Below are 111,968 nucleotides of genomic sequence, written 5' to 3'. Positions count from 1 at the left end.
TGGCCAAGGCGCTCGACCTCAACGGCTACGTCAAGGCCCTCGGTGGCGAGACGGCTGCTGCTCCGGCAGAGTCGATCGTCAACCCGAGCGTCCCCGGCTACACCGAGAACCCGGCGTTCGCCGATGACAACAACAACGACGGTGACCCCGCGGCAGCCAAGGCGCTGCTCGAGGAGGCCGGCGTCCAGCTGCCGCTGAAGATCAAGCTCGGCTACCCGGCTTCGCCCACCGCCGACAAGGCGATGGCTGTTGTCAAGCAGGGCTGGGACGACGCTGGTTTCGAGGTCTCCCTCGAGCCGCAGGGTGACACCTACTACGACGTCATCTCGCGTCCCGACGACGAGTTCGACGTCACCTGGGGTGGTTGGGGTGCTGACTGGCCGTCGGCCATGACGGTCATCCCGCCGCTCTACGACAGCCGCCCGAACTTCTCGCCCACCACGTGTGGTCAGAACTACGGCTGCTACCAGAACGACGAGTTCGAGGCCCTGGTGGACGAGGCGGCCAACGCCTCCGACATCGAGGCCCAGACCGAGGCGCTCGTGAAGGCGGACGCCAAGCTCGGCGAGGACGTCGCGTACATCCCGCTCGACACCTCGAAGTTCAACTGGCTCCACGGCTCCAAGGTCACCGGCTTCACGACGACGGCTGCGTCGTCGTCCTACCCGGAGATCGGTCTCATCGGCGTCACCGAGTGACGTCTGCTTGACCCGAGCCTGACTCATCGGGCTCTGCAGTGATCAGTTGCTGGGTGGGCACCTCGGTGCCCACCCAGCAACCTGCCGGGCATCCCTCCGGCGCACAGCTCTCCGCGCGTCCCCACAGGGGCGCGACCCAAGATCTTCGAGGAAGTGAGACCTACCGATGTGGGCCTACATCGTGCGCAGAATCGCCGTGGGACTAGCGCTGGTGCTCGCGCTGACCCTGGTGACGTTCGCGCTCTTCTTCGCGTCGCCCGTCGATCCTGCGCGCTTCGCCTGCGGCAAGAACTGCAGCGAGCAGCAGCGCGACCAGGCGCGCAAGGCACTGGGCTACGACAAGCCCGTCTACGAACAGTGGGCAAACTTCATGAAGGGCGTGGTGGTCGGCCGTGACTTCCCGGCCGATCCCGAGCTGCGGGCAGCCGCACCCGAGGTCGTCACCCACTGTGAGGCGCCCTGCCTGGGCTACTCCCACGTCAACTCCGCCACGGTCAACGACCTGGTCAAGAAGGCAGCGCCCGTCTCCATCTCCCTGGCGATCGTGGCCCTGGTGATGTGGCTGGTCGGCGGCGTGCTCTTCGGCATCCTCGCCGCGGTCTTCAAGGGGTCCCTCATCGACCGCGGCATCGTCGGCTTCACCCTGTTCGCCTACGCGTTCCCCACGTTCTTCATCGCCGTGTTCTTCCTCAAGTACCTCGCGGTCAAGTGGCAGCTGTGGCCATATCCGACCTACATCTCCCTGGTGGACGGTGGGGTCGCCTCCTGGCTGGGCAACCTGCTGATCCCTGCCTTCACCCTGGCCCTGGTGTTCATGGCCGGCTATGTCCGGATGACTCGCGCCTTCGTGCTCGAGTCGATGACCGAGGACTACATCCGCACCGCGAAGGCCAAGGGCCTGTCCGGACGAGTGGTGCTGTTCAAGCACGGCCTGCGCGCTGCGCTGACGCCGCTGGTGACGATGACCGGCCTCGACTTCGCGACGCTCCTCGGCGGGGCGATCATCACCGAGTCCGTCTTCGCCTACCCGGGTATGGGGCTGCTCACCATCCAGGCGAGCAACGCCTACGACCTGCCGACCCTCATCGGAGTGGTCGTCGTGGCCGGCTCGTTCGTGATCCTGGCCAACATCATCGTCGACATCTCGTACGCGTTCATCGATCCCCGAGTCCGGCTCGGGTAGGAAGTGGAGACAGCGATGGACAAGTTCCTCACAGTCGACGACCTCAAGGTGCACTTCCCGACGGTCGACGGCGTCGTCAAGGCCACCGACGGGCTCTCCTTCGGGCTCGAGCGGGGCCAGACCCTCGGCATCGTGGGGGAGTCGGGTTCTGGCAAGTCGGTCTCGAGCTCGGCGATCCTGGGGCTGCACCGGGGCACCAATGCCCAGGTCAGCGGCGAGATCCGGCTCGACGGCACCGACCTGCTGAAGATCACCGACGAGGAGATCCGGGCGATGCGCGGCAAGGAGGTCGCGATGATCTTCCAGGACCCGCTGTCGGCGATGCACCCCTACTACTCCGTGGGCAACCAGATCGCCGAGGCCTACCGCGTCCACAACGACGCCACCAAGAAGGCCACCCGCAAGCGGGTCATCGAGATGCTCGAGCTGGTCGGCATCCCGCAGCCTGACCGTCGGGTCGACGACTATCCCCACCAGTTCTCCGGTGGCATGCGTCAGCGCGCCATGATCGCCATGGCCCTGATCAACGACCCCAGCCTGGTGATCGCCGACGAGCCCACCACCGCCCTGGACGTGACGGTGCAGGCCCAGATCCTCGACCTTCTCCAGAAGCTCCAGCGCGAGTTCAACACCGCGATCATCATCATCACCCACGACCTGGGCGTCGTGGCCGAGATGGCCGACGACGTGCTGGTGATGTATGCCGGTCGAGCAGTGGAGTACGGCCCGACCAAGGAGATCCTCACCCACCCCGAGATGCCCTACACGTGGGGGCTGCTGTCCAGCGTGCCCAACCTGCTCGCCGACGTGAACGAGAAGCTGATTCCCATCCCGGGCGCCCCTCCGAGCCTGCTCAACCCACCTCCGGGCTGCGCCTTCCACCCGCGGTGCCTGCACCGCGACAAGGTGCCCGGAGACCTGTGCGAGACAGTCCTGCCGGAGCTGTTGCCAGGCGTGCGCGGTGAGGGCCACCTCAAGCGGTGCCACCTGACCAACCCCGACTCGATCTACCAGGAAGAGGTGGCCCGGTGACCCCGGCGACCGACGCTGTCCAGGCCGACACTCCCGAGGCGGCTTCGTCCGCCCCACTGCTCGAGGTCCGCGACCTGCAGATGTACTTCCCGGTGAAGTCGTCGGGGCTCATCCGCCGGACGGTGGGTCACGTCCAGGCTGTCGACGGTGTCAGCTTCCAGGTCCGTGCGGGCGACTCGCTGGGTCTCGTGGGGGAGTCCGGGTGCGGCAAGTCCACGACCGGACGCCTGATCACGCGCCTCGAGAAGCCCACTGCCGGGCAGATCAACTTCGAGGGCCGAGACATCGCCAACCTCGGCGCCCGCCAGCTCAAGCCGCTGCGTCGTGAGATCCAGATGATCTTCCAGGACCCCTACGGCTCGCTCAACCCCCGTCACACCGTCGGCACCATCGTCGGGACTCCGCTGGCCATCCACGACGTCGTGCCCAAGAAGCAGATCCTCGCGCGCGTGCAGGAGCTGCTGGAGATCGTGGGGCTCAACCCCGAGCACTACAACCGCTATCCCCACGAGTTCTCCGGCGGTCAGCGTCAGCGCATCGGGATCGCCCGGGCCCTGACTCTTCAGCCCAAGCTGCTGGTGGCCGACGAGCCGGTCTCGGCGCTCGACGTCTCCATCCAGGCCCAGGTCATCAACCTGCTCCAGGACATCCAGCGAGAGTTCAACATCGGCTATCTCTTCGTCGCCCACGACCTCGCGGTGGTCCGTCACTTCTGCCCGGAGATCGCGGTGATGTATCTCGGCAAGATCGTCGAGATCGGGGAGCGCGACCGGATCTACAACCACGCCAACCACCCCTACACGCAGGCGCTCCTCTCGGCGGTGCCGGACGTGAAGCAGGCGGCCATCGGCGGACGGCGCGAGCGCATCCAGCTCACCGGCGACGTCCCGAGCCCGATCAACCCTCCCTCCGGCTGCCGGTTCCGCACCCGCTGCCCGCTGGCCCAGGACATCTGCGCTGCGGTGGAGCCGCCGCTGATCCAGATCGGCAGGAAGCACAAGGTGGCCTGCCACTTCGCCGGCGAGCTCGGTCAGCACCCCGCAGAGCCGGTCACCGCGCCCCTGCTGGGCGTCGATCGCCACGGCGAGCGACTCTCGGACGCCAGCCCGGACGCCGACCTCGGCAGCGGTTCCGGCTACGGCGACACGTGGTACGACTTCCCGGGTCGACGGATGGTGCGCGGGGACGGGGCGTAGTTTCGTCTCCGTGGAAGCAGCGGCGGACGGACTCTTCGACCTGGGCGACCAGCGGCCGGAGGCGGGCGGCGGCTCGCTGTCGGCCGCGGCGCACCGCTCGGCTCCCCTCGCCGTACGCATGCGTCCGCGGACCCTCGACGAGCTCGTCGGCCAGGCACAGCTGCGCGCGGCGGGGTCGCCCCTGCGCCAGCTGATCGAGGGCGACAAGTCGATGTCGCTGCTGTTGTGGGGTCCGCCCGGCACCGGCAAGACCACCATCGCCTCGATCGTGAGCCAGCAGACGCAGCGCCGCTTCGTCGAGGTCTCGGCTGTCGCTGCCGGGGTCAAGGAGGTGCGGGCGGCCATCGATGCCGCCCGTTCGGAGCTCGCACGGGGTGGCAGCGAGACCGTGCTCTTCGTCGACGAGGTCCACCGGTTCAGCAAGGCCCAGCAGGACGCGCTGCTGCCGGGCGTGGAGAACCGCTGGGTGACCCTGGTGGCGGCCACGACCGAGAACCCGTTCTTCTCGGTGATCTCGCCCCTGTTGTCGCGCAGCCTGCTGCTCCGACTCGAGTCGCTGACCGATGACGACATCGTTGCCGTCGTCGAGCAGGCGCTGGTCGACGAGCGTGGCCTGGCCGGCCAGCTCGAGATCGACGAGGCCGCGCAGGCACATCTCGTCCGGTTGGCCGGTGGAGACGCCCGACGGGTGCTGACCTGCCTCGAGGCCGCTGCCGGGGCGGCGCGCTCCCAGGGGAACGCGGTGATCGACCTCGCCTGCGCCGAGGCCGCCGTCGACCAGGCGGCCGTGCGCTACGACCGCGAGGGCGACCAGCACTACGACGTGATCAGTGCCTTCATCAAGTCGATCCGTGGGTCCGACGCGGACGCCGCGCTGCACTACCTCGCGCGGATGATGGAGGCGGGGGAGGACCCCCGCTTCATCGCCCGACGGCTCGTGATCCTGGCCAGCGAGGACGTCGGGCTGGCCGACCCGACGGCGCTGACCACCGCCGTGGCCGCCGCGCAGGCGGTGCAGCTGATCGGGATGCCGGAGGCCCGACTCAACCTGGCCCAGGCGACCATCGCGCTCGCCGTGGCCCCGAAGTCGAACGCGGTGACGCTCGCGATCGACGCCGCGAGCGCGGACGTCCGCGCCGGCAGGATCGGCAACGTGCCGCCACACCTGCGCGACGGGCACTACGCAGGCGCGGCGAAGCTGGGCCACAACAAGGGCGCTCCCAAGCCCTACGTCTACAGCCACGACGAGCCCTTCGGGATCGCCGAGCAGCAGTACGCCCCCGACGTCGTCGAGGATGCGGCCTACTACCGCCCGACCTCCCTGGGCGCCGAGGCTGCGATCAAGGACCGCTGGGAGCGGGTCCGCAAGATCGTCCGCGGCACGGGTTCGTCGTGAGCTCGGCGCTGTGGGACCGGCAGGCGTCGTCGTTCGACGCCGAACCGGACCACGGTCTGGCCGACGCCGTCGTCCGGAGGGCGTGGCAAGACCTGCTCGTCGCCGCGATGCCACCTGCGCCGTCGCGAGTCGCCGACCTCGGCTGTGGGACCGGGACCTTGACGAGCCTGCTCACCGACGCGGGCTACACAGTGGACGGTCTTGACTTCTCGCCCGCGATGGTCGAGCGCGCACGCCTCAAGGTGCCTACAGCCACCTTCGTGGTGGGCGATGCCTCGAACCCGACGCTGCCGCCGCGGGCCTACGACGTGGTGCTCTGCCGCCACGTCCTGTGGGCCCTGGCCGATCCCGAGGCAGCGATGGCGAGGTGGGTGGAGCTCCTGGCACCAGACGGCGTGCTCGTCGTCGTCGAGGGCAGGTGGGGCACCGGTGCCGGGCTCACGGCAGCGGAGACAGAGCGGATCGTCCGCACGATCCGCAGCGAGGTCTCGGTCCGCCATCTGCCGGAGTCCGTCTACTGGGGCAAGCAGATCGACGACGAGCGCTATCTCCTCGTCAGTCGGGTGTGACGTCCCGGCACGAGCCACCACCCGGGCGCGTGGACCGGGTTATAGGGTTTCGCGGGTGAACGGCGAACAGGTGTGGCTCTGGGTGGCCGCAGGAGGCGCAGCAGCGCTGCTCCTGCTGGTCCTCGCCTGCGCGCTGCTGTGGCGGCGGGCCAGCCACCTCGCGACCCGGCTCGACGACCTCGAGGCCCGGCTCGGCGAGCAGCGTGTGCCGACGTCGACCGACGCCTCCGGCGCGCAGGAGGCGTCGCCATACGTCATCACGGGCCTGCCCGACGGCCGCGACCAGACCTCCTCCGAGGAGATCCACGTGGGCCGGATCGACGGCGCGCTGTTCGCCGACATCGTGGCGCGCGAGACCACGATCAAGGCCGCGGGCCTGGCGCACGGCCTGCGACGGGCGCTCTCGGCGCAGAGCAGGAACCGGATCCGCTTCGAGATGAGGCAGCAGGTCCGGCGCTCCCGCAAGCAGCGGCGGGCCGACCTCAAGACCGCCTTGCGCGACCTCCAGGCCAGGGAGGACGCCGCCTGATGGCACGATCGCTGTGGTTCGCGGCCGGAGCGGGGGCGGGTGTCTATGCGATGTCCCGTGCCCGACGGGCTGCTGAGGCATTGACCGCCGACGGGATGCGCGACCGGTTGAGCGGGCTCGGCACGGGTCTGCGGCTGTTCCGCGAAGAGGTGGCGGCGGGGCAGGCCGAGAAGGAGGTCGAGCTGCGACAACAGCTGGGCATGCTGCCCCCGGGCAGGCACCAACGTGAGCTGACAGCCGGCGAGACGGCATCCTCGAACAAGGAAGACACAGATGGACACCAGTGAGATCCGCCGCCGCTTCCTCGGGCACTTCGAGGCCGCGGGTCACACCGTGGTGCCGTCGGCGAGCGTGCTGGCCAGCGACCCCAACCTGCTCTTCGTGCCGGCCGGGATGGTGCCGTTCAAGCCCTACTTCCTCGGTCAGGAGACGCCGCCGTGGCCGCGCGCCACCAGCGTCCAGAAGTGTGTGCGCACCCCCGACATCGAGGACGTGGGCAGGACGACCCGCCACGGCACCTTCTTCGAGATGTGCGGGAACTTCTCCTTCGGCGACTACTTCAAGCAGCGCGCCATCGAGCTGGCCTGGGACCTCGTCACCAAGCCGCTCGACCAGGGCGGCTGGGGCCTGGAGGAGAGCCGGCTCTATCCCAGCGTCTATGTCGACGACCAGGAGGCCGTCGACCTGTGGAAGCAGGTCTCCGGCCTGCCCGACGACCGGATCGCGCGCCTGGGCAAGAGCGAGAACTACTGGTCGATGGGGGTCCCCGGCCCCGGCGGCCCGTGCTCGGAGATCCTCTATGACCGCGGTCCGGCCTATGGCGCCGACGGCGACTTCGGCGCCGAGGACCGCTACCTCGAGATCTGGAACCTCGTCTTCATGCAGGACGAGCTGAGCGCTGTGCGGTCCAAGGAGGACTTCGACATCGCCGGCTCGCTGCCCAAGAAGAACATCGACACCGGCATGGGCCTCGAACGCGTCGCGTTCCTGCTCCAGGGCCGGGAGAACATGTATGAGATCGACGTGATGTTCCCCGTCATCGAGCGCGCGATGGAGCTGTCCGGTCGCACGTATGGCGTCAACCATGACGACGACGTGAGGTTCCGGGTCGTCGCCGACCACGTCCGCAGCTCGATGATGCTGATCGGTGACGGCGTGACCCCGGGCAACGAGGGGCGCGGCTACGTCCTGCGGCGGCTGCTGCGCCGCGCCGTACGCTCCATGCGCCTGCTCGGCTTCGAGGACCCCGCGCTTCCCGAGCTGATGCCGGTCTCGCGCGACAAGATGGGGGAGACCTACTCCGACCTGGTCCGCGACTGGGATCGCATCGCCAGGGTGGCGTATGGCGAGGAGGAGACCTTCCGCAAGACGCTGCAGGCCGGCACGCAGATCTTCGACCTCGCCGCGGGTGACGTGAAGAGGTCGGGCGCGACCACGCTCGCCGGCGAGCAGGCGTTCGCGCTGCACGACACCTATGGCTTCCCGATCGACCTCACGCTGGAGATGGCAGCCGAGCAGGGGCTGGCCGTCGACGAGGAGGGCTTCCGCGGCCTGATGGCTGCCCAGCGTGAGCGGGCCAAGGCGGACGCGAAGGCGAAGAAGGGCCAGCACGCCGACACGACCGTCTATCGCGGGATCCTCGACGCGCACGGGCCGACGCAGTGGCTGGCCTACGAGACGCTGGAGACCGAGTCGAGGCCGTTGGCGCTGCTCTCGGGTGGCAGCGCGGCGCAGGTCCTGCGTGAGGGCGAGGTCGGTGAGATCGTCCTCGACCGCACCCCGTTCTATGCGGAGTCGGGTGGGCAGGCCGCGGACGCAGGCGTCCTCGACTTCGCCGGCGGCCGGGTCGAGGTGCTCGACGTCCAGCGCCCGATCAAGGGACTGGTCGTCCACCAGGTCCGCGTCACCGAGGGGGAGCTCTCGGCAGACGCCGACGTCTTCGCCAAGGTCGACCCGGGCTGGCGCACCGGCGCCCGCCAGGCCCACTCGGGCACCCACGTCGTCCACGCCGCCCTGCGCCAGGTGCTCGGGCCGAGCGCCCTGCAGTCGGGCTCCTACAACCGGCCCGGCTATCTGCGCCTCGACTTCGGCTGGACGCAGGCCCTGAGCCCAGCGCAGGTGCGGGAGATCGAGCAGGTCTCCCAGCAGGCGCTGCGCGCCGACCTGCCGGTCACCTGGGACTACATGAGCCTCGAGCAGGCCCGCGAGTGGGGCGCGATCGCGCTCTTCGGTGAGACCTATGACAACACCAAGGTGCGCGTCGTCGAGATCGGTGGCCCGTGGTCGCGCGAGCTGTGCGGCGGCACGCACGTCGACCACTCCTCGCAGATCGGCACCATCGTGGTGACCGGTGAGGCCAGCGTCGGCTCCGGCAACCGCCGGATCGAGGCGTTCACCGGCGTCGAGGGCTTCGACTACCTCGCTCGGGAGCGCGACGTGGTGTCCCAGCTGACGACGCTGCTCAAGACCCAGCCCGACGACCTCGTCGGCCGGGTCGGCGACCTCGTCGAGCGGCTCAAGGCCGTGGAGAAGGAGGTCGAGAAGGCGCGCGTGACCCAGCTCCTGGCAGGCGGAGCCGCCCTGGCCTCCGCGAGCGCCGACGTCAACGGCGTCGCTGTGGTCGTCCATCGCGCCGACGGTGCCGGTGGCGGCGACGTCCGCACGCTGGCCCTCGACGTCCGCAGCCGACTCGACGCTGCCCGGCCGGGTGTCGTGGTCGTCGCGGGCGTCCAGGACGGCAAGGTCTCGGTGGTGGCGGCGGTCAACGACGCGGGCCGCGAGCGCGGCGTCAGTGCCAACGAGCTGGTCCGCGCGATCGGCCAGCTCATCGGCGGCAAGGGCGGCGGCAAGGACGACGTCGCCCAGGGTGGCGGCAGCGACGCGACCCGCCTCGACGAGGCGCTCGCCCTGGTCAGCACCGACGTCGCGCGGATGGCCGGCTGAGGGATGCGCCACGGAACCCGCCTGGGCCTCGACCCGGGAGACGCCCGGATCGGGGTCGCGCGCAGCGACCCGTCCGGCGTCCTGGCGACCCCGCTCGAGACCGTGCGCCGCGGCCGGGGAGACGTCGCCCGGTTGCGTCGGCTGGTCACGGAGACCGAGGCGGTGGAGGTCGTGGTCGGCCTGCCCCGCTCGCTCTCCGGCGGGGAGGGTCCGTCGGCGCTCAAGGTGCGGGAGTTCGCCACGCTGCTGGCGCGGCAGATTGATCCCGTGCCGGTCAGGCTGTGTGATGAACGCCTGACCACGGTCTCGGCGGAGTCGATGCTCCGCGACCGCGGTCGCAAGGGAGCAGATCGGAGGTCGGTGGTCGACATGGCAGCCGCCGTACTCATCCTGCAGAACGCATTGGACACCGAACGCGCGAGTGGTCGCGCGCCTGGAGAGATGGTCGAGATCAGCGATGAGTGACAACACGGTCGACGACCGGGACTACGACGACGACTACTACGAGGGCGGTTCGCGTCGCCAGAAGCGCGGCTGGTCCGGCTGTCTGGCCGTGCTGATCGCCCTGGCAGTCCTCGCCGGTGGCGGCTTCTTCGCCGTGACCAAGGGCGTCGACTGGGTCAGTGACAAGTTCGACTCCGCCGAGGACTATCCGGGACCGGGGAGCGGCTCGGTGACCTTCGAGGTCAGCCCGGGTGATGCCACGGCCCAGATCGGCCGCAACCTCAAGGCCGAGGGGGTCGTCGCCTCCGTGCAGTCCTTCCTCGACGCTGCCGCGGCGGACCCCGACTCGACCGGCATCCAGGTCGGCTTCTATGAGCTGAAGAAGGAGATGGCCGCGAAGGACGCCCTCGCTGTCCTGCTCGACCCCAGCAACCAGGTCAAGGCCACGGTCACGGTGCCCGAGGGGCTGCGGGTCGAGGACACGATGGCACTGCTGGCCGAGAAGACCGAGTGGGGACTGGCCAAGTGGAACGCCGCCCTCAAGGACGGCGCCGCGCTGGGCCTGCCCGACTATGCCGAGGGCAACCCGGAGGGATACCTGTTCCCGGCGACCTACGAGATCGGCCCCAAGGACAAGCCCAAGGACATCCTGGCCGCCATGGTCGGTCGCTGGCGCCAGGCCGCCGACGAGGCAGGGTTGGAGGAGAAGGCTGCCGAGCTCGGCAAGACACCGGCGGAGCTGATGATCATCGCCTCGCTGGTCGAGGCCGAGGGCCGGGGCGACGACATGCCCAAGATCGCACGGGTCATCTACAACCGTCTCGACGGCCCGGGCGACAAGGGCGGGACGAACGGCCTGCTGCAGATCGACGCGAGCGTCAACTACGGCCTGGACCAGGAGCTCGGGGTCGCGCTGACCACTGAGCAGCTCCAGCAGGACACGCCCTACAACACCTACACGCGTCCCGGCCTGCCGCCGACCCCGATCGAGGCACCCGGCGATGCGGCGATCGCAGCAGCGGCCAACCCGGCGGACGGCGACTGGTACTACTACGTCACCGTCGACCTGGCGACCGGCGAGACCAAGTTCGCCGAGACCTACGACGAGTTCTTGACCTACAAGGACGAGTACACGGAGTACTGCACCACGTCTGACGCCTGCTGATGGCGGCCACGCACCACCGGTGCGGGGTGCTCGGCGACCCGATCGAGCACTCCCTCTCGCCCGTGCTGCACCGTGCGGGCTATGCGGCGCTCGGTCTCGACTGGGAGTTCGACGCCCACCGTGTCGTCTCCGAGGGGCTGGCCGACTTCCTGGGCTCACTGTCGGACGAGTGGGTCGGGCTGGCACTGACGATGCCGCTCAAGCGCGAGGCGGCTGGGCTCGTCCACGAGCTGTCGGGTCGTGCACGGCTGGCGGGTGCGGCCAACACGATCCTCCTGCGCGACGACGGCTCCTTGTTCGGGGACAACACCGACATCCCCGGCGCGGTCGCCGCGATCCGTGAGCGCACCACCGCACCCCTGTCCACCGCGGCGATCCTCGGGGGCGGAGCGACCGCGACCTCCATCGGGATCGCCCTGGCCGACCTGGGCGTGCGTTCGATCGAGGTCGCCGTCCGCTCGCCGGAGCGAGCCGCCGAGACGGTGGAGACCCTCCAGGCACATCCGGCGCGGCCCGAGGTGTCCCTCACCCGGCTCGACGAGGTCACCGATCTCCAGGTCGACCTCGTCGCCTCGACGATTCCCGCGCAGGCCCAGGACGACCGCCTCGTGTCTGCCTGCGGCGGAGCGGCGACGCTCTTCGAGATCGTCTATGACCCGTGGCCGACCCCGCTCGCCGCCTCCGCCGGTGATCGGGTGCTGGTCGGCGGGTTCGACCTGCTGCTCCACCAGGCGGCGGTGCAGTTCGAGCTCTTCACCGGTGCGGTCGCGCCGTTGGCCGTGATGCGGGCCGCGGGGGAGCGAGCCCTGACCGAGCGCAGCCGGGCATGAGTGCCCTCGGTGCCCTGGCCGCCGCGCTGCTGGCCGGCGCGCTCGCGACCCTGGTCCCTCGGCTGATCGCCTCGGTGCCCGAGCCCGCCGAGCCGGCCGAGGACAAGACGCCGTACGCCGAGATCGCCGCTGGTCGTGGCCTCGTCTGGCGCGCGGTGGTGACCTGCGCCGTGATCGGCGGCGTCGTCGGCGCCGTGATCGGGTTGGACGAGCCCCTGCTCTTCCTGGTCCCGCTGATCCCGGTCGGGTTCGCCCTGGCCCTGGTCGACTGGCGCACCCGCCTCCTGCCGACGCGGATCATCGCCCCGACCTATGCCGTCCTCGTCCCGCTCGTGGTGGTGGCCGCCGTCGCCAGCGGCGAGCCCGCTCTGGCGCTGCGCGCCGCCATCGGCTGGGCGGCGATGGGCGGCTTCTACCTGCTGCTGTGGCTCGTCTACCCCGCCGGCATGGGGTATGGCGACGTCCGGCTCAGCGGCATCCTCGGGATCGTCCTGGGCTACCTCGGCGTGGGATCACTCGCGCTCGGTGCCTGGTCGGCGTTCCTGCTGGGCGGTGTCGGCGGGATCGTGCTGGCTGCGGCCAAGCTGGTCGACCGCAGGAACAACCCCTTCGGGCCGTGGATGCTGATCGGGGCGCTGATCGGCATCGTCTTCGGACCCGCCTTCGGCGACTGGATGTGGGGGAGCACCGGCGGCTGACCGCGCCATCTCGTCGCCCGACGGCGGGCACGGGGCTCGCTAGCCCGCGTGAAAGACTGCGGCCATGCTGCGTTGGCTCACTGCGGGCGAGTCCCACGGCCCTTCCCTGGTCGCCATCCTCGAGGGGATGCCGGCCCACGTCCGGATCACCTCGGCCGACATCTCCGATGCGCTCGCGCGCCGGCGGCTGGGCTATGGCCGGGGTGCCCGGATGAAGTTCGAGGCCGACGAGGTCACCGTCATCGGCGGCGTCCGGCACGGCGAGACGATGGGCGGGCCGGTCGCGATCCAGATCGGCAACACCGAGTGGCCCAAGTGGGAGAAGGTGATGTCGGCCGACCCCGTCGACCCCGCCGAGCTCGACGCGCTCGCCCGCAACGCCGCCCTGACCCGGCCCCGCCCCGGCCACGCCGACCTGGCCGGCATGCAGAAATATGACTTCGACGAGGCGCGACCGATCCTCGAGCGCGCCTCGGCTCGTGAGACCGCCGCCCGGGTGGCGCTGGGCCGGGTCGCTTCCAACTTCCTCGAGCAGACCGTGGGCGCCCAGGTCGTCAGCCACGTCGTCGAGCTCGGAGGCGTCGCCGCACCGGCCGGCTCGGTGCCGGCGCCCGAGGACGTCGCCCACCTCGATGACGACCCGGTCCGCTGCCTGGACGCCGACGCGAGCAAGGCCATGGTCGAGCGCATCGACCAGGCACACAAGGACGGCGACACCCTCGGCGGTGTCGTCGAGGTCGTGGTCCACGGGCTGCCGCCCGGCCTGGGCTCGCACGTGCACTGGGACAGGCGGCTCGACTCCCGCCTGGCCGGGGCCCTGATGGGCATCCAGGCCATCAAGGGGGTCGAGGTCGGCGACGGCTTCGAGACCGCTCGGACGCCCGGGTCGCTCGCGCACGACGAGATCGTCTCCACCGCCGAGGGCCTGCGCCGCACGTCGGGTCGCTCCGGTGGCACCGAGGGCGGCATGACGACCGGCGAGATCCTCCGGGTGCGGGCCGCGATGAAGCCGATCGCGACCGTCCCGCGGGCCCTGCGGACCGTGGACGTCGCGACCGGCGAGGAGGCCGTGGCGCACCACCAGCGCTCCGACGTCTGCGCAGTGCCCGCGGCCGGCATCGTCGCCGAGGCGATGGTCGCGCTCGTGCTCGCCGAGGCCGTCGTGGAGAAGTTCGGCGGCGACTCGGTCGCCGAGACGCGACGCAATGCCGAGAGCTACCTCGACACGCTGCGCTTCCGATGACGACGCGTGGGATGAGGGGCGCCGCGTGAGTCCCCGGGTCGTGCTGATCGGCCCGATGGGGGCCGGCAAGACCACAGTCGCGCGCCTGCTCGCCGACTCGTGGGGCGTCACCGCACGCGACACCGACGACGACGTCGAGACCGCCGACGGTCGCGAGGTCTCCGAGATCTTCGTCGACTCCGGCGAGGCGCACTTCCGGGCCCTGGAGTCCGCGGCCGTCGCCGACGCGCTCGCCACCCACGACGGCGTGCTCTCGCTCGGCGGGGGAGCGGTCCTCGACCCCGAGACCCGGACCCTGCTCGAGGGCCACACCGTGGTCTTCCTCCGCGTCGGGCTCGCCGACGCCGTCAAGCGGGTGGGCCTCGGCATCGGCCGGCCGCTCCTGCTCGGCAACGTCCGGTCGCGCATCAAGGCCCTCCTCGACGAGCGAACCCCGATCTATGAGGCCGCGGCCACGCACGTGGTCGACACTGACGGCCGCACGCCCGACGAGGTGGCCGCCGAGGTCGTGGCCCGACTCGACGGGGCCGACATCGACGGAGGCGTGACGCCATGACCGACACCACCCTCCACGTGGGCGGCGCAGCGCCATACGACGTCATCGTCGGGCACGGCCTGGCCGGCCGGCTGCCCGAGGTCCTGGGCGAGTCCGTGCAGCGCGTCGCTGTGCTCTATGCCGGCGACCTGGGCGAGCTGGCCCAACCGATCGTCGACGGCCTGGTCGAGCACTACGACGTGCTGGCCCTGGGGCTGCCCGACGGTGAGCGCGCCAAGACCGCCCCCGTCGCCTCGGACTGCTGGGAGGCACTCGGCGAGGCCGGCTTCACCCGCTCCGACGCGGTGGTCACGGTCGGGGGCGGCGCCACCACCGACCTCGGTGGCTTCGTCGCCGCGACCTGGCTGCGCGGCGTGCGGGTGGTGCACGTGCCGACCACGGTGCTGGGCATGGTCGACGCGGCCGTGGGCGGCAAGACCGGTATCAACACCGGGGCCGGCAAGAACCTCGTCGGCGCCTTCCACGAGCCCGCAGGCGTCCTGTGCGACCTGTCGTTGCTGGCGACGCTGCCACGCGAGGAGTTCGTCGCCGGCCTGGGCGAGGTCATCAAGTGCGGATTCATCGCCGACCCGGTGATCCTCGACCTCGTCGAGGCCACCGACCCCGCAGACCTGACCGCCGACTCCGCCGTCACCCGCGAGCTGATCGAGCGCGCGATCCGGGTCAAGATCGGCGTCGTCGTCGACGACCTGCGCGAGACCGGCGGATCTGGCGGACACCCCGGCCGGGAGGTCCTCAACTACGGGCACACCCTGGCCCACGCGATCGAGCGGGCGAGCGGCTACTCGGTCCGGCACGGCGAGGCCGTGGCCATCGGCTCGGTGTATGTCGCTGAGCTGGCCGCCCGCGCAGGCTCCCTGACGCCCGGGCTGGTGGAGCGACACCGCGCCGCCTTCGGCCGGGTCGGGTTGCCGACGACCTATGCAGACACTTCCTTCGACGACCTCCACGCCGCGATGAAGGTCGACAAGAAGTCCCGCGGGAGCCAGCTGCGCTTCGTGGTGCTCGACGACATCGCCCGGCCGCGCATCCTGGCCGGACCCGACGAGGCCGACCTGCGCGCGGCCTATGACGCCCTGCAGGCCAGCGGGACCGGGGCGAGCCGATGACCACGGTGCTGGTGCTCAACGGACCCAACCTCGGTCGGCTCGGCAAGCGGCAGCCGGAGATCTATGGCACGACGACCCACGCCGAGCTGGTCGGCCTCTGCGTGCAGTGGGGCCACGAGCTCGGGCTCGACGTGCAGGTGAGGCAGACCAACCACGAGGGCAGGCTGCTCGACTGGCTCAACGAGGCGGCCGACTTCGCCGTGCCCGTCGTCCTGAACGCCGCGGCCTGGACCCACTACTCGCTGGCTCTCTTCGATGCCTGCGCCCAGCTCACCGCGCCCCTGGTCGAGGTGCACATCTCCGACCCCAAGGCACGCCCCGAGGAGTTCCGCCACACCTCGGTCGTCGAGCCGCACGCCCTGACCACCATCGCCGGCCGGGGCGTCGAGGGCTATCGCGACGCGCTGGCAGCACTGGCCGCCGCGCTGAGCTGATCGCGCGTGGCGGCGTCGGCGGGATAGAGCGCCTCGATCGCCAGCTCGGCGACCGTCACGTCACCGGGCGTCCCGAAGACCGTGGTCGTGGTCAGGAAGGACAGCTCGGCCTCGCCCGACCGGAACCGCACCGTGAGGACGATGTCGGGCGTCGTGTGGTGGCGTGGGGCGGGATGCTCGGCGAGCAGGGCCCCCAGGCGCGCGTCCCCGGTGGTGTCGAACTCGTGCTGGATCCTGCTCAGGATCCCGGCACGCCACTCGTCCAGGTTGAGGATCTTCGATCCCAGTCCTCGTGGGTCGAGCGAGAGCCGCACGACGTTGATCGGTGGTTCGAGGAGGTCTGCGGGCACGTCCGCCAGCAGGCGGTATGCCGCCTCGTTGGCCGCCACCAGGTCCCAGCCGCCGTCGATGACCAGCGCCGGGTAGGGCTCGTGGCCCGCCAGGATGAGCTCGAGCGCCTCGTTCACCCGGGCCAGGGCGGGGGAGGCGAGAGGCAGCTCCGTGGTCTGTGGGACGAAGCCGGCGGCGGTGTAGAGCCGGCGCTGCTCCCGGAGCGGGACGGCCAGTGCGTCGCTGAGCTGGCCGATCATGTCGGGGCTCGGCTGGGCCTTCCCCGTCTCGAGGCACGACAGGTGACGGGTGGAGACGCCGCAGCGCTCCGAGAGCGCCTGCTGGGAGAGCCGGCGGCGCTGGCGCCACTGCCGGATGAGTCCGCCCACGTCGTCCCTGCTGGTGCCCGCCTCAGCCGTCATGTGGTGAAGCATCTCAGCCACGCCGCGCCAACCAGACCTGACAGGCGGCGAAGGCAGCGACCAGCGCCGCCTGCAGGACGAGCCAGGCTCGCCCCGGGGTGGCGAGCTCCCCGAGCAGTGCGTAGTCGAGGCTGGCCAGGACCCACCCGAAGTTGAGGATCCCCAGGGCCAGGACCCAGCTGCGGGGGATCGGTCGGCGGGTGGCCAGCCAGGCCACGCTCCCACCGACGGCGAGCAGGAAGACGCCGGCTCCGCGCACGAGCGGCTCCGGCGCGCCGAACCAGTCAGCGAGCCAGCCGCCCGCAACAACGTAGGCGACACCGTTGACGGAGGTCGCCACGGCATCGAGGAGGAGGAAGGAACCGGCGAGCGGGTGCACCAGCCCCCTGGGGCGTCGGGCGGTGGGAGTGTCGGTTTGTGTCGTCGTCATGGCCCCAGCGTCACCGGACGTGGGGTCCAGGGTCCATGACCTGTGAGGTCATGGAGAGCAGGGGACACCCGTATGCCACGCCGAAGCACGATGGTCGTGGCGATCCGGCGCTGCCAGCGCCACAATCTTGCTCATGATGGGCTATGCGGTCCGGGTGCTCCTGGCCTCGATCCTGGCTGGACTGATCTGCGTGGGAATCGTCTCGCGGCTCGCGATGCTGCTGTTGGCTCGACTCAACCCGATGGCTGACGGGGTCGTGAGCGATGACGGCTTCGTGATGGGGCAGTTCACCGTCTCGGGCTCGCTCAACCTGTTCCTGCTCGGCGGCACGTTGATCGCCGTCGTTGGGGCGCTCACCTACTTCGTCGTCCGACCATTGCTCTTCGGCCCGGTGTGGTTCCAGTGGTTCTCCCTGTCGTTGCCGCCCGGGGTGGTGGCCGGCGCCGTGGCCGTCCACACCGGTGGAGTGGACTTCCAGCTGCTGGAGCCCTTGTGGCTGGCGGTGTCGCTGTTCGTCGCCGTCCCCGCACTGTTCGGTCCGATGGTCCATGCGCTGATGCTGCGGACCGGCCGCCGGGCCCCCGGATCACGAGCGGTCGCGGCCCATCCGGGGGTCGCGTGGGTCGTGCGGGCCGGGTTCTGCGCTCTGGTGCTCTACGCCGTCGTCGACCTCGTCAACGACGTGAGGGTGCTGGCCTGAGGTCGTCCGTTCGGGCCGCCGGGGCATGCGCATATAGACTTGGCGGCCGTCGCCCGCCGTCGCGGGTCCGACGCCTGCACCCTGACAACGAAGAGGTTCTCCCGCGCATGGCAACCACCAACGACCTCAAGAACGGCATGGTCCTCAACATCGAGGGACAGCTCTGGGCCGTCATCGAGTTCCAGCACGTCAAGCCCGGCAAGGGCCCGGCCTTCGTGCGGACCAAGCTCAAGAACGTCGAGTCCAACAAGACGGTCGACAAGACGTTCAACGCCGGCACCAAGGTCGAGACGGCCAACGTCGACAAGCGGACGATGCAATACCTCTACAACGACGGCAACTCCTACGTCTTCATGGACACCACCACGTTCGACCAGCTGGAGATCGCACCGGAGATCGTCGGGGACGTCAAGAACTTCCTCCTCGAGAACCAGGACGCCATCGTCGCCACCAATGAGGGAAGGGTGCTCTTCGTCGAGCTGCCTGCCTCGGTGGAGCTGCTGATCAGCCACACCGACCCCGGCCTCCAGGGCGACCGCTCCACCGGTGGCACCAAGCCCGCCACCCTCGAGACCGGTCACGAGATCCAGGTGCCGCTCTTCATCACCACCGGCGAGAAGGTCAAGGTCGACACCCGCGACTCGTCCTACCTCGGCCGCGTCAAGGGCTGAGAAGTGTCTGCTCGCGGCAAGGCCCGCAAGCGCGCACTCGACATCCTCTACTCCGCAGACATGCGGGGCGAGCAGCTCCTCGATGCCCTGGACCGGGTCGTCGAGGCGGGCGACGGACCGACCAACGACTACACCGCAGTCCTGGTCCGCGGCGTCGCTGAGCACGCATCCCGGATCGACGAGCTGCTGTCGACATACAGCGAGGGCTGGACCCTGTCGCGCATGCCGGCCGTCGACCGCAACGTGCTGCGGCTGGGCGTCTACGAGCTGATGTATGCCGACGACGTCCCCGACGCGGTGGCCGTCAGCGAGGCGATCGCGCTGGTCCGCGACCTGTCCACCGACGAGTCACCGACGTTCGTCAACGGCGTCCTGGGTGCGATAGTCAAGGGCAAGCCCGCCACCGCCTGACCCGGCGTGATTGGGTGTGGCCATGGGAGACGTCAAGGACAAGGCCCGCGAGGCCCACCAGAGCGACTGGCTCGACCACGCCGTACGCGCCGGGCTCGTCGCCTACGGCATCGTCCACCTGATGCTGGCCTGGCTGGCGGTCCAGCTGGCGGTCGGCGAGAAGTCCGAGAGCGCGTCCAACAGCGGCGCTCTGCACGCCCTGGCGGAGCAGCCGTTGGGCGGCGTGCTGATCTGGGCGGTCGCGGTCGGGATGATGCTGCTGGTGCTCTGGCGCCTGCTGGAGTTCGCCCTGGGTCACCGGGAGGTCAGCGACGACAAGAAGCGTTGGCGCAAGCGGCTGGGATCCCTGGCCAAGGCCGTCATCTATGGCGCCGTCGCCTGGGCCGCCATCAAGACCGCCCTCGGCGACGGGTCCAAGGGCGGCACCGACTCCACCACCGCAAAGCTGATGGGCCTGCCGGGCGGGCAGTTCATCGTGATGGCCGTCGGCCTGGGCGTCATCGTCTATGGCGGCTCGCTGATCGTTCGCGGCTGGACCGAGAAGTTCCGCGAGCACCTGGACGCCCAGGGCCAGTCCGGCAAGGACGGCTCGGCCTACGTCACGTTCGGCAAGGCCGGCTACATCGCCAAGGGAGTCGCGATCATCCTGGTCGGCGGACTCTTCGCCTACGCCGGATTCACCCATGAGGCCAAGAAGTCCGGCGGGCTCGACGTGGCGCTGCACAACGTCCTCGAGCAGCCCTTCGGCCCGGTGCTCCTGATCGTCATCGCCCTCGGGATCGCGTGCTACGGACTGTTCTGCTTCGCCCGGGCCAAGCACCTCGACCGCTGAGGGAGCCCCGCTCATGAGCGAACCCGTCGGTTGTGACGTCATCGTCCTGGGCCTGGGCCCCGGCGGACAGCAGCTCGCCATCGGACTGGCCGAGGCCGGGCTCGACGTCGTCGGGGTGGAGAAGCACCTCGTCGGCGGCGAGTGCCCGTTCTACGGCTGCACCCCCAGCAAGCTGATGATCCGCGCCTCGACCCTGATCGGGCACGTGCGCCTGGCCGACCAGCTCAGCGGCGATGCCTCCGTGGTCCCCGACTGGTCGCGCCCGGCGAAGCGCATCACCGAGGAGGCCACGAAGGGCTGGACCGACGACGCCAACGCGCGCGCCGTCCAGGACGCCGGCGTGCGATTGGTGCGGGGACACGGCCGGCTCACCTCGCCGGGGTGCGTCGACGTCGACGGCGTCTCCCATGTCGCAGCGCGCGGCGTCGTGCTCAACACTGGCACGGAGCCGTTGGTGCTGCCGATCGACGGGCTCGAGGACACGCCGTACTGGACGAACCGTGACGTCGTGAAGGCCAAGGAGCTGCCCACCAGCCTCGCCATCATCGGCGGCGGGCCGATCGGGTGCGAGCTGGCCCAGGCGTTCTCCCGCTTCGGTGTCGACGTCACGGTCCTCGAAGCGGCAGACCGGCTCCTTGCGGTGGAGGAGCCGGAGACGAGCCGACTGCTGTCCCGCGTCTTCGAGGACGAGGGCATCACGGTCCACGTCGGCGTCGAGGTCGACCGGGTCGAGCACACCGACGGGTTCACGCTCACCGCCGGTGACCTGCGGGTGGAGGCCGAGCGGCTGCTGGTGGCCGCGGGCCGCAGCAACAACGTGCGCGACGTCGGGCTGGAGAACGTGGGGCTCGACCCGTCCGCTCCCGGGGTCGAGACAGACGAACGGATGCGGGCAGGGGAGAAGCTCTGGGCCATCGGCGACATCACCGGTCATGGTCGCTTCACCCATGTCTCGAGCTATCAGGCCGAGGTCGCCATGGCCGACATCCTCGGCGAGGACGGTCCGCTGGCCGACTATCGCGCAGTGAGCCGGGTGACGTTCACCGACCCCGAGGTCGGCTCGGTCGGTCTGAGCGAGGAGCAGGCGCGCGAGCAGGGCATCGATGTCAGCACGGGCTTCGCCGACATCAGCGACTCAGCGCGCGGCTGGCTCGACGGCGCGGGCAACAGCGGCCACATCAAGCTGGTCGCGGATGCGGCGTCGGGGCTGCTCGTCGGCGCGACTGCTGTGGGACCCACGGGCGGCGACCTGGTGTCGATGCTGGCCCTGGCCATCCATGGCCGCGTCCCGGCCAGGACGGTGCGACGCATGCACTTCGCGTTCCCGACCTATCACGGGTCGGTGATGACCGCGCTCGACGACCTGGGTCTCGACGCCACGTCCGGCTGACCCCGTGCCTGCCTGACGTCAGGCAGGCGTCAGCCGCTCTCGCGCGCGACGGCCAGCGCGGAGGTGATCAGGTAGGCCTTCACCTGCTCGCCCGAGACCCGGTGGATCCGTGGGATCCCTGGCGCAGCCTCGCTGACCAGCATCCCCACGCGGGCGAGCTGGAGGGCGCCGAGACCGCTGGCATAGAGCTGGTTGGCGAGCAGGGTCGTGTCGGCGACGCGGAACTCACCCGACGTCACCCCCTCGTTGAGCACGCTCGCCAGGACCGAGAGGCAGCCGGAGATGGCCCGGCCGAGCCGGAACATGGCGCTCTCGCTGATCTCCTCGAGCAGCTCGGGGCCGGTGCGGCGCATCAGGACCTGGGCGCAGTCGACGAACGCGGGGTGGTCGAGCCCGTAGTCGACGAACGCGGCGATGGTGACGCTCAGCTGTTCCTCGGCCCTGCGGGGGGTGGCGACGAGCTCCTCCAGGATCAGACGAAGCTCGTCGAGGTAGCCGACGAGCGTGAGGGCGAAGAGCTCCTCCTTGCCGGTGAAGTGGCGATAGACGATCGCCCTGTTGATGCCGACAGCCTGGGCGATGTCCTCGATCTGGGCGTCCCGGACGCCGCGTGCGTCGAACAGGGCGCGGGTGGCCTCGAGGATCTCGCGCTCGCGGGTCCTGCGGCGAGCGGCAGCGGCTGAGCGGCGGCCGTCGATGCGTGGGGCGTCGGCGTCGCCGGGGGTCGTCATGAGGCTGATTCTAGCCCCGGTGTACGGGGCGTTACACATGCGTATGACGCGTGTTAGACGGGTGCTGTCAGGTGCTCAGCGCCAGCACGTCCTGCAGGGTGTCTGCCTGGCTCGCCGTCTTGTCGTCGCGATAGCGCACCACGCGGGCGAAGCGCAGCGCGACGCCGCCCGGATAGCGCGTGGAGCGCTGAAGACCGTCGATCGCGATCTCGACGACCTGTTCCGGGCGGAGGTGCACGACGTGCCCAGCCCGGCTCGTCTCCAGGGCGAGGAACCGCTCGGTCTGCCAGGCCAGCATCTCGTCGGTCATCCCCTTGAACGTCTTGCCCAACATCACGAACCCACCCGACTCGGGGTCGCGCGCGCCGAGGTGGATGTTGGACAGCAGCCCCTGCCGGCGACCGGAGCCCCACTCCACCGCCAGCACGACCAGGTCGAGGGTGTGCACCGGCTTGACCTTGACCCACGCGGAGCCGCGTCGGCCGGCGGCATAGCCGGCTCCCGGATCCTTGACGATCACGCCCTCATGGCCCTGGCCCAGGATCGTCTCGACGAATCGACCGGCCTCCCCGGCGTCGTCGGTGAGGAGCCGGTCGACCCGGTGCTCGGGTGGGACCAAGGCGTCGAGGGCCCGCAGCCGCTCGGCGGTGGGTGCGTCGAGGAGGTCACGCTGCTCGTGGTGGAGCAGGTCGAAGAAGAAGGGGACGACTGCGGCGCCGGTCTGCTGCGCCGTACGCGACGCGGTCTCCTGGAACGGACGGGGCCGCCCCTGCGGCCCGATCAGCAGGGCCTCGCCGTCGAGCACGACGTCGCCGCCAGGCAGCGCGCGCACCACCTCCACCACCTCGGGCAACCGAGCGGTGATGTCGTCGAGGCTGCGCGTCACGACCAGCACGTCCCCGCCGCGCCGGTGTACCTGGATGCGGATGCCGTCGAGCTTGGCGTCGATCACGACCGCCCCGCCGACGACGGCCTTGGCCATGGCGGCGACGACGTCGGGTGCGCTGGAGGCCAGCATCGGCTGCACCGGCCGCCCGACCTCGAGGGTGACCGCATCGAGCCCGGCCTCACCGTCGGTGAAGGCGGCGGCCGCGGCCGCGAGGGTGCTGCCGGAGAGCATCGCGGCCCGCCGGACGGCGACCAGCGGCACGTCGGCGACCTGCGCGACCGCCTCCTGGATGCTGGAGTCGAGGGCGCCCTGGCGCACGTTGCCGGTCACCACGGCGCGCAACCACGCCTGCTCGTTGGCGGTCGCCCGGCCGAAGAGGTCGTCCACCGCTGCCTTGCGGGCGGCCTGCGAGCCCGTGCCGTGGATGGCCGAGAGGGCCTCGAAGGCGGCATGCACCTCGCCCACGGTCAGGGTGGCCTCGGGGGCCGCCGGCGGCAGGTCGCTCACTCCGCGCCACCCCAGACCGGTGCGACGTTGACGCAGCGTGCCCGAGAGGTAGGCGACCGTCGTGGCCAGGTCGTCAGGGTTGGAACCCTCGGCCCGGGCGCGCCGCAGCAGCGCCGCCAGCGCCTCGGTCTTGGCCTTGCGCGAGCGGGTCGAGGCGACGGCCTCGGAGGTGGCGACCACGTCGGCCAGCAGGACGCTCATCCGACCACGGCCAGGGTCAGGTCGAGCAGGTCGCCCTCGTCGAGGTCGTGCTGCTTTCGCACCGACTTCTTGACCGGCAACAGGAACCGGCCGCTCGAGCTGTCGGGAAAGACCGAGGTCTGCCAGGTCGTGACACCGGCCTCCGAGGACAGGGTCGCCTCGACCTTGACCGACCCGAAGCCCCGCGGTGGCTCAGGACGGTCGCGGCAGAGCTCGCTGGCCTCCTCGGTGAGGGTGGCGAAGAACCAGGCAGCCGGTCCCTCCCAGCGCCACAGGGGCGCCTGGAACGTGCATTCCTCCATGACGCCCAGTCTGCACCGCCCCACCGACAACCCCCTGCGAGTCGGCGCGGAGCGCATTGCGAGTCGGCGCGGGCGCCGACGGGGTGCCCTGCGCGCCGACTGGGTGTGCCGTGCGCGCCGACTGGGTGTGCCGTGCGCGCCGACTGGGTGTGCCGTGCGCGCCGACTGGGTGTGCCGTGCGCGCCGACTGGGTGTGCCGTGCGCGCCGACTGGGGGTGCCGTGCGCGCCGACTGGGCGTGCCGTGCGCGCCGACTGGGCGTGCCGTGCGCGCCGACTGGGCGTGCTCAGGGAGCATGGGCGGCATGGATCGGGTGCGCGAACGCTTCACCGGCCGGATCGCCGGTGTCGGCACGACCAGCGGGGTGCGGCTGGTGGTGGGCAGGTGGGACGCCGGGCCGTGGGGCGCGTTCAGCGACGTGATGGTCGAGGACAGCTCGGGCCACCGCGTGCTCATCGCTCCGGATGAGCGGGTGCGGGAGTTCGTGGCCGCGACCTACAGCTTCGACGAGCACGTCACCGAGCCCGTCACGGTGACCGACACCCCGAGCGGGTGGCAGGTCAACTCGCCGTCGCTGCGCCTGGTCATCACGCTGGGACCGCGGACCCTCCTCGGACGGGTGCTCGAGCTCGTCCCACGCGCGGTGGCCACGGCGCCCCTGTGGTGCGCCGTCGTCGACCCCGTGGCGCGGCTCGTGCTGCGTGGGGTGCGCACGCGCGGCACGGCGGGCCAGGACCGCAGGGAGTGGTACGGCGCCACGTCGGTGCGCGCCGTCACCGGGATCGCCGGCCACTGGCGCGGCGAACAGCTCGGCAGCCTCGCGCCTGTCGACCCGCCCTGCCGGTTCGGCTTCTCCTCGGTGCCTCGGCGGCCGTCCGTGACGTCCGTCGTCACCACCGTCGAGCGACCGGGTCAGCCCCCGATGCGGGAGCGGACCTCGTAGAGCTCGGGGAAGAAGGTCAGGTCGAGGGCCCGGCGGAGGAAGCTGACGCCCGAGGAGCCGCCAGTGCCGGTCTTGTGGCCGATGACGCGCTGGACGACCTGCAGGTGTCGGAAGCGCCACTGCTGGAAGTTGTCCTCGACGTCGACGAGCTCCTCGCAGGTCTCGTAGACGCCCCAATGGGCGTCGGGTGCGGCGTAGACCTCCGCGAACACGTCGATGAGTCCGGTCGAGGACGTGTGGGGGAGTGTCACGTCACGGTCCAGCACGTCGGCCGGCACCGCGTAGCCCCGCCGCGCGAGGTAGGCGAGGAACTCGTCGTACAGCGACGGCTCGGTGAGCAGGGTCGCCAGCTCGTCGCGTGCGGACGGGTCGTGGTCGAAGACCTTCACCATGTCGGCGTCCTTGTTGCCGAGCAGGAACTCGACCTCGCGATATTGCGCGGACTGGAAGCCCGAGGAGGTGGCCAGGAACGGACGGATCTCGGCGTATTCACTCGGCGTGAGCGTGGCCAGCACCGACCACTGGTCGGTGAGCGTGCGCTGGATGTGCTTGATCCGGGCCAGTCGCTTCAGCGCGGGGGCGAGCTCGTCGTGAGCCAGCAGCGACCGCGCCGACCGGAGCTCGTGGACCATCAGCTTGAGCCACAGCTCGGAGGTCTGGTGCTGGACGATGAAGAGCAGCTCGTCGTGCAGCTGCGGCTCGGACTGGGGCTGCTGGGCGGCCAGCAGGAGGTCGAGGCGCAGGTAGTCGCCGTACGACATCTGGCTGCTGAAGTCTCGCTCGATGCTCGGTTCGATGTCTCGCTTGTTGCCCATGCCCAGCAAACTATCCCGAGCCGCCGCCGGGGCGTGACCTACCGTTCGAGTCATGCCGTCGCAGTCGCAGACCCGGGAATGGCGCCCGTCGTGGCCGTGTCCGGTCGCGCGCGTGCTCGCCCAGCAGCGGCGCGGGGCCGGTGACCCGACCCAACAGGTCGATGAGGCAGGACGGATCTGGCGCGCCGCACGCACGCCGACGGGCCCGGCCACCCTCTGCGTGCAGTCACGCCCGGGCGAGGGCCTGGTCGTCGGTACGGCGTGGGGAACCGGTGCCGCCTGGGCGCTGGAGCAGCTGCCGGCCCTGCTCGGGGCGGACGACGATCCCAGGGGATTCGAGGGTCACCACCCCGCCGTGGTCGAGGGGCTCAGGCAGCAGCCGCACTGGCGCCTGGGCCGCACCGGGATCGTCATCGAGTCACTCGTGCCGTCGGTCCTCGAGCAGAAGGTCACCGGCAAGCAGGCGTTCGGCTCCTTTCGCGAGCTGGTGCGACGCCACGGGGAGCCCGCGCCCGGACCCGTCGCGGCCCTGCGACTGCGGCTGCAGCCCGAGCCGGCGGTGATCGCCACCATCCCGTCCTGGGAGTGGTTGCGGCTGGGTGTGGACCACGCCCGCTCCCGCACGGTGGTGACGGCGGTCCGTGTCGCGGCCTCGCTGGAGCGCATCGTCGAGGTCCCCGGCGAGGCCGAGCGCAGGCTCACGTCGCTGCCCGGGATCGGGGTGTGGACCAGCGCCGAGGTGCGTCAGCGCGCGCTGGGCGACCCGGACGCCGTGAGCTTCGGGGACTACCACCTGGCCAACCAGGTCGGCTGGGCGCTCTTCGGTCGCGACATCACCGACGAGGAGATGGCTGAGGCCCTCGAGCCCTATCGTCCCCAACGGGGCAGGGCAGCCGCGATGGCGATGGCAGGCGGCCCCACGCGCCCCCGTCGGGGGCCGCGGATGAGCGTGCCGACCCACCTGCCGACGCGGTGAGCGGTCAACGCCTCACAACAGGGGCCGCAGCGGTGCCAGCACGGCCTCGGTGAACTTGCGGTGCAGGTCGCGGGCCTCCCACTCGCCCAGTGTGAGCTCGAGGGCGTTGGTCTGGTCGGTGGCGAAGATGTTCTCCATCACCTCGGCGAACCCCTCGTCGATGACCTCGATGTTGATCTCGTAGTTGCCGCTGAGGCTGAGCCGGTCGATGTTGGCCGTCCCGACGGTGGTCCAGCTGCCGTCGATGGTGGCGGTCTTGGCATGCACCATGGCGTCGCGATAGCGCAGGACCCGGACCCCGGCCTCGAGCAGCTGGGAGTAGTAGCCGCGCGAGAGCCAGTCGGCGACCACGTGGTTGGACTTGAGGGGAAGGAGGATGCGGACGTCCACCCCGCGCCGAGCGGCCAGGCACAGGGCGTCGACGAAGTCGGCGTCGGGGATGAAGTAGGCAGTGGTGAGCCACACGTTCTTGGTGGCCCGGCTGATCGCCTCGAGATACATGTTGCGGATCGGGAAGACCCACAGCCGTGGCACGTTGCGGTGGATGCGCACCCGGGGCTCCCACTCCGAGGCGGTCTCGAGGAGCAGCGGTCGCTCGCTGCGGCCGAGGCGGTGGCGTCGGTTGAGGTTCCAGAAGTCGGCGAAGGCGCGCTTGAGGTCCCACACCTCGGGGCCGGTCACGCGGACGTGGGTGTCGCGCCACTCGGTGGCGTAGGGCGTGCCGACGTTGAAGCCGCCCACGAAGGCGACCTCGTCGTCGACCACGAGGATCTTGCGGTGGTCGCGTCCGTAGCGCTTCACGTCCCAGAACTTCAGGCCGGCCGCATAGACGGGATAGCGGAGCACCCGCATCCCGGGCGGGAAGTGCTTGAAGCCGGGGGAGACCACGAGGTTGGCGAAGCCGTCGTAGACGCAGTAGACCTCGACCCCGCGCCTGGCGGCCGCCGCCAGCGCCGCCTTGAAACGGCCACCGACCTCGTCCCCCTTCCAGATGTAGGTCTCGAAGAGGATCTGCTTCTCGGCCCCTTCGATCGCCGCCAGCATGTCTTCATAGACGTCGCGACCGTAGGTGTAGGTCGTGAGCTCACCGTCGCCCACGGACACCGTCTGCGGAGGGGAGACCGGGAAGGGCTTGGGCTTCTTCCCCCGCCGGCGATAGGAGTCGACCACCGACATCCCGACCGCCAGCAGGAAGGGCACACCGAAGAAGGCAAGCAGCCCGCGGCGCAGATAGGTCAGCACGCGCGCGGGGGTCACGGGCACAACATAGCGAGGAGCGGCCAACGACAGCAGGATTACGTTGTCGGTGCTGCCCCGTAGGCTCGAAGCATGCGCCCAGTCACCGATCTCAAGCGCCGGATCGCCCCCTTCAAGGTTGTCTCCGACTACGAGCCGTCAGGTGACCAACCGGCGGCCATCAAGGAGATCACCAAGCGGCTCGCGGGCGGCGAGCAGGACGTCGTGCTGCTGGGAGCGACCGGCACGGGCAAGACCGCGACAGTGGCCTGGGTCGCAGAGCAGGCCCAGCGCCCGCTCCTGGTGCTCCAGCCCAACAAGACGCTGGCGGCACAGTTCGCCAACGAGCTGCGACAGCTCTTCCCCGACAACGCGATCGAATACTTCGTCTCCTACTACGACTACTACCAACCAGAGGCCTACGTCCCCCAGACCGACACCTACATCGAGAAGGACTCCTCGATCAACGAGGAGGTCGAGCGGCTGCGGCACAGCGCCACCAACAGCCTGCTGACCAGGCGCGACACGATCGTGGTCTCGACCGTCTCCTGCATCTACGGCCTGGGCACGCCGCAGGAATACGTCGACCGCATGCTGCGTCTCAAGGTCGGGCAGGAACACGATCGAGACGCCGTCCTGCGCAGGCTCGTCGAGATCCAGTACACGCGCAACGACATGACCTTCACCCGTGGCACCTTCCGGGTCCGTGGCGACACCCTGGAGATCTTCCCGGTCTACGAAGAGCTCGCCGTCCGCGTGGAGTTCTTCGGCGACGAGGTCGAACGGTTGATGACGCTCCACCCGATCACCGGCGAGGTGATCTCCGACGACACCGAGCTCTACGTCTTCCCCGCGACCCACTACGTCGCCGGACCCGAGCGCATGGAGCGGGCGATCAGGGGGATCGAGCTCGAGCTGGAGGACCAGCTGGCGACCTTCGAGCGGCAGGGAAAGCTGCTCGAGGCCCAGCGGCTGCGGATGCGCACCACCTATGACATCGAGATGATGCGCCAGGTCGGATCCTGCTCGGGGATCGAGAACTACTCCATGCACATGGACGGACGCAGCCCGGGCTCCGCGCCCAACACCCTGCTCGACTACTTCCCCGAGGACTTCGTGCTCGTCATCGACGAGTCCCACGTCGCGGTTCCGCAGGTGGGTGGAATGTACGAAGGCGACATGTCCCGCAAGCGCAACCTGGTCGATCACGGCTTCCGGCTGCCGAGCGCGATGGACAATCGTCCGTTGAAGTGGGAGGAGTTCCTGACCCGGATCGGTCAGACCATCTATCTCTCGGCGACTCCCGGCAACTACGAGCTCGACAAGGTCGGTGGCATCGACAACACGGTGCAGCAGATCATCCGGCCGACCGGCCTGATCGACCCCGAGGTGATCGTCAAGCCGACCAAGGGCCAGATCGACGACCTGATCCACGAGATCCGCGAGCGGGCCGACAAGGGGGAGCGGGTCCTGGTCACGACGCTGACCAAGAAGATGTCCGAGGACCTCACCGACTACCTCCTCGACGCCGGCATCCGCACGCGCTATCTCCACTCCGAGATCGACACCCTCAAGCGGATCGAGCTGCTGCGAGACCTGCGGCTGGGCGAATACGACGTGCTCGTCGGGATCAACCTGCTCCGCGAGGGCCTCGACCTGCCCGAGGTGTCCCTGGTGGCGATCCTCGATGCCGACAAGGAGGGCTTCCTGCGCTCCGACAAGTCGTTGATCCAGACGATCGGGCGTGCCGCACGCAACGTCTCGGGGCAGGTCCACATGTATGCCGACAAGATCACTCCCTCCATGGCGGCAGCCATTGACGAGACCAACCGCCGACGTGCCATCCAGGTGGCCTACAACACCGAGCGCGGCATCGACCCGCAGCCGCTGCGGAAGAAGATCGCCGACATCACCGAGATGCTGGCGCGCGAGGACGAGAGCACCCAGGAGCTGCTCCAGACGTGGGCCGACGTGGGCCAGAAGGGCCGGGCCGGCGGGGTGAAGGCCGGCAAGTCACCGACCCCGGCGCTGTCGCGCATCCACGCCCGCAACCCCGACACCGCGGGCATCCCGAGCGCCGACCTGGCCGAGCTCATCCAGGAGCTGACCAACCAGATGAAGACGGCGGCCGCGGAGCTCCAGTTCGAGGTGGCGGCCAGGATCCGCGACGAGGTCAACGACCTCAAGCGCGAGCTGCGCCAGATGATGGAAGCCACGAAGTAGGTTCGCGTCCATGACAACCGCCATTGACCTCGGACACCTCCTGCCCGGCGACGTGATCGACCTGATCCTCGCCGACCACGTGCGCTTCGAGACCCTGCTCCGCCAGCTCCGCGACAACACCTCCGACCGGGACGCGGTCCGCAGGGCGTTCTCCGAGCTCCACGTCGCGCACGCCACGGCGGAGGAGGAGCTGGTCTATCCCAAGCTCCGACGCAAGGGGGCCATCAGCGCCCATGAGGCCGAGCACGGTGAGGAGGAGCACGCCGAGGGCAACCAGGCCCTGCTGGCGGTGCTCGAGCTCAAGGGGACCGACACCCAGGCCTTCGACGACGCAGTCGACAAGCTCTCCGAGGCCATCAACCACCACCTCGCGGAGGAGGAGCTGACCATCCTCAACCCCGCCCGTGAGGACGTCGGGCCCCAGGTCCGGGCTGAGCTGGGAGCGCTCTTCGCGCGCCGACGCAACGAGCTGATCGCCCAGGGCTGCGGCTCCCTGAGCCAGGTCCGGGCGATCGTGGCCCAGGCCGAGCGCGAGGGTCTGCTGGACGACGAGGACGGCGACAACGAGGAGGAGTGACCCTGACGGCCTCGCTGCTCGTCCTGCCCGGGACGGCTGCGCGGGTCGCTGCAGACACGTGACAGCGGCGGTGGCTGCCGTCATGGTGGACACCCCGTCACCGAATGGCGGAAGGTTCGTTGTCCACAACGAGAACGTGTTCTACTCTGCAGCGTCCGGTCCGGTCCAGGGAGGGGTTGAGGCGCATGGGTTATTCAGCCGCCATGCTCATCCGTGGCCCCGGTGAGCTCGCTGGCATGGTCGTCGACGTCACCACCCGCACCTTCACGACCAAGTTCCAGCTGCGCGAGTTCATCGAGCAGGCGTGGTTCATCACGAGCGTGACGCTGATGCCGACGATCCTCGTCTCCATCCCCTTCGGTGCCGTCATCTCGCTCCAGGTCGGCAACCTCACCAGCCAGCTGGGCGCGCAGTCCTTCGCCGGCGCCACAGCCGTGCTGGCCACCGTGCGGGAGGCGGCGCCCATCGCGGCTGCCCTGATCATCGCCGGCGCTGCCGGCTCGGCCATCTGCTCCGACCTCGGGGCCCGGACGATCCGCGAGGAGATCGACGCCATGGAGGTCCTCGGCGTCGACCCGATCGCACGCCTGGTCGTCCCGCGCGCCCTGGCCACCGTCTTCGTCTCCGTGATGATCATCGGGATCGTCATCGTCGCCGGCATCGGCGGCGGCTACGTCTTCACCGTGCTCATCTCGGGCGGCTCCGCCGGCGCGTTCCTGTCCAGCTTCACCGCGCTCGCCTCGATCCTCGACCTCTACGTCGCGGTCGTGAAGGCAGCCATGTTCGGGTTCCTCGCTGCCATCGTCGGGGCCTACAAGGGGCTCAACGCCGGCGGCGGCCCGAGCGGGGTGGGCCGCGCGGTCAACGAGACCGTCATCGTGGCCTTCATGCTGCTGTTCTTCCTCAACGCGGTCATCACGGCGATCTACTTCCAGCTCGTCCCGCAGGCGGGTGTCTGAGGGATGAGCGCAGTGGCACGCTTCGGGACCAGCGTGGTCCAGGGTCAGCGCCTGCGGATCGAGGAGTACGGCGACCAGCTGCTCTTCTACGCCAAGGCGATGGCCGCGGTGCCGCGCGCACTGCGCAACTACCGGCGCGAGATCTGGACGATCCTGGCGGACGTGGCGTTCGGTTCGGGTGGCCTGTCCCTGATCGCCGGCAGCGCCGGCGTCATCGCCTTCCTGGCGTTCTTCGCGGGCACCGAGGTCGGCATCCAGGGATATGCGTCGCTGAGCCAGATCGGTGTCGCGAAGTTCACCGCGTTCATCTCCGCCTACTTCAACACCCGGGAGGTGGCGCCCCTGGTCTCCTCGATCGCGCTGGCGGCCACCGTCGGCTGTGGCTACACCGCCCGGCTGGGAGCGATGCGCATCTCGGAGGAGATCGACGCGCTCGAGGTGATGGGCATCCCGAGCCTGCCGTTCCTGGTGACCACGCGCATCATCGCAGCGTTCATCGCGGTGATCCCGCTCTACCTGGTGGCGTTGTTGTCGTCATACCTCTCGCCGCGGCTGATCACGACCATGATCTATGGCCAGTCGACCGGCACCTACGACCACTACTTCATCCAGTTCCTGCCGCCCATCGACATGTTCTGGTCGTTCGGCAAGCTGATCATCCTGGCGGTGATGATCATCCTGATCCACTGCTACTACGGCTACACCGCCTCCGGCGGGCCGGCCGGGGTCGGCCAGGCGGTCGGACGGGCGATCCGGACCTCGATCGTGACGGTCGTGGTCGCCGACTTCTTCCTCAGCTTCGCCATCTGGGGCTCGACGACGACCGTGCGGATCACGGGGTGATCGCATGTTCGTGAACATCTACCACGACACCAAGGGGGAGCACGCGCGCCTGTTCGTCGCCGGAGTCGCCTACCTCACCGCGATGGCGCTGCTCATCGCGCTCTCGATCGCGATCTACGGCAAGGTCTTCACCGACGTCACCCGAGTCAAGGTCCATGCCGACCGGGCAGGTCTCCAGCTGGCCAAGTATGGCGACGTGCGCGTCCACGGAGCGCTGGTCGGAGACGTCCGTGAGATCGAGAACGACGGGGACAAGGCGGTCATCACCCTGGCCCTGGAGCCGGAGGCCGCCAGGACGATCCCGCGTGACATCACCGTGGAGATCCTCCCGACCACGCTGTTCGGCCAGAAGTACGTCCAGCTGATCCCGCCCGAGGGCGGCGTCACCAGTGCGGGTGTGCTGCGCGACGGCGACGTCATTCCCGCGGACCGGGTGCGCACCAACGTCGAGATCCAGACGATCCTGGCCGACCTCTTCCCGCTGCTGCGCGCCGTCCGCCCGGCCGACCTCAATGCCACCCTCTATGCCCTGGCGCACGCCCTGACAGGGCAGGGCGAGAAGCTCGGCCAGACCATGGAGGACCTCGACGCCTACCTGCGCGAGATGAACCAGCACCTGCCGCAGCTCAAGCGCGACATGGTGGCACTGGCCACCGTCGCCAAGACCTACGAGCTCGCGGCACCCGACCTGATCCGACTGCTGCGCAACGCGACCGTCAGCGCGCGGACCCTGGTCCAGAAGAAGGCCGAGTTCGGTCAGCTCATCAACGCCCTGACCGGTGTGGCGGTCTCGACCCGCAACGTGCTGTCCGAGAACGAGCAGGCGCTGATCGAGCAGGGCAGGTACGGCGTCCCGCTCCTGCGTCTCCTCGACACCTATTCTCCCCAGCTGAACTGCATGCTGACCGGCATCGACGCTCAGCGGCCCGACACGCGCGCAGTGTTCGCGGACAGCATCATCCGCCAGACGCTCGAGTTCGGAGCACCCCAGCGCAAGGCCTACACGGCAGCCGACCGCCCGGTCTACGGCGAGGTGGGACACGGCCCCTGGTGCCTCGGCCTGCCCCACGACTTCCAGAAGCCCGCCCCTACCTGCCACTGCGGGACGGTTCGGACCACGACGAACGAGGGGGTGGTCTGTGATGGCAGCCGACCGCAACCTCACGTTCATGCTCTCCAGCGTCAAGCTGACGATCTTCACCGCCGTGTCGCTCGTGATGACGCTGACGCTCGCCTCGATCATGGGCGGCTTCGGCCTCGGTGACCGGGTGGAGTACTCCGCGATCTTCACCAACGCCAGCGAGATCGTGAAGGGAGACGACGTGCGCGTCGCGGGGGTGGGTGTCGGTGAGGTCGAGAAGGTCGAGATCTTCAACCGCACCCAGGCCAAGGTGACGTTCTCGGTCGCGCGAGACGTCCCGATGACCACCGACTCGCGCGCGGGCGTGCGCTTCCTCAACCTCGTCGGTGATCGCTACCTCGCCCTCCAGCAGGGGAACACCGACGCCGAGCGGCTGGAGCCAGGAGCGACGCTGCCGATCTCCCAGACCACGCCGGCGCTCAACCTGACCGCACTGTTCAACGGCTTCCAGCCGTTGTTCGCAGCCCTCAACCCCGAGGACGTCAACGAGCTGTCGATGAACCTCGTCCAGGTGCTCCAGGGCGAGGGCGGGACGGTGGCCGGGCTGCTGAAGCAGACGGCCGAGCTGACCAACTCGCTCGCCGATCGTGACCAGCTCATCGGTGAGGTCATCGTCAACCTGACCACGCTGATGCGCACCGTCGACGACCACCACCAGCAGCTCGGCCAGCTGATCACGAGCCTGAAGGACTGGACGGGCAACCTCGCGCGCGACCGCACTGCCATCGGCCGGTCCCTGACGAGCATCTCCGCCCTGTCGGTGACCCTCTCCGACCTGCTGGACGAGAGCCGCCCGCTGCTCAAGCGCGACGTGGCCGAGCTCCGGCGGCTGTTCGGGGTCCTGGCCCGTCCTGAGAACAAGGCGCTGCTCAGCGAGACGCTGGACACGCTGCCGACCATGCTCGCGCGCCAGACCCGGATCGGGGTCTATGGCTCCTGGTACAACTACTACCTCTGCCAGTTCACCGGTGGCATCGTCTTGCCCAAGCAGCTCACCGACGTGCTCCCGCAGGCCACCGTGGACCGGATCGCGCGCTTCGTCATCCACTCCAAGACGTCGAGGTGCAAGCCCTGATGGCCCGTTCCGATCGCCAGGTCCTGCGCCTGGGGACCATCACCATGGTGGGGTTGCTCGTGGTGATGGCCGCCGCCTTCAACCTGCAGCGCTTTCCTGGCTTCAAGGGCCAGGAGTTCCACGCCGAGCTCATCGACGCCAGTGGGTTGCGGGTGGGCAGCTCGGTTCAGGTGGCCGGCGTCAAGGTCGGCCGGGTCAACGACCTGCGGATCAAGAAGGACCGCATCGTGGTGGACTTCGAGGTCGACGACGCCGTGCTCGGTGAGGAGACCACGGCCGCGGTGGAGGTGCAGAACCTCCTGGGCGAGAAGTTCCTCAACGTCGCCTCCAAGGGGACCGGGAGGATGCCGGAGGGCAGCACCATCCCCCTGGAGCGAACCGAGGTGACCTTTGACATCGTCGGCACCCTCGGTCAGCTCACCACGACCACCGAGCGCACCCAGAAGCAGACCCTGTCGAAGGCCCTCAACACGCTGGCCACGACCATCGACGCTGCGGCCCCCGAGGTCGAGGGGAGCTTCCGTGGCATCTCGCGGCTCTCCCGCACCATCGCCTCGCGCGACCAGGAGATCGGTGAGCTGCTGACCAGCTCGGCCAGGGTCACCTCGCTGCTCGACGAGCGCAAGGGCGACCTGGTCTCCATCATGCGGAGCTCAAACCTGGTGTTCGCCGAGATCCGTCGCCGCAAGCAGGCGATCCACGACCTCCTCCTCAACGTGCGGCAGCTGGCCGAGGACCTCGAGGGGACCGTCGCGGACAACCGGGAGCAGCTCAAGCCCACCCTCGACCTGATCGACGACGTCCTGGGCCACCTCGAGCAGCGCGAGGCCAAGCTCAAGGAGCTGTTGAACAACTACGGTCCCTACGTCAACATCCTCGGCAACATCGTCGGCACCGGCCCGTGGTTCGACGCCTACGTCCCCAACATCACCGGCGTCTTCTCCGGCGAGTTCGTGCCTGGTCCGCGAGAGGGGTCGTGATGCCGCAGCTCCCGGTCAAGGCGGTCGCGTCGGTGCTGGCCGTCGTCTTCCTGGCTGCGCTCGCCCTCGTCGTACTGCCGGGTGACGACCAGCGCAGCGTCTCGGCGCGCTTCTCCCGCGCCGTGGCGATCTATCCCGGCACCGAGCTGCGGGTGATGGGCGTCAAGATCGGCGTCGTGGAGGCGGTGATCCCCGACGGTGACGCGGTGCGCGTCGAGATGACCTACGAGGGCAAGTATCGCCTGCCGGCCGACGTGAAGGCGGCGCTGGTGACGCCGACGCTGGTGGCCGACCGCTACATCCAGGTCTTCCCGGTGCACACCGAGGGTCCCGAGCTGCCGGACGGGGGCGACATCCCGCTCGAGCGCACCAACACTCCCATCGAGCTGGACCGGATGTATGCCGCGCTCGACGACGTCGCCATCGCGCTCGGCCCCAAGCCGGGACAGGCCTCCGGACCCCTGAACAACGTCCTCCAGGCGGGTGCCAAGGCCCTCGACGGCAACGGCGAGCAGGGGGGTGAGGCGATCCGCAACCTGTCCGCAGCGGTCGGCACGTTGAGCGACAACCGCGGACCCCTCTTCGAGAACGTCCGCTCGCTGGCCTCGTTCACCGAGACCCTGGCCGTCCACGACGAGCTCGTGAACGACTTCATCGGCAACCTGACCGGTGTCTCGAGCCAGCTCGCGGGCGAGCGGGTCGCGCTGCGCCGCGTGCTGGCAGCCCTGGCCAGGGCGCTCGGCACCGTGCGCGGCTTCATCGCCGAGAACCGCACCGTGCTGACGCGCGACGTGCAGCGGCTGGGCCGCCTCATGGGCACACTGGAGTCCGAGAAGGACTCGTTGGCGCTGGTGCTCCAGAAGGGTCCGCTGGCGATGAGCAACCTGGCACTCTCCTTCGAGCCCCAGACCGGCACCTTCGGCTCACGGGTCAACGTCGGCGCGGCGTTCGAGCGGCCGGAGGAGTTCCTCTGCGAGACCCTCAAGGCGAACGGAACCCCCAACGTGGGCCAGGTCTGCTCGCTCCTCGACGACCTGCTGGGTCCGATCCTCGGCGCCGAGGGCGGTGGGGGTCCGAGACAGCGGACCACTGCGTCGGACTCCGCAGGCAGGGCCCCCGTCGGCGACGACCTGGTCGCGATCCTCGGAGGTGCATCATGAGACGAAGCAGCTCACGCGGGTTCGTGAGGGTGGGCGCCCTGGCGTTGGCCGCCGTACTCACCTCCGGGTGCGTCGTGGACGACGCCTACGACCTGCCCCTGCCAGGAGGCAAGCACTCGGTGGCCGAGGAGGACGGCTTCGAGATCACAGCCGTGTTCACCGACGTCCTCAACGTCGTGCCGCAGACCGCGGTGATGGTCGACGACGTGCCGGTCGGCCAGGTCCTCGACGTCAAGCGGGTCGGCTGGCACGCGGAGGTGAAGCTGCGGATCCGCAAGGACGTCGAGCTGCCCGGCGATGCCGTGGCGGAGATCCGTCAGGCGAGCCTCCTGGGCGAGAAGTACGTCGCTCTCCTCGAGCCGTCGGAGGCGAGCGAGGAGCCGGTGGGCGCCGGCACCGACGGTGCGGGCACCCAGGCCGTCTCGGCCAACGGTGACTCTCTCGGCGAGGGAGACGTGATCGGGCTCGACCAGACCGGTCGCAACCCGGAGGTCGAGGAGGTCCTGGGGGCGCTGTCCTTCCTGCTGAGTGGAGGCGGGGTGGCGCAGATCAAGACGATCAGCCAGGAGCTGAACAAGATGATGACGGGTCGCACAGGCGCGATGCGCAGCGTCCTGTCCGAGGTCGAGACGCTGATGACCACCCTGAACGGGCAGCGCGACGACCTGATCGCGGCCTTCGACGCGCTCAACAACCTCAGCAAGACCCTGGTCGCTGAGAAGGAGACGATCGGCGACGCCCTCGATGCGATGGGGCCGGCGATCGCCGTCCTGGACAAGCAGCACGACGAGCTGGTCGACCTGCTGGTCGAGCTCGACAAGCTCGGCGCCGTGGGCACCCGGGTGATCAACGCGACCAAGGACGACCTGATCGCCCAGCTCCGCCACCTCGAGCCCGTACTGCGCGAGCTCGCCGACGCCGACGAGTCGCTCGTCCCCGGGCTGGTCGCCACCGCCGCCTACCCGTTCCCGCCGGAGGCCGTCAACGCGATCAAGGGCGACTATGCCAACGTGGCCTTCCTGATGCAGGTCAACCTGACGCCCGTCTCCCAGGGCGGTCTGGTCCCCACCACGTTGCAGGAGCTCCAGACGCTGTGCGTGAGCACCCCGTTGGCGCCGGTGTGCTCCCAGGCGGGCCCCGCGGTCGAGCAGCTGTGCGAGGCAGGTTCGGGGCTCAACGTGCCGCTGTGCCGACCCCGGACGCTTGCCCGGGTCCCGGCGGCCCTGAGTCCTGAGGCCCTCGCCCGGGTCGCGGCCCCTGGTGGTGCCCGATGACGCGGGGAGTGCGGACCCGGCTCATCGCCTTCGTGGTGGCGAGCGCGATCGGCATCGTCTATGTGGCCGGGGCCTATCTCGGCCTGGTGGACAAGGTGCTGGGCCGCGGGTTCGTCGCCCACGTGGAGCTGCCCAACTCGGGCGGCGTCTTCATCGGCTCCGAGGTGACCTACCGCGGGGTGAAGATCGGCAAGGTGGACGACATGACCGTCCACGAGGGTGGGCTCCGCCTCGATCTCGCGCTCGAGGACGAGGCCAAGGTGCCCGAGAACTCGGAGGTCTTCGTCCACAACCTGTCGGCGGTGGGGGAGCAGTACCTCGACTTCGAGCCGGCTGCCGAGGAGGGCCCCTACCTCTCCCAGGGCGACGTCATCACCGGGGACGCGGCCGCGCTGCCGATCGGCGAGGACGTGCTGCTCGAGGACCTCGGGTCCCTGGTGCGGTCCATCGACAAGGACGACCTGCGGGTCGTGGTCGACGAGCTCGGACTGATGTTCGGGGGCAACGCCGGCCCGCTGCGCTCGATGATCACCGACGGCCAGCTGCTCGTCGCCGAGGCGCGCGCCAACCAGGAGCAGACGATCCAGCTGCTCGACAACGCGCAGCCCGTGCTCGAGACCCAGGCCGCCAACAGCGAGAACATCCGGTCATTCGCGCGCGACCTCGCCGTCCTGACCGACACCCTGCGTGTCAGCGACCCCGACATCCGCACGGTCCTCGAGGACGGGGCCCCGGCGGCCACCGAGGTCGAGAAGCTCGTCAACGGCCTCCAGCCGGTCCTGCCGCCGTTCCTGGCCAACACCAACGAGGTCACCCGCATCATCGCCGAGCGACGCCACGGCATCGAACAGCTGTTGGTCACGTTCCCTCGCCTGCTGGCCGCCGGCCCGACGGCCCTGATGGACGACAAGGTCAGCGGTGAGAAGTTCGGTCGCGTCCACGTCAACTTCAACCAGGACCCCCGCCGTGCACCGACGGCTATCTGCCGCGCAACCAGTGGCGCTCGCCCAGCGAGACGTCGTTCCTCGACTACTACCCGGCTGAATGCCGCAGTGGCGCGCCTGTCAACATGCGAGGCATGAAGTACGCACCGCCGCCCACCGGGGTCACGGCCAACCGTGCCGGCCCGTCCTACACCGACGTCATCACCGGGGTCGACCGATGAACCTGCGCCTGCTCAACGTCGTCCTGCTGGTCCTCGGCGTCCTGCTCGGGGTGGCGCTCACGGTGCTGCTCACCCGGGGGCCGAAGCCATCCCCGGCGACACCGAGGCCGAGAAGCGTGGCCAGGACCAGGTGGACGTCACTCGCGCGGCGACCGCTCAGGTGCAGGCCTTCCTCGGCATCGATCACGAGACGGTCGACGAGCAGGCCGAGACCGTCCTCGAGGGCGCGACGGGTGAGTTCAAGGAGCAGTACGCCGAGGAGCTCGACGCGCTGGCGAAGTCGGCCCGCGACCAGGAGTCCTCGGCCGAGGCCACGGTCCTCGAGGTCGGGATCGGTGACATCAGTCCGACCGCCGCCACGGTCTATGTCGCGGCCAACACCGAGGTGACCAGCAAGTCGACCGGCGGGAAGCCCCGCACCGTGCCCTGGCGGATCCAGCTCACGATGGCCAAGGAGGGTGAGCGCTGGCTCACCTCCGGCCTCCAGTTCGTGGGGTGATCGCGATGGCCAAGCTGAAGAGCGACGAGCGTCCCTGTCCGTTCTGTGCCGAGACCATCAAGACGGCCGCGGTCAAGTGCCGCTTCTGTCAGTCCGAGGTGCCCCCGGTCGGGGTCGAGTCCGTCGCGACGACCCCCGCGCAGGACGAGACGTCCACGACGCCGGTGGTCACCGACGGCGAACGCCGCGGCGGGCTGCTCGCAAGCCCTGCGCTGGCCGCGGTGCTGACGGCCCTGGTCGTCGGCCTGGCCGTCTTCACCGGCTTCCAGGTCCAGGACGCGCTCGACCCGCCGCAGGGAGTGGCCGCCGACACCGGGCAGGTCACCGACGAGGACTCCCGCACGGCGCTGCTCGTGGCCGCTTCCGACCTGAGCCAACGGGTGCTGAGCTATCACCACGACACCTTCGACCAGGACATCGAGGTCGCCACGGCCCGGATGACGCCGGAGTTCCGCGAGGAGTACGACTCCGCGATGGACGCGGTCCGTGCCAACACCGATCGCAACAAGATCAGCCAGGAGGCGACAGCAGTCGCCTCGTCCATCATCTCCTCGACGGGGGAGAAGGCGAAGGTCCTGGTCTTCGTCAACCAGGAGACGTCGTCGGCACGCACCCAGGCCAACCAGCTCGTGCGCAACCGCCTGGTGATCGACCTCGAACGTGTCGATGGCGACTGGGCCATAGCGGGAGTCAACGCACTCGGCTAGTGTCTGGCCTTGATAGAACGTGTTCTAGTGTTCCGGTGTGCGAGGAGGTGTCTGAGGCGTGTCCACGGCAGATCTGGTCGTCATCGGCGCAGGACCCACGGGCCTGTTCGCCACCTACTACGCAGGCTTCCGCGGCCTCCGCGTCGCCCTGGTCGACTCGCTGCCCGAGCTGGGCGGCCAGATCACGGCGATGTATCCGGAGAAGGCGATCCTGGACGTCGCCGGGTTCCCCAGTGTGAAGGGGCGCGACCTCGTCTCAGGGCTCGTCACCCAGGCCATGACCGCCGACCCCGCCCTCCACCTCGACCGGACGGCGGAGACGCTCGTCCACGAGGGCGACCGAGTCGTGGTCGGCCTGGACGACGGCACCCGGATCGAGGCCGGTGCGGTGCTGATCACCGCCGGCATCGGCAAGTTCAGCCCTCGGGCTCTCCCCGCCGCGGAGGGATGGCTCGGCCGCGGTCTTGAGTTCTTCGTGCCCAGCTTCGAGCCCTACCAGGGCAAGGACGTGGTGATCGTCGGCGGTGGCGACAGCGCCTTCGACTGGGCCCAGCACCTCGAGCCGATCGCAGCCTCGGTCACGCTGGTGCACCGGCGCGACGCCTTCCGGGCCCACCAGCGCACCGTCGCGACAGTCCGCGACTCGTCGGTCGAGATCATCACCAAGGCCCAGGTCACGGCGCTGCGGGGTGAGGACACGCTGCAGGAGGTGGAGATCACCGTCGACGGCCAGGAGCCGCACACGCGCCCCGCCCAGGCGGTGGTCGCCGCGCTCGGCTTCATCGCCGACCTCGGTGCCCTGCAGACCTGGGGCATCGACACCGACAAGCGTCACGTCTGCGTCGACACCTCCATGCGGACCAACCTCGAGCGCGTCTTCGCCGCTGGCGACATCACCGAATATCCCGGCAAGGTGCGGTTGATCGCCGTCGGCTTCGGCGAGGCGGCCACGGCCGTCAACAACGCTGCCGTCGCGATCGATCCCAGTGCCCACGTCTTCCCCGGTCACTCAAGCGAAGGATGAGGAGCGCATCATGAAGGTCAAGGTCGACTTCGACCTGTGCGAGTCGAATGCCATGTGCGAGGCCCTGGCCCCCGAGGTCTTCGAGCTCGACGACGACGACTTCCTGGTCGTCAAGAAGGAGGAGGTGGGCGAGGCCGACCTCGAGGCCGTACGCCGGGCGGTGGCCTCCTGCCCGCGCGCCGCCATCTCGCTCGTCGACGGACCAGAGAGCTGATGACGCTCGAGGGCAAGGTCGCCGTCGTCACCGGCGCCGGCGCCGGCCTCGGGCGCGCCGAGGCGCTCGCCCTGGCCCGCCAGGGCGCGCGCGTCGTGGTCAACGACTTCGACGAGTCCGCAGCCAAGGAGGCGGTCGAGGAGATCGTGCAGCTCGGTGTCGAAGCGAGCGCGGTCGCCGGTGACGTGGGGGAGCGGAGCACGGCCGATGCCATGGTCGCCGCTGCGTTGGCCCTGGGTTCGCTGGACATCGTGGTCAACAACGCCGGCATGACGCGCGACAAGATGCTCTTCAACCTCTCCGACGAGGACTGGGACGACGTCATCCGGGTCCACCTGCGCGGACACTTCCTGCTGACCCGCAACGCGGCCGCTCACTGGCGTGCGCAGCACAAGGAGACCGGCGAGCAGGTCTTCGGCCGGATCATCAACACCGCGTCCGAGGCCTTCCTGGGCGGATCGCCCGGTCAGGCCAACTATGCCGCCGCCAAGGCGGGCATCGCCGCCCTGACGCTCTCGGCCGCCCGCGGCCTGGGCCGCATGGGCGTGAGCGCCAACGCCATCTGCCCGCGCGCCCGGACCGCCATGACCGAGGCGGTCTTCGGCGAGGACACCTCCGGGGCCGAGATGGACCCCTACTCGCCGGACCACGTCGCCCCGTTCGTCGCCTACCTCGCGTCGCCCGCCGCCCAGCGCGTCGCGGGCCAGGTCTTCGTGGTGTACGGCGGGATGGTGGCACTCCTCGCGGCGCCGGTGGTCGAGCAGCGTTTCGACGCCACCGACACCGCGTGGACGCACGACGACCTGGACAAGCAGATCGGCGCCTTCTTCGCCGACCGCGACCCGTCCGTCGGCTTTGCCGCGGACTCGGTCATGAAACTGAAGATCTGAGAGGAACGATCATGGGTCGTCTGGCCGGCAAGATCGCCATCGTCACCGGTGCCGCACAAGGACAGGGGGCGGAGATCGCGCGCTCCTTCGTCGCCGAGGGCGCGAAGGTCGCGCTCGCCGACATCAACGAGGCCGACGGGCAGGCGCTCGCGGACGAGCTGGGGGACTCGGCCCACTTCACCCGGCACGACGTTTCGGACGCCGCGTCCTGGCAGGAGCTGGTCGCCGACACCAACGACCGCTTCGGCCCCGTCAACGTGCTGGTCAACAACGCCGGCATCCTCCGCTTCGGCGACATCGACAAGATGCCGCTGGAGGAGGCGCAGCTGATCTGGAACGTCAACCTGCAGGGCTGCTACCTCGGCATGCAGGCAGTCGTGCCGACGATGAAGCGCAACGGCGGCGGCTCGATCGTCAACGCGTCCTCGATCGAGGGACTCGGCGGCATGGGCTCGGTGATCGCCTACTGCGGGAGCAAGTGGGCCATCCGGGGGATGACCAAGGCTGCTGCCCACGAGCTGGGTCGACGAAAGATCCGGGTCAACTCGGTCCACCCCGGCATGATCGACACCCCGATGACACGTGTCCACGGCGGCGACGTCGCGATGGAGTTCGGCGCCAGCAAGGTTCCGTTGCGCCGGGTCGGGACGCCGAGCGACATCGCGCCGACGTACGTCTTCCTCGCCAGCGACGAGAGCGCCTACATCACTGGTGCGGAGATCGCCGTCGACGGCGGCGCCACCGCCACCCACGCCTTCGGCGGCTGAGCAAGCCCCGACGGCGGCTCAGCGGCGGCTCAGCGGAAGATCAGGCGGACCGCGTACTCCATGTGCGCGGCCGTCTCCTCCGCGGTGCTGCGCCCGGTCACCCAGGCGACCAGGGCCGAGAGCCACACGTCGCCGACGACGCGGGCGATGGCGATGTCGTCATCGCTGACCTCGTCGATGCCGGGGTGCATCGCGCGCGTCAGCATCCGGGTCAGCAGCATCCCCACAGCGTGGATCTCCTGGGACGCCGAGCTGTCGGCGAACATGAAGGCCCGGGTCAGCGCCTCCGTGAGGTGTGGGTCGCCCTGGAGGCCCCGGGTGGCCAGTCGCAGCACCGCGATCACCCGGTCGGCCTGGGTGTCGCCGGGGATCGGCTTGCTGCTGAGGACGCTCTCGGTGCGCTCGAACTGTCGGGCGAGCGCGGTGACGAGGAGGTGGATCTTGGACGGGAAGTATCGGTACAAGGTGCCGAGGGCCACGTCGCCCCGCTCGGCCACCGCACGCATCTGGACCGCGTCGAAGCCGCCTTGGGAGGCGAGCTCGATCGTCGCGTCGAGGATGCGCTCGCGCCGTTCGCGCTGGGCGCTCGAGCCCAGGTCGTCGGCGGTCAGGGCGGGGGTGTCGCTCACGTATTTCTCCAGAGTCGTGCGTCGTGTGACGGGGAGCACAGTTCGACGACGGAACAGTCCCCAGGGCGGTCCCGTTGAACACCGCGAAGAACGCTACCAACGGGTGGGACATAATAGGAACACGTTCCACTTCATTTGAGAAAGGTCGCGGCGCGTGCGTATTGCATTGCTGTCCTACCGGAGCAAGCCACATTGCGGCGGCCAAGGGATCTACATCCGGCACCTGAGCCGGGAGCTGGTCAACCTCGGGCACGACGTGGAGGTGTTCTCCGGTCAGCCCTACCCCGAGCTCGACGAGGGTGTTCGCCTCACCAAGGTCCCCAGTCTCGACCTCTACCGCGAGCCCGACCCGTTCCGCGTCCCCAGGCTGCGTGAGTTCCGCGACCTGATCGACGTCGAGGAGTTCCTCACGATGTGCACGGCGGGCTTCCCCGAGCCCAAGACCTTCAGTCGCCGGGTCGCGCGCCTGCTCCGGCAGCGCTCGGGTGACTTCGACGTGGTGCACGACAACCAGGTCCTCGGCTACGGCATGCTCGAGATCGAGAAGATGGGCCTGCCGCTGCTGACCACCATCCACCACCCGATCACCTTCGACCGACGCATCGACATCGAGGCTGCGCCCACGCTGCGCAAGAAGCTCTCGTTGCGCCGCTGGTACGGCTTCGTGGGCATGCAGGCCAAGGTCGCCCGCCAGGCGCGCACCATCCTGACCCCCTCGGACACCTCGGCGCGCGACATCGCCCTCGACTTCGGCGTCGACCCCGGCCGCATGGAGACGGTCCTGCTCGGTGTGGAGGACACGTTCGTGCCGCCGACCGTCCCGCGGGTGCCCGGCCGCATCCTGGCCATGGCCAGCGCCGACGCGCCGATGAAGGGCATCGCCACCCTGCTCGAGGCCTTCGCCAAGCTGCGCACCGAGCGGGAGGTCGAGCTGCTGCTGGTGACCAAGCCGGAGGCCGGCGGCCGCACCGAGCGGCTGATCGACGACCTCGGCATCGCCGAGCACGTCACCTTCGTCAGCGGGGTCTCGCAGGCCGAGCTCATCGACATCATGGGCTCGGCCGAGCTGGCCTGCGTCCCGTCGCTCTATGAGGGCTTCTCGCTGCCGACAGCAGAGCTGATGGCGTGCGAGACCCCGCTCGTGGTGTCCCGCGCAGGCGCCATCCCCGAGGTCGTCGGTCCCGACGGTGAGTGCGCCCTCCTGGTCACACCCGGCGACGTCGGCGAGCTGACCCGAGCGCTCGAGGAGCTGCTCGACGACCCCGAGCGCCGTGAGCGCATGGGCCGGGCCGGCCGGCAACGCGTCCAACGCCTGTTCAGCTGGCGGGCCGTGGCCGCTGCCACCGCATCGGCATACCAGCGAACGATCGACAGCTATCGCGCCGAGCGGCGCGAGTTGAAGGAGAACACCAGTGCTGACCGTTGATTTCGACCGCCTCGGCCTGCGCCCGGGTGACCGGGTGCTCGACATGGGCTGTGGGGCGGGCCGCCACGCCTTCGAGATGTACAAGCGCGGGGCGGACGTCATCGCCTTCGACCAGGACGCCGACGAGCTGGCCGTGGTCCGCGAGTGGTTCGGCGCGATGAAGGACGCCGGCGAGGTGCCGGACGGCGCCGAGGCCGACGTGAAGGAGGGCGACGCGCTCGCCCTGCCGTTCGCCGACGACGAGTTCGACCGCATCGTGGCCGCCGAGGTCCTCGAGCACATCCCGGCCGACATCGCTGCCATCCACGAGCTGGTTCGGGTGCTGCGGCCCGGCGGCACGCTCGCCGTGAGCGTCCCGCGCTGGCTGCCCGAGGTCATCAACTGGAAGCTCTCCGACGACTACCACAACGTCGAGGGCGGGCACATCCGGATCTACACCGACAAGGAGCTGATCGACAAGGTCAGCAAGGCCGGAGTGGAGTTCACGGGCAAGGACTACGCGCACGGGTTGCACGCGCCGTACTGGTGGATCAAGTGCGCCGTCGGTGTGACCAACGACGACCACCCGCTCGCCAAGGCCTATCACAAGCTCCTGGTCTGGGAGATCATGAAGAACCCCAAGGCCCTGCAGCTCGCGGGCAAGGTGCTCGACCCGATGATCGGCAAGAGCATGGTGCTCTACTTCCGCAAGCCCGATTCGGCCCCGGCGTCTTGACCGCGAAGACGGTCGAGGACGTCCTGACCTGGGCGCAGGTCGAGGAGACGGCTGCGTCGATCGCGGCGATGCAGGAGCCGGACGGGGCGATCCCGTGGACCACGGGGGAGCACACCGACGTGTGGAACCACGTCGAGGCGGCGATGGCGCTGCTGGTCGGTGGTGAGGTCGAGGCCGCCGAGCGCGCCTATGACTGGGTCCTCTCGATGCAGCGCGACGACGGCTCGTGGCCGATGAAGGTCGTCGGCGGGCAGGTCGAGGACCACTCGGGCGAGACCAACATGTCCGCCTACCTCGCTGTCGGTGTCTGGCACCACTGGCTGGTGCGCCGCGACGAGGAGTTCGTGCGCCGGATGTGGCCGGCCGTACGCCGAGGGCTCGACTGGGTCGTCGGCATGCAGCTGCCCTTCGGTGGCATCGCCTGGTCGCAGGAGTGGGCCGACGGGCGCCCCGCCAAGGTCAACGCCGACGCCCTGGTCGCCGGCTCGTCGAGCATCTACCAGAGCCTGCGCGCAGGCGCGGCCCTCGCCGAGCTGACCGACGAGCCCCAGCCCGAGTGGGAGCTGGCCGGCGGCCGGCTCGGTCACGCGCTGCGCGAGCACCGCGACCTGTTCCTCGACAAGTCCGAGTTCTCGATGGACTGGTACTACCCCGTCCTGGGTGGGGCGGTGCGCGGCCCAGCCGCCCGAGAGCTGCTCGACTCCAGGTGGGACACGTTCGTCGAGGACGGGCTGGGCATCAGGTGCGTCTCGCACAACCCCTGGGTGACGGGCGCCGAGACCTGCGAGCTGGTGATGGCGCTGGACGCCGTCGGTGACCGCACGCGCGCGATCAGGCTGCTGGCCGACATGCAGCACCTGCGTGGCGAGCAGGGGAAGTACTGGACCGGCTACGTCTTCCCGACGACGTCAACTGGCCGCACGAGCACACGACCTACACCGCCGCGGCCGTGATCTTGGCTGTCGACGCCCTGTCGCACGCGAGCCCCGGCGCGGACATCATGCGCGGCACCACGCTGGCCGCCGACTTCGCGGAGATCGCCCTCGAGTGCGGCTGCAGCTCAGCCGACCGGGTCGCCAGCCTCTCCTGAGGAGCGTTCCAGCACCCGCATCGAGCCCAGCGCCTCGACCTCGACGAAGGATCCGCTCGCCAGCGCCCGCTGGAACACGTGGTAGGGCGCCTGGCCGCCGTCAGCCGGGTCCGCGAAGACGTCGTGGATCACCAGCAGCCCGCCGGGCATCAGCCAGTGCGCCCAGCCGGTGTAGTCGTTCTGCGCGTGCTCCTCGGCGTGCCCGCCGTCGATGAACAGCAGCGCCAGCGGGGTGCGCCAGTGGCGGGCCACGGTGGTCGACCTGCCGATGACGGCGACGACCTGGTCCTCCAGGCCTGCCCGAGCGATGGTCCTGCGGAACACCGGCAGGGTGTCCATCAAGGCGAACTCTGGGTCGACGAGGCTGGCGTCGTGGTGCTCCCAGCCGGCCTGGTTCTCCTCGGAGCCGCGGTGGTGGTCGACGGTGAAGAGGGTGCCGCCGGCGCTCGCGGCCGCGGCCCCGAGATAGATGGCCGACTTGCCGCAATAGCTGCCGACCTCCAGCAACGGACCCATCGCCGCCTGGCGGTGGCCGTGGCGGTGCAGGAGCAGGCCCTCGTCCTCGGGCATGAACCCCTTGGCTGCCAGGGCGTGCTCGAGCAGCTCGCTGGGCATCTCTTCAGTAGTCACGCGGCGTGACACTAGTATGTGGAACACGTTCTAGTTTCGTGACAGCCCCTGTGAGGAGTCCGCATGTCGCTCGGCATCTCAACGGACCACGTCGAGCTCGGCGCCAGCATCCAGTCGTGGGCGTTGTCGCTCGACCCCCTGGACGCGGTGCGTGCCGCCGAGGACGACGCCTCGGCCGACTTCGCGGAGGTCTGGTCGGCGGTGTGCGAGATGTCCGTGCCGACGATCGCGCTGCCCGAGGCGGCCGGGGGTGGGGGCGGGACGGTGCTCGACCTCGCGGTGGCGCTGGAGGCCTGCGCCTACGCGCTGGTCCCCGGCAGCCTGCTTGGTACGGCGATCGCCGCGACCCTGCTCGGGGAGTCGGAGCTCGCAGGAGCCCTCGGCGCGGGGACCCGGGTCGGCGTCGCGATCGGTGACGTGGTGCTCGACGCCACCGCCGCGGATCTCTTCCTGCTGCCTGCTGACGGCTCCGTCATGGTCGCGGGTCGTGACGAGGTCTCGGTCACGACCGGGGCTCCCGTCCTCGACCTGACCCGCCGGTTCGGTCGGGCGACGACCATCGGCGGCAGGGCCGTCGAGGGTGTCGACCGCGCCGCGCTCGCGCGCATCACCGTCACCCTGGCAGCGGCAGAGGCGGCGGGCGTCGCTCGCTGGTGCCTCGACACGGCCGTCGCCTACGCAGGGGTGCGCGAGCAGTTCGGGGCCAAGATCGGCTCCTTCCAGGCCATCAAGCACCTCTGCGCGCAGATGCTGGAGACCACGCAGGCGATCGAGGCGGTCGCCTGGGACGCGGCCTCGGTCGCCTCGCCCTCACCCCGGGCCCAGGACCATGCCCAGGACCATGCCCAGGACCACGGCCAGTGGGCTTTCGCCGTCGACGTCGCTGCCACTGTCGCCTTCGACGGAGCCGTCCAGGTGGCGCAGGACTGCATCCAGGTGCTCGGCGGCATCGGCTTCACCTTCGAGCACGACGTCCACCTCTATCTGCGACGCGCCGTCGCCCTGCGGACCCTGGTGGGCTCTCTGGCCGGATCGCCCGACGCGTCGGCGGCCCGTCTCGCCGCCGCCGCCGTCGCGGGGGAGCGCCGGCGGGTCGACGTCGACCTCGGCGGCCGGGACGAGGCCGTCCGACCCGGGATCACGTCGCTCGTCGCCGCCGTGGACGCCGCCGACCCCCGGCCGGGCCTGGTGGAGACCGGCCTGTTGATGCCGCACTGGCCAGCGCCATACGGACTCGGCGCGGACGCGGTCACCCAGCTCGTCGTCGACCAGGAGCTCGCCGCCGCCGGGATCTCTCGTCCCGACCTCAAGATCGCAGGCTGGGCGGTGCCGACGATCCTCGAGCACGGCACCGACGCGCAGCGGGAGAGGTTCGTCCGGGCCTCGCTGCTGGGCGACATCACGTGGTGCCAGCTCTTCTCCGAGCCCGGTGCGGGCTCGGACCTGGCGTCCCTGCGCACGCGTGCGGTGCGGGACGGGGACGGCTGGCGGCTCACGGGCCAGAAGGTCTGGACCTCGCTGGCCCGGGAGGCCGAGTGGGCGATCTGCCTGGCCCGCACCGACGCGGACGTGCCCCAGCACAAGGGGATCACCTACTTCATGCTCGACATGGCCAGCGAAGGCATCGACATCCGTCCCCTGCGCGAGATGACGGGCGACGCGCTGTTCAACGAGGTCTTCCTCGACAACGTCTTCGTGCCCGACGAGCTCGTCGTGGGCAGCCCCGGGGACGGCTGGAAGCTCACCCGCACCACGCTCGCCAACGAGCGGGTCGCGATGGCCGGTCACCGGTTGGGGGTGAGCACCGAGGCCTGCGTCGCGGCCGTCGGGGACGGGGACCTCGACCGTGCTCGGGTCGGGCGCCAGGTCGCGTTGGCCACCGTCTGCACGCTGCTGGGGACGCGTTCCACGCTCAAGGCGCTCGCAGGGCAGGGCCCGGGCGCGGAGTCGAGCGTCGCCAAGATCCTGGGCGTGCGCAACCGGCAGGACGCCTCAGAGCTGCTGGTCGACCTGCTGGGCGCCGGGGTGCTGCTCGACGACGCCGGGGCGCGCGCCGCCGTCCACGAGATGCTGCTGACCCGCTGCCTGTCGATCGCGGGCGGGACCACCCAGATCCTGCGCAACGTCGCAGCCGAGCGCATCCTGGGGCTGCCCCGCTAGCTCAGCCCTGCGCCGGCACCTGGTCGACGTCGTCGGGGACCTCGGGCGCGTCGGCGACGTCGCTGACGTCGGCAGTCACGGACAGGCCGGCTCGCCAGGTGTTCCAGTGCCAGCCGAGGTAGCGCTCGATGGCCCGCACGACGTGTGCCGACCGGATGGAGGGGAAGATGTCGAAGGCATGCTGGGCGCCCGGCAGCTCGGCATAGACGACCGTCTTCTTGGAGACCTTGCGCAGCTTCTCCACGAAGGCGCGGGCCTGGCCGACGTCGACCAGGGTGTCTGCCTCGCCGTGGAGGATGAAGAAGTCGGGCTCGTCGCCGTCGACCCGCAGGATCGGTGAGGCTGCTTCGAAGGCCTCGGGCTCGTCGGCCCAGCTCTTCTTGAGGATGCGCGGGGCCAGGAAGGCGTCGCGCATGCCGATCGCGCTGCGCAGGCCGGTGGAGCCGGCGAAGTCATAGACCCCGTAGTGGGGGACCGCGGCCTGCACCGAGGTATCGGCGTCCTCGAAGCCGGGCTGCCACTCCCTGGCGTTGGGGGTGACGGCCGCCAGGGTGGCGAGGTGGCCACCGGCCGAGCCACCGGTGATGACGACGTAGTCGGGGTTGCCGCCGTACTCGGCGATGTGCTCCTTGACCCAGGCGATCGCCTGCTTCACGTCGATGACGTGAGCGGGGAAGGGGTCGCGCGGGGCGAGGCGGTAGTTGATGGCCACGCACACCCAGCCGCGCTGCGCCATGTGCTGCATCAGGGGGATGCCCTGCTGGTCCTTGTTGCCGATCGTCCAGCCACCGCCGTGCACCTGCAGGAGGACGGGGGCGTCCTTGATCTGGTCCACCTCGGCGGGGCGATAGATGTCGAGCAGGGAGCGGCGACCGAACTCGGCATACGCGATGTTCTTCTCGACCTGCACCCGGTCGTCGGAGAACCGGAACGGGTTGACGAGCTTGCGCCACGGTGTGGCCAGGTCGGCCGGCGTGGGCGCAGCGTCGAGCTGCTCGACGTAGTCGACGCCCAGCCCCTCGACCAGTGCGTCCTCGACGCAGTCCTTGACCTGCTGTGACTGCCGGATCAGGTGGACCAGCCCGACCGCGCTCAGGGCCGCGGCCGCGAATCCGATCCTCGACCGCTTGCCGCGAACGGCCTGCGCCGCGGTGTCCGCGGCCGTCAGCGCCAGCATCTGGGGGGCGAGCTCGCCGAAGACCCAGCCCGCGAAGAAGGAGGGCACACCCGCTCGCAGTCCGGGTATCGGCCGGATCGCGTTGGCGGTCAGGGCGGCGATGATGGTCTGGCGTCGCAGGTAGCTCACGGGCGCATGCTATCGGTCACAGGGCAGAACTAGAACGTGTTCCAATCGTTGCCCTAGCATGCGGACCATGGATCGCCTCTCTGGCCTCGACGCCAGCTTCCTCTACCTGGAGTCTCCGGAGCAGCTGATGCACGTCTGCGGCCTGGCCGTCGTCGACCCCGAGACCATGCCGGGGGGCTACTCCTTCACGGCGATGCGTGCGGGGATCGAGCAGCGCGTCCGCGACGTCACCCACTTCACCCGTCGGCTCAAGAAGGTGCCGCTGCGCCTCGACCACCCCGTGTGGGTCCAGGACACGCACTTCGACATCGATCGTCACGTCCACCGGTTGGCCCTGCCCCAGCCGGGTGGCTACAAGGAGCTGACCGAGCTGCTCGGTCACCTGGCCGGCCTGAAGCTCGACCGCTCGCGCCCGTTGTGGGAGATGTGGGTGATCGAGGGCTACGACGGTGACAAGGTCGGCGTGTTCACCAAGATGCACCACTCCACCGTCGACGGCGTGTCGGGAGCGAGCCTGCTCTCACACCTGACCAGCCTCGAGCCCGACTCCGAGCCGCTGCGCATCGGCGGCAAGGGCGCGTTCGGCCACCGGCCCGGCGACCTCGAGCTGTTCGGCCGCGGGATGCTGACCCAGGTGACGCGTCCACTGTCGGTCCCGCGGCTCCTCAAGCCCTCGGTCCAGCTCGTGGCCGGCTCCCTGAGCCGCGCCCGCGCCGGTACGGCGATGGCAGCACCCTTCTCCGCGCCGCGCACCTCCTTCAACGGCACCATCACCGGCCACCGCACCATCGGGCTCGCGACGATGTCGCTGGACGACATCAAGGTCGTCAAGGAGGCGACCGGCGCCACGGTCAACGACGTGGTGATGGCGGTGACCGGCGGGGCCTTGCGTTCCTATCTCGAGAGCCGCGGCGAGCTCCCCGAGACCTCCCTGCTGGCGACGGTCCCGGTCTCGGTGCACGACGAGACGAAGCGCGACGTGGGTGACAACAAGGTCTCGGCGCTCTTCGCCAGGCTCGGCACCGACGTGGAGGACCCGCTGGAGCGCCTGGAGGAGCTGGCCGAGGCAAACCGCCACGCCAAGGAGCACAACAAGGCGGTCAGCGCGGACGCCCTGCAGGACTGGGCCGAGTTCGCCGCCCCGCGCACCTTCGGCCTGGCGGTGCGTGCCTACGCCAGCCTGCGGCTGGCCGAGAAGCACCCGGTCGTGCACAACCTCGTGGTGTCCAACGTGCCCGGTCCGCCTGTGCCGCTCTACTTCGTCGGCGCCAGGATCGAGGGCCTCTACGCCTTCGGGCCGGTCTTCCACGGAGCCGGCCTCAACATCACCCTGATGAGCAACGCCGGCCAGATGCACATCGGCATCCTCGCCTGCCGCGAGTCGGTCGCGGACGTGGACGACCTCGTCGCCCGCTTCCCCGAGGAGCTTGCCGTCCTCAGCGACGCAGCTCGCCCTTCCGCGCAGCGACAGTGACGGCTGCCTCGAAGAGGGCAGGCACGAAGATCTCGGCCTGCAGCACGCAGGCGGCGTGGCCGGCCGGGATGTCGTGGACGGTGGCGCCGGGGATGCTGCGCGCCACCGCATACTGACGAGCCGGCGGGATCACCCGGTCGTGCTGGGTGACGATGACCGCGGTCGGGACGTCGATACGAGACAGCCACGGCCGGGTGTGGTGCCGGCCCAGGGCCGCCACCGCCTGACCGACCGCCCACGGGCTGGTGCGCCGCAGCTCGGTCAGGGCCCACTCGTGGATGTCGCTGGTCTTCGGGTCCACGGCCCGCACGGCTCGACGGCCTGCATGGACCAGCGTGCGAGAGCGCGAGACCTCTCTCAGCCCCCCATCGCCAGCTCCATCGAGGCGTGGAAGCCCCTCTCCCACGGCGTGTTGCGGAAGTGGTCGGTGGTCGCGCCGAGGACGAGGCCCTCGACCAGGTCGGGGTGCTGGCGCCATACGAGCTGGGCGATCATGGAACCCATCGAGTAGCCACCCACGATCGGGTCGCGCAGGCCCAGCACCTCGATCAGCGCGGCCGCGTCGTCGGCGCAGTCGCTCAGGGAGAACTCAGGGGACTGGATGCCGCGTCCGTGCCAGCGCTGGTCCATCGTCAGCACCCGGAACCGCTGCGACAGCGGCTTGATCGCGGGATACCAGCTCAACAGGCCCGTGGTGCCCACGGCGTGGAGCAGCAGGATGGCGGGGGAGTCGGGCGTCGGTCCCGGGGTGTCGGTCACGAACGTCTCACCCCGGCCGGGGAGCTCGACCATGGCACCGGGGGGATGCGCGCGTAGGGCATGTAGACCCCGCGCCGGAGGGCTTCGAACGGGGACAACATGTCCGCTAGACTAGAACACGTTCCAGTTTTCGTCGTGTCGGCGTCGCTCCGGAGGTTGTCAGATGGGTCCGTCAGAAGAGGTGGAGGCGGTCCGCGCCGTCGTCACGGAGGTCATCGACCGATCGAGCGACTGGCAGGCGCTCGCCGGGTCCGGGCTGCTCTCGCTGGTGGTCCCGACCGACCACGGTGGCGAGGGACTGGGCCTGGAGGAGCTGGCAGTCGTGCTCCGGTCCGTCGGACAGCACGCCGTGCAGCTGCCGGTGTGGGAGACGCTGTGCGTCGGGGCGCTGACCCTGGTCGCGGCCGGCAGCGACGAGCAGCAGAAGACGCTGCTGCCCGGGATCGCGTCGGGCGACGTCCTCCTGGCGGCGGCGCTGTGCGAGGTCGGACGAGGCTTCGCCCCGGAGCCCGCGACCGTCGTGTCGGGTGATCGGGTCACCGGTCGCAAGATCGGTGTCCAGTATGCCGCCGACGCCACCGCGATCCTGGTCAGCGCCAGCCACGACGGCCGACCCGTGGTCGGGCTCGTGGACCCCGCCGCGCCCGGGGTCACGCTGGTCGAGTCGGCCTCGAGCCGGGCGCTCCTCGACGGGGTCGTCGAGCACACCGTGGTCCTCGACAACGCGCCCATCGACCTGCTCCCCGGGGACGGTGCGGCCCGGATCGCTCGCGAGAACGCCGTCGCCGGGCTCGTGCTGCTCGCGGCGGGACTGCTGGCCGGTGCCCGTGACCTCACGGCCGACCACATCAAGGGGCGCTCGCAGTTCGGCCGGGCGCTCGCGGAGTTCCAGGCGGTCGCGATGCAGATCGCTGACGTCTACATCGCCTCGCGCACGATCGACCTCACGGCCGACCAGGTGGTGTGGCGCATCGTGCAGGGGGTCGACGTGAGCGACGACCTCGCGGTGGCCGCCTACTGGACCTGCCTGGAGGGGCCTGCCGCCATCCACACGTGCCACCACCTGCACGGAGGCATGGGCGTCGACGAGACCTACCCGCTCCACCACTACTACTCGTGGCTGACCGACATCACCCACGCGCTCGGGGGGCCTGCCGGCACCCTGCCGATGGTGGGCATCGAGGCGGCCGAGACCAAGAACCTCGAGCTCACCGAGGCGCAGCGCGCCCTCAAGGCCGAGGTGCGTGACTACTTCTCCGGCCTGGTCTCGCCCGAGGACCACAAGGAGATGGCGCGCGAGCGGCACGGCGCGGCCTATGAGCGGACGATCCGGCAGCTGGGGGCCGACGGGTGGATGGGCGTGGGCTGGCCCGAGGAATACGGCGGTCGCGGGCTCGGCGAGGTCGAGCAGACGATCTTCACCAACGAGGCCCAGCGCGCCGACGTGCACCTGCCTGCGGTGACCCTGCAGACAGTCGGTCCGACGTTGCAGAAGCGGGGCACCTCGAAGCAGAAGGAGATGTTCCTCAAGCGGATCCTGGAGGGTGACGTCCACTTCGCGATCGGCTATTCCGAACCCGACGCGGGCACCGACCTGGCGTCGTTGCGCACCACGGCCAGACGCGATGGCGACCACTACGTCGTCAACGGCCAGAAGCTGTGGACGACCGGCGGGCACCAGGCCGACTACCTGTGGCTCGCCGTCCGCACCGATCCCGACGCCCCCAAGCACAAGGGCATCTCGATCCTGATCGTCGACACCACCGACCCCGGCTATTCCTGGACGCCGATCATCACCGTCGACGGCGCCCACCACACCAACGCGACCTACTTCAACGACGTGCGCGTGCCGGTCGACATGCTGGTCGGCGAGGAGAACGCCGGCTGGAAGCTGATCACCACCCAGCTCAACCACGAGCGCGTCATGCTCGGCCCGGCGGGCCGTCTGGAGGGCCTGCGCGACCGGGTGGCTGCCTGGGCCGAGGCCGTCGGCTGCCGCCACCTGCCCGACGTGGAGGCAGCCCTGGGCGAGGTCACGGCCATCTTCCGGGTCAACGAGCTGCTCAACTGGGAGGTGGCCCGGGCCGCGGCGAAGGGCGAGATCTCGGTGGCGGACGCGTCCTCGTCCAAGGTCTTCGCGTCCGAGCGCGTCCAGCACGTCGGCCGGGTCCTGGCCGACGTCGTGGCCCGCCACGGTGACCCCTCCGATCCCGACACGGCCGACCTCGTGGGCTATCTCGACGGCCAGGCCAAGCGCAACCTCGTCATCACCTTCGGTGGCGGCGTCAACGAGGTGCAGCGCGAGCTGATCGCGATGTTCGGCCTGGGTCTGCCGAGGGTCCCCCGGTGAGGGGCCCGAGCGAGGTGACGACGACCGCGGAGGTCGGCAGCCACGACTGGATCATGGCGCGGGCCGACGAGTTCATCGCTCGTGGTGACACCGAGCCGCGCCCCGCGCTCGACGAGGTCAACGTGGCGATGATCCGTCACTGGGCCGAGGCGATGGGCGACACCGATCCGCGCTGGCAGGGGCCGGACGCCGTGGCACCGCCGGCGATGGCGCAGGTGTGGACGATGTACGGCCTCGACCCGCACCGCCCGGCTGACGACCCCCTGCACGGGACGATGCAGTTGCTGGACGAGGCCGGGTTCACGTCGGTGCTGGGCACCAACTGCGACCAGACCTACGCCCGTTGCCTGAAGCCGGGCGAGCGACCGGCGATCACGACCCGGCTCGAGTCCGTCGTCGGACCGAAGCAGACCGGTGTGGGCGAGGGCTACTTCGTGACCACCCTCAACACCTGGTGGGTGACCACCGCTGACGGGGAGAGCGAGGCCGTCGCGACCATGACCTTCCGGGTGCTGAAGTTCAAGCCCGGGACGGGCCGCCCGAGTGTCGACAAGACCCGGACCGTGCGACCGGTGGTCAACCGCGACAACGAGTTCTTCTTCGCCGGCACCAGGGCCGGCGAGCTGCGGATCCAGAAGTGCAACGCCTGCGGGGCGCTTCGCCACCCGCCCGGACCGGTGTGTCCTGACTGCCACGCGATGGACCGTGGTCACGTCCTGGCCAGCGGCCGCGGGACGATCTTCTCGTTCCTGGTCCATCACGCCCCGCAGGTCCCCGGCAAGCAGCTGCCCCTCCCGCTGGCTCTCGTCGAGCTGCCCGAGGGAGTGCGGATGGTGGGGCGGTCCAGGCTCCACCGGGACACGAGCTGGCCATCGGTGACGAGGTCGAGGTGGTCTTCGACAAGATCGACGACGACCTGACGCTCGCCTCCTGGCGGGTCGCGGATGCGTCATCCGAACCCGCAGCGACAGGTGAAGCTCCGGATGACGCGGCTGCTCCAGAACCCGACCTGCCCGCCTGGCAGGTCGCCGTCACGCCGACCCTGATCGTCTCCGGGGCCATCGCGACCCGGGACTTCCAGGACGTCCACCACGACCGCGACCTCGCCGTCGAGCGCGGGTCCAAGGACATCTTCCCCAACATCCTCACCACGACCGGGCTCGTGCAGAAGTTCGTCGGCGACTGGGCCGTGGCCTCGGACCGAGGGCGCGTCCGCATCACCTCCTGCGCGCTGCGTCTCGGCGCGCCCGCCTATGCCGGTGACACCCTGACCTTCACCGGGTCGATCGTCTCCGAGGAGCCCGCTGCCGAAGGTGGGGTGACCCTCGTCGACGTGGTCGGCGCCTGCGCGCTCGGCCAGCACGTCTGCGCGCGGGTCTCGTTCGTCCCCGACCTGTCAGCACCGGAGGAGTCCCGATGAGCGTCCCGACCAGCGGTGCGGCCGCTCTCCCCTTCAGCGGCGCAGCGGCTCTCCCGTTCAGCGGCGCAGCCGCGATCGCGGGCATCGGCGCGACCGAGTTCTCCAAGGAGTCGGGCCGCAGCGAGCTCCAGCTCTCGGCGGAGGCGACGCTGGCCGCACTGGCCGACGCCGGCCTGTCGCCGTCCGACATCGACGGCCTGGTCACCTTCACGATGGACAACTCGTCCGAGATCGCCCTGGCCCGCGAGCTGGGGATGGGGGAGCTGTCGTTCTTCTCCCGGATCAACTACGGCGGCGGGGCAGCCTGCGCCACGGTTCAACAAGCAGCGATGGCGGTGGCCACCGGCATGGCGACCACCGTCGTGGCCTACCGCGGCTTCAACGAGCGCTCCGGGATGCGGTTCGGCCAGGTCTCCCAGTGGGCGGCGGCCCAGGTCAACACCAACGGCCTCGACAACGCCTGGACCTATCCCCACGGGCTCTCCACGCCGGCTGCCACGGTGGCGATGCAGGCCAGGCGCTACATGCACGAGTACGGCGCCACCTCCCGTGACTTCGGGGCGGTGGCCGTGGCCGACCGCCGGCACGCGGCGACCAACCCGGCAGCGTTCTTCCACGAGAAGCCGATCACCATCGAGGACCACCAGGCCTCGCGGTTGATCGCCGATCCGCTACGCCTGCTCGACTGCTGCCAGGAGTCCGACGGTGCCGTCGCGGTCGTCGTGACCACGACCGAGCGCGCGCGCGACCTGGCGGCCGGCGCCGTACCCGTCCTGGCTGCTGCCCAGGGCAGCGGCAGCGACCAGTTCGTGATGACCTCCTACTACCGAGACGACATCGGCATCCCGGAGATCGGGGTGGTCGGGCGCGCACTGTGGGCGCAGTCCGGGCTGTCCCCGGCCGACATCGACACCGCGGTGCTCTATGACCACTTCACGCCCTACGTCTTGATGCAGCTCGAGGAGCTCGGCTTCTGCGGCAGGGGCGAGGCGCCCGGATTCGTCGCCGACGGTGCGATCGAGCTCGGCGGACGGCTCCCGGTCAACACCCACGGCGGCCAGCTGGGCGAGGCCTACATCCACGGCATGAACGGCATCGCCGAGGGCGTGCGCCAGATGCGAGGCACGTCCGTCAACCAGGTGGACGGCGCCGTTCACACGCTCGTGACGGCCGGGACCGGCGTGCCGACCAGCGGGCTCATCCTCGGCGTGGATCGTTGACCTGGGCCGTCGCCGTGTCGATGGTCTCCGTCTCGATCGGCCATGGAGTCCAGGTCTCGCGGAGCTCGAGCACCTGCTCCCACGAGGATGCCCAGCGCTCCCGCCGGCGGGCCGTCAGCCGTTGCCGGTGGAGCTCTTCGTCCGAGCACACGACCATGACCACGCTGACGTCCGCACCGTGGGCGTGCGCCAGGCCGAGCCACGCCTGGCGGTGATGCGGGTCGTTGTTGACGGCGTCCACGATCACCGAGAGCCCGAGGCTGAGCTGGACGTCGACGAGCCGGCTCGCGACGGCGTATGCCGCCGGGCCGGTCGGCTGGGCGGGATCGATGCCGGCCTCCTGCAGGCCGCGCTCGATGGTGTCGACGGAGATGACCGCGCACTCGAACCCGACCGCCAGCTGGTGGGCGATGGTGGTCTTTCCGGTGCCCGGGAGTCCGGACATCACGATCAGGTTCACATGACGAGGCTAGCCCTGCACACCTCGGACCCGCCCGGGTCGGAGGTCCCGAGATGCCGCCGGAAGGCTCGCGCGCGCCGCCGTCGGCCATCACCGAACAGTCCCGCACCCACGCCGCCCCGGTGAACGGCCGGCGACCTCAGCGCAGGTTGTCGGCGAAGAACGCGAGCACGGCGTCCACGCCCGCCTGCTGGCGGTGGGTGGTGACCGTCGAGTGTCCGATGCCGTCGAACTCGACCCGGATGAAGGCGTCTCCCAGCTCACGCGTGAGGGTCTCGAACCGGGTGCCCGTCAGCGGATCCTTGCGGAACTGGAGCCCGAGGACCTGCTGACCGGCGGCGCACCTGCCCTTGACGATGTCGAGGTCGGCGGGGGAGAGGTTGAGGTCGGCAGCGCGCTTGCGGCCAGGGACGAAGGGCGTGCTGGGCTGGCACAGCACCGGGGCAGTGACGGGTGCGTCCACCATCATCGCGAGCGCGAACCCGCCCGTGAAGCACATGCCGAGCGCGCCCACGCCGGGGCCGCCCAGCTCGGCATGGAGGTCTCGGGCGAGGGAGCGGAGCCAGCCTGCGACGGGGGTCGTCTCGCCGGTGCGCAGCTTGGTGAACTCCCGGCTCACGCACACCTGGCGCAACGCGCGCGCGGTCGAGAGCGGCGTCATTCCTGCGCCGTCCTTGCCGAAGAGGCTCGGCATGACCACGGTGTAGCCCGCGTCCACGACCTCCTCGGCGAAGCCGGCCACCTCGGGGTGATGCCGGGGATCTCGTGGATCACGATCACGCCAGGGCCCGCGCCACGCCGGTATGTCGGGTGGCTGACCCCGGCGTGGGTGTGGGTGCTCTGCGTCCAGTCGTTCGGGAAGGTCACCGGAGCAGTATGGCGGCGGGCGACCGCCTCAGGCCTTGGTGACCACGCAGTCGGCGAGTGCTGGACGCCGTTCGCCGGCCCGGCCCGGCGAGGCGACGGTGGCGTCGACCACGACCTGCTCGCCGGTGTCCCATGCGTCGACACGGATCGTCTCGCCGGGGAAGACGACGCCGGCGAAGCGGGCGGTGAACCCGCTGACCCTGGAGGTGTCGCCCCCGAGCAGGGCGTCGGTGACCTCGCGCAGGACGATCCCATAGGTGCACAGGCCGTGCAGGATCGGCGCGGGGAAGCCGGCCGCCTCGGCGAACTCCGGGTCTGCATGGAGCGGGTTGCGGTCGCCGCAGAGGCGGTAGAGGAGCGCCTGCTGCGGGGAGACGTCGAACGTGGTCGATGCGTCGGGTGCGCGGTCGGGGATCTCGACGGCCTCCGACGACCCCCGGGAGCCGCCGAAGCCGCCCTCGCCGCGGACGAAGATCGAGGAGCGCACAGTCCACAGCTCCTCACCGGCCTCGGAACGAGCGACCCCCTCCTGCCAGATCACGGCTGCCTTGCCCTTGTCCCAGACATCGCTGATCCGCGTCGACAGCGTCGCGGTGCCCGAGGTCGGCAGCGGACCGGTCACCGACACCGACTGCGAACCGTGCACCACCTGCGACAGGTTGATGTCGCAGCCCGGCAGGTCCAGCGGCGGCGGGTCGGTCTCGTGGAACGAGGGGGCGACGACGCCGAAGCTCGGCAGCACCTGGAGCCCGTGGGTCTCCAGCGTGTGCCGCAGGTCGGTGGCCCCGAGCGCGAGCTGGTAGAGCTGGACGTCCGGCTCGGCCCAGGAGAAGGTCCGGTCGGGCAGCTGGGCGCCGATGGCGACCGCGGGGTCGATGGGCATTGTTGTCCTTTCGAGGGGTGTCGTGACGGGGACTGGGGCCGTCGTCAACCTCCGGCGTTGGCGATGTCCTCGGCGGCGAGGTAGCCGAAGACCATGGCCGGGCCGATGGTGGCGCCGGGACCGGCATAGGTGTTCCCCATGACCGCCGACGACACGTTGCCCGCGGCATACAGGCCCTCGATGACAGCGCCGTCGGGCCGCAGCACCCGGGCGCGCTCGTCGGTGACGAGGCCACCCTTGGTGCCGAGGTCGCCGGGCACGATCTTCACGGCATAGAAGGGACCCTGGTCGATGGAGTGCAGGGAGGGGTTGGGCTTGACCGTGGGGTCGGAGTAGTACTTGTCGTAGGCGCTCTCGCCGCGGTGGAAGTCGGCGTCGACGCCGGTCTCGGCGAAGCCGTTGAACCGCAGGATCGTCTCCTCGAGGGCGCCGGCCGGGACCTCGATCTGGACGGCGAGCTCGGCCAGCGAGGCGCCCCTCTTGATCGTGCCGTGCTTGTACCACCGACCCGGGAAGGGCTGGCGCGGCGAGAGCCCGGCGAAGAGGTAGCGGTTGCGGTAGCGCTGGTCGATGATCATCCAGGCTGGTACGGCGCTGGGGCCCGTCTCGTGGGCCTCATAGATGGCGTGGGTGGCCTCGACATAGGGCAGCGCCTCGTTCATGAAGCGCTGGCCGGCCGAGTTGACGATGATCGAGCCAGGCAGGTTGCGCTCGGCGAGGCAGAACCACGGGCCGCGGGGAAGGGGGATCGTCGGGCCCCACCAGGCGTCGTCCATCAGGTCGGTCGCCGCACCGATGGCGATGCCTGCCTCGTGGCCGGCCCCGGTGTTGCTCTCGGCCCCTGTCGTCCATTCGCTCGACGTGGGCTGGGGGAGGAACTTCTCGCGCAGCTCCTGGTTCTGCTCGAAGCCTCCGGAGCCGAGGATCACCCCACGACCGGCACGGATGGTGGACCGCACCCCGTCACGCTCCACCTCGACCCCCACGACCCGGCCGTCCTGGGTGACCAGGCCGACCAGGGGGGTGGAGTAGAAGACGTCGACCCCGTGGTCGATCAGGCCCTTGCGCAGGCCGATGACGATCGCGTTGCCCATGGCATACATGCGTCGGCCCCGCAGGCCGCTGATGATGCGCTTGACGAGCACCTTGGCCATCGTGATCGGTCCGCGGACCGTCCGCATGCCCAGGCTGATCTTCCGGAAGTCGGCCTGCGTCACGATCATGTTGGCCGGGGCCTTGGTGTAGGGCTTGGTGAGCCGGTCCAGCTCGTCGCCGAGGAACGAGCCGTCCATCGGAACCGGCTCGACGCTGCGACCGCGAGCGCGCCCACCCGGTCGCTCGGGCAAATAGTCGGCGTATTCCGGGACCCACGCGAAGCGGGTCGGCGTCTGCTCCTTGAGGAAGTCCAGCAGCTCGGGACCGCGCTCGAGATAGGTGTCGCGGCGGACCTTCGGCACCCGGTCGCCGACGATCGAGTCGAGATAGAGCTTCGCCGCGTCGAGGTCGCCGGGATCGACCTGGCCGGCGTCGCGCAGCGCGTAGTTGCCCGGGATCCAGACCCCGCCGCCGGAGCGAGCGGTGGACCCGCCGAAAGTCTCGCTGCTCTCGACCACGATCGTCTGCAGGCCGTGTCTGGCGGCTGCCGCCAGCGCCGCCGCCATTCCGGCGCCACCGGCACCGACCACGACGACGTCGACCTGCTCCGGCAGCAGGGTGGAAGGCCTCGAACCAGGGGTGCTCATGGCGCAAAACTGTAACAGGTTCTAGTATGTCGCGGTGACCTCAGACGACCCCGTGACCGACCAGATCAGTGGCGCCGACCGGGCCGTGCGGGCCGCCGTCGACCGTCTGGCAGCAGCCCAGGAGTCCCGGAAGCCGTGCGCGCCCGTGCGTGACCTCATCGGCACCGACGACCTGACCGCCGCCTATGCCGTCCAGCAGGGCCTGGTCCAGCGCCGGCTCGCCGACGGAGCACGCGTGGTGGGCCGCAAGATCGGTGCCACCTCAGAGGCGGTGCAGCGGCAGCTGGGCGTCGACCAGCCCGACTTCGGCTATCTCCTCGACGACATGGACGTCAGTCACGGCGCGCGTGCGGGCGGCGGAGCGATCTCGATGCGCACTCTCGTCCAGCCGCGGGTCGAGGCCGAGGTCGCCTTCGTGCTGGCTCGCGACATCGACCCTGCCGACGGTGCCGACATCACGCTCGACCTCGTGCGCGAGGCGGTCGACGTCGCGCTGCCGTCGCTGGAGATCGTCGACTCGCGGATCGCCGGCTGGGACATCGGGTTCACCGACACGGTGGCCGACAACGCCTCGAGCGGGCTGTTCGTGGTCGGCGACCAGGGCCGCAGCCTCGAGGAGCTGGTGCCGCGCGAGGTCACCATGGAGCTGCTCATCAACGGCGAGGTCCTGTCCAGTGGCACAGGCGCCGCCTGTCTCGGCGATCCTCTGGAAGCCTTGCGCTGGCTCGCAGTCCAGGCCCACCGCTTCGGTGACCCGCTCCGGGCAGGTCACCTGGTCCTGTCCGGTGCGCTCGGCGCCTTCGTCCCGTTCGCCGCCGGCGACTCGGTCGAGGCCCGCATCAGTGGTTTCCCCCCGCTCAACGTGCAGTTCGAGGAGTAGACATGGCAGGCAAGCTGACCGCCGCGATCGTCGGGCCCGGCAACATCGGCACCGACCTGATGTACAAGCTGCTGCGCAGCGACCTCATCGAGCCGCGGTGGATGATCGGCGTCGACCCCGAGTCACCGGGCCTGGCACGTGCCGAGAAACAGGGACTGGTCGCCAGCCACGAGGGTGTCGACTGGCTGCTCAAGCAGGACGAGCTGCCCGACCTGATCTTCGAGGCCACCAGCGCCTACATCCACCGCGAATACGCCCCGCGCTATCGCGAGGCCGGCATCCGGGCGGTCGACCTGACCCCGGCCGCCGTTGGCCCGGCCGTCATCCCGGCAGTCAACGGCAACGAGCACGCAGCCGCCGACAACGTCAACATGATCACCTGCGGCGGGCAGGCGACCATCCCGATGGTCGCCGCCGTCTCCCGCGCCACCCCGGTGTCGTACGCCGAGATCGTGGCCTCCGTCGCGTCGCTGAGCGCCGGCCCCGGCACCCGCCAGAACATCGACGAGTTCACCCGCACCACCGCCGCCGGCGTGGAGAGCATCGGTGGGGCCGAGCAGGGCAAGGCCATCATCATCCTCAACCCCGCCGAGCCGCCGATGATCATGCGAGACACGATCTTCTGCGCCGTGGCTGCCGACGCCGACCGCGAGGCCATCACCGCCTCCGTGCACCAGATGGTGGCAGCGGTCCAGGACTACGTCCCCGGCTACCGGTTGCTGCAGGAGCCACAGTTCGACGACCCCTCGCCGGCGACCCGCGGTGCGACCAAGGTCAGCATCTTCATCGAGGTGGAGGGCGCGGGCGACTTCCTGCCGCCGTACTCCGGAAACCTCGACATCATGACCGCCGCCGCGACGCGTGCAGGCGAGGGAATGGCTGTGCACACCAAGCAGGGGCACGCCACGCAGGGGCAGACCGAGGAGACCGCACGATGAGCATCAGTGGACCCGCAGCGCTCAACCAGCTCGAGCGCACCTGGACCGACACCGAGCCCGACTCCGGGCTCGACATCCGGCTCACCGACACCTGCCTGCGCGACGGCTCGCACCACAAGCGCCACCAGTTCAACGTCGAGGAGGTGCGCTCGATCATCGGTGCCCTCGACGAGGCCGGCGTCCCTGTCCTCGAGGTGACGCACGGCGACGGGCTCGGCGGCTCCAGCTTCAACTACGGCTTCAGCCACACGCCCGAGCAGGAGCTGATCAAGGTGGCGGCCGAGACGGCCACGCGCGCCAAGATCGCCTTCCTGATGCTGCCGGGGGTCGGCACCAAGGACGACATCCGCGAGGCGCAGGGCAACGGCGGGTCGATCTGCCGCATCGCCACCCACTGCACCGAGGCCGACACCTCCGAGCAGCACTTCGGGCTGGCCCGCGAGCTGGGCCTGGAGACCGTCGGCTTCTTGATGATGAGCCACACCCAACCGCCCGAGGTGCTGGCCCGGCAGGCCCGGATCATGGTCGACGCCGGCTGTCAGTGCGTCTATGTCGTCGACTCCGCCGGGGCGCTGATCCTGGAGGGTGTCTCCGACCGGGTCTCGGCCGTCGTCGCCGAGATCGGGTCGGACGCCACCGTGGGCTTCCACGGCCACGAGAACCTCGACCTCGGCGCCGGCAACACCGTCATGGCCGTCCGGGCGGGAGCGACGCAGATCGACGGCTCGGTGCGGCGCTTCGGCGCCGGCGCCGGCAACACGCCGCTCGACGCGTTCGTGGGCATCTGCGACAAGCTCGGCTGGCGCACCGGCGTCGACTTCATGAAGATCATCGACGCCTCCGAGGACGTCGTGCGTCCCGCCATGCCCGACGAGTGCCGGCTGGACCGGATGACCATGATGATGGGCTACGCCGGGGTCTACTCCAGCTTCCTCAAGCACGCCGGCAACGCCGCCGAGCGCTACGGCGTCTCGGGTGCCGCGATCCTGGCCGAGGCTGGTCGGCGCAAGCTGATCGGCGGCCAGGAGGACCAGCTGATCGACATCGCACTGATGCTCAAGGCCGGCGCCGGACGATAAGGCCATGACGGTCGGGCCGACACCTGTCAGGGTGTCGGCATGGCTTCTCGCGCATCCAACTTCTGCATCGACGCCCACGACCCCTACGCCCAGACCCAGTGGTGGGCACAGGTCCTCGAGGACTTCACCCTGGGACCGCCCGAGGAGGGCGTCAACAACCCGGGCGACGAGGAGTGCGGTCTCGAGGGCCCCGACGGCCGCTACCTGCTGTTCCTCAAGGTCCCTGACTCCAAGACGGTCAAGAACCGCATGCACATGTGCCTGCGGCCCACCGACCGCTCGCGCGACGAGGAGGTGGAGCGGATCCTCGGTCTCGGCGCGACGATGTTCGACGACCGCCGCGACGGGGACCAGGGCTGGGCAGTCCTCGCCGACCCCGAGGGCAACGAGTTCTGCGTGCTGAAGCGCTACGAGCCGGAGCAGTCGGCTGGCTGACTCGGGCGGACGTGCGGTCGACCGTCGGGCCCGCATCGAGCAGTGGACGCAATAATAGAACGTGTTCTAGTATTGCCTGCATGACGACCCCTCCAGTCCTCGACGCCGTTCGAGACCTGCTGCCCGGCTTCCGTGAGCGCGCTGACGAGACCGAGCGCCTGCGTCAGGTGCCGGAGGCCTCGGTCAAGGAGCTCGAGCAGGCCGGGTTCTTCCGGATGCTCCAGCCGGCCCGCTTCGACGGCCTGGAGTCGGACCCGATCGACTTCTTCACCGCGGTGCGGCTGATCGCCTCGGCCGACGGCTCGACCGGCTGGATCTCGAGCGTGCTGGGCGTCCACCCGTGGCAGGTCGCACTGTTCACCGACGAGGCCCAGCAGGCTGTCTGGGGATCCGACACCAGCACCCGGATCAGCTCCTCCTACGCCCCGACCGGCAAGGCCCAGGTCACCGACGGCGGCTACACCCTCAGCGGCAAGTGGTCCTTCTCGTCCGGCTCCGCGCACGCCACCTGGGTGCTGCTCGGCGGGCTGGTGTTCAACGACGACGGAAACGTCGTCGACTTCAAGACCTTCATGGTCCCGCGCGAGCAGTACGAGATCGTCGATGTCTGGAACGTCGTGGGCCTGCGCGGAACGGGCTCCAACGACATCGTGGTCGACGACGTCTTCATTCCCGAGGCGTTCACCCTCTCGATGAGCGACACCGGCCGGTGCTTCGGCCCCGGTCAGGAGCAGAACCACTCCGACCTCTACAAGCTGCCCTTCCACTCGCTGTTCACCAGCACGATCACCTCGCCGATCGTCGGGATGGCCAGTGGGGCGTACGCCGAGCACGTCGACATGCAGCAGCAGCGGGTCCGGGCGGCCTATCTCGGCGAGAGGGCGTCCTCCGACCCGTTCGCGGCCGTCCGGATCGCGCGGGCCGGCAGCGAGATCGACGCCGCCTGGGCATTGTTGATGGCCAACATCCGCGAGGAGCAGGCCCACGTCGCCAAGGGCGAGAGGATCCCGCTCCACCTGCGGCTCAAGGTCCGTCGCGACCAGGTCCTCGGCACCCAGCGCGCCATCGACGCCATCGACACGCTCTTCGAGGCGTCCGGCGGCCGGGCGCTGGCCGAGGGCACCTACCTCCAGCGCGCCTGGCGCGACGCCCACGCCGGCCGCGTGCACGCGGCCAACGATCCCGAGCGCGCGCTCAAGATGTTCGGCGAGCTCGAGTTCGGCCACAAGGTCGACCCGGGGATGTACTGAGTTGAGCACCTCTGCGCAGCTCGTCAGGGAAGACCTCCAGCAGACCGTCGCGGTCAACGGCACCGACATCGCCTTCTACGAGCTCGGTCCGGGCGCCTCGGCGTCGGGCGTCGAGGGCAGGGTGCCCCTGGTGATGCTCCACGGCGGCGGCCCCGGCGCCTCGTCGTGGTCCAACTTCGGCTCGGCCCTGCCGGGATTCGCCGAGCACTACCGCACCATCCTCATCGACCAGCCCGGCTTCGGCGCCTCCGGCAAGCCCGCGGTCGTCGGCAACTACTACCGCCACGCGGCCGACCACGTCATCGGCGTGCTCGACCACCTCGGGATCGACCGGTTCCACGTCCTGGGCAACAGCCTCGGCGGCGGTACGGCGATGCGGCTGGCCCTCCTGCACCCCAAGCGGGTCACGCGGCTGGTGCTGATGGGGCCGGGCGGGCTGTCACTCAACCTCTTCCACGCCGACCCCACCGAGGGTGTGCAGCGTCTGATGGAATTCGGGGCCGACCCGACCCGCGAGTCCCTCAAGGCCTTCATCTCCACGATGGTGGTCAACCAGGACCTGGTCACCGACGAGCTCGTGGAGGAACGGTTCGCCGATGCCACGGCTCCCGGCGCCGAGGACGCGATGCGCTCGATGGGGATGTCGTTCTGGAACCCCGAGACGGCCGAGGACGGGATGTTGTGGCGCGAGGCGCACCGGCTGCGCCAGCACACGCTCCTCACCTGGGGTCGCGAGGACCGGGTCAACCCTCTCGACGGCGCGATCCTCGCCCTGAAGCTGATTCCGACGGCGCAGCTGCATGTGTTCCCCAACTGTGGGCACTGGGCGCAGATCGAAGCCGCTGACGAGTTCCGCGAGGTCGCGATCAGCTTCTTGAACAGGCACGTCGAGCGCGACCGAGCCGAACGAGGCACGAGCGAGCGACCGAGCGGTCAATCAGACTCCGAAAGGCCGAAGGCATGATCGACATCAAGTCCATGGGCTACGTCCGCGTGGCCAGCACCGACCTGGACGCCTGGCGGACCTTCGCCGAGAAGGTCCTCGGGCTCGCCGTCGGCCGTGGTCCCGACCCGGACAACCTCTACTACCGCATCGACGAGGTCTCGGCCCGGCTGGTCGTCGTCCCCAGCGACGTCGACCAGCTCTCGGCCACGGGCTGGGAGTTGGCCGACCACGCGGCGCTGCAGGACGCGCGCGAGCACCTGCAGAAGGCCGGCGTGGCGTTCGAGGAGGGAACCTCCGAGGAGCTGGCCGAGCGCAGGGTGCAGGAGCTGGTGCGCTTCAGCGACCCGTTCGACAACGTCTTCGAGCTCTTCCACGGGATCACCTACGAGTCCCGTCCGGTCGTGACGCCCTATGCGGCCAAGTTCGTCACGGGCGACCAGGGAATGGGCCACATCGTGGTCCCGGTCAGCGACGACGTCGAGGCGCTGCGGTTCTATCGCGACGTGCTCGGCTTCCGGCTGCGCGACTCGATGTCGATGCCCGGTGAGTTCGTCGGCAAGGAGCCGGGCTCCAAGGTGTGGTTGCGGTTCCTCGGAGTCAATCCCCGGCACCACTCGCTGGCGTTCCTGCCGATGCCCAACCCCTCCAAGTGCGTCCACATCATGCTCGAGGTCGACAAGCTCGACGACGTGGGTCGTGCCCTGGAGCGGGTGCGCAAGCACAAGGCGCCGCTGTCGGCCACGCTGGGCCGCCACATGAACGACGAGATGGTCTCCTTCTACGTCAAGAGCCCGGCCGGCTTCGACATCGAGTTCGGCACAGAAGGACTGCAGGTCGACGACTCCCGTTGGGTCGCCCGCGAGAGCACCGCGGTGTCCTACTGGGGCCACGTCTTCGGTGGCTGAGTCGAGTGGGGGAGACTGACACGGTGACATCCGAGACGCCTGAGGGCATTCCCGCCGGCATGGTCGAGGATGCCCGCGCGTCCTGGCCGCCTCGGGAGCTGATCGACTCGTTCCTCGGCAGCTTCCCCCACGACTTCGAGTGGCGCCCCGGCGAGACGATCGAGGTCGACAGCGAGGAGGCTCAGGCCCAGGCGCGGCTCTTCCGTGACGTGCTGGGTCGCTATGCCTCCGGCGTCACCGTCGTGACCACGGTCAGCGGCGGGATCCCGACGGGCATGACCTGCCAGTCGTTCACGAGCGTCTCCCTCGACCCGCCCCTGGTGGCGTTCCTGCCGACCAAGCAGTCCCGCGCGTTCGGTTCCATCCAGCGGGCCGGCACCTTCTGCGTCAACTTCCTGGGCCGGGGCCAGGAGGCGATCTCCAACCAGTTCGCCTCTCGCGCGGACGACAAGTTCGACGGGATCGAGTGGGAGCCGTCGGCCGGCACCGGCTCGCCGAGGCTGGCCGGGACCGTCGGCCACGTCGACTGCACCGTCTTCGCGGTGCACGAGGCCGGCGACCACTACCTCGTCATCGGCAAGGTCGTCGACCTCGCCGTGGACGAGGCGGAGGAGCCGCTGCTCTACTACCGCGGCGCATATCGAACGACCGCCTGAGGTCGTTCCCAAATATCGGTTCCCGGCCTAGGTTGTCTGCACCACTCAGCAACCGAAGGGATCCCCACCATGCGTTCCCGTTCCAACCGCACGGTCCTTGCGCGAACCGCAGCCGTTGCCGGCCTCCTGGCCCTCTCGCCGCTCATGCTGGCCGTCACCCCGGTGGCCGCGACCGTCGTCTCCGACGGGGTCGAGGCGTGTGCCGACGACTCGTCCGGGGCGAGGGTCAAGAAGGGCACTGGTGCCGACGAGCCGGCGCTCTATCCCGCCGGGAAGGAAGCCGAGTTCGCGCAGCTCGCCGATGCAGCCCAGCTGCCCGCCGGCTCGGTCACGGTCGAGACGATCTTCCACGTGATCTCGGCCGACACCCTCACCCGGCGCGAGCAGCGTCGCCTGAGCGGGATGGTCGAGGACCAGATGACGGTGCTCAACGACTCCTTCGCCGGTGTGACCGGCGCGGGCGCTGCGGACACCCCCTTCCGCTTCGACCTGGCCAAGACCACGTGGACGGTCGACTCCGAGTGGGCCACGGTCACGCCCGGTCGGGTGGAGATGGACATGAAGTCGGCGCTGCACGAGGGCGACTCGGAGACCCTCAACATCTATGCCGCCGACATCGGTGGTGGACTTCTCGGCTGGGCCTACTTCGGGCAGACGTACAACGGCGGGTCGGGCGCGGTGAAGGACGGCGTGGTCATCCTCGACGAGTCGATGCCCGGCGGCACCGCCGGCAAGTACGCCCTCGGTGACACGCTGACGCACGAGGTCGGTCACTGGCTGATGCTCGAGCACACCTTCGACGGGGGCTGTTCCACCCAGGGTGACGGCGTGGCCGACACCCCGGCCGAGGCCTATCCGCAGTTCGACTGCCCGATCGGTGCGGACTCGTGCGAGCGGCTGCCCGGTCTCGACCCGATCCACAACTTCATGGACTACACCCAGGACTCGTGCATGAACATGTTCACGCCGGGACAGTCCGCACGCATGAGCGACGGGTGGGTCGAATACCGCGCCGGTGGCAACGGCTGACGCACGCCTGCCGCGTCCCAACCCTGGTCGTGGGCGGTTGCAGTCATCTGTTGACGGCAACCGCCCACGACCGGCTGCACAGTGCGCGGTGGCTCCGGGTCAGAGCGCGAGCCTGGCGCGGTGCTCGTGCGGTCGGCCCCAGAGCGCGCCGAGGGCATGGGCCCGCTTGAACACCAGGTGGGCGTCGTGCTCCCAGGTGATCGCGATACCGCCGTGCAGCTGGATCATCTCGCCGGCGAGGTCCGCGAAGGCATCCGAGCAACAGGCTGCCGCGACGGCCGCCCGGTCGGGGGCGTCGGCTGCCCCCTCGACGAGCCCCTCGAGGGCGTGCAACATCGCCGACCGGGACAGCTCGAGCCGGGTGAGCATGTCGGCCATCCGGTGCTTGAGTGCCTGGAACGACCCGATCGGGCGACCGAACTGCACCCGCTCGCGGCTGTAGGCGACCGTGTCGTCGAGCGCCCGCTGCATCCCGCCCACCTGCATCGCCGCGGTCAGCACCAGGGCGACGTCGCGGACGTGGTCGGGCAGCGGGTCGACGTCGGCACCAATCGTGGCCAGCTGGGTGGTCGGATCCATGGCGGGTATGCCGATGGGCGACTCGTCGAGCTGGACGAGCCGGCCATCGACATACGCCAGGACGATCGCGGCCTGCGCGCCGAAGAGCACGTGCTCGGGGGTGGCGATCGTGGCGATCTCACCGGCGGCGATGCGGGCCAGGAGGCCTGCGGGGTCGCCGTCGGCCACGAGTGCTGCTGCCGCCAGCGCGGTGGGCAGGAGGGGAGTGGGCGCCAGCGACCGCCCGAGCTCCTCCAGCACGACAGCCGTCTCGGCCAGGGTGAACCCGGCGCCGCCCTGCTCCTCCGGGACGGCGAGCGCCGCGACCCCGATCTGCTCGCACAGGGTCTGCCACAGCGACTCGTCGAAGCCGGCGGCTGACGCCATCGACGCCCGGACTGCTCCGGAGTCGGCGCGCTTGTCGAGCAGTGAGCGGACGATGCCGGCCAGCTCGGCCTGCTCCTCGGTGCGCCTCATCGGCTCACCAGCGACTCGAGCACCCGGGCGCGGTGGAAGGCCGGCGTCCCCCAGGCGCTGACGAGCGCGCGCACCTTGAGCAGCCACAGCGAGAGGTCGAACTCGGCGGTGTATCCGATGGCGCCGTGCACCTGCAGCCCCACGCGGGACGCGCGGTAGGCCGCATCGGCGGCCGCGACCTTGGCCGCCGAGCAGTCACGCGAGGTCGGCGCCACGGCGGCGCCGTCGACCAGCGGACGGACGAAGTCGAGCGCGATCCGCACGTCGGCGAGCTGGTGCTTGATCGCCTGATAGGACCCGATCTCGCGGCCGAACTGCTTGCGCTGCTTCACATAGGTCACCGAGTCGGCGAGGATCCGCTCGCCGGCGCCGAGCAGCTGGGCTGCGGTCGCCAGCGCGGCCAGGTCGAACGCGTTGCGGAGCTTCGCGCGTTCGAGCTCGCCGACCGCCTCCGCGGCGGTCACCGAGACGAGCCTGCGAGACGGGTCGATCGAGGTCCTCACCTCGCCGACGCCGGCGGTCGAGAGCGACTCACCGTCGACGAGATAGGCCTCCTCGGCCACGTCCCCGTCGAGGGCGTACGGCGTGTGGGGCGGCACCGCCACGGTCGCGACCGTGCCGGCCGCGAGCCCGCTGAGCTGCTCGCCGGTGAGGACCTGGGACAGGAAGGCGGCCGACTCGACATACGGCCCGGGGACGGCGTGCCGGCCGATCGCCTCCATCGCGATGACCAGCTCGACCGGGGTGGCGCCCATGCCGTCGAACTCCTCGGGCACCAGCAGCGCGTGCACCCCTTGCTCAGCCAGGGTGTGCCACAGGCCGAGGCCTGGAGCGCTGTCACCCTCGGCCCAGGCGCGGGCAGCGGCGACCGTGTCGGCACCGGCCAGCAGCTTCTCGAGGGTGCGGGCGAAGTCGGCCTGCTCCCCGGTGTGGGTGAACCTCATCGTCGCGGCTCCTTCGGCAGGCCGAGGATGCGCTCGGCCACGATGTTGCGCTGGATCTCGTTGGTGCCTGCATAGATCGGACCGGACAGCGAGAAGACGTAGCCGTCGGTCCAGGGCGACTCGACCTCCGCCTCGGGGCCCAGGAGGTCGAGGGCGGTCTCGTGGAGGGCGACGTCGAGCTCGGACCAGAACACCTTGTTGACCGAGCCGGCCGTCCCCATGTCGCCACCGGCCGCGAGGCGGGTGACGGTGCCCCACGTGTAGAGGCGGTAGGCCTGGGCCTTGATCCAGGCGTCGGCCACCGCGTCGGCGGCCGAGGCGCGTTCCGGTTCGCTGCCCGCGCTCGCGAAGAGGTCGACGAGCCGGTCGGCTGCGGCGCAGAAGCGGCCGGGGGAGCGCAGCGAGAGCCCGCGTTCGTTGCCCGCGGTCGACATCGCGACCCGCCAGCCGTCGCCGGGGGCGCCGAGCACGTCGGCGTCGGCGACGAAGACGTCGTCGAAGAAGATCTCGGCGAACCCTGACTCGCCGTCGAGCTGGGGGATCGGTCGCACGGTGATGCCGTCGCTGTCGAGGGGGAAGCAGAAGTAGGTCAGCCCCGCGTGCCGTGACGCCTCGGGGTCGGAGCGGAACAGCCCGAACCCCCAGTGGGCGAGGGCCGCACGTGAGGACCAGGTCTTCTGGCCGTTCAGCCGCCAGCCGCCCTCGACCCGGGTCGCCGTGGACTTCAGCGACGCGAGGTCGGAGCCTGCCTCGGGTTCCGACCAGGCCTGGGCCCAGATCTGCTCGCCGCTCGCCATGGTCGGCAGGTAGCGCTGCTGCTGGTCCGGGGTGCCGTGGTCGAAGATGATCGGCGCGAGCAGGAAGATCCCGTTCTGGGAGACCCGCCCGGGTGCGCCGGCGCGGTAGTACTCCTCCTCGAAGATCACCCACTCCACGAGGTTCGCCCCCCGCCCACCGAACTCCTCGGGCCACGAGACGACGGCCCAGCGGGCGTCGAAGAGCTTCTTCTCCCACGCCTGGTGGGCCACGAAGCCCTCCGCGGTGTCCATCGACGCCAGCGGGCTCGCCGGCACGTTGGCCGCGAGCCACTCGCGCGCCTCGGCCTGGAAGGCGAGCTCCGACTCGGTCAGGTCCAGATCCATTCAGCTCTCCTCGGAGGTCGGTCGAAGCTCGTTCTTCAGCACCTTGCCGGCGAGGTTGCGGGGGAGCGCCTCGATGATCTCCACCTGCCGAGGCACCTTGTAGTTCGCGAGCCGCTCGCGCGCGCACTCGAGCACCGCGTCCTCGGTGACCGAGCCGACGACATAGGCGCGGCCCACCTCACCCAGACGGTCGTCCGGGACCCCGACCACGGCGACGTCGTAGACCCCCTCGAGCCGGGCCAGGACCTGCTCGACCTCTGCCGGATAGACGTTGAAGCCACCCGAGATGTACATGTCCTTGAGCCGGTCGGTGATCCGCAGGTTGCCATCGGCGTCGATCGTCCCCACGTCGCCGGTGTGCAGCCAGCCGTCGGCGTCGATGGCCTCGGCGGTGGCGGCAGGGTCGTCGAGATATCCGAGCATGACGTTCTCGCCCCTGACCAGCAGCTCGCCGGCCGTGCCCTCGGGGGCGCCGTCCGGCACGTCGATGCGGGTCTCCATGCCGGGCACCGCGCGCCCGCACGACGTGGCCACCGTCTCCGCGGACTCGTCGCCGCGGCACATCGTGACGACCACTGCCTCGGTCATCCCGAAGGCCGTGACGACCTGCTCGATCGCGAGGCCGTCGGGGGCTGCAGCCCGCATTCGCTCGATCAGGACGACCGGGATCACGGCTGCGCCGGTGACAGCCAGCCGGATCGACGACAGGTCGTGGCGCGTGTGCACCCCGGCAGCCAGGATCGAGGAGAAGATCGCCGGCGCGCCGGGCAGCACGGTGATCTGCTCCGACTCGACCAGGGCGGCGACCTGCTCGACGTCGAAGGTCGCGAGCGGATAGAGGGTGGCTCCGGTCACCAGCCCGGTGATGATCCCGACCTTGTAGCCGAAGGCGTGGAAGAACGGGTTGACGACCAGGTAGCGGTCGCCGGCGTGCACCCCGCCGAGCTCGCCCCAGGCACGGGCGACGCCGACGGTCTGCCGGTGGGCACTCATGGCGCCCTTGGGCTGGCCCGTGGTGCCCGAGGTGAAGAGGATGTCCGCCACGTCGTCCGGACGTACGGCGCTCGCCACCTCGTCGATGTCGCCGGGCTCTGCGTCGGGCAGCTCGTGGACGTCGACGGTGTCGATCAGGGAGGGGAGGCTGCTCGCGGCGCTCACCTCCTCGCGCTGGCTGCGCCCGAGGAACCCGTCGGCCAGGACGAGCAGCCGGGCGCTGGTGCGGTCGACGAGGTCAGCCACCTCGTGCCCGGTGTAGCGGGAGTTGGCCGGGACCAGCGCGCCGCCGGCGTAGGAGACGGCGAGTGCGGCGACGACCCAGTCGATGCTGTTCGGAGCCCAGACCACGACCCGGTCGCCCGGGGACACGCCCAGGTCGCGATAGCCGGCCGCCGTTCGGCGTACGCGGGAGAGCAGGTCGCTGAACGTCAGGGTCTGGTCGTCCTCGACGTAGGCCACCCGGTCTGCGAACGTCTCTGCCGCCGCCCGCAGCACGCCGGGAATGGTGGCGGCCGGGATGGTGTCGGTCATCTGCTGTCCTTCCGGAGCCGTGTGCGAGCAAACCAAACGTTTGCTTGGTAGGGTATCAGGCATGAGCAGCACCATCGACGAGGAGTTTCGGACCGAGGTCCGCGACTGGCTCGCAGAACACCTCAGCGGCGAGTGGGCCGACTACCGGGGTCTCGGCGGACCGGGCCGCGAGCACGAGGCCCACGAGCAGCGCCTCGCCTGGAACCGTCACCTCGCAGAGCACGGCTGGACGTGCGTGGGTTGGCCGGTCGAGCACGGCGGCCGGGGCCTGAGCCTGTCGCAGCAGGTCGTCTTCCACGAGGAATACGCGTTGTCCCGCGCCCCCGCCCGGGTCAACCACCTCGGTGAGGAGCTCCTCGGTCCGACGCTGCTGGCCTACGGCACCGACGAGCAGAAGGCGCAGTTCCTGCCCAGGATCAAGGACGTCACCGAGCTGTGGTGCCAGGGCTACTCGGAGCCCAACGCCGGCTCCGACCTGGCGAACGTGCAGACCAAGGCCCGCCTCGACGGGGACGGCACCGAGCAGCACTGGGTCATCGACGGCCAGAAGGTCTGGACCTCCGACGCCCACCAGGCCGACTGGATCTTCGTGCTCGCCCGCACCGAGCCGGGGTCCCAGCGCCACCGCGGTCTCTCCTTCCTGCTCGTGCCCCTCGACCAGGACGGCGTCGAGGTCCGCCCGATCGAGCAGCTCACCGGCGGCTCGGAGTTCAACGAGGTGTTCTTCACCGGTGCCCGCACCGCCGCCGACCTCGTGGTCGGAGCGCCAGGCCAGGGCTGGGCGGTCGCGATGGCACTGCTGGGCTTCGAGCGCGGCGTCTCCACCCTGGCCCAGCAGGTCGGGTTCGAGCGCGAGCTCGACGCCCTGGTCGAGCTCGCCCGGGCCAACGGGACCTTCGACGACCCGGTGCTGCGTGACCGGCTCGCGCAGGCCAAGGTCGGCCTCGTCGTGATGAAGGCCAACGTGCTGCGCACGCTCGACGACCCAGCACCCGGTGCCGAGTCGATCGCCAAGCTGACGTGGGCCAACTGGCACCGCGACCTCGGCGAGCTGGCCATGGCGATCGCCGGCCCCGACGCCCTCACCGCCGGCAGGCCCGGCGCGCCGGACCTCGACATCTGGCAGCGTCTCTTCCTCTTCACCCGCGCCGACACCATCTATGGCGGCAGCGACGAGATCCAGCGCAACATCCTCGCCGAGCGTGTGCTCGGCCTACCCAAGGAGCCCCGCGGATGACAACCACCAGGCCAGAGCAGCCCGTTCCCGACTACGTCGCCCCGCACGACCTCCTGCTCGGCAAGGTGGTCGTCGTGACCGCCGCCGCAGGCGCGGGCATCGGGGCTGCGGTCGTTCGCCGCGCCCTCGAGGAGGGCGCCGCGGGAGTCGTGTTCTCCGACACCCACGAGCGCCGGATCGCCGAGGCCCAGGAGGCGTTGGCGGCGGAGTTCGGCGCCGACCGGGTGCGGTCGCTCGTCTGCGACGTGACCAACGAGGACGACGTCACCGCCCTGCTCGATGCGGCCGACGAGCTCGGCGGGGTCGACGTGATGATCAACAACGCCGGACTCGGCGGCACGGTGCCGATCACCGAGATGACCGACGAGCAGTGGAGCAGGGTCCTCGACATCACGCTGACGGGAACCATGCGCTGCGTGCGCGCCGCCAGCAACCGGATGATCGCCGCCGGCACCAGGGGCGTGATCGTCAACAACGCCTCGGTGATCGGCTGGCGGGCCCAGGAGGGCCAGGCCCACTACGCGGCCGCCAAGGCCGGGGTGATGGCGCTGACCCGCTGCGCCGCGCTCGACGTCGCGCCGCACGGCATCCGGGTCAACGCGGTCTCGCCTTCCCTGGCGATGCACCCGTTCCTGGCCAAGGTCACCAGCGACGAGCTGCTGCACGAGCTCAAGCAGCGAGAGGCCTTCGGCCGGGCTGCCGAGCCGTGGGAGGTCGCCAACGTGATGGTCTTCCTGGCCAGTGACTATTCCTCCTACCTCACCGGTGAGGTCCTGTCGGTGAGCAGCCAGCATGCTTGACCCCGTCGCCTCGACCCGGCGCGAGGAGCTGCTCGCCATCGCGGCAGCGCTCTTCGCCGAGAAGGGCTATCGCTCGACCACGGTCCGCGACATCGCCGACGCGGCCGGTATCCTCAGCGGCAGTCTCTATCACCACTTCGACTCCAAGGAGTCGATGCTCGACGAGATCCTGCGCTCCTTCCAGGACGAGCTCTTCGCGGCGTACGCCGATGTGCTGGCCTCCGACGACGACGCCCGGACCAAGCTCGAGCGCGTCGTGCGACTCTCCTTCCAGGCGATCGACCAGCACCCGGCCGAGGTGGCGATCTTCCAGAACGACGCCGCCTACCTCGGTGCCTTCGACCGCTTCGCCTATCTCGCCGAGCGGGCGGATCAGTCCAGGGGGATCTGGCTCGGACTGCTTCGCGAGGGTGTCGCGACCGGTGTGCTTCGTCCGGACATCGACATCGACCTCGTCCACCGCTTCATCCGGGACACGGTCTGGGTCGCCGTGCGGTGGTATCGCCCCGGCGGTGAGCTCACCCACAGCGACGTGGCCGACCAATACCTCACGATCCTCCTCGAAGGGATAGCTCATGCCTGAAGCCTTCATCGTCGACGCGGTCCGCACCCCGGTCGGCAAGCGCGGCGGCTCGCTCGCCGCGATGCACTCCGCCGACCTGGGCGCGCACGTGCTCTCCGCCCTGGTCGAGCGCACCGGCGTCGATGCCGGGCTCGTCGACGACGTCATCATGGGCTGCTGCGACACCATCGGCTCGCAGGCCGGCGACGTCGCCCGCACGGCCTGGCTGGTCGCCGGTCTGCCTGACCACGTGCCCGGCGTGACCATCGACCGACAGTGCGGCTCGTCGCAGCAGGCCGTGCACTTCGCGGCACAGGGCGTGATGTCGGGAACCCAGGACCTCGTGATCGCCGGCGGGCTGCAGAACATGTCGGCCATCCCGATCAGCGCCGCGATGCTCGTGGCCGACCAGTACGGGTTCACCACGCCGTTCGCCGAGTCCCCGGGGTGGGTGGCTCGCTACGGCGACGTCGAGGTCTCGCAGTTCAGCTCAGCCCAGATGATCGCCGAGAAGTGGGACATCAGTCGCCAGAACATGGAGGCCTTTGCGCTGGCCTCCCACGAGCGGGCCCGCCGAGCCATCGCGGAGGGTCGCTTCGACAACGAGATCGCGCCGGTGACCCTGCCGGACGGGACCGTCTTCAGCACCGACGAGTGCCCGCGCGAGACGTCGCTGGAGAAGATGGCCGGACTGCAGCCGCTCGCCCCCGAGGGGCGCATCACCGCAGCGGTGGCCAGCCAGATCTGTGACGCGTCCTCGGCGATGCTGATCGCCTCCGAGGCAGCCGTCGCCGAGCACGGGCTGACCCCACGAGCCAGGATCCACCACCTCTCGGTGCGCGGTGACGACCCGATCTGGATGCTGACCGGCCCGATCGCGGCGACCCGGCACGCCCTGGCCAAGTCCGGGCTCGCCGTCTCCGACATCGACCTGTTCGAGTGCAACGAGGCCTTCGCCAGCGTCGTGCTGGCGTGGATGAAGGAGCTCGACGTCCCGCACGACAAGGTCAACGTCAACGGCGGGGGCATCGCGCTGGGACACCCGATCGGCGCCACCGGCACCCGACTGATGACCACGATGCTCAACGAGCTCGAGCGCACCGGCGGCCGCTTCGGCCTGCAGACGATGTGCGAGGGCGGTGGTCAGGCCAACGTGACCATCATCGAGCGGCTCTGACCCGACCGGCCCTGACCCGGCCGGCCCTGACCGGACCGGCTCTGGCCCGACCGGCCTGACTCGGACGCCGCAGTCGCGTCCAGGCGAACCCCGCCAGTGCGATCAGCACCGGCCACAGGGCGAGGCGTTCGAGAGCCCCCGATGCGGGGCTGTCGCCGGCGACCACGAACGCCGTGGCCGCGGCCCCGGTCACGGCTCCCGTCAACAGCAGTGCCCTGGCAAGGCGTGGCTGCTCGGCGCGCAACCGTGCTCCGAGGACGACCAGCGCGACCGGCTGGGCGACGAAGAGCGGCGTCGCGGCGATCGCATGCAGGGTGGTGTCCTGGTCGAGCGGCGCCAGACCGGTGGCCACCGAGCTCAGACCGGAGACCACGAGCAGCCCCGTGACCCACGGTCCCAGCGGGCGCGCGAGCAGCACCGCACCGCTGGTCAGCAACACCCCGAAGGCCATGAAGGAGCCGTTCATCAGCTCATGACGCGGTGAGCAGTATGCCGCGGAGCAGCCGACCTCTCCGAGCCGGCTGACAGAGTCGGAGACGAAGCTGTAGCCGCCGGTCGTCGCTGCCGCGACCACGAGCTCGGTCGCCATGTAGGCGGGCCGGACGAGGAGTGCGAACGCCCCCCAGCGCGCGAGTCGGCCGGTGCGGACCCCGTCGTGTCGTGCAGTGGCTGTCGTCACCCGCAGCTGCTAGCGGGGCTTGGGGAGCACGGGCACGTGTGCGCGGCAGCCCGGGCCGGCGCACTTCTCGAGCTTGTCGAGATGGCGCGCCAGGATCCGGCGGATGCGCTGGTAGCGCGGGTCGGTGGCGACGTTGTCGAGCTGGTGGGGGTCGGTGACGCGGTCGGTCAGCTCGACCAGCCGCGGACCCTGCCAACGCACCAGGGTGTAGCGATTGGTGCGCACCCCGCGCCAGCGCCAGGCAGTCGCCTTGTCCTTGCCCCTGGACCCCGCCTGCAGGAGCAACCCACGATCACGCTGCCGCTTGTCCTCGACGGCGTGGCCCAGCACGCTCCGGCCGTCGATGTCGATCATCGGGTCGGCGTCGGCCAGCTCGGCGATCGTCGGGGCCAGGTCGACGATCGCGACGGTCTGGCGGCGGCGTTCACCGGCCGGGAGGTCGGGTCCGCGCATCAGCAGCGGCACCCGGATCGCCTCCTCGTAGGGGACGTTCTTGCCGACGAGACGGTGCTCGCCGAACAGGTAGCCGTTGTCGCTGGTGAACAGGATGACCGTCTCGTCGAGGGTGCCGGCGGCCTCGAGGGCAGCCACGATCCCCGCGACTCCCTCGTCGAGGGCGGCCAGGGCGCGGACGCGCTGGGTGAAGAGCGTCTGCTGGGCCACCGGGTCGACCAACGGGGAACGCCTGACGTCCTTGTGCTTCTCGGAGACGTCCGCCTCGTTGAAGGCGGGGGACTTCAGCGACGGGAGCTTGGCGTCCCCGAGCACGTCGGCGTGACGGTCGGCGGCTGGCGGCGGACCGGAGCAGTCGATCGTGTCGTTGCCCTCGCAGGTGCCGTGGGGGGCCACGAAACTGGACCAGACGAAGAACGGCTCGCTCGTCGAGCTGAACGTCGTGACCATGTCGGCGGACTGCTGGGCCACGACGTCGGTGCTGTAGTCCTCCGGTCCGTGCTGCACGAGCTCGCCGTTGTCGTACTGCACGAACGAGTGGTAGTCCGACAGCACACCGACGATCGGCTTCCACTGGTCCCAGCCCGGCTCGATGCTGTCGGTCTCGTCGTAGCCGTGGAGATACTTGCCGGTGAAGCCGGTGCGATAGCCGGCCTCCTGGAGCCACACCGGCAGCGCCGTGCGCGGTTCGAAGTTCTCGTGCCCACCCCAGGGCGGCGAGTTGGTGCGCACCCCGTTGTTCTGGGCGTACTGCCCGGTGAGGATCTGGGCCCGTGCCGGGCAGCAGTTGGGGTGCGGGGCGATCATGTTGTCGAAGCGCAGGCCCGCCTTGCCGAGCAGGCGCCGGGTCCTGGGCAGCCACTGCATCTCGCGCGCGGTCTGGTCGTCGGCGGTGATCAGCACGATGTTGGGCCGGTCGCCGACGCTGACTCCCGCGGTCGACGCTGGCGGGGACGAGGCGGCGCCCTTGTCGGCGCCGGTGCTGCAGCTGACGAGGAGGCCGACCACCAGCACGATGGGCGCCAGGATGCCGACGCGACGAGAGGAGGACACGGAGCAACCCTACGTTCCGCCCCAGCGGCGTCTGACATGATCGGGCGCCATGATGGCCTTCACCGAGCACGACTTCGTGCTGCTGGCCATGCCGAAGTGTGCGTCGACCGCGATCGAGTCGGCGCTGGCGCCATACGCGTCGCTGGTCGTCGACCGGCCGCCGAGCCGCAAGCACCTGGGGTGCTCGGGCTTCACGAGGAGGATCGCTCCCGACCTCGCGGCCGACGGGCACCCGCGGGACTCCTACGAGCTGGTGACGATGTTCCGGGACCCGGTCGAGTGGCTCGCGTCGTGGTGGCGCTACCGCGCCAGGCTGCCTGAGGATGTCGACAACTCCACCTCGGACCTGTCCTTCGACGAGTTCGCCCGGCTGTACGTCGATGGCGACCCCACGGCGCCGACGCCGCGCGGTCGCCCTGCCCAGTTCCTCACCATGGACGGCGTCGTGGAGGTGGACCGGATCTTCGCGGTCGACCGCCCCGACGCGTGGCTCCCGTGGTTCTCCGACCGCCTGGGCGCCGACGTGCACGTGGAGCGACGCAACGTCTCACGACGGCGTCCGACGCCGGACCTCAGCGCGGCGGTGCGTGCAGACCTGGTCGACTACTTCGCGCCCGAGCTGGCCGTCCACCAGCGACTGGCCGCGACCGGTGAGTGGGCAGGCGCTCGGGGGACGCCGCTCGACGTGCCGACGCGACGCCGCGGCACCGCAGCGGTCGGGGACGCTCAGAAGTCGTAGCCGAACTCGGCGATGTCGCGTGCATAGACCTCACCGATCCGGTCCCGGGCCTCGGGGGAGTAGTAGTCGCGATAGGACCCGTGCGACGTGGTGTTGCGCCGGGGGATCGGGGTCACCGGCAGGCCCAGCGTGCGCTGGACGTGTGCCATGTCGTCGCCCAGCGACTCGGTGCGGCCGATGAAGTCGGCCCGCCGGTCGCCGGCGACGAGGTAGTCGAGCTGGGGCATCGCCAGCCGCTCGAGCTCGGACGTCCCGCGCAGGACGAACTCCTCGAAGTCGGCATATTCGGCGACTGCTCGCCACAGCGGGTTGCCGTCGCGGGTCGAGCCCCACTGTCGGTCCTGCGGCCGCCCGGAGGCGGGTCCCCAGCGGCGGTCCCACGTCTCGATCATGGAATACCACGACACCATCCGCGCCCACGGGTTGCGGACGAAGCCGAAGGACCAGTGGTCGCCGAGCTCGGGGTGCTGCGTCAGGATCCGCCGGAGGCGGGCGTGGCGCTGCTTGCCCACGGTGCGTGCGTCCGGGCACGCCTCGCGCAGCAGCTGCTCGATCGATGCGCCACCGGTCTTGGGGATGTGGACGAACAGCATCCGGCGTTCGTCGGAGATCAACACCGGCTCAGGCTAGAGGATGGCCGCCGCGGTCCTCAGAGCACGGCACCGTGTGCGCGGCGCAGCTCGGAGACGGCCTGGGTCACCACGCGGTCGATCAGCTCCTCGCAGGTCGGCAGGTCGTCGAGCACGCCGACCACCTGTCCGGCGGCCAGGACCCCGGCCGAGGTGTCACCCTCGACCAGTCCGGCCTTGAGCATCGTCGGCGTGTTGGCGGCCAGCGCCATCTGCGCCATCGATCGCCCCTGGGCCTTGCGCATGGCGCGGCCGTCGACGGCCAGCTCGCGCCACGACATCTGCGAGTCGCGCTTGAACTCCAGCGTGCGCCTGATCGTGGGGGTAGTCGTCGGAACCGTGAGGACTCCTCGATCTCCTCGACCAGCGGGGTGCGCAGCATCCGGTGCGGCATCCCGTCGACCTTGTCGGTCACGACCGTGCCGTTGAGGTCGTAGCCGAGGTAGAGCCGCTTGACGGCCTCGGGGACCGAGCTGTCGGCCGTCAGCAGGAACCGCGTGCCCATGCCGATCCCCGCAGCGCCGTACGACAACGCTGCCGCGAGGCCGCGGCCGTCGAAGTAGCCGCCGGCTGCGATGACCGGGATGTCGCTGCCCGAGCCGGCCAGCGCGTCGAGGACGGTGGGCAGCAGGAGCGACGTCGGGACGCTGCCGGTGTGGCCGCCGCCCTCACCGCCCTGGATCATCACCGCGTCGGCACCCCACCCGGCGACCTTCACCGCGTGCTTGGGCAGGCCGACGCTGGGGATCACGACGATGTCGTGCTCCTTGAGCCTGGCGATCAGCTCGGGCTTGGGGGCGAGGGCGAAGCTGGCGACCTTGACGCCGTGCTCGATCAGCAGGTCGCACCTCGAGGGCGCGTCGGCGGCGTCGGCGCGCAGGTTGACCCCGAACGGGGCGTCGGTGCGGCCCTTCACCTCGATGATCGCCTGCTCGAGCTCGGCGTGGGTCATGGTGGCGCTGGCGAGGATGCCCAGGCCGCCGGCGTTGGCGGTGCCGCTGACGAGGCGCGGGCCCGCGACCCAGCCCATGCCGGTCTGGACGACCGGGTGGCGGACACCGGTCAGCTCGGTGAGCGGGGTGCGCAGCTGTTGCTCAAGCACTGGGGACCTCCCGCTCGCGCAGCTTCCTGGGGTCGAGGACCTCGCGGATGAGCATCAGCTCGGCGGCGGTCGGCACGCGCGTGGTGCTGACGTCGGCGTCCGACCCCGAACCCAGGCCGGCGATCTCGAACCCGCTCGCGGCCCGGACCTCGTCGAGGCTGACGCCGGGGTGGACCGACAGGAGACGAACGGTGTCGTCGGGACCGTTGACGTCGAAGACGCCGAGGTTGGTGACGATCCGGTGGATGTCGTTGAAGCGGCTGGCGGCGGGGCCGGCCTCGCGGGCCAGCTTGGGGCCGACGCCGCTGACCACGTCGACCTGCTCGACGAAGACGCGGGGGCTCTGCTTGGCCACCCAGTAGGACGTCCGGTTGTTGACGGTGTTGCCGGGAGCGCCTCGGGAGCCGAGGAGCTGACGCCTGGGCTGGGCGAAGTCGCCGATCGCGGAGATGTTCTGGTTGCCGTGGCGGTCGATCTGGGTGGCGCCCATCATCACGTGCCGCTTGCCGTAGGCCACGACGTCGAAGACCCGGCGGAAGGGGATCCACCCCTCGACCACGTCGCCCTTGGCGAAGAGGGGCGGCACGCCGCCCAGGAACAGTGACTCGCCGTCGGAGATGACCAGGTCGGGGTTGGACGTGAGCTTGGCCAGCCGCACGCCCAGCATCGGCATGATGCCCATCGGCGAGCCGAAGATCTCGCCGTCGTCGGAGAACGCGTCGGCGACCGCAGCGGCGCAGACCTCTGCGCGGCTGATCTCGGTGCCGGTCTCGGTCTTGGTCTCGGTGCTCATGCCTGCTCCTTCGTCCAGTCGGCGACCGCGGCCTGGTAGGCGTCCTCGTCGCCCGAGAGGAACCGCTGCTTGAAAGCGGCCCATGCCTCCGGGTCCGCAGCGCTCCTGGCGTAGTGCTTCTGGAATTTCTCGTCCCGCTCGTAGTCAGGGGTGCACGTGGTGAAGTGCGCCCCGTTGGGGGTCTCGACCACACCCGTGACCATCATCCGGTTGAGCAGCAGCCGCTGCACGGGTGTGTCGACGCTCAGCCCGGCGGTGTCGACGACCTGCTCGCAGGAGACGAACACCTGGTCGGCCGCCATCGCGAAGAGGTCGTCGAAGTAGGGGTCCGGGCCGAGGTAGGACGCGTTGCCGTGGGCGTCGGCGCGGTTCATGTGCACCAGGGCCACGTCGAGCCTCAGGGCCGGTACGGCGACCAGCTCCTCGAGCTCGCCGTCGGGGGCGGGATAGGGGCTGGTCACCAGCTTGAGGTCGGGGTTGTTGCGCAGGACGTCGGAGCCCAGACCGGCCCGCATCGGCAGGAAGGGCAGCCGCTCGGAGGCCGCCTTGAGGCCGGTGAAGAACATGCCCTCGTCCCACTCGCAGATCTCCGGGATGGTCCGGTTCTGCCGGGCCAGGCCGAAGAGCGGCTCGAGCGGGATGGAGTCGAGGGAGACGAACGCATAGACGAGCTTCTTGATCTTGCCGGCGTCCGCGAGCAGCCCGACGTCCGCGCCGCCCCAGGACACGATGGTCAGGTCGGTCAGGTCGGAGCGGAGGATCGCGCGCACCAACGCCATCGGCTTGCGCCGCGGGCCCCAGCCGCCGATGCCGATGGTCATGCCGCTCTCGAGGCGCCCGACCACCTCGTCGATCGTCATCTGCTTGGTCCGTGGCTTCACTGCTTGCTCTTTTCGGTTCCGGAACTGTGTGCACTCTTCGCCGTGCCGGCGAAGGTGTCCCTCAGCTCGTCGCTGACGCCCATCAGGTTGAGCTCCATCGTGAAGCCCTGCTCGAAGCGATAGCTCTTGTTCACGTCGATCGGGTCGATGCCGTTGAGCGCCTCCTTGGCGGCTCGGATCACCCGGGTGTCCTTGTCGGCGATGTCGGCCGCCAGCTCGAGGGCCGTCTCGTCGAGCTGCTCGCGGGGCACCACCGCATAGACCGAGCCGTGCTGCACGAGCTCGGTGGCCTTGATCGTGCGGGCAGTGAAGTAGAGGGTGCGCATCAGGTGCTGCGGCACGAGCCTGGCCATGTGGGTGGCCGCGCCGAGCGCGCCCTGCTTGACCTCGGGCACGCCGAAGTAGGCGTCGTCGCTGACCACCACGATGTCGGCGTTGCCGACCAGGCCCACGCCGCCGCCGAGACAGAATCCGTGGACAGCGGCGATCACCGGCACCGAGCACTCGTAGACGGCCTTGAAGGCGGCGAAGCAACCCTTGTTGGCGCCGATCAGAGCGTCGAAGCCGGCGGAGTTCTGCATCTCCTTGATGTCGACCCCGGCGTTGTAGCCCTTGCCCTCGGCGCGCAGGACGACGACCTTGGTCGCCATGTCGGCGCTGGCCTCGTCGAGCGCGCCGGCCAGGTCGAACCATCCCTGCACCGTCAACGCGTTGACCGGTGGTGCCGCCATCGTGATCACTCGGATCCCGTCGTCTCGCAGCTCGCTCGTGATCGTCATCCCAGTCCTCCGTCGCACAAACCAAACGTTTGCTTGGTAGGCTATCAGCCATGTCGATCTCCCTGGACCTCCCCGGCCGCGTGGTCCTCGTCACTGGTGGCTCCCAAGGCGTCGGCGCCGGGATCGCGGCTCGCTTCGTCGCAGCCGGTGCCGACGTCGTCACCTGCGCCCGGTCCGCCGTCGCTGCGCCGGCCCCGGGCACGACCCACCGGCAGTGCGACGTGCGCGACGCCGACGCGGTCGCGGCCCTGGTCGAGTCGATCGTGCGCAGCCACGGGCGACTGGACGTGCTGGTGAACAACGCCGGCGGAGCGCCGTACGCCCTGGCGGCCGAGGCCTCGCCGCGCCTCCACGACAAGATCCTCGGGCTCAACCTCACCGCGCCGCTGCTGATGGCCCAGGCCGCCAACGCGGTCATGCAGGAGCAGGAGACCGGCGGGGCGATCGTCAACGTCTCCTCGATCAGCGCCCTGCGTCCCTCGCCCGGCACGGCGGCGTACGGCGCCGCCAAGGCCGGTCTCGACTCGCTGACCCGCTCCCTGGCAGTCGAGTGGGCGCCCCGGGTGCGGCTCAACTCGATCAACGTGGGGCTCTGTCGCACCCCGCAGAGCGCCGATCACTACGGCGGCGACGACACGGTCGCCGCGATCGAGGCCACCATCCCGCTCGGCCGGATGGCCGACCCCGAGGAGGTCGGCAACGTCGCCGTCTTCCTCGCCAGCGACCTCGCCTCCTATGTCTCCGGCGCGAGCGTCGAGTGCCACGGAGGCGGCGAACCCCCGATCTTCACCCACGTCCTCACGTCCCTCGGCGGTTGAGGAGGGCGCTCTGCGCCCGTCACGAAACCCCGACGAAAGGAAACCCCATGACCCTGCTCACCGATCGCATCGCCATCGTCACCGGAGCCGGCCGCGGCATCGGGCGCGCCCACGCCCTCGAGCTGGCACGCCAGGGAGCCAAGGTCGTCGTCAACGACTTCGGCGTCTCGCTCGCCGGCGAGGGCACGAGTGAGACCCCGGCCGAGTCGGTCGTCGCGGAGATCGAGGCGATGGGCGGCCAGGCCGTGGTCAACACGGCCGACGTGGCCGACTTCGACCAGGCGCAGGCGATGGTGCAGCAGGCCATCGACACCTTCGGCGGGCTCGACATCCTCGTCAACAACGCCGGCTTCGTCCGCGACCGGATGCTGGTCAACGCCTCCGAGGACGAGTGGGACGCCGTCATCCGGGTCCACCTCAAGGGCCACTTCGCCCCGCTGCGCCACGCTGCGACCTACTGGCGTGCGGAGTCGAAGGCCGACCGCCAGCGCGTCGGGCGCGTCGTCAACACCTCGTCGGGGGCAGGCCTGCAGGGATCGATCGGCCAGAGCGCCTATTCGGCCGCCAAGGCCGGCATCGCGGGCCTCACCCTCGTCGCCGCCGCCGAGCTCGGCCGGGTCGGGGTGTGCGTCAACGCGATCGCTCCGGTGGCGAAGACCCGGATGACCGAGGGCGTGTTCGACGCCAAGCTCCCCGAGCCCGAGGACAACTCGCCTGTCGTCGCGTGGCTGGCCTCGGCCGACTGTGACCTGACCGGCCGGGTGATCGAGATCGAGGGCGGCCGGCTCACGCTGGAGGACGGTTGGCGCCACGGTGCCTCGCGCGACCTCGGCCGACGGTGGGAGGCCGGCGAGGTGGGGGACGCGATGCGCGAGCTGGTCGCCGAGGGGCTCGCGCCCGAGCCGGTCTACGGCACGTGATCACGGGTTGCCTAGGCTCGGGCGCGTGAACCGCTTCCGAGCCCGCAACACGTCAGAGGCAACCCTTCGCTCATCTCCCGACAAGGTGTGGGCGGTGCTCACCGACCCGACGCTGCTGCCCAAGCTGACGCCATACCTCAAACGCATCGACGTCGACGGGGACCGGTGGACCTGGCAGCTGGCCCACATCCCGGTGATGAGTGCGACGATCGCACCCACCTTCACCGAGGTGATGACCTTCGACGAGCCCACGCGCATCGGCTTCGCCCACGACCCGTCGAAGCCCGACGAGCGCACAGGCGTCGAGGGCAGCTATGTCCTGCGGCCGGAGGGGTCGGGCACGCACGTCGCGATCGACCTCGAGATCTGGTGCGACCTCCCGTTGCCGCGGATCTCACGCCTGGCCGTGCAGACGGTGATGCACGGAGTCGTGGCCGGGATGGGCAAGCGGTTCGCCCACAACATGCTGCGCCACCTGGGGGAGTGACATGCGGATCCTCGTCCTCGGCGCCACCGGCTACGTCGGCTCGCGGCTGGTCCCTGCCCTGCTCGACGAGGGCCACGACGTCGTCGCGGCCTCGTCCTCGCCGCCGGATCCCGAGCGGTTCGCCTGGGGTGCCGGCGTCGAGTGGCGCCAGTGCGACGTCACGGACGCCACCGAGGTCGCTGACGCGCTCGTCGGCGTCGACGGCGTGTGTTATCTCGTGCACTCGATGGCCGGGCGGGAGTTCGCCGGCCGCGACCTGTTGGGTGCCCAGGTCGTACGCCGAGCAGTCGACCAGGCCGGCGTCACGCGCCTGGTCTATCTCAGCGGCCTCGTGCCTGACGTGCCGCGCGACGACCTGTCGGCCCACCTCGCCTCCAGGCTCGAGGTCGAGGAGGAGCTCCTCCTCGCCGACGCATCGACGGTGGCGCTCCGGGCCGGGGTGATCATCGGCGCCGGCTCGACGTCCTTCGAGGTCATCCGACAGCTCGGGTCGTTGCTCGTCATCCAGCCCATCCCCGGCTGGATGCGTTCACGTGTCCAGCCGATCGCCGTCACCGACGCGGTGCGTGCGCTGGTGGAGGCCTTCGGGGACTCGTCCGACCTGACGGGGGCCGTGGACATCGGTGGCCCGGACGTCCTGCCCTATCCCAAGCTGCTCGCCAGCCACGACCGGGCCGCTCGGCTGCTGCGCGTCCGGGTGCCGGCCCTGGTCGCGCCCCCGCTCCTGGTCGCGATCGGCACCGCCGGCCTGGTCCGCGCGCCGTTCTGGACCGTCACAGCGCTGGTCGACTCGCTGCGCCACGACATGGTCTGCCGGCCCGAGGCCACCTGGGTGCCGGCCTCCGGGCCTGCGCTCATGACGGTGCGCGAGGCGATGACCCGGGCGGTGACCGGGGTCGGTCTCGAGGGCCCGCTGGCCAGCGATCCTGAGTGGACCCGCCAGCGGGCCCCTCTCCTCGACGCCCTGCGGGCGCCGCGGACGCTCCGGACCGGAGTCGGCCTGCTCCGGCACCGGCTCCGCGTCCTGCGCGACCTTGGTGGTTGAGGGCTACTCCGCGGGTGGGGCCTGCCCCGCGGGTGGGGGCTGCTCTGCGCCGATCCGCTTGAGCAGGTGGCTCAGGTCGGGGTCGCCGCCCCGGAACGCGCGATAGCTGTCCATCGCCTCGACCGAGCCACCGGGTGCGAGCAGGGTGCGACGGAAGTGTTCGCCCGCGTCGCGGCTCAGGCCGCCCTGCTCGGTGAACCAGGCGACCGTGTCGGCGTCCATGATCTCCGACCAGAGGTAGGAGTAGTAGGCCGCCGAATAGCCGCCACCGAAGATGTGGTGGAAGTAGGTCGAGCGGTAGCGCGGCGGGATCGGGGCATGGGCGACGCCCGCACGTTCCAGGGCGGCGCGCTCGAACGCCTCGACGCCCTCGACGTCGGCCGGCAGGTCGGCTGCGGCGGTCTGGTGCCAGGCCTGGTCGAGGATGCAGGCGGCCAGCAGCTCGGCATACCCGAACGTGTCCTTGCCGGCCATGTCGCGCAGCTGCTCGACCCACTCGGGGGGCATCGGCTCGCCTGTCTCGTGGTGCACGGCATAGTCGGCGAGCAGGCTCGGCTCGAACGCCCAGATCTCGTTGACCTGGCTGGGGAACTCGACGAAGTCGCGGGGGACGGCCGTGCCGCTGCAGCTGGGGAAGCGGACGTCGGAGAGCAGGCCGTGCAGGTCGTGGCCGAACTCGTGGAAGAGGGTGATGACGTTGTCCCACGACAGCAGGCTCGGGCTGCCGGGTGCCGGCGGGGGGAAGTTGCAGGTGTTGGTGACGACGGGGGAGTCGTCGAGCAGGTGGCTCTGGTCGACGATGCTGGTCATCCAGGCGCCGCCCTGCTTCGTCGGGCGGGTGTAGGGGTCGATCACCACGGCGCCGAGCACGTCGCCGTTCTCCTCGCGGACCTCATAGACCCGCGCGTCCGGGGTGTAGCCCACGAGGTCGTCGCGGCGGTGGAAGGTGATGCCATAGAGCGCTGTCGCGGCCGCGAAGACACCGTGGGTCAGGACGTTCTCGAGCTCGAGGTAGGGGCGCAGCGCGCCCTGGTCGAGCACCTCCTCCTGGGCGCGCAGCAGGCGTTCGACATACGCCCAGTCCCAGGGCTCGAGCCGCGCGCCCGGCTCGATGGACTCCAGGTGGGCCTGCAGCTGCTGACCGCGCGCCCGGGCGATCTCGAAGGCGGCCGGGCCGAGCCGGCCGAGGATCTCGTTGACGGCCTCGGTGCTGCCCGCGCAGCCGTCCTGGGCGGCATAGGCGGCGTGGTGGGGGAAGCCGAGCAGGCGGGCGCGCTCGTCGCGGAGCCGGGTCATCGCCAGCAGCACGCCGCGGGTGTCGTGCTCGCCCGGCTTGGCCCCTCGCTCGGTGCTGGCCCGGAAGACCCGTTCGCGCACTGCACGGTTGGTGAGGTCGGCGAGGGCAGGCTGGTCGGTGGTGTTGGTGATGGTGATGAGCCAGCCGTCCTGGCCGGCCTGCTTGGCGGCCTCCCGGGCTGCTGACCTGTCGTCCGCACTCAGCCCGTCGAGCTCGGCCTCGTCGGTGATCAGGACACCGGCGGCGTTGCGGCCCGCGACCAGGAGCTGGTCATACTTCGTGGCCAGCGTCGCCAGCTCGGTGTTGAGCTCGCGCAGCCGCTCCTGGTCGTTCTCGGGCAGCGCGATGCCGCCGCGTTCGAAGTCCTTGATCTGCTCGGTCAGGAGGTGGGCCTCCTGGTCGTCGAGGGAGACCTGGCCCTCGTCGGCGCGCCTGCGGAGCTCGGTCAGGCGACGGTAGAGGTCGGGGTTGAGCAGGATCGCGTCCTCGTGCTGGGCCAGTCGCGGGGCGAACTCCTCCTCGATGGCGTCGCGCTCGTCGTTGGTGTCGGCCGACTTGGCGACCCAGAACGCGTTCATCGCCCGCGTCAGCAGTGAGCCGGATCGCTCCCAGGCCTCCAGCACGTTGGCCACCGTGGCGGGATCGGTGTTGCTCGCGATCACCGCCAGCTCCGCCAGGTGCTCGGCCATGCCCCGGTCGATCGCCTCGCGGAAGTCGTCGTCCCTCAGGTTGGCGTAGTCAGGCAGGCCGAACGGGAGCGTCGAGGGGCTCAGGAGCGAGTTGGTCATGTGGCCATCAAAGCAAAGGGGCCGGTATGTATGGGCGTGGGTGCCGGCAGCCCGTCGACGACTCCGAGTTCGGTTCGAATCTCGCAGCTGTGTGCACCCGTCTTCTGCTTCTGGTCGCTGGACTGACGGCGTGCCCACGCAGGTGCAGGGCGTCGGGTCCTTACGGTTCTTCCCGTGGACATCGCACTCGTGGCCTGGCTCGTCGTTGTTGTCTTTGTTGCGCTGCTGGTGGGAGGCAGGGGACAGATTGCCAAGGGCTCGAATGCGCAGGTGGCGAACGGGGCGGTGTTGCTGGTGCTCGCCACCGTTGTCGGTCTGCTGGCCGTTGGCGTGCTGCTCTCGCTGGACGGCTGGTGAGCTCCCGCCTCCGATGAGAGGAGTCCTCTTCATGGGCACGCTCATCGGGGGATCCGTCAGACGCCTGCCCTGTTGTGAAGAAGGTCTTTCTCGGGTCTGGCCTAGGTCCGTCGGTGGAAGGCGACCTTTCCGCCGGGGAGGTGGGTGGTGTCGTAGTGGGGGTCGTGGATGAGTCGGTGGTGGCGGTGGCAGAGCAGTCGGCCGGTGGTGGTGTTGGTGGGGCCGCCTTCTGACCAGGGGTGGTCGTGGTGGGCGTGGCAGGCGGCGGGGGGCAGGTCGCAGCCCTCGGCGGTGCACCCGTTGTCGCGCAGTGCCATCGCCAGACGTTGGGCCTTGGTGTGGAAGCGGCGGGTGCGGCCGAGGTCGAGGACCTCGCAGGGTCCGCCGAGGACGGCGGGGATGATCCCGGCCTCGCAGGCGAGCCGGCGGGCGTGTCCGGGGCTGATGCGGGTGCCGGTGTCGAGGGACGCGGCCGCGAGGCCGCCGAGGAGGGTGTCGAGGCCCATGGTGACCACGACGGTGGCGGTGGTGCCCCCGGCGGCGGGCAGGAGGTCGCAGGGGTAGCCCTCGATCCACTCGACCAGCGCCCACCCGAGGCGGGCGTACAGCGGCCGCGGGTCCTCCGGTGCCGGGGTCGCGACCGGCGCGCTGTCGGGGTCGGTGACGGCCTGGTGCCTGGGGTTGGTGATGGCGAGGAGCTGCTTGCGCATCGCCTCAGCTGCGGCGGTGGGGATGGTGAACCGGCCGGTGGTGGTGCCGTCGTGGTTGTCGCGCAGGGTGAGGGTGACCTTGCGGGCTGCGGCTGCTTCCTCATCGGCCAGTGCTTTGGCTTCGGCTGCTTCCCCGACGGCTGGGGCGACGATGTCGAGGATCCGGCGGCCGAGGATCTTCAGCGCGACTGCGTCGTGGTCCTTGGCCGCGATCAGGAGGTGCTCGATCGCGCGGGCCTTCAGCACCGCCGGTGGCTCGGCGTTGGCGGGAAGGTCGGCGGGGTTGGTCGGGATCGAGTCGACCGCGGCCACGATCACGCCCGCCTGGTCGAGGTGGACCTCCCCGCCGGCGAGCGCAGCCTGCACCGGCGCATGCAACGAATCGGTGAGCCGGCGTGCGAGGCGGGTCAGGCGGTGCGCCTCAGGCCGGGTCAGCCGCGACCGGCGCGCCCACCACTGGGCGGTGTGCCTGGCACCGATTGCGTCACCGAGGCGACGGTGGTCGGCCTCACCCAGCGCCGCGGCCACCACCCCGCTCGCCCGGTCCACCAACGTCGTCGCGATGTCGACCAGTCGGACCACGTCCTCGTCCGACAGGCTCGTGGGCGAGACCGCCACCAACTCGTCCAGGGCGTGGGTGACGCGACTGATGGCCTCGGCCAGCACCGGCGACGGCGACGCCGGGACACCAGGCGCACGCCACTCAGCTGCCTCACTCACTGCCACCACCCCCGATCAACCCGCTGGGAACCAGACCACCGGACCAGGACGGAAGCGGTGGGTTCCCCGGGGCATTGTCGGGCGACGCCAGTGCGACACGCGTGACCGTCAAGGCGTCCGGGGCACATCCGGTTCTCTGCGTGTCTCCTAGCCCCTCTCCGGGACCGGGTGCCAACTACTGGCTTGATCGTACACATGTTCGAATAAGGCCGCAAGAGAAATATCGGCCTGTGCGCAACTGACGTCGCCTTTCTCCGCGCCTCTAGGCGCCAGCGACGAGCGGATCAACGACCGCTCCTAGGTTGAGACCGACAACGCCCCCCGACGCCAGCTGCCAGCCTCACTCCGCGAGCAGGCGCTCCAGCCTCGCGATGTTTTCCTCGCTCACGACTGCATCGATGAGGTAGGCGGCGGGTGCACAGGAAGCCGGCCGCGTTCCATGTCGTTGCGCAGGTCGACGACCGTCGTGAGCCCGGCTGCCCGCGCATCCGCCCAGCCACGTTCAGTCATCCACTCCCGAGCCGCGGACCGGAAGACGCGACAGCTCGCCGTGCGGCCGCCGGTGAGAAGTGGGAGCCCCCGAGGTCGGCGAGGTTGCGAGCACCGTCCCAGCTCAGCGTCATCCGGCGACCCTGACGAGCCGGCTCGCACTCACCACGTCAGGCGCTCGTGCAGGCCGAAGTCGTCGAGGACGGCATGGACGAGGTCGAGGAGCGCGGCGTCGCTGTTGTCCGCACCGGGTCGGAAGGCGACCGAGTTGACCGTCGCCCGCCCGCCCGACGTGGTCACCCCCAGGAAGCCCTGACCGCCCATCCTGGCCAGCTCCGCCGTCGGACGGCCCGGCTCGTTGAACTGGCAGTAGGCGTACTGGCAAGGAGCACCGTCGATCTGCATGACCCGGTCGGAGACCCGCCCGAGGTTGGAGCAGCCAACTGTCTGCACGTCGGCGCCGAGAGCAAACTTCTCCAGCCGCCGCAGCAGCCACACGGGCACGAGTGGGACGAGCGGCAGCGCCGCGAGCAAGGGGAGCGGGCTGTCGGCCTGTGCGGTCAGGACGGCCTTGAGGGCGGCTCGAGCTGGTCGCAGGTCGACCGGACCGACGTCCGGGTCGAGGTTGACCACGACGTATGACAATGCGTTGCCGCGCAGGTCGTCGTCGCCCTTGCGGATGCTGACCGGGACGGTGACGTTGACGCTCGCGTCCTGCTGCGTGCGCCCCAACCGCTGGCCCAGCCGAGCGGCCACGGCCGTGGCCAGCACGTTCGGAGTGCCGCCGAGGCGTTCGGCGCACGCGGCCCACGCGGTCTCAGGGACGAACGTGACCGCGCGTGCCGCACCATCGAGGCAAGGACTCGCAGTCGGCGGACGCTGAGGAGGCGTGTAGAGCCTCCCCTGAGGAGCCGGTGGTCGCGGGGCGACCGTCGACAGCCGACGTCCCGACCGAACTCTGCGCAGGGTCAGCACCACCGCCCGTACCTTCTCCGGAACCGAGGTGATCACCTCGAGCAGCTCTCCCCACCGGCTTCGCCGGACGGCTCCGCGACGGGGATAGACGCCCGGGTCGCGCTCTCCCAGCGCTTCCGCGAGCGCTGCCATCATCGCCCCGTTGTCGGTCACCGTGTGCGAGACCACCAGCGCGACCGCGCTCCCTCCGCAGTCGAGCGACAGCACGCCGAACCGCCAGGGCGGACCGACCTCCGGGTCGATCGGACGACGCGAGACCTCGAGCGACCACTGCTGGATCTGCGAGCGCGGCCGGGTCGACCGCTCCACCTCGATCCGAGCGTGCTCGTCGGGGCGGACCCAGCGATGCCGCCCACCCCAGGTCGGCGAGGGCTGGACCAGCCGCGCCAGGCGTCCGCGGTGCAACCGCTCGGACAACCGCTGCAGCGCCGCCACGTCAACCGGCCGGTCGTAGACCCAGGTGTAGTGCAGCACCGGGTGGTGGCCCATGGCTCGGAACGCTGTGTAGGAGGCGTGATCCATGTAGTCCAGTCGGGTGTCCACCGCCGAAGGTTAGTGTAACTCGCAGTTACACGACAGGGGCGAAGACCGCAGCTTCACCGAGCTCGGCCGTGGCTCCCCGGGACCCGTCGCCTGGTACTGCTGCCGCGTCGTGCGCACCCACGCGACTAGGCTGCGCCGGTGAGCGGCACGTTGGTAGCCAAGGACCTGGCTGGTGGCCATGGCCACCGCACCCTGTTCGAGTCCCTCGACCTGACGGTGGCCCCCGGGGACGTGGTCGGTGTCGTCGGCGCCAACGGCGCTGGCAAGTCCACCCTGCTGCGGCTGCTCGCCGGCCAGGACGCGCCGCTCGCCGGGACCGTCAGCACCGCGCCGGCCGATGCCTTCGTCGGCTGGCTGCCCCAGGAGCACGAGCGGGTGCCGGGGGAGACGCTGGGGGACTACCTCGCTCGCCGTACAGGCGCCGCGGACGCCACCGCCGCGATGGAGGCCGGAGCGAGCGCGCTCGAGGCGGACGCTCCCGGCGCCAGCGACGACTACGGCGTGGCGCTCGACCACTGGTTGGCGAGCGGTGCCCCGGACCTCGAGGACCGGGCGCCCGCCACGTTGGCCGAGCTCGGGCTGGACGTGGGCATGGAGGCCCTGATGACGTCGCTCTCGGGCGGTCAGGCCGCGCGGGCCGCGCTCGCCGCGTTGCTGCTCAGCCGCTTCGACGTCGTCCTGCTCGATGAGCCCACCAACGACCTCGACCTGCCCGGGCTCGAGCGGCTCGAGGCCTTCGTCCGCGGTCTGCGGGCCGGCGTCGTGCTGGTCTCGCACGACCGGGAGTTCTTGGCCCGATGCGTGACCCGCATCGTCGAGCTCGACCTGGCGCAGCAGCAGGTGAGCGTCTATGACGGCGGCTACGACGCCTTCCTCGAGGAGCGCGCGGTCGCCCGGCGCCACGCGCGGGAGGCGTATGACGAGTTCGCAGCCAAGAAGAGCGACCTGGAGGGACGGGCGCGCACCCAGCGTGAGTGGAGCTCGCAGGGGGTCCGCAACGCGATGAAGAAGGCGCCGGACAACGACAAGATCCGGCGCAAGGCCCAGGTCGAGTCGTCGGAGAAGCAGGCGCAGAAGGTGCGTCAGATGGAGTCGCGGATCGCCCGGCTGGACGAGGTCGAGGAGCCGCGAAAGGAATGGGTGCTGCAGTTCGACATCGCGGCCGCTCCGCGGTCGTCGAGCGTGGTGGCCACCCTGGACGAGGCCGTCGCGCGGCGGGGCGACTTCGTGCTCGGGCCTGTCTCGCTGCAGGTGAGCGCCGGCGATCGGATCGCGATCACCGGCCCCAACGGGGCGGGCAAGACGACGCTGCTCCAGCTCCTGCTCGGCCACGCCACGCCGGACGAGGGACGAGCGTCCCTGGGGGCCAGCGTCGCGATCGGTGAGATCGACCAGGCCCGGACCTCCTTGGCCGAGGAGCTGCCGCTCGGGGACGCGTTCGAGGCCGCCATACCGTCCATGACTGCGGCCGAGGTGCGCACGCTGCTGGCGAAGTTCGGGCTCAAGGCGGACCAGGTCACCAGCCTCGTCGGACGCCTCTCACCCGGCGAGCGCACCCGGGCGGCGATGGCGCTGCTCCAGGCTCGCGGGGTCAACCTGCTGGTCCTCGACGAACCCACCAACCACCTCGACCTGCCCGCGATCGAGCAGCTCGAGCAGGCGTTGGAGACCTATGACGGCACGTTGCTGCTCGTCTCCCACGACCGCCGGCTGCTGGCGAACGTCCGGCTCGACCAGCGGTGGGACGTCGCCGCAGGTCGGGTGACGGTGCGCTGAGGGCCGGGCGTCAGACCCGCGACAGCGTGTCGAGGTCGCGGATCGCCGTGCACGCACGGTCGACCATCGCGGCGAACATCCGCGGGCCCCGCTCGGTCTTCTCGCCGAACGCGCAGCCGAAGATCGCCACGAGCGGCCCCTGCACCATCGACAGGGCGTAGTCGTCCCAGCACTGCTCGGCGGAGTAGTCGGCGACCCCGCGCTCGACCAGGCCGCGGTGGTAGGCCGAGACGATGTCGCGTTCGTGGGTGCGACGGTCGTCGACGGCCAGACCGGTGCCGAGGAGATAGGCCAGGTCGCGGGTCGGGGGACCGAGTGAGAGCGTCTGCCAGTCGACGGCGTGCACGGTCGGGGCTGCGGGGTCGCCGGAGAAGAGCAGGTTGTCGAGCCGGTAGTCGCCGTGGACCGGGGCGAAGAGCTCCGAGCGGGCGAACGACCAGGCCTCGATAACCTCGCCGCAGGCCAGGATGGTCTCGCGCGTCTCGGCGCCGACGAGGTCGCCCACGACGCTGAAGAAGAGCTCCGCGGTCGAGGGATACATGTCGCGGAGCAGGTCGACGTCCTGGCCGTCGGCGCGGCGCAGGCTCGGCACCTCGAGGGTGGGATCGCACCACCGCGGGGCGTGCAGCCCGACGAGGTTGAGCGCCGCGGAGCGTGCCTGGGCGGGGGTGCAACCCTCGACCTGGTCACCCTGGGCAGCGCCGGCGACGTCCTCGAGGGCGAGGAGGTAGCTGCCCTCGTCGTCGGGCCAGGTGGACGCGACGAGCGTGGGGGTGCGCACGTCCACGGTGGGCGCGAGGTCGCGATAGAACCCGACCTCGCTGCGATAGATCCCGGCGACCATGGCGCGTGCGGCGGGGTCGGCGGCCGGCAGCTTGACCACCATCCGTGCTGGTGGGGGCGCCGCGACGTCGTCTGCGTAGGAGACCTGCAAGCGGTAGCAGGAGCCCATCTGGCCGGTGCCGATGCGCTGGGCGTCGACGTCGACGACCTCCGCGTCGAACAGGAGGCCGAGGCTGGCGGGGGTGAGGAGCTCGGGCAGGGGCTCGGGGAGGGGCTCGGTCATGCTCCGGTCCTCCCGGGGTTGGTGGGCAGGTCTCGCACCCGCCCCGGCGGGCGTACGCCTGCGTAGTGCTCCAGCACCGGCGCCAGCTCCGCGGGCGTGGCGCCGTGCATGATCACCGAGTCGACGCCCAGCGCGAACTGGTCGGCCACGGCGCCGGCGCAGTCGGCGGCCGACCCCGACGCGGACGCGGCCAGCCACTCGGCCGGCAGGACCTCGTCGCGCAGGTGGAGCAGCTGCTCGGTCGTCCCGATGGCGTCGAAGGCACCGGGGTAGCCCTGCACGAGCGGGTCGTCGCGGAAGCGTTGCAGATCAGCCTCGTCCCACCCGTTGGCGCTGAGCAGCACGTCGCCATACCCCTGGAGATAGGTGGCGAGGCGCCCGACGAGCTTGCGCAGGCGCTGCTCGGTGGGCAGGTCGTCGGTGACGGTGGCGAGGACCGACCAGATGCGCACGGCCGCGGGGTCGCGACCGGCCTCCTCGGCGGCGCGTCGGATGCGGCGTACGGCGCCGGCAGTCGCCTCGTCGGAGAAGAACGTGTGGAGGACGACCCCGTCTGCCACGCGTCCGGCGAGCTCCTGGGTCTTCGGCCCGATCGCCATCATCAGGACCGGGATGTCCTCGTCGAAGGAGGAGTCGAGGTTGAGGTAGGGGAACTTCCCGGCCGGCCCGTCGTGGCCGGCGACGGCTTCGCCGTGCCACAGGCTGCGCAGGATCGCGATCGTGTCGGTGAGCTGGGCGCCGGTCACGTGCGGCAGGCCCATCAGGTCCCACAGCAGGTCGAAGCCGCGGCCCAGACCCAGGGCATAGCGGCCGCCCGACAGGCGGTGCATCGTGACCGCCATCGTGGCGGTGACCGAGGGGTGGCGGGTGTGCGGGTTGGTGGCGGCGGTGCCGATGCCGAGGGCGCTGGTGCTGGCGGCCACCGCACCGGCGAGCACGCCGGCGTCCTTGGTGTTGAAGCGCTCGGAGAGGAACATCGCGCCCAGCCCGAGCTCCTCGGCCCGGCGCGCCTGGCTGACGACGTCGGCCGGGCTGTTGCTGTGGCCGGCCAACCCGTAGCAGCCGAGCTCGGGGAACGTCACCGGCGCATCAGGCCCTTGGCCACGTGGGTGACCTGAACCTCGTTGGAGCCGGCATAGATCATCAGCACCTTCGCGTCCCGGGCGAGCTGCTCGACGCCGTACTCGGCCATGTAGCCGTTGCCGCCGAAGAGCTGCACCGCCTCCATCGCCACGTCACAGGCAGCGCGCGAGGAATAGAGCTTCATCGCGGACGCCTCGGCCATGTCCATGACCACGCCACGGCGGCGCAGGTCGAGGCCCTTGAGCACGAGGTTCTCCACGTTGACCCGGGCGATCTCCATCTCGGCCAGCTTGAGCTGGATCAGCTGCAGGTCGCTGATCGGCTTGCCCCACAGCTCGCGGGTCCTCGCATAGTCGATCGAGAGCCGCAGGCACTCCTCGATGATGCCGAGCGCGAAGGTCGCGATGCCAAACCGCTCGGCGACGAAGCTGGCGCGTGCCGACGCGCGTCCGTCACCGGACCCGGCCGTGCCGTTGCCGGCCAGCAGCCGGTCGCGGCCGACGCGCACGTCGTCGAAGAACAGCTCGCCGGTGGGGGAGCTGTGCTGGCCCATCTTGCGCAACGGCTTGCCCTGGGTCAGGCCCTCCATGCCGGAGTCGAGCACGAACATCAGCACCGGCGCCTTCCGGCGGTCCTCGCCCGAGCCCTGCGAGGGATCGTCGAGCTTGGCGTAGACGACGATCGTGTCGGCGTAGGGACCGTTGGTGATGAAGGTCTTCTGCCCGCTCAGCAGCCAGCCCTGCGGATCCTCCGGGTCGGGACGCGCGGTGGTGCGCATCCCGCCGAAGGCGTCGGAGCCGGCGTCGGGCTCGGTGATCGCCCAGGCGCCGATCTTGTCGAGCGTGAGGAGGTCGCGGACCCAGCGCTTGCGCTGCTCGATGGTGCCGAGCGCGTTGATCGTCCCGGTGGTGAGGCCGGTCGAGACGCCCAGGGCGGTCGGGATGCCCGCCGCGACCTTGACCAGCTCGATGTTGGCCAGCGTGAGCATCGCCGGGTCCAGCTGCTCGGGCTCGACACCCTCGAAGGTCTTGCCCTGGGCCTCGGCCTCCGCCCTGGCGATGTCGTGGTCGAACTGCTCGGCGGCAGCCTGGCCCAGGCCGAAGGTGGCGTAGTACTTGCGCATGATGTCGTAGGGCGGCAGGTCGCCGTGCTCCAGCTCGTCACGCAGCGGCCGGATCTCCTTGTCGACGAACGCGCGGACTGCGTCGCGGACTGCCAGGTCGTCCTCGCTCCAGGCGAAGCTCATCAGATGCGCTCGATGATCGTGCCGGACGCCTGGGCGCCGCCGGCACACATCGAGACCAGCGCAGTGCTGGCGTCACGTCGCTCGAGCTCGTGCAGGGCAGTGGTCAGGAGACGGGTGCCGGTGGAGCCGACGGGGTGGCCCAGCGCGATCGCACCGCCGTTGACGTTGATCTTGTCCTCGGGCACAGCGTGCACCTTGGCCCACGACATCACCACCCCGGCGAAGGCCTCGTTGACCTCGCAGATGTCGATGTCGGCGATGCTCATGCCGGCGTCCTCGAGGACCCGCTCGGTCGCCTGCACCGGGCCGTCGAGGTGGTAGTAGGGGTCGGAGCCGACCAGGCAGGACGTGACGATCCGGGCCCGCGGCCGCAGCCCGAGGGAGGCAGCCAGGTCGGAGTCCATGAGCAGCAGCGCCGAGGAGCCGTCAGAGATCTGGGAGGAGGTGCCGGCGGTGTGGGTGCCGCCCTCGAGCACCGGCTTGAGGGCAGCGAGGGCCTCGAGGCTGGTGTCGCGCACACCCTGGTCGGTGTCGACGCTGCGGGTCTCGTCGGTGGGCTTGCCCTCGTCGTCGAGGACGGGCGCGGTGAGGGCGAAGACCTCGCGCTTGAAGCGGCCCTCGTCGAGAGCCACCCGGGCCTTCTGCTGTGACCAGAGGCCGAACGCGTCGACGTCGGAGCGCGAGAAGCCGCGGTCCCGCACGATCCGGTCGGCTCCCTCGAACTGGTTGGGCAGGTCGATGTCCCACGACGGCGGACGCGGGTCGCCACTGCCCGGGGGCACGTTGGCGCCGAGGCCGACCCGCGACATCGACTCGACGCCGCAGGCGATCCCGGCCTTGATGGCGCCGCCGGCGATCATCGCGTTGATCAGGTGGGTGGCCTGCTGGGCGCTGGAGCACTGGGCGTCGATGACGGTCGACGCCACGTCGTTGGGCAGCCCGGCGTGCATCCACGCACGACGGACCATGTTGTTGGACTGTTCGCCGGCCTGGGTGACGCAGCCACCGATGACCTGGCCGATCAGCTCGGGGTCCACCCCGGCGCGGTGGACGACCTCGGTCATGGAGGCGCCGAGGAGGTCGGCGGGGTGGAGGCCGGCGAGCCAGCCCCTTCGCTTGCCCAGCGGCGTACGGACGGCTTCGACGATCACAGGGGTGCCCATGGTGCAAAACTAGAACACGTTCTCGGACGCCGACAAGTGGCGGCCGGTCAGCGGGACCCGAATCGGCGGACGCCTGTGGCCAAACAGTGCCGAGGGTGGGTAACCTCGGTCACTAGAACGTGTTCTAGACGAAGCATTCGTACGAGAGGGACTCTCCGTGACCGCACAGCCCGACAGCCTCGACCTGCCCGTCGGCTTCGACCCGACCGAACCGGATGTCAACCTTGCCGCCATACCGCACGAGGAGCTCGGCGTCCTGCGCCGCGCTGCTCCCGTGCACTGGGTCGAGCAGACAGCCGAGGCCTCCGCCGGTTTCGTCGCCGAAGGCGCCAAGGGCTACTGGGCGATCACCAGGCACGCCGACATCGCGGCGATCTCCAAGGACTCCAAGCACTTCTCCACCAGCGTCAACGGCGCGATCATCCGCTTCGCTCCCGACATGACCCGCGACCAGGTCGAGATGCAGAGCGTCATGATGATCAACCAGGACGACCCTGGACACGGCAACCTGCGCCGGATCATCAGCCGCGGCTTCACCCCCCGCGCGATCGGCGGGCTCCGCGACGCGCTGGCCGCTGCCGCCGTCCGGATCGCCGAGGACGCCCGCGAGAAGGGCACCGGCTGCTTCGTCGAGGACGTCGCCTCCGAGCTGCCGCTGCAGGCGATCGCCGACCTGCTCGGCGTGCCGCAGGAGGACCGCCGCAAGCTCTTCCACTGGTCCAACCAGATGCTGTCCTACGACGACCCGGAGATCGAGGGCGACCCCGAGGCCGCGTCGGTCGAGATCCTCAACTACTTCATGCCGATCGCCGAGGAGCGCAAGGCCAACCCCCAGGACGACATCGTCAGCAAGCTGGTCACCGTCGGCGAGGACGGCGAGGGCCTGACCTCCGACGAGTTCGGCTTCTTCGTGATCCTGCTGACGGTCGCCGGCAACGAGACCAGCCGCAACTCCATCACCCACGGCATGAAGGCGTTCTTCGACCACCCCGACCAGTGGGAGCTCTACAAGAAGGAGCGCCCAGCCACGGCCGTCGACGAGATCATCCGGTGGGCCACGCCGGTGTCGGTCTTCCAGCGCACCGCGCTGGCTGACGTGATGGTCGGCGACGTCGAGGTCAAGAAGGACCAGCGAGTCGGCATCTTCTACGCCTCGGGCAACTTCGACGACGAGGTCTTCGAGGACCCGTTCACCTTCGACATCATGCGCGACCCCAACCCCCACCTCGCCTTCGGCGGTCACGGGGCGCACTACTGCATCGGCGCCAACCTGGCCCGGCTGACCGTCGGGCTGATGTTCGAGGCGATCGCCGACACCATCCCCGACATCAGTCTCGTCGAGGACCCGCGCCGGCTGCGCCACTCCTGGATCAACGGGATCAAGGAGATGCAGGTCAAGTACGCCTGACCCACCCTGACCCACGGGTCGTACGTTCAACGGCGAGGTCCCCGCTCAGGCGGGGACCTCGCCGTTTCCGTGCAGGTCGCGACGGCCACCAACCGACGGAGTCCCCGCTCAGGCGGGCTTGTCGGCCCCGACGACCCACATCGCGAAGAACTGCGAGCCGCCGCCATACGCGTGGCCCAGGGCCTTGCGGGCGCCGTCGACCTGGTGCTCCCCGGCAGCACCCCGCACCTGGAGCGCAGCCTCGGCGAAGCGGAGCATCCCGGAGGCGCCGATCGGGTTGGAGGAGAGCACGCCGCCGGAGCAGTTGACCGGGATCTTGCCGTCCATGGCGGTCGCGCCCGACTCGGTGAGCTGCCAGCCGGCGCCTTCCTCGGCGAAGCCGAGCGACTCCAGCCACATCGGCTCGAACCAGGAGAACGGCACATAGATCTCGGCGGCGTCGATCTCCTCGATCGGGTTGGTGATCCCCGCCTGCTTCCACAGCGCCGCCGCGGCATCGCGCGAGGCCTGCGGGTTGACCTGGTCGCGCTCGGCCGCGGTCGTCGCCTCCGAACGCATCACCGTGCCGTGGATCCAGGCCGGGTTGGGGGAGGATGCAGCGACGTCCTCGCTGACGATCACCAGGGCGCAGGCGCCGTCGCTCGACGGACACGTCTCGTCATAGCGGATCGGGTCCCAGAGCATCTGCGAGGCGAGCACCGACTCGACGGTGGTGTCGGGGTTGCGCAGGTGGGCGTAGGGGTTGCGCAGCGCGTTGTTGCGGTCCTTGGCCGCGACGATCGCGCCGATGTGGGTCGGGGCTCCCGAGCGCCGGATGTAGGAGCGCACGTGGGGCGCGAAGTAGCCGCCGGCCCCGGCGTGCACCGGCATGCTGAACGGGACCGGCACCGACAGCGCCCACATCGCGTTGGACTCCGACTGCTTCTCGTAGGCGATGGTCAGGACCCGCTCGTGCACGCCTGCCTGGACCAGCGAGGCAGCCACGATCGCGGTCGAGCCGCCAACCGAACCGGCGGTGTGCACGCGCAGCAGGGGCTTGCCGGCAGCGCCCAGCGACTCCGCCAGGAAGAGCTCGGGCATCATCACGCCCTCGAAGAGGTCGGGCGCCTTGCCGACCACGATCGCGTCGATGTCATCGAGGGTCAGCTGCGCGTCCTCGAGCGCCCGGTCGATCGCCTCGCGGCACAGCCCGGCCATCGACACGTCCTCGCGCTTGGCTCGGTGGTGGGTCTGGCCCACCCCGACCACGGCCGCCGGCTGCTTGCCCATCAGGCCACCTTCCCGAACGCGTCGGCGTCGAGGACGCACAGCAGGTTCTGCTGCAGGGCGGGCCCGCTGGTGGCGTGCCCGAGGGCCTTGTCGACCTCGCCGCTCCAGATCCGGGTCGCAGCCTCGCCGATCCGGATGCCGCCGGCGGAGAACATCGGGTTGCCGGCGAGCGCACCACCGGAGGGATTCACGCGTACGTCGCCGCCCAGCCCCAGCTCCCGGCGCAGGACGAGCTCCTGGTGGCTGAAGGGTGCGTGGAGCTCGGCGACCTCGACGCCGGTCAGGTCGACCCCGGCTGCGGCCCGGGCGGCGCTGGCGGAGCGGGTGAGGTCGCGCGTGCCCATGCTCATCGGGTCGATGAAGTGGCTCAGTCCACTGATCCAGGCGGGGCGGTCGCGGACGCCACGTGCGCGGTCGCCGGCGGCCAGCACGATCGCGGCGGCGCCGTCGGTGACCGGCGCGCAGTCGTGCTTGCGCAGCGGATCGGCATACATCGGCTTGGCCAGCAGCGCCTCGACGCTCGACCCGCCGCTGCGGACGGCGTGGTCGTTGCCCTCCGCGTCGGTCAGCGAGCGCTGCACGACCTGGGCCATCGCGGCCTCGTCCCAGAGGCCGGCGTCGATCCCGGCGCGCGCCTGGAGGCCCGCGAGCGACACGGTGTCGGGCCACAGCGGCGTCATCGTGTAGGGCTCGAGCTGCATCGACAGGGTCCGTCGCAGGGTCCCGGCCGAGCTCTTGCCGAAGGCATAGACCAGCGCGGTGTCGACCTCCCCGGTCTGGATCTTGAGCCACGCCTCGTACATCGCCCAGGCCAGGTCCATCTCGACGTGTGACTCGTTGACCGGCGGGATCACGCCGATCGCGTCGACCGCCTGGACGAACGAGAACGACCGCCCGGCGAGGTAGTCGCTCGAGCCCGAGCACCAGAACCCCACGTCACGCCGGGTCCAGCCGGTCTGGGCGTAGCACTCCTCGAAGAGCGGGACGAGGAGCTCGACGCACGTCGGCGACCCGTCGAACTCCAGCATCTGCCTCTGCGCGAAGCCGACAACGGCAACATCTCTCATCGACTCTCTCCTTCAGAGGTGCTGCTTGTAGGTGTCGTAGTCGGCGTCCGGCTCGCCGGTGGGCGCGAAGTGGCTGATGTTCTCGATCGTCGTGCCCCACTCCTCGCGCGGACGCCACACCGCCTTGACCCGCATGCCCATGTGGACGTCCTCGGCGGGGCAGTCGAGGATCAGGTGCAGGAACGCGATGTCGGCGCCGTCGAGCAGGACATAGGCCGAGACGTATGGCGGCGTGATCCGCTGCCCCAGGAACGGCACGTTGACGACGCAGAACGTCGTCACCGTGCCCGACTCCGAGAGCTCGACCTCGTCGGTGGTCGGGGTGCCGTCGGTCGGGCAGGCGCTGCGCGGGGGGACGTAGACCTTGTGGCAGGTGGGACACCGCTGCCCCAGGATCCGTCCCTGCTCGAGCCCGCGATAGAACGCGGTCTCCTCGGGGCTGGCGGCATAGACGTAGTCGAGGGAGACGGGCGTGACGATGCCCGTGACCGGCTCGGCGGTTGGGGAAGTCGCCCCGGCGGTTGAGGAAGGCGCCCTGGCGCCTGTCACGAAACCCCGGGCCTCAGGCTCGAAGCACCCGATGTCGGTGATCGCCCCCACCCGCTCACCAGCCCACCGGACCCGGACCCGCATCCCGGTCGACACCTCGTCGGGCGAGCCGACGTCGAGCGCGTGCAGGAAGGATGCGTCCGCACCGTCGAGGGTGACGAGCACGAACGCGAACGGGCGATCGAGCGGCTGGCCGGCGACGGGCTCCGGCACCCACGTCCACGACGTCACGACACCGGTGTCGGCGACCTCGACGAAGTCGGTGATCGCCTGATGGGTCTCCGGGTCGAACTCCGGCGGCGGGACGACGACCCGGCCACTCGCCGTACGACCGCCGACGACCACGCCGTCGCGGAGGCCGGTGAAGAAGCGGCCGAGGACCGGCCCGGTCGACCTGGTGTAGTCGAAGGCGACGGTGACCGGCGCCGAAAGGGTGCGCGACATGCCCGGAAGTGAAACACGTTCTAGTAATGCGGACAAGGCTCTGGGACAGTGTCGATCATGAAACTGGGGCTGCAGCTGGGCTATTGGGGCGCACAGCCGCCCACCGGAGTGGCGGAGCTGGTCGCGGCCGCGGAGGAGTCGGGGTTCGACGCGATCTTCACCGCGGAGGCCTGGGGCTCGGACGCGTTCACGCCGCTCGCGTGGTGGGGTCGCGAGACCTCACGCGTGCGGCTCGGGACCTCGATCGTGCAGCTCTCCGGGCGGAGCCCGACATCGATCGCCATGCACGCGCTGACCCTCGACCACCTCAGTGGGGGACGGGTCGTCCTGGGCATGGGGGTGAGCGGTCCCCAGGTCGTCGAGGGGTGGTACGGCGCCCCGTTCGCCAAGCCCCTGGCCCGCACCCGGGAGGTCGTCGACATCATCCGCCAGGTGCTCCGCCGCGAGGCCCCGGTGACCAACGACGGGCCGCACCACCCGCTGCCCTACACCGGCGAGGGCGCCACCGGGCTCGGCAAGCCGCTGAAGCCGATCGTCCACCCGTTGCGTCCCGACATCCCGATCTGGCTCGGCGCCGAGGGGCCCAAGAACGTCGCCCAGACCGCCGAGATCGCCGACGGCTGGATCCCGATCTTCTACACGCCTGGCTCCGCCGCGATGTATCAACCGTGGCTCGACGAGGGCTTCGCCCGACCGGGAGCGCGCCGGACGCGGGCGGACTTCGAGATCGCCGCCACCTGCCACCTCCAGGTGACCGCCTCCGAGACCGAGCGGCAGGCCGTGACCCAGCAGCTGAAGTCGACGATCGCGCTCTACATGGGCGGCATGGGTGCCAAGGACGCCAACTTCCACAAGCAGGTCTTCGAACGGATGGGCCACCGGGAGCTCTCCGACGAGGTCCAGCGGCTCTATCTGGCAGGGGAGAAGGACAAGGCGGCGACGCTCGTCCCCGACGACCTGGTCCACGACATGCACATCGTCGGCGACGCGGGCTATGTCAGGGAGCGGGTGGCTGAGTGGGAGGCGACCGGCGTGACGACGCTGCTGCTCTCCTGTCGCAGTGCGGACGAGATCAGGAGGGTCGCGGACCTGCTCGCCCGGCCCTAACGTGTCCTCCATGACCTACGCCCTCGCGTCCTTCGCCTCACCGGTCGACCAGACCCGCCTCACGACCTACACCTGGGACGCGGCCGACGAGCCCAGGGGCGTCGTCCAGGTTGCCCACGGTCTCGCCGAGCACAGCGGCCGCTACGACCGGTTGGCGCGAGCGCTCAACGACGCGGGATATCGCGTCCACGCGGCCGACCACCGTGGGCACGGGCAATCGCTCGCCGACGTCCCCGGCGACTTCGGTGACGCAGGTTTCGAGGGCCTGATCGCCGACCTCGCGGCCTACAGCCAGAGCCTGACGGGAGACCTTCCGCTGTTCCTGGTCGCCCACTCGATGGGCTCGTTCGCCGCGCAGTCGGTGCTCCTCGACCACAGTGACCTCTATGCGGGCGTGGTGCTCTCGGGCTCGACGGCGCTCGACGTCCTGGCGGCGGGGCTCGCCCAGGCAGAGGGGCCGGTGGGGCTGGAGGCTTTCAACGCCGGGTTCGAGCACCGCACCGGCTATGAGTGGCTCTCGCGCGACGAGGCCGAGGTGGACCTCTACGTCGCCGACCCGATGTGTGGCTTCCCGCTTCCGGACTCGACCGTGCCTGCGCTGTTCGCTGCTGCAGGCACCCTGGCGGACCCACAGGCACTCGCCGGCATCCGCAAGGACCTGCCGATCCTGATCGCGTCGGGCAGCGACGACCCGCTCGCGGGCGGGGGCGAGCTGGTCCAGCTGCTCGGCCAGCGCTATCGAGATGCCGGGGTCGAGGACGTCACCGTCACCGTCTATGACGGAGCTCGCCACGAGATCTTCAACGAGACCAACCGCGACGAGATCTCGGCCGACGTCGTCGCCTGGCTCGACGCGCACGCCTGAGGATCTTCGGCACACCCGCTGGCGCTGGACCTAGAACACGTTCTAGTGTGCCCGGATGACCGACACCCTGCGCAACCCGGTCCACAACGGCCACCTGCTGGCGACGGCCCTGCGCCGGCACCGCGACCGGCCGGTGATGCACCTCGGCGACACGACCCTCACCGGTGGCGAGACGGCCGCCGAGATCAGCCGCTACGTGCAGGTCTTCGAGACGCTCGGCGCCCGTGACGAGGGCGCGGCCCTGCTCGCGCCCAACCGGCCAGAGGTGCTGTTCATCCTCGGCGCCGGCCAGACCCAGGGCTACCGCCGCACGAGCCTGCACCCGCTCGGCAGCCTCGACGACCACGCCTACGTCATCGACGACGCAGAGATCACCACGCTGATCGTCGACCCGGTGTTCACCGAGCGGGCGGTCGGCCTGCTCGAGCGCTGTCCGGGCCTGCGGCGGGTGCTGACGATCGGGCCGGTGCCGGACGCGCTGGCGGGCGTGGCCGCCGAGGTCGTCGACCTGGTGGCGAGCGCATCAGCATACGACGCGAAGCCGCTCGTGGCGCGCGACCTCGCGCCCGACCACGTCATCTCCATCGCCTACACCGGCGGCACGACCGGCCGGCCCAAGGGCGTGATCGGCACCGCTCAGGCGATGAACACGATGGCCCAGGTCCAGCTCGCCGAGTGGGAGTGGCCCGACAACCCGCGCTTCTTGATGTGCACCCCGTTGAGCCATGCCGGGGCGGCGTTCTTCGTGCCGGTGGTGATCAAGGGCGGGCTGCTCGTCGTGCTGCCGAGGTTCGACCCGGCCCTGGTGCTGGAGACCATCGAGCGCGAGCGCATCACCGCGACCATGCTGGTCCCGACGATGCTCTATGCGCTGCTCGACCACCCCGACAGCCACACGCGCGACCTGTCCAGCCTCGAGACGGTCTACTACGGCGCCTCGGCGATCAACCCGACCCGGCTGCAGGAGGCGATCGAGCGCTTCGGCCCGATCTTCGCGCAGTACTACGGCCAGTCGGAGGCCCCGATGGCGATCAGCTATCTCGCCAAGGTCGACCACGACCTCGCCCACCCCGAGCGCCTGTCCAGCTGCGGTCGCCCCAGTGCCTTCGTGCGTACGGCGCTGCTCACCGACGACGGCACGCCGGCCGCTCCCGGCGAGCCCGGCGAGATCTGCGTCGCCGGCCCGCTGCTGGCGGGCGGCTACTGGAAGCTGCCCGACGAGACCGCCAGCACGTTCCGCGACGGCTGGCTGCACACCGGCGACGTGGCTCGCGAGGACGAGGACGGCTTCTGGTTCATCGTCGACCGCACCAAGGACATGATCGTCACGGGCGGTTTCAACGTCTTCCCGCGCGAGGTGGAGGACGTCGTCGCGACCCATCCCGCGGTCGCACAGGTGGCGGTGATCGGCACCCCGGACGAGAAGTTCGGCGAGGCTGTCACCGCGCTCGTCGTGCCGCGCGACGGGACGCTCACCGACGAGGCGATCGAGGAGATCAAGGCGCTCGTCAAGGAGCGCAAGGGCTCCGTCCAGGCGCCCAAGCACGTCCTGGCCATCGACTCCATCCCGCTGACCGGGCTGGGCAAGCCGGACAAGAAGGCGCTGCGCGCGACCTTCTCCTAGCGCACCCGCAGCCACAGACCAGGCGACCCGCATTTCCACGCACCTGCGCGGAAAATCCGGTCGGTGAGTCGAAACGAGCCTGCACTTCCACGCACCCGCGCGGAAGTTCATCGCGGCCGATCTCGAGGGATCCTTCCTCCGCGGCTCACGCCTGGCCGAGCGACGCCAGGCGCGTGGTGACGCTGGACATGCCGACCTGCCGGGCCGCATGCGCTGGTGTCAGCCGGTCCGCCAACGACTCCAGGCCCGGGTCCGCGCCACGGTCGAGCAGCAGGTGAGCCACCTCCTCCTGACCGGCCAGGATCGTCGCGACCAGCGTCGTCTCCTGGAACTCGGGGTGGCTGTAGTCCACGTCCACCCCCTGGTCGAGATAGAAGCGGACCAGCTCGGCGTCACCCTTGACGGCGGCTCCGAACATGGCTTTCCAGTCTCCACCGGACACGTGCGACTCCTCAGCGCTCGAGCGGCCAGCCGCGGTCGGCCCAGCCCTGGGTGCCGTCGCTGACGTTGAGGGCAGTCACGCCCTGCTGGGTGAGGAAGTCGACCACTTGGCGGCTGCGACCACCCACGGCGCAGATCACGAACACGGGCTGGTCGGTCGGCAGCTCGCCGACGCGGGCCGGGAGGTCGTTCATGGCCACGTGGACCGCTCCGGGGACGTGTCCTGCCGTGAACTCGTGCTCCTCGCGGACGTCGAGCACGAACGCCCCGCCCGCGTGGGCGGCCGCGAAGTCGTCCAGGGCGACCTCGCCGGCGGCTGCGGACTCCTGGGCGGCGGTCGCCTGTCGGCGTACTTCGTCCATGTCGAGCTCGCGCGCCTGCCGGATGATGTCGTCGAGAGCCTTCGGGGGCAGCGCGCCGGCCTGGTTGAACAGCAGGATGCCGTCGCGGAAGAGCATCAGCGTGGGAATGGACGAGATGCCCGCCTGCCCCGCGAGCTCCTGCTCGGCCTCGGTGTCGACCTTGCCGAAGGTGATGTCGGGGTTGGCCGCCGCAGCGGCCTCGAAGACCGGCGCGAACTGCCGGCACGGACCGCACCACGCGGCCCAGAAGTCGACGAGGGTGATGCCCTCGGCGGTGACGGTCTCCTCGAAGGACTGGGCAGTCAGCTCGACGGTGCTCATGCTTCCACCCTACGGGTGCCGGCTCAGCGGCCGGTGAAGGAAGGCGCCCGCCTCTCCATGAAGGCGCGCGGACCCTCCTTGGCGTCGTCGGAGGCGAAGACCGCCGCACCGACCCGGGCGTCGTCGGCCCAGCACTCGTCCTCGTGCTTGCCCTCGGAGTCGCGGATCGTGCGCAGGACGGCCTGGACGGCGAGCGGTCCGTTGGCGCAGATCAGGTCGGCCAGCTCACGCGCCTTCGTCAGCGCCTGGCCGTCGGGCACGACCTGCCCGATCAGGCCGTAGGACAGTGCCTCGGCGGCGTTGATGTGTCGTCCGGTCAGCAGCAGGTCGGCGGCAATCGTGTAGTGGAGCTGGCGGGGCAGTCGTACGGCGGAGCCACCGAGCGGATAGAGGCCCCACTTGACCTCGGCGACCCCGAAGCGCGCCGACTCGCCCGCGACCCGGATGTCCGTGGCCTGGAGCACTTCGGTGCCACCGGCGATGGCCGGGCCCTCCACGGCGGCGATCAGCGGCTTGGTCAGCCGGAAGCCCTTGAGCAGCGGCTTGATGACCGCAGGGTCGAACTCGCCGGACTCGAACTTGTCCGAGGGTGACGAGGACGACATGGCAGACAGGTCTGCTCCGGCGCAGAACGCGCCCCCGGCGCCGGTCAGGATCGCCACCCGGATCGAGTCGTCGGCGTTGACGCGGTCCCAGGCCTCGCCCATGGTGGCGAGCATCTCGCCGGACAGGGCGTTCTTCTTCTCGGGGCGGTTCATGGTCACGGTCAGGACGTGACCGTCCTGCTCGACGAGGCAGTGGGGCTCGGTGGTTGACATACGAACATCCTAGGCAGAAACGAGAACGTGTTCTAGTCTGCCGACCATGGCCCTCAACATCGCCGATCTCTTCGAGCACACCGTCGACGTCGTCCCGGACCGCGGGATCATCCAGGTCGCG

115 protein-coding genes and 1 pseudogene (2 of these 116 running past the window's edge) are annotated in these 111,968 nt (G+C 70.2%); 75 read left to right on the top strand and 41 right to left on the bottom strand.

Features of this window, described 5'->3' with window-relative positions:
* The 17 genes from G7071_RS16245 to G7071_RS16165 form a co-directional block, all read left to right on the top strand.
* Positions 1-698, top strand: the 3' end of a protein-coding gene (locus tag G7071_RS16245; RefSeq protein WP_246210082.1) for an ABC transporter substrate-binding protein. The gene continues 1,060 nt to the left of window position 1, outside the view; only the last 698 of its 1,758 coding nucleotides appear in the window; its start codon lies beyond the left edge, outside the window; it ends in the stop codon at positions 696-698.
* A gap of 166 nt (positions 699-864) precedes the next feature.
* A complete protein-coding gene (locus G7071_RS16240) occupies positions 865-1,881 on the top strand; it encodes an ABC transporter permease (RefSeq protein ID WP_166320434.1) in 1,017 nt (338 codons plus the stop codon).
* Positions 1,882-1,896: 15 nt separating this feature from the next.
* A complete protein-coding gene (locus tag G7071_RS16235; RefSeq protein ID WP_166320433.1) occupies positions 1,897-2,913 on the top strand; it encodes an ABC transporter ATP-binding protein in 1,017 nt (338 codons plus the stop codon).
* A complete protein-coding gene (locus G7071_RS16230; RefSeq protein ID WP_166320432.1) occupies positions 2,910-4,109 on the top strand; it encodes an ABC transporter ATP-binding protein in 1,200 nt (399 codons plus the stop codon). The genes G7071_RS16235 and G7071_RS16230 overlap by 4 nt, the downstream gene beginning before the upstream one ends.
* Positions 4,110-4,119: 10 nt before the next feature.
* Positions 4,120-5,505 carry a replication-associated recombination protein A gene (locus tag G7071_RS16225; RefSeq protein ID WP_246210080.1) on the top strand — a complete coding sequence of 462 codons (1,386 nt, stop codon included), beginning with the start codon at positions 4,120-4,122 and terminating at the stop codon, positions 5,503-5,505.
* Positions 5,502-6,074: a class I SAM-dependent methyltransferase gene (locus tag G7071_RS16220; protein WP_166320431.1), complete on the top strand. Its 573-nt coding sequence runs from the start codon at positions 5,502-5,504 to the stop codon at positions 6,072-6,074. Before G7071_RS16225 ends, G7071_RS16220 begins: the two co-directional genes overlap by 4 nt.
* Before the next feature lie 55 nt (positions 6,075-6,129).
* Positions 6,130-6,603, top strand: a complete 474-nt coding sequence (locus tag G7071_RS16215; RefSeq protein ID WP_166320430.1) for a hypothetical protein — start codon at positions 6,130-6,132, stop codon at positions 6,601-6,603.
* Positions 6,603-6,890: a DUF6167 family protein gene (locus G7071_RS16210; protein WP_166320429.1), complete on the top strand. Its 288-nt coding sequence runs from the start codon at positions 6,603-6,605 to the stop codon at positions 6,888-6,890. The genes G7071_RS16215 and G7071_RS16210 overlap by 1 nt, the downstream gene beginning before the upstream one ends.
* Positions 6,877-9,546, top strand: coding sequence for an alanine--tRNA ligase (gene alaS / locus G7071_RS16205; RefSeq protein ID WP_166320428.1), 2,670 nt, complete (start codon positions 6,877-6,879; stop codon positions 9,544-9,546). The genes G7071_RS16210 and alaS overlap by 14 nt, the downstream gene beginning before the upstream one ends.
* Before the next feature lie 3 nt (positions 9,547-9,549).
* Positions 9,550-10,011, top strand: coding sequence for a Holliday junction resolvase RuvX (gene ruvX, locus G7071_RS16200; protein WP_166320427.1), 462 nt, complete (start codon positions 9,550-9,552; stop codon positions 10,009-10,011).
* On the top strand, positions 10,004-11,155 hold the full coding sequence (gene mltG / locus G7071_RS16195) for an endolytic transglycosylase MltG (RefSeq protein ID WP_166320426.1): 1,152 nt from the start codon (positions 10,004-10,006) through the stop codon (positions 11,153-11,155). The genes ruvX and mltG overlap by 8 nt, the downstream gene beginning before the upstream one ends.
* The gene (locus G7071_RS16190) at positions 11,155-11,985 is read left to right on the top strand and encodes a shikimate dehydrogenase (RefSeq protein ID WP_166320425.1); all 831 of its coding nucleotides are present in this window, start codon (positions 11,155-11,157) and stop codon (positions 11,983-11,985) included. Before mltG ends, G7071_RS16190 begins: the two co-directional genes overlap by 1 nt.
* Entirely contained in the window at positions 11,982-12,683 is a 702-nt protein-coding gene (locus tag G7071_RS16185) for a prepilin peptidase (RefSeq protein WP_166320424.1), read from the top strand. The genes G7071_RS16190 and G7071_RS16185 overlap by 4 nt, the downstream gene beginning before the upstream one ends.
* 64 nt (positions 12,684-12,747) lie before the next feature.
* Positions 12,748-13,926, top strand: a complete 1,179-nt coding sequence (gene aroC, locus G7071_RS16180; protein ID WP_206062833.1) for a chorismate synthase — start codon at positions 12,748-12,750, stop codon at positions 13,924-13,926.
* Between the two features lie 25 nt (positions 13,927-13,951).
* Entirely contained in the window at positions 13,952-14,482 is a 531-nt protein-coding gene (locus G7071_RS16175) for a shikimate kinase (RefSeq protein ID WP_166320423.1), read from the top strand.
* On the top strand, positions 14,479-15,591 hold the full coding sequence (gene aroB, locus G7071_RS16170; RefSeq protein ID WP_166320422.1) for a 3-dehydroquinate synthase: 1,113 nt from the start codon (positions 14,479-14,481) through the stop codon (positions 15,589-15,591). The genes G7071_RS16175 and aroB overlap by 4 nt, the downstream gene beginning before the upstream one ends.
* Entirely contained in the window at positions 15,588-16,025 is a 438-nt protein-coding gene (locus G7071_RS16165; RefSeq protein WP_166320421.1) for a type II 3-dehydroquinate dehydratase, read from the top strand. Before aroB ends, G7071_RS16165 begins: the two co-directional genes overlap by 4 nt.
* Here the strand turns inward: G7071_RS16165 and G7071_RS16160 are convergent.
* Together G7071_RS16160 and G7071_RS16155 are read right to left on the bottom strand one after the other, a co-directional pair.
* Positions 15,983-16,777, bottom strand: coding sequence for a helix-turn-helix domain-containing protein (locus G7071_RS16160; RefSeq protein WP_166320420.1), 795 nt, complete (start codon positions 16,775-16,777; stop codon positions 15,983-15,985). The two genes, G7071_RS16165 and G7071_RS16160, sit on opposite strands and share 43 nt — an antisense overlap.
* A 13-nt stretch (positions 16,778-16,790) precedes the next feature.
* The gene (locus tag G7071_RS16155; RefSeq protein ID WP_166320419.1) at positions 16,791-17,207 is read right to left on the bottom strand and encodes a hypothetical protein; all 417 of its coding nucleotides are present in this window, start codon (positions 17,205-17,207) and stop codon (positions 16,791-16,793) included.
* A 133-nt stretch (positions 17,208-17,340) separates the two neighbouring features.
* Here G7071_RS16155 and G7071_RS16150 point away from each other — a divergent pair, with 133 nt between their 5' ends.
* The 5 genes from G7071_RS16150 (at position 17,341) to G7071_RS16130 (ending at position 21,211) form a co-directional block, all read left to right on the top strand.
* Positions 17,341-17,907, top strand: a complete 567-nt coding sequence (locus tag G7071_RS16150; RefSeq protein WP_166320418.1) for a hypothetical protein — start codon at positions 17,341-17,343, stop codon at positions 17,905-17,907.
* A gap of 107 nt (positions 17,908-18,014) precedes the next feature.
* Positions 18,015-18,578, top strand: a complete 564-nt coding sequence (efp, locus tag G7071_RS16145; protein WP_166320417.1) for an elongation factor P — start codon at positions 18,015-18,017, stop codon at positions 18,576-18,578.
* A 3-nt stretch (positions 18,579-18,581) separates the two neighbouring features.
* The gene (gene nusB, locus G7071_RS16140) at positions 18,582-18,989 is read left to right on the top strand and encodes a transcription antitermination factor NusB (RefSeq protein ID WP_166320416.1); all 408 of its coding nucleotides are present in this window, start codon (positions 18,582-18,584) and stop codon (positions 18,987-18,989) included.
* A 22-nt stretch (positions 18,990-19,011) separates the two neighbouring features.
* Complete coding sequence (locus G7071_RS16135; RefSeq protein ID WP_166320415.1) at positions 19,012-19,821, top strand: DUF1206 domain-containing protein; 810 nt, start codon at positions 19,012-19,014, stop codon at positions 19,819-19,821.
* Positions 19,822-19,834: 13 nt separating this feature from the next.
* On the top strand, positions 19,835-21,211 hold the full coding sequence (locus G7071_RS16130; protein WP_166320414.1) for a dihydrolipoyl dehydrogenase family protein: 1,377 nt from the start codon (positions 19,835-19,837) through the stop codon (positions 21,209-21,211).
* 29 nt (positions 21,212-21,240) lie between these two features.
* Here the strand turns inward: G7071_RS16130 and G7071_RS16125 are convergent, their stop codons facing one another.
* The 3 genes from G7071_RS16125 to G7071_RS16115 all read right to left on the bottom strand — a co-directional run bounded on the left by G7071_RS16125 (position 21,241) and on the right by G7071_RS16115 (position 23,841).
* Positions 21,241-21,942 carry a TetR/AcrR family transcriptional regulator gene (locus G7071_RS16125; RefSeq protein WP_166320413.1) on the bottom strand — a complete coding sequence of 234 codons (702 nt, stop codon included), beginning with the start codon at positions 21,940-21,942 and terminating at the stop codon, positions 21,241-21,243.
* 67 nt (positions 21,943-22,009) lie between these two features.
* On the bottom strand, positions 22,010-23,539 hold the full coding sequence (locus tag G7071_RS16120; protein WP_166320412.1) for an ATP-dependent DNA ligase: 1,530 nt from the start codon (positions 23,537-23,539) through the stop codon (positions 22,010-22,012).
* Entirely contained in the window at positions 23,536-23,841 is a 306-nt protein-coding gene (locus G7071_RS16115) for a DUF1905 domain-containing protein (RefSeq protein WP_166320411.1), read from the bottom strand. The genes G7071_RS16120 and G7071_RS16115 overlap by 4 nt, the downstream gene beginning before the upstream one ends.
* 303 nt (positions 23,842-24,144) lie before the next feature.
* Here G7071_RS16115 and G7071_RS16110 point away from each other — a divergent pair, with 303 nt between their 5' ends.
* Positions 24,145-24,783: a hypothetical protein gene (locus tag G7071_RS16110; protein WP_166320410.1), complete on the top strand. Its 639-nt coding sequence runs from the start codon at positions 24,145-24,147 to the stop codon at positions 24,781-24,783.
* Here G7071_RS16110 and G7071_RS16105 read toward each other — a convergent pair.
* Positions 24,753-25,598, bottom strand: a complete 846-nt coding sequence (locus G7071_RS16105) for a tryptophan 2,3-dioxygenase (protein WP_166320409.1) — start codon at positions 25,596-25,598, stop codon at positions 24,753-24,755. The two genes, G7071_RS16110 and G7071_RS16105, sit on opposite strands and share 31 nt — an antisense overlap.
* A 52-nt stretch (positions 25,599-25,650) precedes the next feature.
* On the opposite strand from G7071_RS16105, the gene G7071_RS16100 reads away from it, so the two are divergent.
* Positions 25,651-26,574 carry a DNA-3-methyladenine glycosylase family protein gene (locus tag G7071_RS16100; RefSeq protein WP_166320408.1) on the top strand — a complete coding sequence of 308 codons (924 nt, stop codon included), beginning with the start codon at positions 25,651-25,653 and terminating at the stop codon, positions 26,572-26,574.
* 12 nt (positions 26,575-26,586) lie between these two features.
* Here G7071_RS16100 and G7071_RS16095 read toward each other — a convergent pair whose 3' ends face one another.
* Positions 26,587-27,831: a phospholipase D-like domain-containing protein gene (locus G7071_RS16095; protein ID WP_246210079.1), complete on the bottom strand. Its 1,245-nt coding sequence runs from the start codon at positions 27,829-27,831 to the stop codon at positions 26,587-26,589.
* Positions 27,832-27,903: 72 nt separating this feature from the next.
* Here G7071_RS16095 and uvrB point away from each other — a divergent pair, with 72 nt between their 5' ends.
* From uvrB to G7071_RS16020, 16 genes are all read left to right on the top strand, one after another.
* Positions 27,904-30,033: an excinuclease ABC subunit UvrB gene (uvrB, locus tag G7071_RS16090; protein ID WP_166320407.1), complete on the top strand. Its 2,130-nt coding sequence runs from the start codon at positions 27,904-27,906 to the stop codon at positions 30,031-30,033.
* A 10-nt stretch (positions 30,034-30,043) separates the two neighbouring features.
* Entirely contained in the window at positions 30,044-30,610 is a 567-nt protein-coding gene (locus G7071_RS16085; protein ID WP_166320406.1) for a hemerythrin domain-containing protein, read from the top strand.
* Positions 30,611-30,795: 185 nt separating this feature from the next.
* A complete protein-coding gene (locus tag G7071_RS16080; RefSeq protein WP_166320405.1) occupies positions 30,796-31,569 on the top strand; it encodes an MlaE family ABC transporter permease in 774 nt (257 codons plus the stop codon).
* A gap of 12 nt (positions 31,570-31,581) precedes the next feature.
* Complete coding sequence (locus G7071_RS16075; protein ID WP_425489399.1) at positions 31,582-32,412, top strand: ABC transporter permease; 831 nt, start codon at positions 31,582-31,584, stop codon at positions 32,410-32,412.
* Positions 32,413-32,416: 4 nt separating this feature from the next.
* Complete coding sequence (locus tag G7071_RS19460; protein ID WP_246210078.1) at positions 32,417-33,676, top strand: MCE family protein; 1,260 nt, start codon at positions 32,417-32,419, stop codon at positions 33,674-33,676.
* Positions 33,582-34,628, top strand: a complete 1,047-nt coding sequence (locus G7071_RS16070) for an MCE family protein (RefSeq protein WP_246210077.1) — start codon at positions 33,582-33,584, stop codon at positions 34,626-34,628. Before G7071_RS19460 ends, G7071_RS16070 begins: the two co-directional genes overlap by 95 nt.
* Positions 34,628-35,608 (top strand): MCE family protein, encoded by a 981-nt coding sequence (locus G7071_RS16065; protein ID WP_246210076.1) that lies wholly within the window; start codon positions 34,628-34,630, stop codon positions 35,606-35,608. The genes G7071_RS16070 and G7071_RS16065 overlap by 1 nt, the downstream gene beginning before the upstream one ends.
* Positions 35,608-36,768, top strand: a complete 1,161-nt coding sequence (locus G7071_RS16060) for an MCE family protein (RefSeq protein ID WP_166320403.1) — start codon at positions 35,608-35,610, stop codon at positions 36,766-36,768. Before G7071_RS16065 ends, G7071_RS16060 begins: the two co-directional genes overlap by 1 nt.
* A complete protein-coding gene (locus G7071_RS16055) occupies positions 36,765-38,042 on the top strand; it encodes an MlaD family protein (protein ID WP_166320402.1) in 1,278 nt (425 codons plus the stop codon). Before G7071_RS16060 ends, G7071_RS16055 begins: the two co-directional genes overlap by 4 nt.
* Entirely contained in the window at positions 38,039-39,124 is a 1,086-nt protein-coding gene (locus tag G7071_RS16050) for an MCE family protein (protein WP_166320401.1), read from the top strand. Before G7071_RS16055 ends, G7071_RS16050 begins: the two co-directional genes overlap by 4 nt.
* Positions 39,125-39,337: 213 nt before the next feature.
* Complete coding sequence (locus tag G7071_RS16045; protein WP_166320400.1) at positions 39,338-39,706, top strand: hypothetical protein; 369 nt, start codon at positions 39,338-39,340, stop codon at positions 39,704-39,706.
* Between the two features lie 5 nt (positions 39,707-39,711).
* The gene (locus tag G7071_RS16040) at positions 39,712-40,413 is read left to right on the top strand and encodes a hypothetical protein (protein WP_166320399.1); all 702 of its coding nucleotides are present in this window, start codon (positions 39,712-39,714) and stop codon (positions 40,411-40,413) included.
* Between the two features lie 58 nt (positions 40,414-40,471).
* Positions 40,472-41,437 (top strand): NAD(P)/FAD-dependent oxidoreductase, encoded by a 966-nt coding sequence (locus G7071_RS16035; protein WP_166320398.1) that lies wholly within the window; start codon positions 40,472-40,474, stop codon positions 41,435-41,437.
* Positions 41,438-41,447: 10 nt separating this feature from the next.
* Positions 41,448-41,651 (top strand): ferredoxin, encoded by a 204-nt coding sequence (locus G7071_RS16030; protein ID WP_166320397.1) that lies wholly within the window; start codon positions 41,448-41,450, stop codon positions 41,649-41,651.
* On the top strand, positions 41,651-42,541 hold the full coding sequence (locus G7071_RS16025) for a 3-oxoacyl-ACP reductase (RefSeq protein ID WP_166320396.1): 891 nt from the start codon (positions 41,651-41,653) through the stop codon (positions 42,539-42,541). Before G7071_RS16030 ends, G7071_RS16025 begins: the two co-directional genes overlap by 1 nt.
* A gap of 11 nt (positions 42,542-42,552) precedes the next feature.
* A complete protein-coding gene (locus G7071_RS16020) occupies positions 42,553-43,308 on the top strand; it encodes an SDR family NAD(P)-dependent oxidoreductase (protein WP_166320395.1) in 756 nt (251 codons plus the stop codon).
* Between the two features lie 29 nt (positions 43,309-43,337).
* Here G7071_RS16020 and G7071_RS16015 read toward each other — a convergent pair whose 3' ends face one another.
* Positions 43,338-43,937: a TetR family transcriptional regulator gene (locus G7071_RS16015; RefSeq protein ID WP_166320394.1), complete on the bottom strand. Its 600-nt coding sequence runs from the start codon at positions 43,935-43,937 to the stop codon at positions 43,338-43,340.
* Positions 43,938-44,091: 154 nt separating this feature from the next.
* On the opposite strand from G7071_RS16015, the gene G7071_RS16010 reads away from it, so the two are divergent.
* From G7071_RS16010 to G7071_RS19455, 4 genes are read left to right on the top strand one after another with little or no spacing between them, the layout of a single operon-like run.
* Entirely contained in the window at positions 44,092-45,363 is a 1,272-nt protein-coding gene (locus tag G7071_RS16010) for a glycosyltransferase family 4 protein (protein ID WP_166320393.1), read from the top strand.
* The gene (locus G7071_RS16005; protein WP_166320392.1) at positions 45,350-46,078 is read left to right on the top strand and encodes a class I SAM-dependent methyltransferase; all 729 of its coding nucleotides are present in this window, start codon (positions 45,350-45,352) and stop codon (positions 46,076-46,078) included. Before G7071_RS16010 ends, G7071_RS16005 begins: the two co-directional genes overlap by 14 nt.
* On the top strand, positions 46,075-47,031 hold the full coding sequence (locus G7071_RS16000) for a prenyltransferase (RefSeq protein ID WP_246210075.1): 957 nt from the start codon (positions 46,075-46,077) through the stop codon (positions 47,029-47,031). Before G7071_RS16005 ends, G7071_RS16000 begins: the two co-directional genes overlap by 4 nt.
* On the top strand, positions 47,028-47,168 hold the full coding sequence (locus G7071_RS19455; protein ID WP_246210074.1) for a hypothetical protein: 141 nt from the start codon (positions 47,028-47,030) through the stop codon (positions 47,166-47,168). Before G7071_RS16000 ends, G7071_RS19455 begins: the two co-directional genes overlap by 4 nt.
* Here the strand turns inward: G7071_RS19455 and G7071_RS15995 are convergent.
* A complete protein-coding gene (locus tag G7071_RS15995; RefSeq protein ID WP_246210073.1) occupies positions 47,139-47,798 on the bottom strand; it encodes a class I SAM-dependent methyltransferase in 660 nt (219 codons plus the stop codon). The genes G7071_RS19455 and G7071_RS15995 overlap by 30 nt on opposite strands.
* Before the next feature lie 63 nt (positions 47,799-47,861).
* On the opposite strand from G7071_RS15995, the gene G7071_RS15990 reads away from it, so the two are divergent.
* Positions 47,862-49,958 carry an acyl-CoA dehydrogenase family protein gene (locus G7071_RS15990; protein WP_166320391.1) on the top strand — a complete coding sequence of 699 codons (2,097 nt, stop codon included), beginning with the start codon at positions 47,862-47,864 and terminating at the stop codon, positions 49,956-49,958.
* A gap of 1 nt (position 49,959) precedes the next feature.
* Here G7071_RS15990 and G7071_RS15985 read toward each other — a convergent pair whose 3' ends face one another.
* Entirely contained in the window at positions 49,960-51,264 is a 1,305-nt protein-coding gene (locus G7071_RS15985) for an alpha/beta hydrolase (protein ID WP_166320390.1), read from the bottom strand.
* Positions 51,265-51,331: 67 nt separating this feature from the next.
* Between G7071_RS15985 and G7071_RS15980 the strand changes: the two genes are divergently transcribed.
* A complete protein-coding gene (locus tag G7071_RS15980; protein WP_166320389.1) occupies positions 51,332-52,738 on the top strand; it encodes a WS/DGAT/MGAT family O-acyltransferase in 1,407 nt (468 codons plus the stop codon).
* On the opposite strand, the gene G7071_RS19450 is transcribed toward G7071_RS15980, so the two are convergent.
* On the bottom strand, positions 52,701-53,039 hold the full coding sequence (locus G7071_RS19450; protein WP_246210071.1) for an alpha/beta fold hydrolase: 339 nt from the start codon (positions 53,037-53,039) through the stop codon (positions 52,701-52,703). The two genes, G7071_RS15980 and G7071_RS19450, sit on opposite strands and share 38 nt — an antisense overlap.
* A gap of 56 nt (positions 53,040-53,095) precedes the next feature.
* On the bottom strand, positions 53,096-53,530 hold the full coding sequence (locus G7071_RS19445; protein ID WP_246210069.1) for an alpha/beta fold hydrolase: 435 nt from the start codon (positions 53,528-53,530) through the stop codon (positions 53,096-53,098).
* Between the two features lie 130 nt (positions 53,531-53,660).
* Between G7071_RS19445 and G7071_RS15970 the strand changes: the two genes are divergently transcribed.
* Genes G7071_RS15970 through G7071_RS15960 form a run of 4 tightly spaced genes read left to right on the top strand, consistent with a single transcriptional unit; the run spans position 53,661 to position 58,487 of the window.
* On the top strand, positions 53,661-55,847 hold the full coding sequence (locus tag G7071_RS15970) for an acyl-CoA dehydrogenase family protein (RefSeq protein WP_166320388.1): 2,187 nt from the start codon (positions 53,661-53,663) through the stop codon (positions 55,845-55,847).
* Positions 55,844-56,767, top strand: a complete 924-nt coding sequence (locus G7071_RS19440) for a bifunctional MaoC family dehydratase N-terminal/OB-fold nucleic acid binding domain-containing protein (protein ID WP_246210068.1) — start codon at positions 55,844-55,846, stop codon at positions 56,765-56,767. Before G7071_RS15970 ends, G7071_RS19440 begins: the two co-directional genes overlap by 4 nt.
* Positions 56,737-57,267 (top strand): hotdog family protein, encoded by a 531-nt coding sequence (locus G7071_RS19435; protein WP_281351692.1) that lies wholly within the window; start codon positions 56,737-56,739, stop codon positions 57,265-57,267. The genes G7071_RS19440 and G7071_RS19435 overlap by 31 nt, the downstream gene beginning before the upstream one ends.
* Positions 57,264-58,487, top strand: coding sequence for a lipid-transfer protein (locus G7071_RS15960; RefSeq protein ID WP_166320387.1), 1,224 nt, complete (start codon positions 57,264-57,266; stop codon positions 58,485-58,487). The genes G7071_RS19435 and G7071_RS15960 overlap by 4 nt, the downstream gene beginning before the upstream one ends.
* Here G7071_RS15960 and G7071_RS15955 read toward each other — a convergent pair.
* The 4 genes from G7071_RS15955 to kstD form a co-directional block, all read right to left on the bottom strand.
* Positions 58,465-58,947 carry a P-loop nucleotide/nucleoside kinase family protein gene (locus G7071_RS15955; RefSeq protein WP_166320386.1) on the bottom strand — a complete coding sequence of 161 codons (483 nt, stop codon included), beginning with the start codon at positions 58,945-58,947 and terminating at the stop codon, positions 58,465-58,467. The two genes, G7071_RS15960 and G7071_RS15955, sit on opposite strands and share 23 nt — an antisense overlap.
* Before the next feature lie 139 nt (positions 58,948-59,086).
* Positions 59,087-59,689, bottom strand: coding sequence for a dienelactone hydrolase family protein (locus G7071_RS15950; protein ID WP_206062831.1), 603 nt, complete (start codon positions 59,687-59,689; stop codon positions 59,087-59,089).
* Between the two features lie 153 nt (positions 59,690-59,842).
* Positions 59,843-60,697, bottom strand: a complete 855-nt coding sequence (locus G7071_RS15945; protein WP_166320385.1) for a MaoC/PaaZ C-terminal domain-containing protein — start codon at positions 60,695-60,697, stop codon at positions 59,843-59,845.
* Between the two features lie 44 nt (positions 60,698-60,741).
* Positions 60,742-62,439, bottom strand: coding sequence for a 3-oxosteroid 1-dehydrogenase (kstD, locus tag G7071_RS15940; RefSeq protein WP_206062830.1), 1,698 nt, complete (start codon positions 62,437-62,439; stop codon positions 60,742-60,744).
* A 34-nt stretch (positions 62,440-62,473) separates the two neighbouring features.
* Between kstD and G7071_RS15935 the strand changes: the two genes are divergently transcribed.
* The 9 genes from G7071_RS15935 to G7071_RS15895 all read left to right on the top strand — a co-directional run bounded on the left by G7071_RS15935 (position 62,474) and on the right by G7071_RS15895 (position 70,557).
* Positions 62,474-63,319, top strand: coding sequence for a 2-keto-4-pentenoate hydratase (locus tag G7071_RS15935; RefSeq protein ID WP_246210067.1), 846 nt, complete (start codon positions 62,474-62,476; stop codon positions 63,317-63,319).
* A 2-nt stretch (positions 63,320-63,321) separates the two neighbouring features.
* Entirely contained in the window at positions 63,322-64,257 is a 936-nt protein-coding gene (locus G7071_RS15930; RefSeq protein WP_166320384.1) for an acetaldehyde dehydrogenase (acetylating), read from the top strand.
* Positions 64,254-65,336: a 4-hydroxy-2-oxovalerate aldolase gene (gene dmpG / locus G7071_RS15925; RefSeq protein ID WP_166320383.1), complete on the top strand. Its 1,083-nt coding sequence runs from the start codon at positions 64,254-64,256 to the stop codon at positions 65,334-65,336. The genes G7071_RS15930 and dmpG overlap by 4 nt, the downstream gene beginning before the upstream one ends.
* 39 nt (positions 65,337-65,375) lie before the next feature.
* A complete protein-coding gene (locus tag G7071_RS15920) occupies positions 65,376-65,771 on the top strand; it encodes a VOC family protein (RefSeq protein ID WP_166320382.1) in 396 nt (131 codons plus the stop codon).
* A gap of 80 nt (positions 65,772-65,851) precedes the next feature.
* On the top strand, positions 65,852-67,021 hold the full coding sequence (gene hsaA, locus G7071_RS15915; protein WP_166320381.1) for a 3-hydroxy-9,10-secoandrosta-1,3,5(10)-triene-9,17-dione monooxygenase oxygenase subunit: 1,170 nt from the start codon (positions 65,852-65,854) through the stop codon (positions 67,019-67,021).
* A 1-nt stretch (position 67,022) separates the two neighbouring features.
* Positions 67,023-67,985 (top strand): 4,5:9,10-diseco-3-hydroxy-5,9,17-trioxoandrosta-1(10),2-diene-4-oate hydrolase, encoded by a 963-nt coding sequence (gene hsaD / locus G7071_RS15910; RefSeq protein WP_206062829.1) that lies wholly within the window; start codon positions 67,023-67,025, stop codon positions 67,983-67,985.
* The gene (hsaC, locus tag G7071_RS15905) at positions 67,982-68,872 is read left to right on the top strand and encodes an iron-dependent extradiol dioxygenase HsaC (RefSeq protein ID WP_281351691.1); all 891 of its coding nucleotides are present in this window, start codon (positions 67,982-67,984) and stop codon (positions 68,870-68,872) included. Before hsaD ends, hsaC begins: the two co-directional genes overlap by 4 nt.
* A 23-nt stretch (positions 68,873-68,895) precedes the next feature.
* Positions 68,896-69,528, top strand: coding sequence for a flavin reductase family protein (locus G7071_RS15900; protein WP_246210066.1), 633 nt, complete (start codon positions 68,896-68,898; stop codon positions 69,526-69,528).
* A gap of 69 nt (positions 69,529-69,597) precedes the next feature.
* Positions 69,598-70,557: a zinc metalloprotease gene (locus tag G7071_RS15895; RefSeq protein WP_166320380.1), complete on the top strand. Its 960-nt coding sequence runs from the start codon at positions 69,598-69,600 to the stop codon at positions 70,555-70,557.
* A 99-nt stretch (positions 70,558-70,656) separates the two neighbouring features.
* Here the strand turns inward: G7071_RS15895 and G7071_RS15890 are convergent, their stop codons facing one another.
* Genes G7071_RS15890 through G7071_RS15875 form a run of 4 tightly spaced genes read right to left on the bottom strand, consistent with a single transcriptional unit; the run spans position 70,657 to position 75,205 of the window.
* The gene (locus tag G7071_RS15890) at positions 70,657-71,592 is read right to left on the bottom strand and encodes an acyl-CoA dehydrogenase family protein (protein WP_166320379.1); all 936 of its coding nucleotides are present in this window, start codon (positions 71,590-71,592) and stop codon (positions 70,657-70,659) included.
* A complete protein-coding gene (locus G7071_RS15885) occupies positions 71,589-72,536 on the bottom strand; it encodes an acyl-CoA dehydrogenase family protein (RefSeq protein ID WP_166320377.1) in 948 nt (315 codons plus the stop codon). The genes G7071_RS15890 and G7071_RS15885 overlap by 4 nt, the downstream gene beginning before the upstream one ends.
* Complete coding sequence (locus G7071_RS15880) at positions 72,533-73,678, bottom strand: acyl-CoA dehydrogenase family protein (protein ID WP_166320375.1); 1,146 nt, start codon at positions 73,676-73,678, stop codon at positions 72,533-72,535. Before G7071_RS15880 ends, G7071_RS15885 begins: the two co-directional genes overlap by 4 nt.
* Positions 73,679-75,205: an AMP-binding protein gene (locus G7071_RS15875; protein WP_166320373.1), complete on the bottom strand. Its 1,527-nt coding sequence runs from the start codon at positions 75,203-75,205 to the stop codon at positions 73,679-73,681.
* Positions 75,206-75,266: 61 nt separating this feature from the next.
* Here G7071_RS15875 and G7071_RS15870 point away from each other — a divergent pair, with 61 nt between their 5' ends.
* Genes G7071_RS15870 through G7071_RS15855 form a run of 4 tightly spaced genes read left to right on the top strand, consistent with a single transcriptional unit; the run spans position 75,267 to position 78,981 of the window.
* Positions 75,267-76,442 carry an acyl-CoA dehydrogenase family protein gene (locus G7071_RS15870; RefSeq protein ID WP_166320371.1) on the top strand — a complete coding sequence of 392 codons (1,176 nt, stop codon included), beginning with the start codon at positions 75,267-75,269 and terminating at the stop codon, positions 76,440-76,442.
* Positions 76,439-77,242 carry an SDR family oxidoreductase gene (locus G7071_RS15865; protein ID WP_166320369.1) on the top strand — a complete coding sequence of 268 codons (804 nt, stop codon included), beginning with the start codon at positions 76,439-76,441 and terminating at the stop codon, positions 77,240-77,242. Before G7071_RS15870 ends, G7071_RS15865 begins: the two co-directional genes overlap by 4 nt.
* Complete coding sequence (locus G7071_RS15860) at positions 77,235-77,825, top strand: TetR/AcrR family transcriptional regulator (RefSeq protein ID WP_166320367.1); 591 nt, start codon at positions 77,235-77,237, stop codon at positions 77,823-77,825. Before G7071_RS15865 ends, G7071_RS15860 begins: the two co-directional genes overlap by 8 nt.
* Complete coding sequence (locus G7071_RS15855) at positions 77,818-78,981, top strand: acetyl-CoA C-acetyltransferase (RefSeq protein WP_166320365.1); 1,164 nt, start codon at positions 77,818-77,820, stop codon at positions 78,979-78,981. The genes G7071_RS15860 and G7071_RS15855 overlap by 8 nt, the downstream gene beginning before the upstream one ends.
* Here G7071_RS15855 and G7071_RS15850 read toward each other — a convergent pair.
* Both G7071_RS15850 and G7071_RS15845 read right to left on the bottom strand, forming a co-directional pair.
* Positions 78,965-79,660 (bottom strand): DUF998 domain-containing protein, encoded by a 696-nt coding sequence (locus tag G7071_RS15850; RefSeq protein ID WP_166320363.1) that lies wholly within the window; start codon positions 79,658-79,660, stop codon positions 78,965-78,967. The two genes, G7071_RS15855 and G7071_RS15850, sit on opposite strands and share 17 nt — an antisense overlap.
* 9 nt (positions 79,661-79,669) lie before the next feature.
* Positions 79,670-81,166: a sulfatase family protein gene (locus G7071_RS15845; RefSeq protein ID WP_166320361.1), complete on the bottom strand. Its 1,497-nt coding sequence runs from the start codon at positions 81,164-81,166 to the stop codon at positions 79,670-79,672.
* Positions 81,167-81,215: 49 nt separating this feature from the next.
* Here G7071_RS15845 and G7071_RS15840 point away from each other — a divergent pair, with 49 nt between their 5' ends.
* Complete coding sequence (locus G7071_RS15840; RefSeq protein ID WP_166320359.1) at positions 81,216-81,905, top strand: sulfotransferase family protein; 690 nt, start codon at positions 81,216-81,218, stop codon at positions 81,903-81,905.
* Here the strand turns inward: G7071_RS15840 and G7071_RS15835 are convergent.
* From G7071_RS15835 to G7071_RS15815, 5 genes are all read right to left on the bottom strand, one after another.
* A complete protein-coding gene (locus G7071_RS15835; RefSeq protein WP_166320357.1) occupies positions 81,893-82,522 on the bottom strand; it encodes a sulfotransferase family 2 domain-containing protein in 630 nt (209 codons plus the stop codon). The two genes, G7071_RS15840 and G7071_RS15835, sit on opposite strands and share 13 nt — an antisense overlap.
* 94 nt (positions 82,523-82,616) lie before the next feature.
* Positions 82,617-83,636, bottom strand: a complete 1,020-nt coding sequence (locus tag G7071_RS15830) for an NAD(P)H-dependent flavin oxidoreductase (RefSeq protein WP_246210065.1) — start codon at positions 83,634-83,636, stop codon at positions 82,617-82,619.
* Positions 83,629-84,429, bottom strand: coding sequence for a CoA-transferase subunit beta (locus tag G7071_RS15825; RefSeq protein WP_166320355.1), 801 nt, complete (start codon positions 84,427-84,429; stop codon positions 83,629-83,631). Before G7071_RS15825 ends, G7071_RS15830 begins: the two co-directional genes overlap by 8 nt.
* Complete coding sequence (locus G7071_RS15820) at positions 84,426-85,310, bottom strand: CoA transferase subunit A (RefSeq protein WP_246210064.1); 885 nt, start codon at positions 85,308-85,310, stop codon at positions 84,426-84,428. Before G7071_RS15820 ends, G7071_RS15825 begins: the two co-directional genes overlap by 4 nt.
* Entirely contained in the window at positions 85,307-86,089 is a 783-nt protein-coding gene (locus tag G7071_RS15815) for an enoyl-CoA hydratase family protein (protein WP_166320353.1), read from the bottom strand. The genes G7071_RS15820 and G7071_RS15815 overlap by 4 nt, the downstream gene beginning before the upstream one ends.
* Before the next feature lie 50 nt (positions 86,090-86,139).
* Here G7071_RS15815 and G7071_RS15810 point away from each other — a divergent pair, with 50 nt between their 5' ends.
* The 4 genes from G7071_RS15810 to G7071_RS15795 are packed head-to-tail and all read left to right on the top strand — an operon-like array spanning position 86,140 to position 89,359.
* Entirely contained in the window at positions 86,140-86,907 is a 768-nt protein-coding gene (locus tag G7071_RS15810; protein ID WP_166320351.1) for an SDR family oxidoreductase, read from the top strand.
* 47 nt (positions 86,908-86,954) lie between these two features.
* Positions 86,955-87,827 (top strand): SDR family oxidoreductase, encoded by an 873-nt coding sequence (locus G7071_RS15805; RefSeq protein WP_166320349.1) that lies wholly within the window; start codon positions 86,955-86,957, stop codon positions 87,825-87,827.
* A 25-nt stretch (positions 87,828-87,852) separates the two neighbouring features.
* Positions 87,853-88,314 (top strand): SRPBCC family protein, encoded by a 462-nt coding sequence (locus tag G7071_RS15800; RefSeq protein ID WP_166320347.1) that lies wholly within the window; start codon positions 87,853-87,855, stop codon positions 88,312-88,314.
* Between the two features lies 1 nt (position 88,315).
* Positions 88,316-89,359, top strand: a complete 1,044-nt coding sequence (locus G7071_RS15795; protein ID WP_166320345.1) for an NAD(P)H-binding protein — start codon at positions 88,316-88,318, stop codon at positions 89,357-89,359.
* 3 nt (positions 89,360-89,362) lie between these two features.
* On the opposite strand, the gene G7071_RS15790 is transcribed toward G7071_RS15795, so the two are convergent.
* Entirely contained in the window at positions 89,363-91,444 is a 2,082-nt protein-coding gene (locus G7071_RS15790; protein WP_166320343.1) for a M3 family metallopeptidase, read from the bottom strand.
* Between the two features lie 174 nt (positions 91,445-91,618).
* Here G7071_RS15790 and G7071_RS15785 point away from each other — a divergent pair, with 174 nt between their 5' ends.
* Positions 91,619-91,801: a hypothetical protein gene (locus tag G7071_RS15785; RefSeq protein WP_166320341.1), complete on the top strand. Its 183-nt coding sequence runs from the start codon at positions 91,619-91,621 to the stop codon at positions 91,799-91,801.
* Between the two features lie 101 nt (positions 91,802-91,902).
* Here G7071_RS15785 and G7071_RS15780 read toward each other — a convergent pair whose 3' ends face one another.
* From G7071_RS15780 to G7071_RS15770, 3 genes are all read right to left on the bottom strand, one after another.
* A complete protein-coding gene (locus G7071_RS15780; RefSeq protein ID WP_246210063.1) occupies positions 91,903-93,231 on the bottom strand; it encodes an HNH endonuclease signature motif containing protein in 1,329 nt (442 codons plus the stop codon).
* A gap of 384 nt (positions 93,232-93,615) precedes the next feature.
* Positions 93,616-93,882 carry a tyrosine-protein phosphatase gene (locus tag G7071_RS20070; RefSeq protein WP_166320339.1) on the bottom strand — a complete coding sequence of 89 codons (267 nt, stop codon included), beginning with the start codon at positions 93,880-93,882 and terminating at the stop codon, positions 93,616-93,618.
* A complete protein-coding gene (locus G7071_RS15770; RefSeq protein ID WP_166320337.1) occupies positions 93,883-95,238 on the bottom strand; it encodes a non-ribosomal peptide synthetase family protein in 1,356 nt (451 codons plus the stop codon).
* Between the two features lie 138 nt (positions 95,239-95,376).
* Between G7071_RS15770 and G7071_RS15765 the strand changes: the two genes are divergently transcribed.
* Complete coding sequence (locus tag G7071_RS15765) at positions 95,377-97,014, top strand: ABC-F family ATP-binding cassette domain-containing protein (protein WP_166320335.1); 1,638 nt, start codon at positions 95,377-95,379, stop codon at positions 97,012-97,014.
* A 10-nt stretch (positions 97,015-97,024) separates the two neighbouring features.
* Here G7071_RS15765 and G7071_RS15760 read toward each other — a convergent pair whose 3' ends face one another.
* Genes G7071_RS15760 through G7071_RS15745 form a run of 4 tightly spaced genes read right to left on the bottom strand, consistent with a single transcriptional unit; the run spans position 97,025 to position 101,572 of the window.
* Positions 97,025-98,080, bottom strand: a complete 1,056-nt coding sequence (locus G7071_RS15760) for a phosphotransferase family protein (RefSeq protein WP_166320333.1) — start codon at positions 98,078-98,080, stop codon at positions 97,025-97,027.
* Entirely contained in the window at positions 98,077-99,162 is a 1,086-nt protein-coding gene (locus G7071_RS15755; RefSeq protein WP_166320331.1) for a TIGR03857 family LLM class F420-dependent oxidoreductase, read from the bottom strand. Before G7071_RS15755 ends, G7071_RS15760 begins: the two co-directional genes overlap by 4 nt.
* Entirely contained in the window at positions 99,159-100,409 is a 1,251-nt protein-coding gene (locus G7071_RS15750) for an acyl-CoA dehydrogenase family protein (protein ID WP_166320329.1), read from the bottom strand. The genes G7071_RS15755 and G7071_RS15750 overlap by 4 nt, the downstream gene beginning before the upstream one ends.
* Complete coding sequence (locus tag G7071_RS15745) at positions 100,409-101,572, bottom strand: steroid 3-ketoacyl-CoA thiolase (RefSeq protein WP_166320327.1); 1,164 nt, start codon at positions 101,570-101,572, stop codon at positions 100,409-100,411. Before G7071_RS15745 ends, G7071_RS15750 begins: the two co-directional genes overlap by 1 nt.
* Before the next feature lie 157 nt (positions 101,573-101,729).
* Here G7071_RS15745 and G7071_RS15740 point away from each other — a divergent pair, with 157 nt between their 5' ends.
* Positions 101,730-102,980 (top strand): cytochrome P450, encoded by a 1,251-nt coding sequence (locus G7071_RS15740; RefSeq protein ID WP_166320325.1) that lies wholly within the window; start codon positions 101,730-101,732, stop codon positions 102,978-102,980.
* A gap of 108 nt (positions 102,981-103,088) precedes the next feature.
* Here the strand turns inward: G7071_RS15740 and G7071_RS15735 are convergent, their stop codons facing one another.
* From G7071_RS15735 to G7071_RS15725, 3 genes are read right to left on the bottom strand one after another with little or no spacing between them, the layout of a single operon-like run.
* A complete protein-coding gene (locus G7071_RS15735) occupies positions 103,089-104,249 on the bottom strand; it encodes a thiolase domain-containing protein (RefSeq protein WP_166320323.1) in 1,161 nt (386 codons plus the stop codon).
* A complete protein-coding gene (locus tag G7071_RS15730; protein WP_166320321.1) occupies positions 104,249-105,316 on the bottom strand; it encodes a thiolase domain-containing protein in 1,068 nt (355 codons plus the stop codon). Before G7071_RS15730 ends, G7071_RS15735 begins: the two co-directional genes overlap by 1 nt.
* Before the next feature lie 12 nt (positions 105,317-105,328).
* Entirely contained in the window at positions 105,329-106,309 is a 981-nt protein-coding gene (locus tag G7071_RS15725; protein WP_166320319.1) for a Zn-ribbon domain-containing OB-fold protein, read from the bottom strand.
* Between the two features lie 57 nt (positions 106,310-106,366).
* Between G7071_RS15725 and G7071_RS15720 the strand changes: the two genes are divergently transcribed.
* The 3 genes from G7071_RS15720 to fadD8 are packed head-to-tail and all read left to right on the top strand — an operon-like array spanning position 106,367 to position 109,905.
* Positions 106,367-107,416 carry an LLM class F420-dependent oxidoreductase gene (locus G7071_RS15720; RefSeq protein WP_166320317.1) on the top strand — a complete coding sequence of 350 codons (1,050 nt, stop codon included), beginning with the start codon at positions 106,367-106,369 and terminating at the stop codon, positions 107,414-107,416.
* Between the two features lie 10 nt (positions 107,417-107,426).
* Entirely contained in the window at positions 107,427-108,281 is an 855-nt protein-coding gene (locus G7071_RS15715; protein WP_166320315.1) for an alpha/beta fold hydrolase, read from the top strand.
* A 55-nt stretch (positions 108,282-108,336) separates the two neighbouring features.
* A complete protein-coding gene (fadD8, locus tag G7071_RS15710) occupies positions 108,337-109,905 on the top strand; it encodes a fatty-acid--CoA ligase FadD8 (RefSeq protein ID WP_166320313.1) in 1,569 nt (522 codons plus the stop codon).
* 145 nt (positions 109,906-110,050) lie between these two features.
* On the opposite strand, the gene G7071_RS15705 is transcribed toward fadD8, so the two are convergent.
* From G7071_RS15705 to G7071_RS15695, 3 genes are read right to left on the bottom strand one after another with little or no spacing between them, the layout of a single operon-like run.
* Positions 110,051-110,323, bottom strand: coding sequence for an ankyrin repeat domain-containing protein (locus G7071_RS15705; protein WP_166320311.1), 273 nt, complete (start codon positions 110,321-110,323; stop codon positions 110,051-110,053).
* Positions 110,324-110,357: 34 nt separating this feature from the next.
* On the bottom strand, positions 110,358-111,029 hold the full coding sequence (trxA, locus tag G7071_RS19875; protein WP_166320309.1) for a thioredoxin: 672 nt from the start codon (positions 111,027-111,029) through the stop codon (positions 110,358-110,360).
* Positions 111,030-111,052: 23 nt separating this feature from the next.
* Entirely contained in the window at positions 111,053-111,847 is a 795-nt protein-coding gene (locus G7071_RS15695; RefSeq protein WP_166320307.1) for a crotonase/enoyl-CoA hydratase family protein, read from the bottom strand.
* 46 nt (positions 111,848-111,893) lie between these two features.
* Between G7071_RS15695 and G7071_RS15690 the strand changes: the two are divergent.
* Positions 111,894-111,968: pseudogene (locus G7071_RS15690) on the top strand (acyl-CoA synthetase); it runs 1,550 nt beyond the window's last position.

The sequence above is a fragment of the Nocardioides piscis genome (assembly GCF_011300215.1).
In the GTDB taxonomy this organism is placed as follows: Bacteria; Actinomycetota; Actinomycetes; order Propionibacteriales; family Nocardioidaceae; genus Nocardioides; species Nocardioides piscis.
This window is presented reverse-complemented; position numbering and strand designations above follow the sequence as displayed.

Excerpts from the sequence above, each read along its gene's own strand:
- G7071_RS16240 (WP_166320434.1), top strand. The coding sequence starts at position 865 with ATGTGGGCCTACATCGTGCGCAGAATCGCCGTGGGACTAGCGCTGGTG.
- G7071_RS16235 (WP_166320433.1), top strand. The coding sequence starts at position 1,897 with ATGGACAAGTTCCTCACAGTCGACGACCTCAAGGTGCACTTCCCGACG.
- G7071_RS16210 (WP_166320429.1), top strand. The coding sequence starts at position 6,603 with ATGGCACGATCGCTGTGGTTCGCGGCCGGAGCGGGGGCGGGTGTCTAT.
- alaS (WP_166320428.1), top strand. The coding sequence starts at position 6,877 with ATGGACACCAGTGAGATCCGCCGCCGCTTCCTCGGGCACTTCGAGGCC.
- ruvX (WP_166320427.1), top strand. The coding sequence starts at position 9,550 with ATGCGCCACGGAACCCGCCTGGGCCTCGACCCGGGAGACGCCCGGATC.
- mltG (WP_166320426.1), top strand. The coding sequence starts at position 10,004 with ATGAGTGACAACACGGTCGACGACCGGGACTACGACGACGACTACTAC.
- G7071_RS16190 (WP_166320425.1), top strand. The coding sequence starts at position 11,155 with ATGGCGGCCACGCACCACCGGTGCGGGGTGCTCGGCGACCCGATCGAG.
- G7071_RS16185 (WP_166320424.1), top strand. The coding sequence starts at position 11,982 with ATGAGTGCCCTCGGTGCCCTGGCCGCCGCGCTGCTGGCCGGCGCGCTC.
- aroC (WP_206062833.1), top strand. The coding sequence starts at position 12,748 with ATGCTGCGTTGGCTCACTGCGGGCGAGTCCCACGGCCCTTCCCTGGTC.
- aroB (WP_166320422.1), top strand. The coding sequence starts at position 14,479 with ATGACCGACACCACCCTCCACGTGGGCGGCGCAGCGCCATACGACGTC.
- G7071_RS16165 (WP_166320421.1), top strand. The coding sequence starts at position 15,588 with ATGACCACGGTGCTGGTGCTCAACGGACCCAACCTCGGTCGGCTCGGC.
- G7071_RS16160 (WP_166320420.1), bottom strand. The coding sequence starts at position 16,777 with ATGACGGCTGAGGCGGGCACCAGCAGGGACGACGTGGGCGGACTCATC.
- G7071_RS16155 (WP_166320419.1), bottom strand. The coding sequence starts at position 17,207 with ATGACGACGACACAAACCGACACTCCCACCGCCCGACGCCCCAGGGGG.
- G7071_RS16150 (WP_166320418.1), top strand. The coding sequence starts at position 17,341 with ATGATGGGCTATGCGGTCCGGGTGCTCCTGGCCTCGATCCTGGCTGGA.
- efp (WP_166320417.1), top strand. The coding sequence starts at position 18,015 with ATGGCAACCACCAACGACCTCAAGAACGGCATGGTCCTCAACATCGAG.
- G7071_RS16135 (WP_166320415.1), top strand. The coding sequence starts at position 19,012 with ATGGGAGACGTCAAGGACAAGGCCCGCGAGGCCCACCAGAGCGACTGG.
- G7071_RS16130 (WP_166320414.1), top strand. The coding sequence starts at position 19,835 with ATGAGCGAACCCGTCGGTTGTGACGTCATCGTCCTGGGCCTGGGCCCC.
- G7071_RS16125 (WP_166320413.1), bottom strand. The coding sequence starts at position 21,942 with ATGACGACCCCCGGCGACGCCGACGCCCCACGCATCGACGGCCGCCGC.
- G7071_RS16120 (WP_166320412.1), bottom strand. The coding sequence starts at position 23,539 with ATGAGCGTCCTGCTGGCCGACGTGGTCGCCACCTCCGAGGCCGTCGCC.
- G7071_RS16115 (WP_166320411.1), bottom strand. The coding sequence starts at position 23,841 with ATGGAGGAATGCACGTTCCAGGCGCCCCTGTGGCGCTGGGAGGGACCG.
- G7071_RS16110 (WP_166320410.1), top strand. The coding sequence starts at position 24,145 with ATGGATCGGGTGCGCGAACGCTTCACCGGCCGGATCGCCGGTGTCGGC.
- G7071_RS16105 (WP_166320409.1), bottom strand. The coding sequence starts at position 25,598 with ATGGGCAACAAGCGAGACATCGAACCGAGCATCGAGCGAGACTTCAGC.
- G7071_RS16100 (WP_166320408.1), top strand. The coding sequence starts at position 25,651 with ATGCCGTCGCAGTCGCAGACCCGGGAATGGCGCCCGTCGTGGCCGTGT.
- uvrB (WP_166320407.1), top strand. The coding sequence starts at position 27,904 with ATGCGCCCAGTCACCGATCTCAAGCGCCGGATCGCCCCCTTCAAGGTT.
- G7071_RS16085 (WP_166320406.1), top strand. The coding sequence starts at position 30,044 with ATGACAACCGCCATTGACCTCGGACACCTCCTGCCCGGCGACGTGATC.
- G7071_RS16080 (WP_166320405.1), top strand. The coding sequence starts at position 30,796 with ATGGGTTATTCAGCCGCCATGCTCATCCGTGGCCCCGGTGAGCTCGCT.
- G7071_RS19460 (WP_246210078.1), top strand. The coding sequence starts at position 32,417 with ATGTTCGTGAACATCTACCACGACACCAAGGGGGAGCACGCGCGCCTG.
- G7071_RS16070 (WP_246210077.1), top strand. The coding sequence starts at position 33,582 with ATGCTCTCCAGCGTCAAGCTGACGATCTTCACCGCCGTGTCGCTCGTG.
- G7071_RS16065 (WP_246210076.1), top strand. The coding sequence starts at position 34,628 with ATGGCCCGTTCCGATCGCCAGGTCCTGCGCCTGGGGACCATCACCATG.
- G7071_RS16060 (WP_166320403.1), top strand. The coding sequence starts at position 35,608 with ATGCCGCAGCTCCCGGTCAAGGCGGTCGCGTCGGTGCTGGCCGTCGTC.
- G7071_RS16055 (WP_166320402.1), top strand. The coding sequence starts at position 36,765 with ATGAGACGAAGCAGCTCACGCGGGTTCGTGAGGGTGGGCGCCCTGGCG.
- G7071_RS16050 (WP_166320401.1), top strand. The coding sequence starts at position 38,039 with ATGACGCGGGGAGTGCGGACCCGGCTCATCGCCTTCGTGGTGGCGAGC.
- G7071_RS16040 (WP_166320399.1), top strand. The coding sequence starts at position 39,712 with ATGGCCAAGCTGAAGAGCGACGAGCGTCCCTGTCCGTTCTGTGCCGAG.
- G7071_RS16030 (WP_166320397.1), top strand. The coding sequence starts at position 41,448 with ATGAAGGTCAAGGTCGACTTCGACCTGTGCGAGTCGAATGCCATGTGC.
- G7071_RS16025 (WP_166320396.1), top strand. The coding sequence starts at position 41,651 with ATGACGCTCGAGGGCAAGGTCGCCGTCGTCACCGGCGCCGGCGCCGGC.
- G7071_RS16020 (WP_166320395.1), top strand. The coding sequence starts at position 42,553 with ATGGGTCGTCTGGCCGGCAAGATCGCCATCGTCACCGGTGCCGCACAA.
- G7071_RS15990 (WP_166320391.1), top strand. The coding sequence starts at position 47,862 with ATGTCGCTCGGCATCTCAACGGACCACGTCGAGCTCGGCGCCAGCATC.
- G7071_RS15980 (WP_166320389.1), top strand. The coding sequence starts at position 51,332 with ATGGATCGCCTCTCTGGCCTCGACGCCAGCTTCCTCTACCTGGAGTCT.
- G7071_RS19445 (WP_246210069.1), bottom strand. The coding sequence starts at position 53,530 with ATGGTCGAGCTCCCCGGCCGGGGTGAGACGTTCGTGACCGACACCCCG.
- G7071_RS15970 (WP_166320388.1), top strand. The coding sequence starts at position 53,661 with ATGGGTCCGTCAGAAGAGGTGGAGGCGGTCCGCGCCGTCGTCACGGAG.
- G7071_RS15960 (WP_166320387.1), top strand. The coding sequence starts at position 57,264 with ATGAGCGTCCCGACCAGCGGTGCGGCCGCTCTCCCCTTCAGCGGCGCA.
- G7071_RS15945 (WP_166320385.1), bottom strand. The coding sequence starts at position 60,697 with ATGCCCATCGACCCCGCGGTCGCCATCGGCGCCCAGCTGCCCGACCGG.
- kstD (WP_206062830.1), bottom strand. The coding sequence starts at position 62,439 with ATGAGCACCCCTGGTTCGAGGCCTTCCACCCTGCTGCCGGAGCAGGTC.
- G7071_RS15930 (WP_166320384.1), top strand. The coding sequence starts at position 63,322 with ATGGCAGGCAAGCTGACCGCCGCGATCGTCGGGCCCGGCAACATCGGC.
- dmpG (WP_166320383.1), top strand. The coding sequence starts at position 64,254 with ATGAGCATCAGTGGACCCGCAGCGCTCAACCAGCTCGAGCGCACCTGG.
- G7071_RS15920 (WP_166320382.1), top strand. The coding sequence starts at position 65,376 with ATGGCTTCTCGCGCATCCAACTTCTGCATCGACGCCCACGACCCCTAC.
- hsaA (WP_166320381.1), top strand. The coding sequence starts at position 65,852 with ATGACGACCCCTCCAGTCCTCGACGCCGTTCGAGACCTGCTGCCCGGC.
- hsaC (WP_281351691.1), top strand. The coding sequence starts at position 67,982 with ATGATCGACATCAAGTCCATGGGCTACGTCCGCGTGGCCAGCACCGAC.
- G7071_RS15895 (WP_166320380.1), top strand. The coding sequence starts at position 69,598 with ATGCGTTCCCGTTCCAACCGCACGGTCCTTGCGCGAACCGCAGCCGTT.
- G7071_RS15890 (WP_166320379.1), bottom strand. The coding sequence starts at position 71,592 with ATGAGGCGCACCGAGGAGCAGGCCGAGCTGGCCGGCATCGTCCGCTCA.
- G7071_RS15885 (WP_166320377.1), bottom strand. The coding sequence starts at position 72,536 with ATGAGGTTCACCCACACCGGGGAGCAGGCCGACTTCGCCCGCACCCTC.
- G7071_RS15880 (WP_166320375.1), bottom strand. The coding sequence starts at position 73,678 with ATGGATCTGGACCTGACCGAGTCGGAGCTCGCCTTCCAGGCCGAGGCG.
- G7071_RS15875 (WP_166320373.1), bottom strand. The coding sequence starts at position 75,205 with ATGACCGACACCATCCCGGCCGCCACCATTCCCGGCGTGCTGCGGGCG.
- G7071_RS15870 (WP_166320371.1), top strand. The coding sequence starts at position 75,267 with ATGAGCAGCACCATCGACGAGGAGTTTCGGACCGAGGTCCGCGACTGG.
- G7071_RS15865 (WP_166320369.1), top strand. The coding sequence starts at position 76,439 with ATGACAACCACCAGGCCAGAGCAGCCCGTTCCCGACTACGTCGCCCCG.
- G7071_RS15860 (WP_166320367.1), top strand. The coding sequence starts at position 77,235 with ATGCTTGACCCCGTCGCCTCGACCCGGCGCGAGGAGCTGCTCGCCATC.
- G7071_RS15855 (WP_166320365.1), top strand. The coding sequence starts at position 77,818 with ATGCCTGAAGCCTTCATCGTCGACGCGGTCCGCACCCCGGTCGGCAAG.
- G7071_RS15840 (WP_166320359.1), top strand. The coding sequence starts at position 81,216 with ATGATGGCCTTCACCGAGCACGACTTCGTGCTGCTGGCCATGCCGAAG.
- G7071_RS15825 (WP_166320355.1), bottom strand. The coding sequence starts at position 84,429 with ATGAGCACCGAGACCAAGACCGAGACCGGCACCGAGATCAGCCGCGCA.
- G7071_RS15815 (WP_166320353.1), bottom strand. The coding sequence starts at position 86,089 with ATGACGATCACGAGCGAGCTGCGAGACGACGGGATCCGAGTGATCACG.
- G7071_RS15810 (WP_166320351.1), top strand. The coding sequence starts at position 86,140 with ATGTCGATCTCCCTGGACCTCCCCGGCCGCGTGGTCCTCGTCACTGGT.
- G7071_RS15805 (WP_166320349.1), top strand. The coding sequence starts at position 86,955 with ATGACCCTGCTCACCGATCGCATCGCCATCGTCACCGGAGCCGGCCGC.
- G7071_RS15795 (WP_166320345.1), top strand. The coding sequence starts at position 88,316 with ATGCGGATCCTCGTCCTCGGCGCCACCGGCTACGTCGGCTCGCGGCTG.
- G7071_RS15790 (WP_166320343.1), bottom strand. The coding sequence starts at position 91,444 with ATGACCAACTCGCTCCTGAGCCCCTCGACGCTCCCGTTCGGCCTGCCT.
- G7071_RS15760 (WP_166320333.1), bottom strand. The coding sequence starts at position 98,080 with ATGACCGAGCCCCTCCCCGAGCCCCTGCCCGAGCTCCTCACCCCCGCC.
- G7071_RS15750 (WP_166320329.1), bottom strand. The coding sequence starts at position 100,409 with ATGAGCTTCGCCTGGAGCGAGGACGACCTGGCAGTCCGCGACGCAGTC.
- G7071_RS15745 (WP_166320327.1), bottom strand. The coding sequence starts at position 101,572 with ATGGGCACCCCTGTGATCGTCGAAGCCGTCCGTACGCCGCTGGGCAAG.
- G7071_RS15735 (WP_166320323.1), bottom strand. The coding sequence starts at position 104,249 with ATGGGCAAGCAGCCGGCGGCCGTGGTCGGGGTGGGCCAGACCCACCAC.
- G7071_RS15730 (WP_166320321.1), bottom strand. The coding sequence starts at position 105,316 with ATGAGAGATGTTGCCGTTGTCGGCTTCGCGCAGAGGCAGATGCTGGAG.
- G7071_RS15725 (WP_166320319.1), bottom strand. The coding sequence starts at position 106,309 with ATGTCGCGCACCCTTTCGGCGCCGGTCACCGTCGCCTTCGACTACACC.
- G7071_RS15720 (WP_166320317.1), top strand. The coding sequence starts at position 106,367 with ATGAAACTGGGGCTGCAGCTGGGCTATTGGGGCGCACAGCCGCCCACC.
- G7071_RS15715 (WP_166320315.1), top strand. The coding sequence starts at position 107,427 with ATGACCTACGCCCTCGCGTCCTTCGCCTCACCGGTCGACCAGACCCGC.
- fadD8 (WP_166320313.1), top strand. The coding sequence starts at position 108,337 with ATGACCGACACCCTGCGCAACCCGGTCCACAACGGCCACCTGCTGGCG.
- G7071_RS15705 (WP_166320311.1), bottom strand. The coding sequence starts at position 110,323 with ATGTTCGGAGCCGCCGTCAAGGGTGACGCCGAGCTGGTCCGCTTCTAT.
- trxA (WP_166320309.1), bottom strand. The coding sequence starts at position 111,029 with ATGAGCACCGTCGAGCTGACTGCCCAGTCCTTCGAGGAGACCGTCACC.
- G7071_RS15695 (WP_166320307.1), bottom strand. The coding sequence starts at position 111,847 with ATGTCAACCACCGAGCCCCACTGCCTCGTCGAGCAGGACGGTCACGTC.